The organism is Pseudomonas sp. TE3910, from assembly GCF_056279025.1.
Genome location: NZ_JBWBQN010000001.1, coordinates 570,066 through 685,408, shown reverse-complemented (window position 1 = coordinate 685,408; position 115,343 = coordinate 570,066). Strand labels below are relative to the sequence as shown.

At 59.8% G+C, this 115,343-nt stretch carries 101 protein-coding genes and 5 pseudogenes (2 of these 106 cut by a window edge); 49 read left to right on the top strand and 57 right to left on the bottom strand.

Going from position 1 to position 115,343, the window contains the following annotated elements; all coding sequences use genetic code 11:
- On the top strand, positions 1-1,082 hold the 3' portion of the coding sequence (locus tag ACZ9H3_RS03130; RefSeq protein WP_476219531.1) for an EAL domain-containing protein. Its footprint begins 490 nt before the window's first position; only the last 1,082 of its 1,572 coding nucleotides appear in the window; its start codon lies beyond the left edge, outside the window; its stop codon occupies positions 1,080-1,082.
- 49 nt (positions 1,083-1,131) lie between these two features.
- Positions 1,132-2,019: an EamA family transporter RarD gene (gene rarD, locus ACZ9H3_RS03125; RefSeq protein WP_476219529.1), complete on the top strand. Its 888-nt coding sequence runs from the start codon at positions 1,132-1,134 to the stop codon at positions 2,017-2,019.
- Here the strand turns inward: rarD and ACZ9H3_RS03120 are convergent.
- Complete coding sequence (locus ACZ9H3_RS03120; RefSeq protein WP_454241381.1) at positions 1,982-3,553, bottom strand: TerC family protein; 1,572 nt, start codon at positions 3,551-3,553, stop codon at positions 1,982-1,984. The genes rarD and ACZ9H3_RS03120 overlap by 38 nt on opposite strands.
- 272 nt (positions 3,554-3,825) lie before the next feature.
- Here ACZ9H3_RS03120 and ACZ9H3_RS03115 point away from each other — a divergent pair, with 272 nt between their 5' ends.
- Complete coding sequence (locus ACZ9H3_RS03115) at positions 3,826-4,413, top strand: LysE family translocator (RefSeq protein ID WP_065757887.1); 588 nt, start codon at positions 3,826-3,828, stop codon at positions 4,411-4,413.
- On the opposite strand, the gene ACZ9H3_RS03110 is transcribed toward ACZ9H3_RS03115, so the two are convergent.
- Positions 4,402-5,187, bottom strand: a complete 786-nt coding sequence (locus ACZ9H3_RS03110) for an AraC family transcriptional regulator (protein ID WP_102052137.1) — start codon at positions 5,185-5,187, stop codon at positions 4,402-4,404. The genes ACZ9H3_RS03115 and ACZ9H3_RS03110 overlap by 12 nt on opposite strands.
- A 26-nt stretch (positions 5,188-5,213) precedes the next feature.
- Positions 5,214-5,756, bottom strand: a complete 543-nt coding sequence (locus tag ACZ9H3_RS03105) for a helix-turn-helix domain-containing protein (RefSeq protein ID WP_065757885.1) — start codon at positions 5,754-5,756, stop codon at positions 5,214-5,216.
- Between the two features lie 160 nt (positions 5,757-5,916).
- Between ACZ9H3_RS03105 and ACZ9H3_RS03100 the strand changes: the two genes are divergently transcribed.
- Positions 5,917-6,699 (top strand): aldolase, encoded by a 783-nt coding sequence (locus tag ACZ9H3_RS03100; protein ID WP_065757884.1) that lies wholly within the window; start codon positions 5,917-5,919, stop codon positions 6,697-6,699.
- Between the two features lie 25 nt (positions 6,700-6,724).
- The gene (locus tag ACZ9H3_RS03095; protein ID WP_099774519.1) at positions 6,725-7,609 is read left to right on the top strand and encodes a dihydrodipicolinate synthase family protein; all 885 of its coding nucleotides are present in this window, start codon (positions 6,725-6,727) and stop codon (positions 7,607-7,609) included.
- Positions 7,610-7,698: 89 nt separating this feature from the next.
- On the opposite strand, the gene ACZ9H3_RS03090 is transcribed toward ACZ9H3_RS03095, so the two are convergent.
- The 6 genes from ACZ9H3_RS03090 to lexA form a co-directional block, all read right to left on the bottom strand.
- On the bottom strand, positions 7,699-8,355 hold the full coding sequence (locus ACZ9H3_RS03090) for a CoA transferase subunit B (protein ID WP_476219524.1): 657 nt from the start codon (positions 8,353-8,355) through the stop codon (positions 7,699-7,701).
- A gap of 36 nt (positions 8,356-8,391) precedes the next feature.
- Positions 8,392-9,090, bottom strand: coding sequence for a CoA transferase subunit A (locus ACZ9H3_RS03085; RefSeq protein ID WP_102052136.1), 699 nt, complete (start codon positions 9,088-9,090; stop codon positions 8,392-8,394).
- Positions 9,091-9,283: 193 nt separating this feature from the next.
- On the bottom strand, positions 9,284-12,382 hold the full coding sequence (locus tag ACZ9H3_RS03080; protein WP_476219521.1) for an error-prone DNA polymerase: 3,099 nt from the start codon (positions 12,380-12,382) through the stop codon (positions 9,284-9,286).
- Positions 12,358-13,773 (bottom strand): Y-family DNA polymerase, encoded by a 1,416-nt coding sequence (locus ACZ9H3_RS03075; protein ID WP_476219519.1) that lies wholly within the window; start codon positions 13,771-13,773, stop codon positions 12,358-12,360. Before ACZ9H3_RS03075 ends, ACZ9H3_RS03080 begins: the two co-directional genes overlap by 25 nt.
- Before the next feature lie 6 nt (positions 13,774-13,779).
- The gene (imuA, locus tag ACZ9H3_RS03070; RefSeq protein ID WP_476219517.1) at positions 13,780-14,397 is read right to left on the bottom strand and encodes a translesion DNA synthesis-associated protein ImuA; all 618 of its coding nucleotides are present in this window, start codon (positions 14,395-14,397) and stop codon (positions 13,780-13,782) included.
- Complete coding sequence (lexA, locus tag ACZ9H3_RS03065; protein WP_065757877.1) at positions 14,397-15,014, bottom strand: transcriptional repressor LexA; 618 nt, start codon at positions 15,012-15,014, stop codon at positions 14,397-14,399. The genes imuA and lexA overlap by 1 nt, the downstream gene beginning before the upstream one ends.
- Positions 15,015-15,115: 101 nt before the next feature.
- Between lexA and ACZ9H3_RS03060 the strand changes: the two genes are divergently transcribed.
- Positions 15,116-15,781 (top strand): HAD family hydrolase, encoded by a 666-nt coding sequence (locus ACZ9H3_RS03060; protein WP_102052132.1) that lies wholly within the window; start codon positions 15,116-15,118, stop codon positions 15,779-15,781.
- Here ACZ9H3_RS03060 and ACZ9H3_RS03055 read toward each other — a convergent pair.
- The 3 genes and pseudogenes from ACZ9H3_RS03055 to ACZ9H3_RS03045 form a co-directional block, all read right to left on the bottom strand.
- A pseudogene (locus tag ACZ9H3_RS03055) lies at positions 15,775-15,870 on the bottom strand (hypothetical protein); the annotation flags it as partial. The gene ACZ9H3_RS03060 and the pseudogene ACZ9H3_RS03055 sit on opposite strands and share 7 nt — an antisense overlap.
- A gap of 124 nt (positions 15,871-15,994) precedes the next feature.
- Complete coding sequence (locus ACZ9H3_RS03050) at positions 15,995-16,840, bottom strand: site-specific integrase (protein ID WP_371917196.1); 846 nt, start codon at positions 16,838-16,840, stop codon at positions 15,995-15,997.
- A gap of 262 nt (positions 16,841-17,102) precedes the next feature.
- Positions 17,103-17,774 carry a DUF3313 domain-containing protein gene (locus ACZ9H3_RS03045; protein ID WP_102052130.1) on the bottom strand — a complete coding sequence of 224 codons (672 nt, stop codon included), beginning with the start codon at positions 17,772-17,774 and terminating at the stop codon, positions 17,103-17,105.
- An 80-nt stretch (positions 17,775-17,854) separates the two neighbouring features.
- On the opposite strand from ACZ9H3_RS03045, the gene ACZ9H3_RS03040 reads away from it, so the two are divergent.
- A complete protein-coding gene (locus ACZ9H3_RS03040; protein WP_065757873.1) occupies positions 17,855-18,502 on the top strand; it encodes a DUF1345 domain-containing protein in 648 nt (215 codons plus the stop codon).
- Here the strand turns inward: ACZ9H3_RS03040 and ACZ9H3_RS03035 are convergent.
- Complete coding sequence (locus ACZ9H3_RS03035) at positions 18,491-19,687, bottom strand: pyridoxal phosphate-dependent aminotransferase (RefSeq protein ID WP_476219513.1); 1,197 nt, start codon at positions 19,685-19,687, stop codon at positions 18,491-18,493. The two genes, ACZ9H3_RS03040 and ACZ9H3_RS03035, sit on opposite strands and share 12 nt — an antisense overlap.
- A gap of 303 nt (positions 19,688-19,990) precedes the next feature.
- Here ACZ9H3_RS03035 and ACZ9H3_RS03030 point away from each other — a divergent pair, with 303 nt between their 5' ends.
- Positions 19,991-20,248, top strand: a complete 258-nt coding sequence (locus ACZ9H3_RS03030; protein WP_409276970.1) for a DUF1652 domain-containing protein — start codon at positions 19,991-19,993, stop codon at positions 20,246-20,248.
- A 3-nt stretch (positions 20,249-20,251) separates the two neighbouring features.
- On the opposite strand, the gene ACZ9H3_RS03025 is transcribed toward ACZ9H3_RS03030, so the two are convergent.
- The 9 genes from ACZ9H3_RS03025 to ACZ9H3_RS02985 all read right to left on the bottom strand — a co-directional run bounded on the left by ACZ9H3_RS03025 (position 20,252) and on the right by ACZ9H3_RS02985 (position 38,230).
- Entirely contained in the window at positions 20,252-22,333 is a 2,082-nt protein-coding gene (locus ACZ9H3_RS03025; protein ID WP_476219510.1) for a putative bifunctional diguanylate cyclase/phosphodiesterase, read from the bottom strand.
- Between the two features lie 171 nt (positions 22,334-22,504).
- Entirely contained in the window at positions 22,505-23,992 is a 1,488-nt protein-coding gene (locus tag ACZ9H3_RS03020) for an efflux transporter outer membrane subunit (protein WP_330522730.1), read from the bottom strand.
- On the bottom strand, positions 23,989-27,099 hold the full coding sequence (locus ACZ9H3_RS03015) for an efflux RND transporter permease subunit (RefSeq protein ID WP_330522731.1): 3,111 nt from the start codon (positions 27,097-27,099) through the stop codon (positions 23,989-23,991). The genes ACZ9H3_RS03020 and ACZ9H3_RS03015 overlap by 4 nt, the downstream gene beginning before the upstream one ends.
- Before the next feature lie 22 nt (positions 27,100-27,121).
- A complete protein-coding gene (locus ACZ9H3_RS03010; RefSeq protein ID WP_476219507.1) occupies positions 27,122-30,217 on the bottom strand; it encodes an MdtB/MuxB family multidrug efflux RND transporter permease subunit in 3,096 nt (1,031 codons plus the stop codon).
- On the bottom strand, positions 30,214-31,506 hold the full coding sequence (locus tag ACZ9H3_RS03005) for an MdtA/MuxA family multidrug efflux RND transporter periplasmic adaptor subunit (protein ID WP_330522733.1): 1,293 nt from the start codon (positions 31,504-31,506) through the stop codon (positions 30,214-30,216). The genes ACZ9H3_RS03010 and ACZ9H3_RS03005 overlap by 4 nt, the downstream gene beginning before the upstream one ends.
- 216 nt (positions 31,507-31,722) lie before the next feature.
- Positions 31,723-32,223, bottom strand: a complete 501-nt coding sequence (tpx, locus tag ACZ9H3_RS03000; protein ID WP_099774504.1) for a thiol peroxidase — start codon at positions 32,221-32,223, stop codon at positions 31,723-31,725.
- A 2,074-nt stretch (positions 32,224-34,297) separates the two neighbouring features.
- Positions 34,298-35,575, bottom strand: coding sequence for a serine/threonine transporter (locus tag ACZ9H3_RS02995; RefSeq protein WP_476219504.1), 1,278 nt, complete (start codon positions 35,573-35,575; stop codon positions 34,298-34,300).
- Between the two features lie 284 nt (positions 35,576-35,859).
- Complete coding sequence (locus ACZ9H3_RS02990; RefSeq protein WP_454241364.1) at positions 35,860-37,062, bottom strand: amino acid aminotransferase; 1,203 nt, start codon at positions 37,060-37,062, stop codon at positions 35,860-35,862.
- 136 nt (positions 37,063-37,198) lie between these two features.
- The gene (locus tag ACZ9H3_RS02985; RefSeq protein ID WP_476219503.1) at positions 37,199-38,230 is read right to left on the bottom strand and encodes an Ldh family oxidoreductase; all 1,032 of its coding nucleotides are present in this window, start codon (positions 38,228-38,230) and stop codon (positions 37,199-37,201) included.
- Between the two features lie 146 nt (positions 38,231-38,376).
- Between ACZ9H3_RS02985 and ACZ9H3_RS02980 the strand changes: the two genes are divergently transcribed.
- From ACZ9H3_RS02980 to ACZ9H3_RS02950, 7 genes are all read left to right on the top strand, one after another.
- Positions 38,377-39,246, top strand: coding sequence for a MurR/RpiR family transcriptional regulator (locus ACZ9H3_RS02980; RefSeq protein WP_330523744.1), 870 nt, complete (start codon positions 38,377-38,379; stop codon positions 39,244-39,246).
- Between the two features lie 31 nt (positions 39,247-39,277).
- Positions 39,278-40,036, top strand: coding sequence for a transporter substrate-binding domain-containing protein (locus tag ACZ9H3_RS02975; protein WP_065757860.1), 759 nt, complete (start codon positions 39,278-39,280; stop codon positions 40,034-40,036).
- A 115-nt stretch (positions 40,037-40,151) separates the two neighbouring features.
- Positions 40,152-40,871, top strand: a complete 720-nt coding sequence (locus ACZ9H3_RS02970) for an ABC transporter permease (protein ID WP_409276958.1) — start codon at positions 40,152-40,154, stop codon at positions 40,869-40,871.
- A complete protein-coding gene (locus tag ACZ9H3_RS02965; RefSeq protein ID WP_065757858.1) occupies positions 40,868-41,578 on the top strand; it encodes an ABC transporter permease in 711 nt (236 codons plus the stop codon). The genes ACZ9H3_RS02970 and ACZ9H3_RS02965 overlap by 4 nt, the downstream gene beginning before the upstream one ends.
- 27 nt (positions 41,579-41,605) lie before the next feature.
- Positions 41,606-42,847, top strand: a complete 1,242-nt coding sequence (locus tag ACZ9H3_RS02960) for an NAD(P)/FAD-dependent oxidoreductase (RefSeq protein WP_330523742.1) — start codon at positions 41,606-41,608, stop codon at positions 42,845-42,847.
- 19 nt (positions 42,848-42,866) lie between these two features.
- Complete coding sequence (locus ACZ9H3_RS02955) at positions 42,867-43,655, top strand: amino acid ABC transporter ATP-binding protein (RefSeq protein ID WP_330523741.1); 789 nt, start codon at positions 42,867-42,869, stop codon at positions 43,653-43,655.
- Between the two features lie 331 nt (positions 43,656-43,986).
- The gene (locus tag ACZ9H3_RS02950) at positions 43,987-44,796 is read left to right on the top strand and encodes a gamma-glutamyl-gamma-aminobutyrate hydrolase family protein (RefSeq protein ID WP_065757855.1); all 810 of its coding nucleotides are present in this window, start codon (positions 43,987-43,989) and stop codon (positions 44,794-44,796) included.
- Positions 44,797-44,975: 179 nt separating this feature from the next.
- Here ACZ9H3_RS02950 and nfuA read toward each other — a convergent pair whose 3' ends face one another.
- Complete coding sequence (nfuA, locus tag ACZ9H3_RS02945) at positions 44,976-45,560, bottom strand: Fe-S biogenesis protein NfuA (protein WP_065757854.1); 585 nt, start codon at positions 45,558-45,560, stop codon at positions 44,976-44,978.
- 153 nt (positions 45,561-45,713) lie between these two features.
- On the bottom strand, positions 45,714-48,014 hold the full coding sequence (locus ACZ9H3_RS02940) for a fatty acid cis/trans isomerase (RefSeq protein ID WP_476219498.1): 2,301 nt from the start codon (positions 48,012-48,014) through the stop codon (positions 45,714-45,716).
- A gap of 156 nt (positions 48,015-48,170) precedes the next feature.
- Between ACZ9H3_RS02940 and metH the strand changes: the two genes are divergently transcribed.
- Together metH and ACZ9H3_RS02930 are read left to right on the top strand one after the other, a co-directional pair.
- Positions 48,171-51,878: a methionine synthase gene (gene metH, locus ACZ9H3_RS02935; protein ID WP_099774496.1), complete on the top strand. Its 3,708-nt coding sequence runs from the start codon at positions 48,171-48,173 to the stop codon at positions 51,876-51,878.
- Positions 51,879-51,994: 116 nt separating this feature from the next.
- The gene (locus ACZ9H3_RS02930; protein ID WP_065757851.1) at positions 51,995-52,213 is read left to right on the top strand and encodes a DUF2970 domain-containing protein; all 219 of its coding nucleotides are present in this window, start codon (positions 51,995-51,997) and stop codon (positions 52,211-52,213) included.
- Between the two features lie 418 nt (positions 52,214-52,631).
- Here ACZ9H3_RS02930 and ACZ9H3_RS02925 read toward each other — a convergent pair whose 3' ends face one another.
- A complete protein-coding gene (locus tag ACZ9H3_RS02925; RefSeq protein WP_476219495.1) occupies positions 52,632-53,714 on the bottom strand; it encodes an ABC transporter substrate-binding protein in 1,083 nt (360 codons plus the stop codon).
- Positions 53,715-53,933: 219 nt separating this feature from the next.
- Here ACZ9H3_RS02925 and ACZ9H3_RS02920 point away from each other — a divergent pair, with 219 nt between their 5' ends.
- Positions 53,934-55,592, top strand: coding sequence for a nitrite/sulfite reductase (locus tag ACZ9H3_RS02920; protein WP_476219494.1), 1,659 nt, complete (start codon positions 53,934-53,936; stop codon positions 55,590-55,592).
- Positions 55,576-56,070 (top strand): DUF934 domain-containing protein, encoded by a 495-nt coding sequence (locus tag ACZ9H3_RS02915; protein ID WP_163936979.1) that lies wholly within the window; start codon positions 55,576-55,578, stop codon positions 56,068-56,070. Before ACZ9H3_RS02920 ends, ACZ9H3_RS02915 begins: the two co-directional genes overlap by 17 nt.
- A 98-nt stretch (positions 56,071-56,168) precedes the next feature.
- On the opposite strand, the gene ACZ9H3_RS02910 is transcribed toward ACZ9H3_RS02915, so the two are convergent.
- The 11 genes from ACZ9H3_RS02910 to hpaA form a co-directional block, all read right to left on the bottom strand.
- Positions 56,169-57,062: an EamA family transporter gene (locus ACZ9H3_RS02910; RefSeq protein ID WP_409276950.1), complete on the bottom strand. Its 894-nt coding sequence runs from the start codon at positions 57,060-57,062 to the stop codon at positions 56,169-56,171.
- 173 nt (positions 57,063-57,235) lie between these two features.
- Positions 57,236-58,504: an OprD family porin gene (locus ACZ9H3_RS02905; protein WP_476219490.1), complete on the bottom strand. Its 1,269-nt coding sequence runs from the start codon at positions 58,502-58,504 to the stop codon at positions 57,236-57,238.
- Positions 58,505-58,598: 94 nt separating this feature from the next.
- Positions 58,599-59,603 (bottom strand): branched-chain amino acid ABC transporter permease, encoded by a 1,005-nt coding sequence (locus ACZ9H3_RS02900; protein ID WP_409276948.1) that lies wholly within the window; start codon positions 59,601-59,603, stop codon positions 58,599-58,601.
- 2 nt (positions 59,604-59,605) lie between these two features.
- Positions 59,606-60,493 (bottom strand): branched-chain amino acid ABC transporter permease, encoded by an 888-nt coding sequence (locus tag ACZ9H3_RS02895; RefSeq protein ID WP_065757844.1) that lies wholly within the window; start codon positions 60,491-60,493, stop codon positions 59,606-59,608.
- A gap of 73 nt (positions 60,494-60,566) precedes the next feature.
- On the bottom strand, positions 60,567-61,781 hold the full coding sequence (locus ACZ9H3_RS02890) for an ABC transporter substrate-binding protein (protein WP_476219487.1): 1,215 nt from the start codon (positions 61,779-61,781) through the stop codon (positions 60,567-60,569).
- Positions 61,782-61,889: 108 nt separating this feature from the next.
- On the bottom strand, positions 61,890-62,612 hold the full coding sequence (locus ACZ9H3_RS02885; protein ID WP_065757843.1) for an ABC transporter ATP-binding protein: 723 nt from the start codon (positions 62,610-62,612) through the stop codon (positions 61,890-61,892).
- A complete protein-coding gene (locus ACZ9H3_RS02880; RefSeq protein WP_065757842.1) occupies positions 62,609-63,385 on the bottom strand; it encodes an ABC transporter ATP-binding protein in 777 nt (258 codons plus the stop codon). The genes ACZ9H3_RS02885 and ACZ9H3_RS02880 overlap by 4 nt, the downstream gene beginning before the upstream one ends.
- A 387-nt stretch (positions 63,386-63,772) precedes the next feature.
- Positions 63,773-63,973 carry a hypothetical protein gene (locus ACZ9H3_RS02875; RefSeq protein ID WP_065757839.1) on the bottom strand — a complete coding sequence of 67 codons (201 nt, stop codon included), beginning with the start codon at positions 63,971-63,973 and terminating at the stop codon, positions 63,773-63,775.
- A gap of 92 nt (positions 63,974-64,065) precedes the next feature.
- A complete protein-coding gene (hpaR, locus tag ACZ9H3_RS02870; protein WP_083199727.1) occupies positions 64,066-64,488 on the bottom strand; it encodes a homoprotocatechuate degradation operon regulator HpaR in 423 nt (140 codons plus the stop codon).
- Positions 64,489-64,587: 99 nt separating this feature from the next.
- The gene (locus ACZ9H3_RS02865) at positions 64,588-65,844 is read right to left on the bottom strand and encodes a Bcr/CflA family multidrug efflux MFS transporter (RefSeq protein WP_099774486.1); all 1,257 of its coding nucleotides are present in this window, start codon (positions 65,842-65,844) and stop codon (positions 64,588-64,590) included.
- Between the two features lie 178 nt (positions 65,845-66,022).
- The gene (hpaA, locus tag ACZ9H3_RS02860) at positions 66,023-66,925 is read right to left on the bottom strand and encodes a 4-hydroxyphenylacetate catabolism regulatory protein HpaA (RefSeq protein ID WP_099774484.1); all 903 of its coding nucleotides are present in this window, start codon (positions 66,923-66,925) and stop codon (positions 66,023-66,025) included.
- Positions 66,926-67,126: 201 nt separating this feature from the next.
- Between hpaA and ACZ9H3_RS02855 the strand changes: the two genes are divergently transcribed.
- The 9 genes from ACZ9H3_RS02855 (at position 67,127) to ACZ9H3_RS02815 (ending at position 75,908) form a co-directional block, all read left to right on the top strand.
- A complete protein-coding gene (locus ACZ9H3_RS02855; protein WP_099774482.1) occupies positions 67,127-67,786 on the top strand; it encodes a fumarylacetoacetate hydrolase family protein in 660 nt (219 codons plus the stop codon).
- A gap of 11 nt (positions 67,787-67,797) precedes the next feature.
- Positions 67,798-68,565 carry a fumarylacetoacetate hydrolase family protein gene (locus tag ACZ9H3_RS02850; RefSeq protein ID WP_065757834.1) on the top strand — a complete coding sequence of 256 codons (768 nt, stop codon included), beginning with the start codon at positions 67,798-67,800 and terminating at the stop codon, positions 68,563-68,565.
- Positions 68,566-68,570: 5 nt separating this feature from the next.
- Positions 68,571-70,031, top strand: coding sequence for a 5-carboxymethyl-2-hydroxymuconate semialdehyde dehydrogenase (gene hpaE, locus ACZ9H3_RS02845; protein ID WP_065757833.1), 1,461 nt, complete (start codon positions 68,571-68,573; stop codon positions 70,029-70,031).
- 119 nt (positions 70,032-70,150) lie between these two features.
- On the top strand, positions 70,151-71,008 hold the full coding sequence (gene hpaD / locus ACZ9H3_RS02840; protein ID WP_330523732.1) for a 3,4-dihydroxyphenylacetate 2,3-dioxygenase: 858 nt from the start codon (positions 70,151-70,153) through the stop codon (positions 71,006-71,008).
- Positions 71,009-71,063: 55 nt separating this feature from the next.
- Positions 71,064-71,456 (top strand): 5-carboxymethyl-2-hydroxymuconate Delta-isomerase, encoded by a 393-nt coding sequence (locus ACZ9H3_RS02835; protein WP_065757831.1) that lies wholly within the window; start codon positions 71,064-71,066, stop codon positions 71,454-71,456.
- A gap of 46 nt (positions 71,457-71,502) precedes the next feature.
- A complete protein-coding gene (locus ACZ9H3_RS02830) occupies positions 71,503-72,807 on the top strand; it encodes an MFS transporter (RefSeq protein ID WP_476219479.1) in 1,305 nt (434 codons plus the stop codon).
- A 13-nt stretch (positions 72,808-72,820) separates the two neighbouring features.
- Positions 72,821-73,624, top strand: coding sequence for a 2-oxo-hept-4-ene-1,7-dioate hydratase (gene hpaH, locus ACZ9H3_RS02825; RefSeq protein WP_065757829.1), 804 nt, complete (start codon positions 72,821-72,823; stop codon positions 73,622-73,624).
- A gap of 10 nt (positions 73,625-73,634) precedes the next feature.
- Positions 73,635-74,438, top strand: a complete 804-nt coding sequence (gene hpaI / locus ACZ9H3_RS02820; protein ID WP_065757828.1) for a 4-hydroxy-2-oxoheptanedioate aldolase — start codon at positions 73,635-73,637, stop codon at positions 74,436-74,438.
- 15 nt (positions 74,439-74,453) lie between these two features.
- On the top strand, positions 74,454-75,908 hold the full coding sequence (locus tag ACZ9H3_RS02815; protein WP_454241351.1) for an NAD-dependent succinate-semialdehyde dehydrogenase: 1,455 nt from the start codon (positions 74,454-74,456) through the stop codon (positions 75,906-75,908).
- Positions 75,909-75,973: 65 nt separating this feature from the next.
- Here the strand turns inward: ACZ9H3_RS02815 and tyrS are convergent, their stop codons facing one another.
- Complete coding sequence (gene tyrS / locus ACZ9H3_RS02810) at positions 75,974-77,209, bottom strand: tyrosine--tRNA ligase (RefSeq protein ID WP_476219476.1); 1,236 nt, start codon at positions 77,207-77,209, stop codon at positions 75,974-75,976.
- A gap of 336 nt (positions 77,210-77,545) precedes the next feature.
- On the opposite strand from tyrS, the gene ACZ9H3_RS02805 reads away from it, so the two are divergent.
- Entirely contained in the window at positions 77,546-78,844 is a 1,299-nt protein-coding gene (locus tag ACZ9H3_RS02805; RefSeq protein ID WP_454241349.1) for an NAD(P)/FAD-dependent oxidoreductase, read from the top strand.
- 33 nt (positions 78,845-78,877) lie between these two features.
- A complete protein-coding gene (locus tag ACZ9H3_RS02800; RefSeq protein WP_065757824.1) occupies positions 78,878-79,243 on the top strand; it encodes a cupin domain-containing protein in 366 nt (121 codons plus the stop codon).
- A 259-nt stretch (positions 79,244-79,502) separates the two neighbouring features.
- Here ACZ9H3_RS02800 and feaR read toward each other — a convergent pair whose 3' ends face one another.
- The 6 genes and pseudogenes from feaR to ACZ9H3_RS02770 form a co-directional block, all read right to left on the bottom strand.
- Positions 79,503-80,465: a transcriptional regulator FeaR gene (gene feaR / locus ACZ9H3_RS02795; protein WP_065757823.1), complete on the bottom strand. Its 963-nt coding sequence runs from the start codon at positions 80,463-80,465 to the stop codon at positions 79,503-79,505.
- Between the two features lie 113 nt (positions 80,466-80,578).
- Positions 80,579-81,163, bottom strand: coding sequence for a DUF3156 family protein (locus ACZ9H3_RS02790; protein WP_476222678.1), 585 nt, complete (start codon positions 81,161-81,163; stop codon positions 80,579-80,581).
- Positions 81,144-82,643, bottom strand: a complete 1,500-nt coding sequence (locus tag ACZ9H3_RS02785; RefSeq protein WP_065757821.1) for an APC family permease — start codon at positions 82,641-82,643, stop codon at positions 81,144-81,146. Before ACZ9H3_RS02785 ends, ACZ9H3_RS02790 begins: the two co-directional genes overlap by 20 nt.
- A 214-nt stretch (positions 82,644-82,857) precedes the next feature.
- A pseudogene (locus ACZ9H3_RS02780) lies at positions 82,858-83,397 on the bottom strand (methyl-accepting chemotaxis protein); the annotation flags it as partial.
- Between the two features lie 537 nt (positions 83,398-83,934).
- Positions 83,935-84,873 (bottom strand): p-hydroxyphenylacetate 3-hydroxylase reductase component, encoded by a 939-nt coding sequence (locus ACZ9H3_RS02775; RefSeq protein ID WP_102052100.1) that lies wholly within the window; start codon positions 84,871-84,873, stop codon positions 83,935-83,937.
- A 75-nt stretch (positions 84,874-84,948) separates the two neighbouring features.
- Positions 84,949-86,118, bottom strand: a complete 1,170-nt coding sequence (locus ACZ9H3_RS02770) for a p-hydroxyphenylacetate 3-hydroxylase oxygenase component (RefSeq protein WP_102052099.1) — start codon at positions 86,116-86,118, stop codon at positions 84,949-84,951.
- Between the two features lie 358 nt (positions 86,119-86,476).
- Between ACZ9H3_RS02770 and ACZ9H3_RS02765 the strand changes: the two genes are divergently transcribed.
- The 10 genes and pseudogenes from ACZ9H3_RS02765 to ACZ9H3_RS02720 all read left to right on the top strand — a co-directional run bounded on the left by ACZ9H3_RS02765 (position 86,477) and on the right by ACZ9H3_RS02720 (position 96,669).
- Entirely contained in the window at positions 86,477-87,964 is a 1,488-nt protein-coding gene (locus tag ACZ9H3_RS02765) for an aldehyde dehydrogenase family protein (RefSeq protein ID WP_330523725.1), read from the top strand.
- A gap of 99 nt (positions 87,965-88,063) precedes the next feature.
- A pseudogene (locus ACZ9H3_RS02760) lies at positions 88,064-89,324 on the top strand (MFS transporter).
- A gap of 49 nt (positions 89,325-89,373) precedes the next feature.
- On the top strand, positions 89,374-89,814 hold the full coding sequence (locus ACZ9H3_RS02755; protein WP_330523724.1) for a GlcG/HbpS family heme-binding protein: 441 nt from the start codon (positions 89,374-89,376) through the stop codon (positions 89,812-89,814).
- 110 nt (positions 89,815-89,924) lie between these two features.
- Positions 89,925-91,223 carry an NAD(P)/FAD-dependent oxidoreductase gene (locus ACZ9H3_RS02750; protein ID WP_099774463.1) on the top strand — a complete coding sequence of 433 codons (1,299 nt, stop codon included), beginning with the start codon at positions 89,925-89,927 and terminating at the stop codon, positions 91,221-91,223.
- A 27-nt stretch (positions 91,224-91,250) separates the two neighbouring features.
- Positions 91,251-91,943, top strand: a complete 693-nt coding sequence (locus tag ACZ9H3_RS02745; RefSeq protein ID WP_099774461.1) for a helix-turn-helix transcriptional regulator — start codon at positions 91,251-91,253, stop codon at positions 91,941-91,943.
- Positions 91,944-92,003: 60 nt separating this feature from the next.
- The gene (locus ACZ9H3_RS02740) at positions 92,004-92,828 is read left to right on the top strand and encodes a molybdenum cofactor biosynthesis F family protein (RefSeq protein ID WP_099774459.1); all 825 of its coding nucleotides are present in this window, start codon (positions 92,004-92,006) and stop codon (positions 92,826-92,828) included.
- Positions 92,821-93,609 carry an SDR family NAD(P)-dependent oxidoreductase gene (locus tag ACZ9H3_RS02735; RefSeq protein ID WP_099774457.1) on the top strand — a complete coding sequence of 263 codons (789 nt, stop codon included), beginning with the start codon at positions 92,821-92,823 and terminating at the stop codon, positions 93,607-93,609. The genes ACZ9H3_RS02740 and ACZ9H3_RS02735 overlap by 8 nt, the downstream gene beginning before the upstream one ends.
- A complete protein-coding gene (locus tag ACZ9H3_RS02730; protein WP_330523720.1) occupies positions 93,609-94,388 on the top strand; it encodes an SDR family oxidoreductase in 780 nt (259 codons plus the stop codon). Before ACZ9H3_RS02735 ends, ACZ9H3_RS02730 begins: the two co-directional genes overlap by 1 nt.
- Positions 94,389-94,602: 214 nt before the next feature.
- The gene (locus ACZ9H3_RS02725) at positions 94,603-95,931 is read left to right on the top strand and encodes an alginate export family protein (RefSeq protein ID WP_476219470.1); all 1,329 of its coding nucleotides are present in this window, start codon (positions 94,603-94,605) and stop codon (positions 95,929-95,931) included.
- 177 nt (positions 95,932-96,108) lie between these two features.
- The gene (locus ACZ9H3_RS02720) at positions 96,109-96,669 is read left to right on the top strand and encodes a UPF0149 family protein (protein WP_099774451.1); all 561 of its coding nucleotides are present in this window, start codon (positions 96,109-96,111) and stop codon (positions 96,667-96,669) included.
- A 229-nt stretch (positions 96,670-96,898) separates the two neighbouring features.
- On the opposite strand, the gene ACZ9H3_RS02715 is transcribed toward ACZ9H3_RS02720, so the two are convergent.
- From ACZ9H3_RS02715 to ACZ9H3_RS02690, 6 genes and pseudogenes are all read right to left on the bottom strand, one after another.
- Positions 96,899-97,105 carry a hypothetical protein gene (locus ACZ9H3_RS02715; RefSeq protein ID WP_065757807.1) on the bottom strand — a complete coding sequence of 69 codons (207 nt, stop codon included), beginning with the start codon at positions 97,103-97,105 and terminating at the stop codon, positions 96,899-96,901.
- 553 nt (positions 97,106-97,658) lie between these two features.
- Positions 97,659-97,775, bottom strand: a pseudogene (locus tag ACZ9H3_RS02710) (hypothetical protein); the annotation flags it as partial.
- Between the two features lie 142 nt (positions 97,776-97,917).
- Positions 97,918-98,388: an anti-virulence regulator CigR family protein gene (locus ACZ9H3_RS02705; RefSeq protein WP_476222676.1), complete on the bottom strand. Its 471-nt coding sequence runs from the start codon at positions 98,386-98,388 to the stop codon at positions 97,918-97,920.
- A 101-nt stretch (positions 98,389-98,489) separates the two neighbouring features.
- Positions 98,490-98,702: pseudogene (locus tag ACZ9H3_RS02700) on the bottom strand (LysE family translocator); the annotation flags it as partial.
- A gap of 88 nt (positions 98,703-98,790) precedes the next feature.
- Complete coding sequence (locus ACZ9H3_RS02695) at positions 98,791-100,110, bottom strand: ABC1 kinase family protein (protein WP_476219467.1); 1,320 nt, start codon at positions 100,108-100,110, stop codon at positions 98,791-98,793.
- The gene (locus ACZ9H3_RS02690) at positions 100,107-100,571 is read right to left on the bottom strand and encodes a DUF3429 domain-containing protein (RefSeq protein ID WP_476219465.1); all 465 of its coding nucleotides are present in this window, start codon (positions 100,569-100,571) and stop codon (positions 100,107-100,109) included. Before ACZ9H3_RS02690 ends, ACZ9H3_RS02695 begins: the two co-directional genes overlap by 4 nt.
- 187 nt (positions 100,572-100,758) lie before the next feature.
- On the opposite strand from ACZ9H3_RS02690, the gene ACZ9H3_RS02685 reads away from it, so the two are divergent.
- Entirely contained in the window at positions 100,759-101,550 is a 792-nt protein-coding gene (locus tag ACZ9H3_RS02685) for a PhzF family phenazine biosynthesis protein (protein WP_476219463.1), read from the top strand.
- 134 nt (positions 101,551-101,684) lie between these two features.
- On the opposite strand, the gene ACZ9H3_RS02680 is transcribed toward ACZ9H3_RS02685, so the two are convergent.
- Complete coding sequence (locus ACZ9H3_RS02680; protein ID WP_476219461.1) at positions 101,685-101,885, bottom strand: hypothetical protein; 201 nt, start codon at positions 101,883-101,885, stop codon at positions 101,685-101,687.
- Between the two features lie 257 nt (positions 101,886-102,142).
- Here ACZ9H3_RS02680 and ACZ9H3_RS02675 point away from each other — a divergent pair, with 257 nt between their 5' ends.
- Both ACZ9H3_RS02675 and ACZ9H3_RS02670 read left to right on the top strand, forming a co-directional pair.
- Positions 102,143-102,490 (top strand): hypothetical protein, encoded by a 348-nt coding sequence (locus ACZ9H3_RS02675; protein WP_102052086.1) that lies wholly within the window; start codon positions 102,143-102,145, stop codon positions 102,488-102,490.
- 114 nt (positions 102,491-102,604) lie between these two features.
- Positions 102,605-103,444, top strand: coding sequence for an isocitrate lyase/PEP mutase family protein (locus ACZ9H3_RS02670; RefSeq protein ID WP_330523715.1), 840 nt, complete (start codon positions 102,605-102,607; stop codon positions 103,442-103,444).
- Between the two features lie 156 nt (positions 103,445-103,600).
- Here the strand turns inward: ACZ9H3_RS02670 and ACZ9H3_RS02665 are convergent, their stop codons facing one another.
- Entirely contained in the window at positions 103,601-103,918 is a 318-nt protein-coding gene (locus ACZ9H3_RS02665) for a DUF2513 domain-containing protein (protein ID WP_065757797.1), read from the bottom strand.
- A 309-nt stretch (positions 103,919-104,227) separates the two neighbouring features.
- Here ACZ9H3_RS02665 and ACZ9H3_RS02660 point away from each other — a divergent pair, with 309 nt between their 5' ends.
- A complete protein-coding gene (locus tag ACZ9H3_RS02660) occupies positions 104,228-104,440 on the top strand; it encodes a hypothetical protein (protein ID WP_065757889.1) in 213 nt (70 codons plus the stop codon).
- A gap of 642 nt (positions 104,441-105,082) precedes the next feature.
- On the opposite strand, the gene ACZ9H3_RS02655 is transcribed toward ACZ9H3_RS02660, so the two are convergent.
- Positions 105,083-105,526, bottom strand: a complete 444-nt coding sequence (locus ACZ9H3_RS02655; protein WP_476219458.1) for an Lrp/AsnC family transcriptional regulator — start codon at positions 105,524-105,526, stop codon at positions 105,083-105,085.
- A gap of 56 nt (positions 105,527-105,582) precedes the next feature.
- Here ACZ9H3_RS02655 and ACZ9H3_RS02650 point away from each other — a divergent pair, with 56 nt between their 5' ends.
- From ACZ9H3_RS02650 to ACZ9H3_RS02640, 3 genes are all read left to right on the top strand, one after another.
- On the top strand, positions 105,583-106,212 hold the full coding sequence (locus ACZ9H3_RS02650; RefSeq protein ID WP_476219457.1) for an RBBP9/YdeN family alpha/beta hydrolase: 630 nt from the start codon (positions 105,583-105,585) through the stop codon (positions 106,210-106,212).
- A gap of 204 nt (positions 106,213-106,416) precedes the next feature.
- A complete protein-coding gene (locus tag ACZ9H3_RS02645) occupies positions 106,417-106,818 on the top strand; it encodes a site-specific integrase (RefSeq protein ID WP_476219455.1) in 402 nt (133 codons plus the stop codon).
- Between the two features lie 685 nt (positions 106,819-107,503).
- On the top strand, positions 107,504-108,604 hold the full coding sequence (locus ACZ9H3_RS02640) for a DUF3800 domain-containing protein (RefSeq protein WP_476219453.1): 1,101 nt from the start codon (positions 107,504-107,506) through the stop codon (positions 108,602-108,604).
- Positions 108,605-108,910: 306 nt separating this feature from the next.
- Here the strand turns inward: ACZ9H3_RS02640 and ACZ9H3_RS02635 are convergent, their stop codons facing one another.
- The gene (locus ACZ9H3_RS02635) at positions 108,911-109,744 is read right to left on the bottom strand and encodes a restriction endonuclease (RefSeq protein WP_476219451.1); all 834 of its coding nucleotides are present in this window, start codon (positions 109,742-109,744) and stop codon (positions 108,911-108,913) included.
- A gap of 633 nt (positions 109,745-110,377) precedes the next feature.
- Between ACZ9H3_RS02635 and ACZ9H3_RS02630 the strand changes: the two genes are divergently transcribed.
- On the top strand, positions 110,378-110,929 hold the full coding sequence (locus ACZ9H3_RS02630) for a hypothetical protein (RefSeq protein WP_476219449.1): 552 nt from the start codon (positions 110,378-110,380) through the stop codon (positions 110,927-110,929).
- Between the two features lie 427 nt (positions 110,930-111,356).
- Here ACZ9H3_RS02630 and ACZ9H3_RS02625 read toward each other — a convergent pair whose 3' ends face one another.
- The 3 genes from ACZ9H3_RS02625 to ACZ9H3_RS02615 form a co-directional block, all read right to left on the bottom strand.
- The gene (locus ACZ9H3_RS02625) at positions 111,357-112,046 is read right to left on the bottom strand and encodes a hypothetical protein (RefSeq protein WP_476219447.1); all 690 of its coding nucleotides are present in this window, start codon (positions 112,044-112,046) and stop codon (positions 111,357-111,359) included.
- A gap of 334 nt (positions 112,047-112,380) precedes the next feature.
- A complete protein-coding gene (gene umuC / locus ACZ9H3_RS02620; RefSeq protein WP_476219445.1) occupies positions 112,381-113,655 on the bottom strand; it encodes a translesion error-prone DNA polymerase V subunit UmuC in 1,275 nt (424 codons plus the stop codon).
- Positions 113,648-114,073 (bottom strand): LexA family protein, encoded by a 426-nt coding sequence (locus tag ACZ9H3_RS02615; protein ID WP_102052080.1) that lies wholly within the window; start codon positions 114,071-114,073, stop codon positions 113,648-113,650. Before ACZ9H3_RS02615 ends, umuC begins: the two co-directional genes overlap by 8 nt.
- A 101-nt stretch (positions 114,074-114,174) precedes the next feature.
- Here ACZ9H3_RS02615 and ACZ9H3_RS02610 point away from each other — a divergent pair, with 101 nt between their 5' ends.
- Complete coding sequence (locus ACZ9H3_RS02610; protein WP_476219442.1) at positions 114,175-114,849, top strand: SOS response-associated peptidase; 675 nt, start codon at positions 114,175-114,177, stop codon at positions 114,847-114,849.
- Between the two features lie 399 nt (positions 114,850-115,248).
- Here ACZ9H3_RS02610 and ACZ9H3_RS02605 read toward each other — a convergent pair whose 3' ends face one another.
- On the bottom strand, positions 115,249-115,343 hold the 3' end of the coding sequence (locus tag ACZ9H3_RS02605) for a DNA adenine methylase (protein ID WP_476219440.1). Its footprint extends 700 nt past the window's final position; 95 of the gene's 795 nt are visible here — the last part of the coding sequence; its start codon lies beyond the right edge, outside the window; it ends in the stop codon at positions 115,249-115,251.

Genomic DNA, 115,343 nt, shown 5'->3' with positions numbered 1-115,343 from the left:
TGATACACCTGTTGCGCCTGATCGACCCGGATTCCGACCTGCGTGTACAGGTGGGCACGCACTGGATGGGAACTGACGGCCGGGTGCGCAACGACCCCGTGCCAGACTTTGCCGTGGCCCCGACAGCCCTGAAGTCCTCGCATTTCAGCTTCACGGTCCATAGCGGTTACCCGGAGGGCGAGGTATGGCGCCTGATGCAACGCCAGTACGGCCCCTTGTTCGGCCTGCTGGTCTTCCTCGGCATCATTGCCGGAGTAGCCTGCAACTGGCAACTGAAGCGCGCCAATTCGCCTCGGGCTGAACTGCAACGGGCACTCGAGGCAGATGAATTCGTGCCGTACTTTCAACCCGTCGTACGCCAGGGTGACTATCGTTGGGCCGGCGTCGAAGTGCTGATGCGCTGGATGCACCCGCGTGACGGCCTGGTGCGTCCTGACCTGTTCATTCCCTACGCCGAGCACAGTGGCCAGATCATCCCAATGACCCGTCGCCTGATGCAGCAGGTCGCTGAACAACTGGCACCCCATGCGGACAACTTCGAGGAAGGTTTTCATATCGGTATCAATATCAGCGCAGCCCACTGCCAGGACCTGGCGCTCTACGATGACTGCCAGAAGCTGCTGGCGGCCTTTCCGACTGGGCGCATTCGGCTGACCCTGGAGCTGACCGAGCGTACGCTGATAACCCCCACCGACTGCACGTTCAACCTGTTCGCCAAGCTGCACGAATTGGGGGTGATGATTGCCCTGGATGACTTCGGCACGGGTCAGTCGAGCCTGACCTACCTGCGCCAGTTCAAGGTGGATTACCTGAAGATCGACAAGAGTTTTGTCGGCATGATCGGTGTGGATGCCTTGTCACTGCACATTCTCGACAGCATCATCGAGCTCTCCAACAAGCTGGACATGGGCGTCGTTGCCGAAGGCGTAGAAACACAGGCGCAACGGGATTACCTGGCCCAACGCCAAGTGGACTTCCAGCAAGGCTACCTGTTCGGCAAGCCCTTGCCGCTGAACGGTTTCGTCGACGCCTTGGCCCGCCAGAAAAAAGAGCCTGCGGTTGCCCAGCCCTCGTGCCCCTGAGATCATTGCAGGTCAACCGTTCTGTCACTTGCGTTAGTTAGAGGCACCCTTGTCCAAAGGTATCGTTTCATCCGTCATGGCTTCGTTCCTGTTTGCCGTGATGTATTTCTACACCTCGCTGCTCAGCCCGCTGGACGGTGAGGAGATCTTCGGCTGGCGCGTGCTCCTGACAATGCCCTGCGTGACCCTGTTCATGCTGATTTCCAGGGACTGGTCACTGGTCATCGGGTTATTCGCCAGAATCCGTCAAAAGCCGATGTTACTGCTGGGTTTGTGCGCCACGTCGGCACTGATGGGCGTGCAGCTCTGGCTGTTTCTCTGGGCACCGCTACACGGTCGTAGCCTGGAAGTCTCCCTGGGCTACTTCCTGCTGCCGCTGAGCATGGTGCTGACCGGGCGCATGGTCTATGGCGAACGTCTGTCACGCCTGCAAAAACTGGCCGTGCTTTGCGCCATGGCCGGTGTTGCCCACGCGCTCTACCAACATGGCAGCTTCGCCTGGGAGACCCTGCTGGTGGCCGGCGGCTACCCTGTGTATTTCGTACTGCGGCGCAAACTGCGCACCGATCACCTGGGCGGGCTGTGGACCGACATGTGCCTGCTGCTGCCAGCGGCACTCTATTTCATTGTACAGGGACCACTGTCGGCGGCCGATCTGGTTGAGCATCCGGGGCTTTACGCGCTGATCCCGCTGCTCGGCGTGATCAGCGCGCTGGCCCTGATTTGCTACGTACTGGCCAGCCGGCTGTTAGCGTTCAGCCTGTTCGGCCTGCTCAGCTATGTCGAGCCGGTATTGCTGGTCGCGGTAGCGCTGATGCTGGGTGAAAGCATCGCCGCCGACCAATGGCTGACCTATATCCCGATCTGGCTGGCTGTGGTGGTGCTGGTGCTTGAGGGCATCAAGCACCTGCTGCGTCAGCGTCGCCGCCTGGCGTAAGGCGCACCTGCCGCACCCTGCGCTCGGCCACCGCCACAACCGTGAGCTGCCAGCCGTTCCAGTTCAGCTTATCGCCGACCATCGGCAACCGGTCAAGCAAGCTCATGACCAGGCCCGCAAGGGTCTGGTAATCCTCGGTGGCCTTGGCTACAAAGCCGGTACGGGCCTGAATCTGGCTCAGGTTCAAGGCGCCGTTGACCAGGTACCCCTCTGGGCCTTCGACGATGTCCGGCCCCTCGACCTCAGTGGCATCCGGCAACTCGCCGGCAATCGACTCAAGAATGTCGGTCATGGTCAGCACACCCGTGAAATCGCCGAACTCGTTCACCACAAAGGCGATGTGAGTCGACTGGTTGCGCATTTGCTCAAGCGCATTGAGCACGCTGAAGCTTTCCAGCACATGCAACGGTGTGCGCGCCAGGCGCTCCAGGTCTGGCTCATTGCCGGCCAGCAGCTCTTTGAGCAGTTCTTTCTTGTGCACAAAACCCAACGGCTCTTCGACGTTCCCATCACGGATCAAAGGCAAACGCGAATAGGACGAATGCATCAGTGCCGTGCGAATCGCCTCTGCCGATTGTGCCAGGTCAATGACATCGACCTCGGCCCGAGCCGTCATCACGGTCTTGATCGGGCGCTCGGCGAGGTTCAGCACGCCACTGATCATCACACGCTCGCGGCGATCGAATAGCACCTGTTCGGTTCCACCCTCGACCAGATCGGCGATCTCCTCGCCGACTTCGTCTGCCTCAAGCCGGCGCCCGCCGAGCAGACGCAGCACGGCATGGGCGGTGCGCTCACGCAGTGGTCGGTGCTGCTGCAGGCTGCGCTTGCGGCGCACACGGGCCAGTTGGTTAAACACTTCGATCAGAATCGAGAAACCAATCGCGGCATACAGGTAACCTTTGGGTATGTGGAAACCCAGGCCTTCGGCCGTCAGGCTGAAGCCGATCATCATCAAAAAGCCCAGGCAGAGCATGATCACGGTCGGGTGGGCATTGACGAAGCGAGTCAGCGGCTTGCTGGCGACAATCATGATGCCGATGGAGAACACCACCGCGATCATCATGATCGACAAGTGCTCGACCATACCCACCGCAGTAATCACGGCATCCAGCGAGAACACGGCGTCAAGCACCACAATCTGCGCCACGATGGGCCAGAAAGCCGCGTGACGAACCGTTCCGCCTGTCTGGGCAACATGCCCCTCAAGGCGCTCATGCAGCTCCATGGTGGCCTTGAACAACAGGAACACACCACCAAACAGCATGATCAGGTCTCGCCCGGAGAACGACTTGTCGAGAATCTCGAACAGCGGCGCGGTCAGGGTCACCATCCAGGAAATACTGGCCAGCAGGCCCAGGCGCATGATCAGCGCCAGGCTCAAACCAATCACCCGCGCGCGATCACGCTGATGCGGCGGCAGTTTGTCGGCAAGGATGGCGATGAATACCAGGTTGTCGATGCCCAGTACCAGTTCCAGGACAATCAGCGTAGCAAGGCCCAGCCAGGCCGTGGGATCGGCTAGCCATTCCATGGGGAGGTACTCGCAAGCAAGGCGTCACAGGGACGAGAGAAAGGCCAGGACGGCCAGCTACTGGGGGGCTCCGAGAACGAAGTCATATCAACCTTGATATCAATAAGGGACATCGATCCTACAAGCGTCAGGTGCTCTTGATATAGCGGGAAACTATTACAAAAGCTGTAACGCCCTCCTCCATGACGCCTCTCCAGGGTGATTTTCTTCAATACCCTGCCTCCCCTGCTGCTTAGGCTATGTGACCGTTCCCCTTAACCCAGAAGGTCACTATGAGCCTGATGTTATCCATGGCCGCCTTTGCGCTGGCCGCTTCGATTTCTCCCGGCCCGGTCAATATCGTCGCCCTAGGTGCCGGAGCCCGGCATGGTTTGCGCGCCAGCCTGGCGCATGTCACGGGGGCGACGCTAGGCTTTTGCCTGCTGTTGGTGCTGGTCGGGCTTGGCCTTCACGAGCTGTTGCGCCACTGGCCCGGCCTGGCCCGCCTGCTGCAGGCGGGGGGTGTGCTGTTTCTGTTCTACATGGCCTGGAAGCTGAGCAGCGACAATGGCGAGCTTGGCGCAGGGAACCGTGAAGAGCCGCCCTCCATGCTCTACGGGGCAACACTGCAATGGCTGAACCCCAAGGCCTGGCTGGCGAGCGTTGCCGGTATTGGCGCGTACGTCGGCGAAGGCGAGGTGGGCCTGCTGTGGCAGTTCACCGGGTTGTATTTCGTGATCTGTTATCTGTCTGTCGCCAGTTGGGCCTGGGCCGGTAGTGTCATCAGCCACTACCTGAACAACCCTCGACGCATGCGCCTGTTCAATCGCAGCCTGGCGCTATTGTTAGTGGCCAGCGCGATCTACCTGTTACTCGGCTGAACGGTAGTGCCCGGGCGTGGCGGCCAGGTGCTGCTTGAAAGCCCGCTGCAGGTGGGCCTGATCGGCAAATCCGGCGTCGGCGGCCACCTCGGCAATCAGCCGCCCCCGACGCAACTGCGCCCGGGCATACTGGATGCGATGGTCAAGCAAGTAGCCGTGAGGCGTCAGGCCGTAGTGCTGCTTGAAGGCCCGAATCAGGTAAGACGCCGATAGCCCGGCGGCCTGACAGATGTCCTCCAGTTTCAGCGGCTCGGTGCAGTGCTGGCGAATATAGTCGGCGGCACGTTCCAGACGCTGGTTGCCCTGCGCTGGCTCGACCCAAACGGGCCCCAATTGATCCAGCAGCTGAACAAAGAATGCCTCTGCTGCCGCGGCCTTCTCCTGGGGGCTGCGTGCTGGATCAACCAGCCACGCATACAGCCTCAAGAGTTCGCTGTACACCTGTACCGACGTGGTATGGGTCGCCGCCAATGGCTGAAATCCCAATCGCTCAAGCCAGGGGGTATCGACATACAGCATGAGGTAGGACCAGGGCTGATCGGCAATCGGGTTGCAGGCATGCACCGTACCCGGGTTCATCATGACCACCGTGCCTGCGCTGATCTCGTGCCAGTGATCACCGTTCAGGTAGGTGCTGCGCCCCGCCGTGACGGCACCGATGGAAAAGCCGGCGTGGGAATGTCGCGCATAACAGACCTTGCGTCCGTCTTCCACGCTGCGGGCCTCAATGAAGGGCAAGGCCGGGTCACGCCAGAATTGTGAATGAATGCTCATGGCTGGCTCAGGTCCTGAAGGCTCGTCTAACCGTTCATCTCATGCACCACCACCAGCAACTGCGCGGGTTGTGGCCCCAGCGAGCGCAATCGATGCGGTGTCTGTGCGTTGAAATACAGCGCATCACCGCGCTCTAGAATGACCCGCTCGTTCATGAAGTCAACTTCTACCTGGCCTTCATGGACAAACAGGAATTCTTCGCCCTCATGCTCCTTGAACGTTGAATCGCTGAACTCGCTTGGCGGGCTGAGCATGAACGGCAACAGGCTGCGATGGCTGATCTGGCTGGCAAGCACGGCATAACCGGAGACCTCGCGGGCACCTGGCAGCAACTGGCGCTGGTGGCTGCGCACAAGGCTATAACGCTCTTGCGTTGGCGTGTCGGCGGCAAACAACTCCTCAACCTTGACGTTCAACGCACTGGCCAGTTTCAAGGCAGCGGCAATCGAAGGGGTGTTCAGGCCGCGCTCGACCTTGGACAAGTAGCTCTTGGTCATACCGGCTTTTTCAGCCAACGCCTCCAGCGTTATCCCCAATTTTTTTCTCAATAATTTCAATCGGATAGACATGCGAAGCCGTAGATCCCCACAGGCGTGTGCGATTTTGCCTTGCCAATGACACTTTGTGTCATATAGCATCTTTTGTGTCATATGCGTGTCGCCGCGCCACCTCCCAGCAACCCGGCGACATACCTCCCTGACACCCATGACTACTGCACAGGACATCTCCATGGCCAAGACATTAACACTGCCCAAGGATCAATTGATCAAGCAGGCCCTTGCGCACATGCAAGGCTCGCTTGCCGATAATACGTGGACTACCCGAGAAAAGCTGGCCCTCACCTGCCGGATTCTCTTTGAACATGGCCACGACTCCGGTCTGGCCGGGCAAATCACTGCACGTGGCCCGCAGCCCGGGACCTATTACACCCAACAGTTGGGCCTGGGTTTCGATGAGATCACGGCCAGCAACCTGTTGCTGGTCAATGAGGACCTTGAAGTGCTCGAAGGCGATGGTATGCCCAACCCGGCCAACCGCTTCCATAGCTGGGTGTACCGTGCTCGCCCGGACGTCAATTGCATCATTCACACCCACCCGACCCATGTCGCGGCCTTGTCGATGCTGGAAGTTCCCCTGCAGGTCTCCCATATGGACCTCTGCCCGCTGTACGAAGACTGCGCGTTCCTGGAGGCCTGGCCCGGGGTACCGGTGGGCAACGAAGAAGGCGAAATCATCAGCGCCGCACTGGGTGACAAGCGGGCGCTGTTGCTCTCGCATCACGGCCAATTGGCGACAGGGGCCAGTGTTGAAGAGGCCTGCGTGATAGCACAGCTGATCGAGCGTGCCGCCAAGCTGCAGTTACTGGCCATGGCCGCAGGGCAGATCAAACCGATCGAGCCGGCCCTGGGTCGTGAAGCCCATGACTGGATCGCCCGCCCCAAGCGCCACGTTGCCGCCTTCAACTACTATGCCCGGCAAAGCCTGCGCCAGCACGCCGACTGCCTGAACTGATCACATTCTTATCGGAGCCTTGTCCATGTCCACCGCAATTCACGGCATCATCGGCTACACCATCACGCCCTTCACCGCAGACGGCGAAGGCCTTGATCTGCCCGCGCTGGGTCGTTCTATCGATCGTCTGGTCGAAGGCGGCGCTCACGCTATCGCGCCCTTGGGCAGCACCGGCGAAGGCGCCTACCTCAGTGATCACGAATGGGATCAGGTGGCGGAGTTCAGCCTGGCGCACATCGACGGCCGCGTCCCCACGGTCGTCAGTGTTTCCGACCTGACCACTGCCGGCGCCATACGCCGGGCGCGACTGGCCGAACGCCTGGGCGCCGATGCAGTCATGGTGCTGCCGACCGCGTACTGGAAACTCAGTGAAGCGGAGATTCTCCAGCACTATCAGGCCATTGGCGACAGCATTGGCGTGCCGATCATGCTCTACAACAACCCGGCCACCAGCGGCACCGACATGTCGGTGGAGTTGATTCTGCGCATCGTCAAGACGGTGGAGAACGTGACCATGGTCAAGGAGAGCACTGGCGATATCCAGCGCATGCACAAACTGCAGGTGCTCGGCGAAGGCCAGGTGCCGTTCTACAACGGCTGCAACCCACTGGCGCTGGAAGCATTCGTGGCAGGCGCGACAGGCTGGTGTACTGCCGCCGCCAACCTGATTCCGGCACTTAACCTGGCCCTTTATCAGGCAGTACAAGCCAACGATCTGGAGCGCGCAAAAGCACTGTTCTACCAACAGTTGCCATTGCTCGACTTCATTCTCAAGGGTGGCTTGCCGGCAACCATCAAGGCCGGCCTGGCGCTAACCGGCCTGCCCGTGGGCGAGCCGCGTCGCCCGGTGTTCGGGCTGAATGAAACTGGCCGTATGCAGTTGCAGGCGTTGCTGGATCAACTGATCTGACAATGCCCGCCCGCAAGGCAGGCTCCGCTCTTTGCAGGAACCCGTCTTGCGGGCGACAGGCCCGGTACGGTCAAGATAAAAACGACTGCTTAGAAGGTCATTTCCTTCACATAGTCTGCGACGATCAGCTTGCCGGCCGTTTTCTCGATGATTTCCTCGACGCTGACGCCCGGAGCGGTCTCGCGCAGGATGAACGCACCGTTCTCGATCTCCAGGTAAGCCAGGTCGGTGAGTACCTTGCGGATGCAGCCCGCACCGGTCAGCGGCAGGCTGCAGCGCGACAGCAATTTGGACTCGCCATCCTTGGAGGCGTGGGTCATGGTGACAATGATGTTGTCGGCACCGGCCACCAGGTCCATCGCCCCGCCCATGCCCTTGACCAGTTTGCCCGGGATCATCCAGGAGGCGATGTTGCCCTCCACGTCCACCTCGAAAGCGCCCAGTACGGTCAAGTCGACGTGGCCGCCACGGATCATGGCGAAGGACTCGGCAGAGTTGAAAATCGAAGCGCCGCGGCGCGCCGTTACGGTCTGCTTGCCGGCGTTGATCATATCGGCATCCAGTTGTGCTTCGGTCGGGAATTCACCCATGCCGAGCAGGCCGTTTTCCGATTGCAGCATCACGTCCATATCGGCCGGGACATAGTTGGCCACCAGGGTCGGAATACCGATGCCCAGGTTCACGTAGTAGCCGTCCTTGAGTTCGCGGGCGACGCGCTGGGCCATTTGTTCGCGGGTAAGTGCCATGGTCAGGATCTCTTTGTTGTTCTGTGCGGGGGCGGGTCAGGCTTTGACGGTGCGCTTCTCGATGCGCTTCTCGAAGGTGCCGACGATTACCCGGTCGACATAGATGCCTGGGGTATGGATCTCGCTGGGCAGCAGGACACCTGGCTCGACGATTTCTTCGACTTCGACCACGGTGATCTTCCCGGCCGTAGCGGCCAGCGGGTTGAAGTTCTGTGCGGTGTTGCGGTAGACCACGTTACCGTAGTGATCGGCCTTCCAGCCCTTGACGATGGCGAAGTCGCCGGTAATGGCTTCTTCCATGATGTACTTGCGCCCATTGAACTCGCGCACTTCCTTGCCTTCGGCAACCGGGGTGCCGTAACCGGTGGCGGTATAGAACGCCGGGATACCCGCACCGCCAGCGCGCATTTTTTCCGCCAGGGTGCCTTGCGGGGTCAATTCCACTTCCAGTTCGCCGCTGAGCAACTGGCGTTCGAATTCGGCGTTTTCTCCAACGTAGGAAGCAACCATCTTGCGGATCTGGTGCTGCTCCAGCAGCACACCCAGGCCAAAGCCATCGACACCGCAGTTGTTGGAGACAACGGTCAGGCCCTTGACGCCACGGCGCTTGATTTCAGCGATAAGGTTTTCCGGGATGCCGCACAGGCCGAAACCGCCGGCCAGTACTGTCATGTTGTCGGTCAGGCCTTCGAGGGCCTCTTCATAGGTTGCTACGCGCTTGTCCAGTCCGGCCATGCTGATCCGCCTTTTGTAGTTGTAGAACCGACCTCAGGTGTCGGAGGAGCGTCTGGGCCATCTTCACCCCTCCAGACTCATTTGTTAATTTTGTTTTTTTCATTGATTAATTGGTTTTAAAAAATAATAGACCCTCTACCGTTCCCTGCGCAGGCATCGACCCGCAAGCGGCGCTGGGCGACGCGCTGAAACATCAATGGAAGTCCCGGCTGCGCACGTCCAGCCCGCTCAACAGCGGGCTGAGGTCTTCAAGGCGTCGGGCAATCACATGGCGCACCCCACTCTCGCACTCCAGCCGCCCCACCACCCGCAACAGCCGTGCCCCCACCAAGATGCGGCGCTGACGCTCGGCCAGCGCGCGCCAGACCAGCACATTGATCATGCCGAACTCATCCTCCAGGGTGACGAAAGTCACCCCACCGGCGGTCTGCGGTCGTTGTCGTCCGATGACAATACCGGCGACGCTGACCTTGTCAGCATGAGCCAACTCGACCAGCCGCTGCGAACTGCGACAACCCAGGCCTTCGAGGCGACGCCGCAGCAAGGCCAATGGATGCGGCCCCAGGGTCGTGCCGGTGCTGCTGTAGTCGGCGAACAGGTCCTCACCCAAGGTTGGCGCGGGCAAGGCCACCGCCTCGTCTGAAGGCGCCGCCAGCCCGGCGAACAACGGCAACTGGGCCTGAACCGCCGCCACTTCCCAGCGTGCCTGGTAACGGTGCCCGACCAGCCCCTGCAAGGCTCCGGCATCGGCCAGCAACTCACGTGCGCGTGCATCCAGACCGGCCCGCAGGCTCAGATCGCTGACATCGGCCCATGCCTTCACGGCGCGCGCCTGCTCAATACGCCGGCCATCTTCCTCACGAAAGCCTCGCACCTGACGCAGCCCCAGACGAATCGCCAAGGCATCATCGGTGACCGGCTCCAGGCTGCAATCCCAGTTGCTGTGGCACACATCCACCGGGCGAATCTCGATGCCATGTCGCCGCGCATCCTGAAGAATCTGGTCCGGGCTATAGAAGCCCATCGGCCAACTGTTGATCAACGCGCAGGCATAAATAGCGGGCTCATGGCACTTGAGCCAGCAACTGGCGTAGGTCAGCAAGGCAAAGCTGGCCGCATGGGACTCGGGAAATCCGTAACTGCCAAAACCCTTGATCTGCTCAAAGATCCGCGCAGCAAAGGCCTCGGTGTAACCGTTGTCGAGCATGCCGCGGGTCAAGCGCTCACGGTGCGGCTCCAGCCCGCCATGACGTTTCCACGCGGCCATCGAGCGACGCAGTTGATCGGCCTCGCCCGGGCTGTAGCCTGCCGCGACGATGGCCAGTTCCATGACCTGCTCCTGGAACAGCGGCACGCCAAGGGTGCGTTCAAACACCTTCGCCAGCGCGGGCGAAGGAAAATCGACAGGTTCTTCGTTGTTGCGGCGACGCAGGTAGGGGTGGACCATATCGCCTTGAATCGGCCCGGGGCGAACAATCGCCACTTCAATGACCAGGTCATAGAACGTCTTCGGCTTGAGCCTCGGCAACATGGCCATCTGCGCCCGCGACTCGATCTGGAACACGCCGATGGTATCGGCCCGACCGATCATGGCATACGTCGCTGCATCCTCGGGAGGCACCGTGGCGATGCTCAAGCGACGCCCACGATGGCGCTCAAGCAGGTCAAAACACCGACGCAAGGCGCTGAGCATGCCCAAGGCCAGGATATCGACCTTGAGCAACCCGACCAGGTCGAGGTCGTCCTTGTCCCACTGGATCACCGTACGGTCTTCCATGGCCGCGTTCTCCACCGGCACCAGGCTGTCCAATGGCTGCTCGGAAATGACAAAACCGCCCGGGTGCTGGGACAAGTGCCGGGGAAAGCCGATCAAGGTCCCCGTCAGTGACAGTACCCGGTGCAACAACGGGCTTTCAGGGTCGAAACCCGCTTCACGCAGGTGCTCGGCAGACGGCACACGGTCACTCCAACGGCCACAGCAATCAGCCAATGCGTTGATCTGATCGGGCGGCAACCCCAGCACCCGGGCAATATCCCGCACGGCACCGGCGGCATGGTAGGTGCTGGCCACGGCCGTGAGCGCTGCGCGATGACGCCCATAACGACGAAACACATACTGCAGCACCTCTTCGCGGCGCTCGTGTTCGAAATCGACATCAATGTCCGGAGGCTCGTTACGCTCGCGGGAGAGGAAACGCTCGAACAACAGGTGCGAGGTCATGGGGTCCAGTTCGGTGATACCCAGCACGAAGCACACCACCGAGTTGGCTGCCGAGCCCCGCCCCTGGCAGAGGATGCCCTGCTCGCGGGCAAACCGCACGATGTCATGGACCGTGAGAAAGTACCCTTCGTAACCAAGCTCGGTGATCAGGGCCAGCTCATGCTCCAGCATGCCACGGGCCTTGTCGTCGACACCCTCAGGCCAGCGCCAACGTAGACCGTGCTCGCACAACTGACGTAGCCAACTGGTCGAGGTATGGCCGTGCGGCACCACTTCCCGAGGGTACTGATAGCGCAATTGACCGAGGTCGAACTGGCAGCGCTCGGCGATTTGCACACTGGCCTGGAGCAATTCGGGTGGGTACAACTCGGCCAGGTGCTGCAACGGTCGCAAGTGTCGCTCGCCATTGGCGAACAGACGGTGCCCGGCCTCGGCCACGGTCGTGTGATGGCGGATAGCGGTCATGCAGTCCTGCAAGGCCCGACGTCCACGGGCATGCATATGCACATCGCCACAGGCGACCGCAGGAATGCCGGTCTCAGCGGCCAGCGCCAGCAGGTTCGCCAGCCGCTGGCGGTCATCCGGGCCACGGTGCAACTGCACCGCCAGCCACAGGCGCTCAGCAAACACTTCACGCAACCAGTGGCCGTTACTGGCGTCACGCTCGTCATCCGGTACCCACAACGCCAGCAGCCCCGGGAAAGGGCTGTTGAAGTCATCGCGGTACAGGCAGTACTCGCCCTTCTTTGCCCGACGACGCCCTAGGGTGATCAGCCTGCACAGGTGCTGATAACCACATAGGTCCTCCACCAACAGCACCAGTTTCGGGCCATTTTCCAGGCGTATTTCGCTGCCAATGATCAGTGGGAGGCCACTGTCCTTCGCCGCCTGCCAGGCCCGCACAATACCGGCCAAGGTACATTCATCAGTGATCGCCAGAGCCTGGTAACCTTGCTGGCGAGCACGCGCGAACAGCTCCTGCGCACTGTAGGCGCCGCGCTGGAAACTGAAGTTCGACAGGCAGTGCAGTTCGGCATAAGCAACGCTCATGCGAACCAGCCTTGCAACCACAGCACGCGACTGTCGCCGACATTGCGGTAGGCCCAGCCGCGCTGGCCGCTGGCGGTTTCAATCAGGTAATAGTCACGGCGTATATCGTCACCGTCCCACCAACCGGACTCGATACGTTCAGGCCCGGCCAACACCTGCAAACCCTCAGGCAGCAACGCTTGCGGCTCGGCCAACAACCAGCCGGGACGCGGTGCAGCCGGCAGCGACACGTCAGCCGAACGCCCTTCCCCTGAGTACCAGGCGCACTCGGGACGGTGGTCTGCCTGCACCTGCAGCGTCCCTACGGCGTCATCGCCAAGGCGCGCACGCAACCGCTCGCGCAACTGCTCCCATGCCTGGTACTGCTGCGGCCGGGCTTCGAAAAGCGCTGCCAACGGCGGTACGAAACGTGGCAAATCCTCAGCCAGCAAACGCAGATTACGCACAGGGGCCGCAAGCTGCAGCGCCTCCAACCGCCCACGGGCCAGCTCGAACAACATGCCCGCCTCACGCTCAGCCGCCAGCAAGCCGACCACCACGCGGGTGTCTTCGACCTCGACATGCTCCAGGTGCAGCGTAAAGCGCTGAACCCCCACATCCCGTCCGACCAGGAACACCGCCAGGTCGTTGATCAACCGGCGCAAGGGGAACAACAGCGCCTGATGGGATTCAACATCGAAATTCAGCTCCAGCCGCGCATCGAAACGGTCTGCCGGCATGTAGCACGTCAATGCCATGGCCCGCAGACCCAGCAGCCGATCCAGATGCAACTGCACCGGTGCGGCGAAACGTCGGGCCAGCGCATCACGCGGCAGCGCCAGCACCTGATCCAGGCGGCGCAACCCCATGCGCACAAGCGCCGTGGCGGCGTCCGGCGCCAGACCGATACGCTCAACGGGCATCCGCACCAAGGCGGCGCGGGTTTGTTCGGGGCAGAAAGCGGCCAGCCCGTCATGCCCATTGGCAAGCATCCGGGCGGCTACCGGGTTGCTGGCCAGCACGATGCGATGGCGAAAACCGAGGACCGTCAACTCCTCACGCAAGCGCGCCTCAAACACAGGCCAGGGCCCGAACAGCCCCAGGCTGGACTCGACCTCCAGCAACAGGGCTCGGGGGTAATCCAGGCTGACCTGCGAGCTGAAGCGGTACGCCCAGGCCGCAAGCAATTGCTGCAAGTGTTCCGTGGCTGCGGGGTCATGCTCAACACACGTAAACCCCTGGGCCAGGGCTTGCGCTGTACTCAACGTTTGCCCCGCACGCAAGCCAAGGGCATGGGCCGCCGGGTTGACGGCCTGCAACACCCGGCGCTGGCTAGGCCCGCTGATCAATACCAACGGTGCGTCGGGATCATTACGCCCGCGCAGTACACCATCGAGTGCCAGCTGCGGCAGCAGGATACAGGCCCAGAGCATGCTGCATCAGCCTCGCCAGCACGCAGCAATGGGGGTTGTCGGTGCCCGTCCGCCACGGCACTTGAGCACCCGCCACTGCGCTGGCTGGCAATCGACGGCGATACGCAAGGCCGCCGGTGAAGGGTTCAACGCCGTGTGTTGAGGGCGACAGGCAAATGCCAGGGCCTGGCCCGTTTCGGCAGCGACCTGCAAACGGCGCAGGGCTCGATCATCGGCATGCTGCGGCCAACACAGCACTGCGGCGCAACTGCCCGAGCGCAAGCATTGCTCGGTGGCCCAGAGTGCCTCGCTCGGGTCGGCCTGCACCAGCGACAGCCAGCGCAAGTCGACACCAGCGGCCTGCCAAGCAGGGGCATACGGGATATAGGGTGGTGCTACCAGCACCACCCGCTCGCCGCCTGTGGTCAAGCGCGCCAGGCTCGGCCAGAGCAACTGCAGCTCGCCACTGCCAGCACTCGCCAGCAGCACTTCGGTCAGCGCCCCGGACGGCCAGCCGGTATCGGGCAAGGCTGCATCCAGCGGCGCATGCCCGGTGGGTTGTACCTCACGCGGTGGGGCAACCGGCCGCCCTTTCCAGACCTGGCGCGTGTCCAGCAGCCCGTCGAGACTGACGACGGCACCCATCAGCCGCGCCTCAGCAGGCCACAGAACACACCTTCGATCACCAGTTCATGTTCGGGGCCAACGTCAATCGGCGCGTAGGCCGGGTTACGTGGCAACAGGCGGTAATGCCCATCGGCACGCTGGAAGCGCTTGATGGTCACCTCACCGTCCAGCCGGGCAACCACGATCTGCCCGTCACGGGCATCGGCTTGTTGTTTGATGCCGACCAAATCGCCATCGAAAATACCGTCGTCGATCATCGAGTCACCACGCACCTTGAGCAGGTAGTCCGGGGTACGGCTGAACAACTGCGGGTCCAGCAGCAATTGCTCATGAATATCGATATCCGGGCCAATCGGTCGCCCGGCCGCCACCTGCCCCAGCACCGGAATTTCCAGCACCTCGGGCCGACGCAACACACCGGCCAGGCGGATACCGCGTGCCTGGTTCGGCGTGACCTCGATCAGCCCCGCCTCGCAGAGGGCCTGAATGTGTTTACGCGCCACACTGCGCGAAGCAAAACCAAAGGCCTGGGCGATATCGGCCAGGCTCGGTGGCTGACCGTGCTCGGCAATGCGTTCACGGATGAAGGTCAGGATGGCGGTGCGTTTGGGCGATAATCTAGTCATGGAGTACATTTGTACTCTTTTCGTAAAACACTGACCAGCCCCATTGATCGCCCCAAGGCGAAATGAGTCCGTTATGATCGTCGCCATCAGACCTGTAGCGGAAACCCACCATGCTCAATGCCCTGCTGTTCGACCTCGACGGCACCCTGACCGATACCGACAAGCTGCACCTGCTGGCCATGCAGCAGTTGTTGCTCGAAGAAGGCCGGGTCTTTACCGAAGAAGAGTTCGATGCGCATGTCAGTGGCCGGGCCAATGCCGATTTGTGCCGCTACCTGTTCCCGGAACGCTCGGTTGCCGAGCACCGGGCCTTCGCCGAGCGCAAGGAGGAGCGCTTTCGCGCCTTGTCGCCGCGCCTGCAACCGACACCCGGTCTGTCGCGCCTGCTTGCACATGGCGAGGCTGCCGGCCTGGGCATGGCCGTCGTCACCAATGCACCACGGGCCAACGCCGAGCACATGCTCGCCGCCATGGGTATGGCCGGGCGTTTTCGACATATCCTGGTGGCCGAAGAGCTGCCCTGCGCCAAGCCCGACCCCCTGCCCTATCTCACCGGCCTTGAGCGCCTGCACGCACGCGCCGAATACGCATTGGCGTTCGAAGACTCGATTCCTGGGGTAACGGCAGCCAGCAAGGCCGGCATTTTCACTGTTGGCCTGAGCACCAGCCAACGGCCAGAGGTGCTGCTAGCCGCTGGCGCGCAACTGGTGGTGGAGGACTTCACCGATGCCCGCTTGTGGGCATTGATTGACGGGATGTCCAACCAGGCTCAGTGACGCCGGTAGCTTTTCTTGCCACTTGGCGTCAGGCAATACACACCACCCCGAGGGTCGGTACAGAACGCCCCACTGCCACACGCGCAGCCGTCGTTGCACAGGACGCGCCAGTGCGCAGATAGCCGAAGGTTGCTCGGCGTGATCCTGATGTACATACCGATCTTCGAGGTGGCGTCGAGCATCCAGTGAGCGGGAAGCTCGCGACGCCGACCGCTACATATCAAAACGATCCACCGCCCGCCGCCGCTCGTTGTCGTCGCGCATGTCATAGTTGGCAGTGGTCTGGATGTTGCTGTGGTGCGCAAGTTTCTGGGCAATCGACAGGTCGTGCTCTTCGATCACCCGGGTAATGAACGAGCGGCGAAAATCGTGGGGCATGATCTTCACCCCGACCTGCTGCCCCCGCTGGCGAGCGATGTAATAGATCGCATGCTTGGTGATGCGTTCGCGGGTGATATGGCTGCCACGTCGTATGCGGTTGAACAGGAAGTCGTCATCGGCCTGCCCTTCCGGCAGTTGCGAACGACGAAAGGCCAACCAGGCATTGAGCCTGTCGAACGCCCAGGCCGGCGCATACTTGATCAGTTGTTTGTTGCCTTTGCCCAGCACCTGCAGGCTGCGCTCGGAAAAGTCGATCTGCGACAGTTTCAGATCGACCGACTCGGATTTGCGCATCCCTGTGCCATAGAGCAAGGCAATTACCGCTGCATCGCGTAACCCTTGTGGGCGTGGGTCAGCGGCGCACACCTCCATGAGTTCGCGTATCAGGCTGCGCTTGAGGTTTCGCCCCACGGGCAGGCGTACACCCTGGGTCGCTTTCACCGTGCGAATTTTCAGCAGGTGTTCGTGGCTGATCAGACTCAACCGCCACGCCTCGTTCATGACGCCCCGTACCGCATTGACATACAGCGATGAGGTGTTGGGGGTAAACCCGTCGGCACGCAGCGCCGCCACCAGCGCGGTGACATGTGCGGGGTCGAGCAGGTGCCAGGGTACCTCGGCAATGTCGCAATCCTCGAAGCCGAGCCGGTCGGCAGCATCCTGCAGGACGTACTTCATGGTCAACTGGCTGGAGGGCGCCAGGCGCGCAAGGTATTGCAGCAGCGGGTTGTGCAGTGAATCGGGCAAAACGGGAGGTCCTGTAGCAGCGCCAGCATGGTCCGAGGCCAGAGCCAGGTCATTGATTGCCAAGCATTTTGACCTGGCACCGGGCGGATGGTAACTCATCCCGCGTAACGCTGCTGCCAATAGCCGACAAGCCCTCCCATCATGGAAACCGATACCCCGGTCGAGCAGTCGGCCTCAGGACAAACCAACAAACCTAATGGGACTTGAGTTTCTGGAACGACAGGTTCATATCCGAGGCCCACGTATCCAGTACGACCTTGACATCGTCCGGGACCAATACCTGTTTTTCATTCTCCAGGGGTTTGCCGCTGCCCTTGCGCACGACCTGAGCCAGTACCTTGTTATTGCCCCCGTCGAGAAATGCTGCTTCAGTGGCGATCTCGGTTTCCTGGTCACGGATTCCCGAAGCGGTACTCACGGCAGCAGCCACCAAGGCGATCGGAATCACTTCATACGGTTTCAAGCCTTCGGTCTTGCTGCTGACCGCAGTGATTGCCGGCCTGACGACAATAGTGCCTGGGCCAGGCCCCTTGGCAAGCGGCATCGATTTGCTGATTTCTCGCTTGAGTGCTGCGTCATAGTAGCGGGTAATCCCTTGCAGGGTACTTTGCGGTATACGCTCGGTCGCCTGTGGCTTGGGGTAGAACTGGCTGGGCTCGATGTAGACGCTCGTGTAACGGCCAACCTTCAGGTCAGGGTCCACCCAGCGCATCACCGTTGCCCCGGAAGGCGATGTGTTCTCAGTCAAACGGCTGTAATCCCTGAGAAAACCGGAATATTGCTCCGGTTCGACGACTTTGCTCGAACAGCCGGACAGAACAAGCCCGCTCAGGCACAGCGTACCGACGATCAACGCTCTTTTCATGCTCTCGCTCCATGGCGCGCAAAGGAAGGCTCTGTAGGTATAGGCTAGAGTTGCGCAGGCATCCAACAAAACGAGGCAGCATGGCATTTCACAAACTGGCACACACTCATCCACGCTTGAGCGCAGCGGCTCTACTGGGCGCTATTGCAGGCATACTGATTCCCGCACATGACCTGATCCAGCACATCTTGATTGGCTGGAACATCGGTGTCTGGTTCTACCTGGCACTGGTGCTCTGGCTGACCCTGCGAGCCAACCCGGAACGGGTTCGCAAGGTGGCCAGCATCGAAGACGAAAATGCCGGGTTGGTACTGTTCACCGTGAGTATCGCCGCCATCGCCAGCCTGGCCGCCGTCACCCTCGAACTGGTCGGCAGCCGGGGCCTGGAGAATGGCCAACAGCTGTTGCGCTATGCCTTCACCGGGCTCACCGTAAGCGGTTCATGGCTGTTGATCGGCACTGTCTTCAGTCTGCACTATGCGCGGCTGTTCTACACCGATGAGGCAAAGGCACCCTTGTTGCGTTTTGCCGATGGCGAATGCAACCCCGATTACTGGGACTTCCACTATTTCTCATTCACCCTGAGCGTGGCCGTACAAACCGCCGATGTCGGCGTCGCCGGGCGTGAGCTGCGCCGCGTGGTATTGGCGCACTCACTGATCGGCTTTCTCTTCAACACGGCCATCCTGGGTTTCACGATCAATATTGCTGCCGGCTTACTGAGCTGACGGGCCCTGCCCCTCAAGCGCTTGCACCGCACAGCGGGCAATGCGCTGGCAGGCCAACACCAGTCGTTGACTGTCCAGTACCAGGCCCAGGCGCAGATGCCCGGCGGCACTGGGGCCGAATGCATCGCCGGGCAACACCGCCACACCATGCTCCTCCAGCAGGCGCTCAGCGAAGGCCCGTGCACTCAAGCCGGTTTCACGGATATCGATCATCACGAACATGCCGCCATCCGGCTTGTGCACACGGATTCCCGCACAGCCTTCCAGGCTGGCGCACACCCGGTCACGCCGCTCGCGGTAGGCTTCGCGCATCTGCACAAGTTCTGGGAGTTCGTGCTCCAGGGCCACCCGAGCCGCATTCTGGATGAAGTCCGGCAGGCCATAGAGCATGCACAGGGCCAAGTGCGTCAAGTGATCGGCCAGGGCTGGCGGACCGATCATCCACCCTACCCGCCAACCGGACATGGCATGGGACTTGGAGAGGCTGTTGATTGTCACACAACGCTCAGCCATACCCGGCAGGCTCGCCGGGCTGATATGTTCGCCGTCATACAGCAATTCGCTATAGACCTCGTCGGAGATCAGCCACAAGTCATGCTCGATACACAGCCGCGCCAGGCGCTCCCATGTGGCCCGTGGCAGGCTGGCGCCTGAAGGGTTGTGCGGGCTGTTGATGAGCAGGGCCCGCGTGCGCGGGGTGATCAGCGCCCGGACATCCGCCGGTTCAATACAAAACCCCTTCTCGGGCTTGACCGCAACGGGCACCGACTTGGCCCCACAAGCACCGAACACCGCGTCATAGGTGACATACATGGGTTCGGCGACAATCACCTCATCCCCCGGATCAAACAAGCATTGGGCCACGCCGTACAGTGCACACTGTGCTCCGGCCAGCACGACGACTTCTTGCGCATCCACCGCTCGCCCGCTAAGCCGTGCATGTCGGCGGGCAATGGCCTGGCGCAAGGCCAGGCTGCCACGCACATCCGAATAATGAGTGTCGCCTGCTGCGAGGCTGTCGACCGCCGCCTGGACAATCGACTTCGGCGTGTCGAAATCAGGGTCGCCAACCGACAGCAACAGAATGTCGCGGCCTTGCTGCTGCAGTTCCAAGGCTCGGTAATGAATGTTCCAGACGGCAGCACCATCACCGGCAATACGTTGGGTCAGGGTTGAATACTGCATGGAGGGCTCCTTGACTGATGGCACACCTCGGGCGTACCGCTGGTCAGAAACCTCCAGGCGGGCATCCCAGCCGACTGCCGGTAAAAATAGCAGAATGCCGTGTGCCTGGCGGCTCAACCCCCAAAGACAAACGTTTGCGTTGAAAAACTATCCGAACGAAGGGCCATGACCAGGGTCAAAAAACCGGTGATAAACCGCGTTCAGGTCCCGGACAACCCCCCAGTGAATGCTATGGTTAGGGTCGCGCTGTACCCTGAGAAATAGCCAACACACCGTGTGACGCTGAAAATCAAGGAGGCCAGCATGAGCAAACTGACGTTTCCAAACGCCTGTCAGGTAATGCGTTGGCATTTCCATCCATTAGGCTTTGAGGCAAGCATGGATGCGCCCAGCAGCATGGTAGCCCGCCTGTTTGACCGCGCCACGGGCGAAACCTTGCTGGCAATTACCGGCATTCCTTGCGCCACCGTGATGCAGGCTACCGATGTCGAGTTGATCATCGAGGCCGTGGAGGCCGAGCTCGATGCCTTTGCACCGTCCAGCACCTTGCACTCGGCATGACAGCTAGGCCGGTACACCGGCCTGGCTGGCCGACTCGATTCTGGCCATGAAGTCTTCGGCGGACTGCGGCTGACCCAACAGATAGCCCTGCAGCGAGTCACAGCCCAAGCGCGTCAGGAAGTCCTGTTGCCGATCGGTTTCCACCCCTTCGGCAACGATGCGCAAGCCCAGCGCCTGGCCCAACGCAACAATTGCCGAAACAATGGCCGCATCGTCGCCATCTTGTTCCAGATCACGCACGAAACCGCGGTCGATTTTCAGCTCGTTGGCCGGCAGCCGCTTGAGGTACATCAAACTGGAGTAGCCCGTGCCAAAGTCGTCGATCGACAAGTCCACGCCCATGTCCGAGAGCTGCTGCAATACCAGCAAACTGGCATCGGCATCACGCATGGCAGTGGTCTCGGTAATCTCCAGCGTCAGGGTATTGGGCGGCAAGCGATGCCGTGCCAATGCCCCGGCAACGCTCTCGACCAGGCTGGCATGGCAGAACTGGATCGCCGACAGGTTCACAGCGATACGCCAATCGACATACCCCTGATCGATCCACAGGCGCATTTGTCGGCACGCTTCATTCAGCACCCAATCCCCGATGGGGATGATCAGGCCGGTCTTTTCCGCCAGCACAATGAAACGATCCGGCAGCAACAGACCGTGCTGTGGGTGCTCCCAGCGCAGCAGGGCCTCCGCGCCAATGGGCTGGCACTTCTGGGCATCGAACTTGGGCTGGTAGAAGAGACGAAACTGCCCCTGCTCCAGCGCCATGCGCAGATCCTGAAGCAATTGCAGCTGCAAGCGGGCATTGCTGTTCATCGATACATCGAAAAAGCTGTAGCCATTCTTGCCCGCGCTTTTGGCGTGGTACATCGCCGCGTCGGCATTGCGCAGCAGCTCGTGCTGATCGGTGCCGTTGCCGGGGTACAGGGAAATGCCGATGCTGGCGGATACCTGAAGGTTTTGATCGCTGATGCGAAACGGTCGCGATATCAGGTTGACCTGCTTGGTCGCGACACCCAGGGCATCATCCGGCTCATCCAGCTCTACCAGCAAGACAAACTCGTCGCCGCCAATACGCGCCAGGGTATCCTGGCTGTGCAGGTGCCCGCGCAGACGCAAGGCAACCTCTTTGAGCAACTGGTCCCCCGTATGGTGACCGAAGGCATCGTTGACCGGCTTGAAGCCATCAAGGTCAATAAACATCAGGGCAAAGCAGCCGCCCTGCTCCGCCACCTTGCTGATGGCCTGATCGATCCGGTCGGCCAGCAAGGTACGATTGGGCAGCCCGGTCAAGGTGTCATGCAAGGCCAGTTGGGTCAGTTCCTCGTTGGCCAGCGTCAACGAGCGCGCCAGTTCAGCCGTGCGCGCTTCCAGGCGCGCATCCAGCACCGACGTCAACAACGCCACGGCCAATACCGCCAGGGTGGTGATCAACACCAGATAATCCAGACCACTGCCGCTCAGACCGCCCTGGGCACCACAGAAACTGCCATCGGCGAAGTTGGCCGCGGCCATGCCGGTGTAGTGCATGCCGACAATGGCAATCCCCATCACCACGGCGGCACAGCCACGGAACTGACGAACATAAGGCGTGTGCAGGCGCAAGCGAAATGCGATCCACAGCGCCGCCGCCGATGCGCCCCCGGCGATCAGCAAGGAGGCCACGAACAACACGGGGTCGTACTCGATGCCCGGCTGCATGCGCATGGCCGCCATGCCGGTGTAATGCATGCAACTGATGCCGGCACCCATGATGAAGGCACCCAGCCCCAACGTACGCCAAGGCAAGCGCGGCTGGCTGACCAGCCAGAGGGCGAAACCCGACGACAACACCGCAACCAGCAATGACAAGGCCGTCAAGGTGATGTCATACCCCAGCGGGATCGGCAGGCTGAAGGCGAGCATCCCGATAAAATGCATCGACCAGATACCAAAGCCCATGGCCATGGCCCCTCCGCCCATCCACAGATGTACCGCACGCCCCTTGGCCGTCGCGATGCGGCCGGAGAGGTCAAGCGCGGTATACGATGCAAGGATGGCCACACACAGGGAAATCAATACCAGCGAGGGGGAGTAACTACCAATCAACATGAGGCCTTTGACAACCGGGTTGGAGGACCTGTGTTGAGGCCCGATAAAACCGATGATTGTACTCAAGCTTTAGCGAAACGCACGGAGTTTCAGTGGGTACGTTCCAACCTGCGCGGGCTGCGGCACCGTGCCAAAGCGGGCACCGTACCGCCACCCTCGCTGACAGAACCGTCAAGGCTGCGGGGCGAACGCCGTCTGTGTGTCCCAACCACCACCCAGGGCCGCGATCAACTGCACACTGGCCACCAGACGCCCCTGCAACAAGGTCAGCACACTGCGCTCATTGCTCAAGGCCGTGGCCTGCACATTGACCACATCCAGGTAGCCAATCAAGCCGGCCTTGTACTGATTATTGGTCAAGCGTAACGACTCGCGGGCCGAGGCCAGCGCCTCGTTACGTACCTGAGCCTCATCCTCATACACTTTCAACTGCACAAGGTAGTTTTCCACCTCACGAAAACCGTCCAGCACCGTTTGCCGGTACTGGGCGACGGTCTGGTCATAGACCGCTTCGGTACGGTCGACTTCAGCGGCGCGCTTGCCGCCGTCGAACAAGGTCAGGGCCAGTTGCGGCCCGACCGACCAGAAACGGTTCGGCAGGCTGACCCAATCATTGAAACTGCTACTGCTGTAACCACCACTGAGGCTCAGGCTCAGGTCGGGGAAGTAAGCCGCCTTGGCCACGCCAATACTGGCATTGGCAGCCATCACCTTGCGTTCAGCCGACGCGATGTCGGGACGACGCTCCAGCAGTTGTGACGGCAAGGCCAGCGGCACCTGAGGCAACGCCGGGATGCGATCGCTCGCCGCCAAGGCAAACTCAGAGGGTGCCTTGCCAAGCAATACGGCAATCGCGTTTTCCAACTGGGCACGCTGCCAGATCAGATCGATCAGGTCAGCCTGGGTAGTTTTCAACTGGGTTTGTGCCTGAGCCACGGCATCCTTGCCGGAGATGCCGGCACGGTACTGGTTCTCGGTCATTTTCAGCGAACGCTGGTAAGCCTCGACAGTCGCCTCAAGCAGGCGTTTTTGCTCATCCAGCACCCGCAGTTGCAGGTAATTCTGCACCAGCTCCGACTGCAGGCTCAGACGAATCGCCGCCATATCGGCCAGGCTCGCTTCAGCACTGGCCTCGTTGGCGGCCAACTCCTCACGCAGCTTGCCCCACAGATCAGCCTCCCAACTCACGCCCAGTTGGGTGCTGTAGGTATTACGGATACCACTGCTGTTATTGCTCAGGCTCGAGCTGCTGCTACCGGTGCCCTGGCTTGAGCGCGTCTTGCCGGCGCTCAGGTCGATGCTGGGAAACAGCGAGCCGCGAGCACTGCGTACCAAGGCCTGGGCCTGACGGTATTGAGCCTCGTACTGGGCGACCGTCTGGTTATTGGCATTGAGTTGCACAATCAGGTCGTTGAGCAGGCTGTCGCCATACAGCTCCCACCAAGCGCCTCGGGCCAATGCATCGGACGGCGTTGCCGGTGTCCAGCCTTCGGCATACTTGAACGGCGCTTGCGCAGGGGTTTCCGGGCGCTGGTAATTCGGGCTCAGGGTACAGGCGCTGAGCATCACCAGGCACATGCCGGTCGCCAGCAAGCGCGAGCCTCGAGCGGCCAGCAACTGCTGCAGGGTGCGGTCGGAAAGTAACGGGCGTTGAGTCATAGCGGGGTTTCCAGAGCAGCATCGGTACGCACGCCACGCCAACGGTTGAAGCGATGGCGCAGACGGTCCAGGTAGAGGTAGACCACTGGGGTGGTGTAAAGCGTGAGGATCTGGCTGAAGACCAGCCCACCAATGATGGTCAGGCCCAGCGGTTGACGCATCTCGGCACCCTCGGCACCGCCGAGCAACAGCGGTAGCGCGCCAAGGATGGCCGCCAGGGTGGTCATCAGGATCGGCCGCAAACGCAACAGGCACGCGCGACGGATCGATTCTTCAGGGCTCAGCCCGTCATGCCGCTCCAGCTGCAAGGCCAGGTCGATCATCAGGATGGCGTTTTTCTTCACCACGCCGATCAGCAGGAACAGCCCCAGCAACGAGATCAGGCTGAACTCGCTGCCCACCAGATACAACGTGAGCAAGGCGCCGACCCCGGCCGACGGCAGCGTCGACAGAATGGTCAGCGGGTGAATGTAGCTTTCATACAGAATGCCCAGCACCAGGTACACCGCCAGCAGTGCGCCGAGAATCATGAACGGCTGGCCTTTCTGGCTTTCCTCAAAGGCATTGCCGGTACCGCCCAGCTTGGCGATCACCTCTTCGGGCAGGCCGACCTTGGCCACTGCACGCTCCACGGCGGCCATGGCCGCTTCCTGGCTGTAGCCTTCAGCAATATCGAAGGCAATGTCTTCAGAAGCGAATTGCCCTTCATGACTGACCCGGTCGCTGGCCAGGCTGTTTTCATAGCGGGCAAACGCCGACAGCGGCACGCGCGCGCCCGCCGCAGTGATCACCTGCACCTGCTCCAGGGTACGTGGGTCCTGCGCGTACTGCGGGTTGACCTCCATCACCACCTGATACTGGTTCAGGCTGTCGTAGATGGTCGAGATCTGCCGCTGGCTGTAGGCATTGTTCAGCACCGCAGTGACCATGTTCATGTCGATGCCCAGGCGCTTGGCCTGTTCGCGATCGACCACCAGCGTCACTTGCTGGGTACCGCTGCCTTCACGCGCATCGATCGCGGTGAGCTCTGGCAAGGTCTTCAGGGCGGCAACAACCTTCGGGTACCACTCGCGCAACAAGGCCAGGTCGCCGCTTTGCAAGGTGTAGAGAAACTGTGAAGAGCTCTGCTCGCGCCCACTACCGCCAAATTGCAGGTCTTGATCCGCCATCAGGAACAAGCGCCCGCCCGGCACCTTGGGCATGTTCTTGCGCAAACGTTCGATGACTTTCTGTGCCGAGTCCTTGCGCTCCTTGATCGGCTTCAGGCGTACCAACACCATGGCGTTGTTGATGCCACTGTTGCCACCGATGAAGCCAGCGACACTTTCCACCGCAGGGTCTTGGAGCAACGCCCGACGGTAGATCTCCATCTTCGGCTGCATGACCGAAAACGACAGGCCATCGTCACCGCGCACGAACCCCATGAGCTGGCCGGTGTCCTGTTGCGGCATGAAGGTCTTGGGCACCACGACGTAAAGGGCAATGTTCACACCGATGGTCAGCAACAGGCTGATGAGTGTCAGCCGACGATGACGCAGTGCCCAGCCCAGGGTACGGTCATAACCGGCCATCATGCGCTGATTGAGTTGCTCGCTCCAACGCTGCAGGCGGGTCTGCTGGCCAACCGGGTGCGGCTTGAGCCAGCGGGCACAGAGCATCGGTGTCAGGGTCAGCGACACCACCAGCGAAACGATGATCGCGGCCGCCAGGGTGATGGAGAACTCACGGAACAACGACTGAACAATGCCACCCATGAACAAGATGGAGATGAACACCGCCACCAGCGACACGTTCATCGACAACAATGTGAAACCTACTTCCTTGGCCCCGAGAAACGCTGCACGCATCGGCGCGATGCCTTCATCGATGTGCCGGGAAATGTTTTCCAGCACCACGATGGCATCGTCCACCACCAGCCCAGTGGCCAGGATCAGGGCCATCAGCGACAGGTTGTTCAGGGAAAAACCGCACAGGTACATGATTGCGAAGGTACCCACCAGCGATACGGGTACCGCCAGGGTCGGAATCAGCGAGGCGCGCAGGTTGCCGAGGAACAGGAACACCACCAGGACGACCAAGGCCACCGCAATCAGCAAGGTATGCTCAGCCTCCTTGAGGGTGGCCTTGATCACGGGCGAACGGTCCATGGCCAGGTCCAGTTTGACACTGGCCGGCATCAGCGCTTCAAGGGCCGGCAACTGCTCCTTGATCTTCGCCACGGTCTCGATGATGTTGGCCCCGGTCTGGCGGTTGATGACCAGCAACACCGCGTCCTGATCATTGAAAAAGCCGCTGTTATAGCGGTTTTCCACGCCATCACTGATCTTGGCCACATGGCTCAGGCGCAGCACCGAACCGTCCTGGTAACGGATCACCAGAGGCTCATAATCCTTGGCCTCGTACAGTTGATCGTTAGCCTGGACCTGCCAGTTGCGCGCACTGTCTTCGACGAATCCTTTGGGCCGGCGCTGGTTGGCGTTGGCGATGGTCTCGCGCACCTCATCCAGGGCCACGCCATACTGGTTAAGCATCTGTGGTTCCAGCTCGATGCGCACCGCCGGCAGCGAGCTACCACCAATCTGCACCTCCCCTACCCCGGGCACCTGAGACAGGCTCTGCGACAGGATGGTCGAAGCAAGGTCGTACAACTGACCTTTCTGCAACACGCTGGACGTCAGCGCCAATACCATGATCGGCGCCTGGGCCGGGTTGATCTTCTTGTAGGTCGGCATGCTTTTCATACCGCTGGGCAACAGGTTGCGCGAGGCATTGATCGCTGCCTGCACTTCGCGGGCAGCGGCGTCGATATTCTGCCCTTGCTCAAAGCCAAGAATCACCCGCGTCGAGCCCTGGCTGGACCGGCTGGTCAGGGTGTTGACCCCGGCAATGGCGCCCATCGAGCGCTCCAGCGGGGTTGCCACGGTCGAGGCCATGACCTCGGGGCTGGCCCCCGGCAGGTTGGCCGACACCACGATCACCGGGAAATCGATCTGCGGCAGCGGTGCCACCGGCAGCAAGCCGAAACTCACGCCACCCAGCAGCATGATCGCCAGGCTCAACAACATCGTCGCCACCGGACGGCGGATAAACGGGCCGGACAGGTTCATCGGCGGCAGCTCCAGTCCAACGTCATACCGGCACACCCGCGGCACTGCGACCACTGAAACGCCGCGCCAGCCGATCGAAATACAAGTAGATCACCGGCGTAGTGAACAGCGTCAGCACCTGGCTGACCAACAGGCCACCCACCATCACCAGGCCCAGTGGCTGACGCAGTTCTGCGCCAGAGCCAGTAGCCAGCATCAACGGCACAGCACCGAACAGCGCCGCCAGGGTAGTCATCAAAATGGGACGGAAACGCAGTAACGCCGCTTCATAGATCGCCGTTTGTGGATCAACACCGCGGGTACGTTCAGCCTCCAGGGCGAAGTCGATCATCATGATCGCGTTCTTCTTGACGATACCGATCAGCAGGATGATGCCGATGATTGCAATCATCCCCAGGTCATGGCCACTGAGCAGCAAGGCCAGCAAGGCCCCGACCGCAGCAGACGGCAAGGTCGAGAGGATCGTAACCGGGTGGATGTAGCTCTCGTAGAGCACCCCCAACACGATGTACATGGTTACCACGGCAGCCAGGATCAACAACAAGGTACTCGACAGCGAGGCCTGGAACGCTTCGGCTGCGCCCTGGAAGCGTGTCTGCACCCCGAGCGGCATGCCAATGTCCTGCTGCACCTGCTCAATCGCCTTGACCGCCTCGCCCAGCGCAACACCGGGCGCCAGGTTGAACGACATCATCACTGCCGGGAACTGGCCGATATGGGCAATTGCCAACTGCGCCTGACGCTGCTCGATACGTGCCAGGCTCGACAAGCGGACCTGCCCGCCATCGGCGCTCTTGACGTAGACCTGCTCCAGCGCCTGTGGGCCAAGGGTGGCAGCGTCAGCAGCCTGCAAGACCACACGGTACTGGGTAGCCTGGGTGTAGATGGTGGAAATCTGGCGCTGCCCGAAGGCGTCATAGAGCGCGTTGGTGATGTCGGCAACGCTGATGCCCAGGCGCCCGGTCGCATCGCGATCGATGGCCAGGTACACCTGCAAGCCCTTGTCCTGCAGGTCGCTGGCAACATCAGTGAGTTCCGGGCGCAGGCGCAAGGCATCGACCAGCTTGCCGCTCCACTGCGCCAGCAACTCGGCGTCCGGCGATGACAGGCTGAACTGGTACTGCGTGCGGCTGACCCGGTCTTCGATGCTCAAGTCCTGCACCGGCTGCATGAACAGGCGCATACCGACCAGTTTGTCGACCTCCGGCTGCAGACGCTGGATCACCTGGGCCGCAGTCAGGTCACGCTCATTGTGCGGCTTGAGGTTGATCAACAAGCGGCCACTGTTCAGCGTGGCGTTGTCGCCATCAACCCCGATGTAGGACGAAAGGCTCTGCACCGCCGGGTCCTTGAGGATGATCGCCGACAAGGCTTGCTGACGCTCACTCATGGCGGCGAACGATACCGACTGCGGCGCCTCGGAAATCCCCTGGATAACCCCGGTGTCCTGCACCGGGAAGAACCCCTTCGGCACCATCAGGTACAACACGACGGTCAGGCCCAGGGTTGCCACCGCCACCAACAGGGTTAGCGGCTGGTGACGCAGCACCCACTGCAAACCCTGGCCATAATGACCAATCATCCAGTCGATCCAGGCGCCGCTGGCACGGTAGAAACGGCTCTGTTCCTCTGCCTTGGGTTCACGCTTGAGCAGCCGCGCGCACATCATCGGCGTCAGTGTCAGTGAAACCACCAGGGAAATCAGGATGGCCACGGCCAGGGTAATGGCGAACTCACGGAACAGCCTGCCCACCACGTCGGCCATGAACAGCAGTGGGATCAATACCGCAATCAGGGAGAAGGTCAGCGACACCAGGGTAAAGCCGATCTGCCGGGCGCCCTTGAGCGCAGCCTGCAGCGGCGTTTCGCCTTCTTCGATATGCCGGGAGATGTTCTCCAGCATGACGATGGCATCGTCCACCACAAAGCCGGTGGCAATGGTCAGCGCCATCAGCGTCAGGTTGTTGATCGAGAAGCCCGCCAGGTACATCACCGCGAAGGTGCCGATCAATGACAGCGGCACAGTGATGGATGGAATCAAGGTGGCGCTCAAGCGACGCAGGAAGACAAAGGTGACCATGACCACCAGAGCAATGGCGATCAACAGCTCATACTGTACGTCCTTGACCGACGCCCGAATGGTCTGGGTACGGTCAGTGAGTACCGCGACATCAAGGCCGGCAGGCAGGTTGTCGGTAATCGACGGCAGCAGGGTCTTGATCCGGTCGACCACCTCAATGACGTTGGCCCCCGGCTGGCGCTGAATATTGAGCAGCACTGCCTGGTTCTGGTTGGCCCAGGCCGCCAGACGCTCGTTCTCGGCACCGTCGACGATCTCGGCAACATCCTTGAGCCGCAGCGGCGCGCCGTTGTTGTAGGCCAGGATCAGGTTGGCGTATTCCTCGGGCGAACGCAGCTGGTCGTTGGCGTCGAGCATCGACACCCGGGTCGGGCCGTCAAAGTTGCCCTTGGGCTGGTTGACGTTGGACGCACCGATCAATGTACGCACATCGGCCAGGTTAAGCCCGGCTGCCGCCAAGGCATCGGGGTTGACCTTGATGCGTACCGCCTGGCGCTGGCCACCGGCGATGCTGACCATCCCTACCCCGCTGATCTGCGCAATCTTCTGCGCGACCCGGGTATCGACCAGGTCATTGAGCTTGGGCAACAGCATGGTTTTCGAGGTGATGGCCAGGGTCAGCACAGGGGTATCGGCCGGGTTGACCTTGTTGTACACCGGTGGCGCCGGCAGGTCGCTGGGCAGCAGGTTGCTGGCAGCGTTGATCGCCGCCTGCACCTGTTGTTCGGCGACGTCCATGTTCATGTCCAGGCTGAACCGCAGGGTCAGCACCGAAGCACCGCCCGAACTGGTGGAGGCCATCTGGGTCAGCCCGGGCATTTGCCCGAACTGGCGCTCAAGCGGCGCGGTGACAGCGCTGGTCATCACCTGAGGGCTGGCTCCGGGATAGAGCGTCATGACCCGAATGGTCGGGTAATCGACCTGCGGCAACGCCGCCACCGGCAGCAACTTGTAGGCGATAAGGCCCGCCAGCACGATGGCCAGCATGCTCAGTGTGGTCGCCACCGGGCGCAGGATGAACAGCCGCGAGAGGTTCATGCGCCCGCCTTACCCTTGGCACCCTGAGCACCCGGGCGCGCCGAGGCATCCTGCTGCTCCTGCCCCTGCAAGTGCTGGCCGGGGGTCGCTGGCACCTCGGAACTGTCATTGACCACATCCACATCACTGCCATCACGCAAACGGTCGGTGCCTTCCAGCACCACCCGCTCGCCCTTGGCCAGGCCCTCGATCACCACGGTGTGCTCACCATCGCTGGCACCGACCTTGAGTTTGCGGATGCGTACCTTCTTGTCGCCGTCCATCACATAGACGAAGGAGCCCTCGGTACCGAACTGAATCGCTGCCGACGGGGCCAACACCACGTCTTTCAGCGTATCGGCCAGCAAGCGCACATTGACGAACTGGTTGGGGAACAACACTTCGTCCTGGTTCTCGAAGCGTGCCTTGAACTTCAGGGTACCGGTCGTGGTGTCGATCTGGTTGTCCAGGCTGCTCAGCACCCCGACGGCCTGCTGCTTGAGATCCCCCCGATCCCAGGCCTCCACCGCCAGCTTGGCGCCACTGCGATAACGCGCAAGCACCGTCGACAGTTCGGCCTCGGGCAAGGTAAAGGCGACGGTGATCGGCTGGGTTTGAGTGATGACCACCAGCGCCGTGGTGTCGTTGGCCGCCACCAGGTTGCCGACATCAAGCTGGCGCAGGCCAAGACGACCACCGATCGGCGCACGGATCTTGCTGAACTCCAGGTTCAGCCTGGCATCGCCAACGGCCGCCTGATTGGTCTTGATGGTGCCCTGATACTGCTCAACCAAGGCCGCCTGGGTATCGAGGGTCTGCTTGGCGATGCTGTCTTCAGCATAAAGGCCCTTGTAACGCTCCAGGTCGATCTGGGCATTTTTCAGTTGCGCAAGGTTCTGCGCCAGGGTGCCTTCTGCCTGTTGCAAGGCGATCTGATAGCTGCGCGGATCGATCTCAGCCAGCAGATCACCGGCTTTCACCTTCTGCCCCTCCTGGAAGTTGACCTTGACCAACTCACCGGCCACGCGGCTGCGCACGTTCACCGTGTTGGTGGCCGTAACCGTGCCCAATGCCTTGAGGTACACCGGAAAATCCGCCACGGTAGCAGGCGCCACACGCACCGGCACCGGCCCACCAAAGGCCCCGAAGCCCGGTCGACCGCCCTTTCCTGGCGCCATACTGGTGTTTTTTACCGGCGTCGAAGGCCACAGCCACCAACACAGGCCGGCGACCAGCAACAGGATCAGCAGGCCAACGAGCCAGGGACGAGGGGAACGGGAAGCAGGAGCATGCATTGGGTGATCGACCATTGTGCGCAGGGATATCTTTTGAGAAGGCTGAACGATAAGCAGATGAGACCGTTAAGCAAAGCGCCTTTACCGGCAATTTACTTAGCGCTGACAGAGGCAAGATGCTGAACTATAAATAAAAACGGCCTGGACGAAGGCCAGGCCGTTACAAACGCTTGCAAATCCATACGCCTTGATCGCCGGTATTACCGGCGATGGCGTCGGATTACTTCAACGTTACTTCAACGCAGCCAGGGCCGCGTCGTAGTTTGGTTCTTCGGCGATTTCCTTGACCAACTCGCTGTGCAGCACCTTGTCGTTCTCGTCCAGAACCACTACGGCACGTGCCGTCAGGCCAGCCAGTGGGCCGTCAGCAATGGCCACACCGTAGTTTTCGATGAACTCACGGCCGCGCAGGGTCGAGAGGTTCTTGACGTTTTCCAGGCCTTCGGCACCGCAGAAACGGGCCTGGGCAAACGGCAGGTCAGCCGAGATGCACAGCACAACGGTGTTGGCGACATCGTTGGCCTTGGCATTGAAGGTGCGCACGGACGTGGCGCAGGTCGGGGTGTCGACACTTGGGAAAATGTTCAACACTTTGCGCTTGCCGGCGAAGTCTTTCAGCGACACATCAGCCAGGCCAGCGCCGACCAGGCTGAACGCAGGTGCCTGGGTACCAACCTGCGGCAGTTCACCGTTGACCTGAACCGGATTGCCTTTAAGAGTCACTTGAGCCATGAACGGAGTCCTTATGCGGGAGTTGAGTAAAGGACCAGAGTTAACCACGAAAGTGCCCCGTCACCTATGGGCAGACAAAAATTGTTGAGTTTTCAGACAATTCTTGTAGACAATCTGCAAGCTTAAACCCGGCCCTCGGCATACTGTTCGCCCAATTAGCGGGATTGGTCAAGCGCCCTCAAACACGCACCCTCCTGATGAAAGCAGGCATGTCCATTCGCGATGTCGGGCCTGATGCCCCGTTCCGCCTTTACGGCGGGTCACTTTTGTCGGGGCCGTGCTGAAGGGACAATTTGGCAGCGCCTGCAAGTTCAGCGCATAAAAAAGCAACGCCGAAAAGCCCAAAATCTTCGCAGGCAAGCAAAACAGCGAGCATCTGCTTGTCAGTGCACGGAATGTCAGGCGCTGCAAGGTGTCCCTTCAGGAGGCTGAGTGGAGCCATCGCGTAGTGGGGTGCGAGGCATGGATGCCTCGCAAGTGCTGATGGGCCATGGATGGCCCGTCGGCGCGTCCACGCGGGAGCGATGGCGTAAGGAAGGAACCCGAAGCGCAGCGGAGGGCCGGATGTCGGGACAGGGCGTTTTGCCCACTTTTGTGCCCTTCAAAAGTGGGTCGCCGTAAAAGGCGAAACCAGCCGGTGGTGCCACTGCAGGGAATGGATAAGTTCGCGAGACAAGTGCCACAAATTACAAACCTGTATCGCCGCTGATGGAAGCAGGCATATCCATTCACGATGTTGGGCCCGACACCCCGTTCCGCCTTTACGGCGTGTCACTTTTGTCGGGGCAAAAGTGACCAAAACCCCTCGTCCCAACATCCGGCCCTCCGCTGCGCTGCGGGTCCTCTCACTCCGGCAGTGCTCCCGCCGGGACCGCGCTGAAGGGCCTTCCTGGCCCTCAGCCCTTGCCAGGCATCCTTGCCTGGCACCCGACTACGCACTGCCTGCGTTCGACCTCCTGAAGGGACAATTTGGCGGCGCCTGCGAGGTCCGCGTATGGAAAAGCATTGGCGCCAAGGTTGGCGCCTTGATGAATAGCGTCGATTTCCTGAGTGGGCTTTGTTTTTCAGTGCGCGAAGTAGCAGGCGCTGCAGGGTGTCCCTTCAGGAGGCTGAGTGGAGCCGTCGCGTAGTGGGGTGCGAGGCATGGATGCCTCGCAAGTGCTGATGGGCCATGGATGGCCCGTCGGCGCGTCCACACGGGAGCGATGGCGTAAGGAAGGCACCCGAAGCGCAGCGTAGGGCCGGATGTTGGGACAAGGCGTTTTGCCCACTTTTGTGCCGTTCAAAAGTGGGTCGCCGTAAGAGGCGAAACCAGCCGGTAGTGCCGCTGCAGGACATGGATAAGTTCGCGAGACAAGTGCCACAAATTACAAACCTGTATCGCCGCTGATGGAAGCAGGCATATCCATTTGCGATGCAGGGCCCGACACCCCGTTCCGCCTTTACGGCATGTCACTTTTGTCGGGGCAAAAGTGACCAAAACCCCTCGTCCCAACATCCGGCCCTGCGCTGCGCTGCGGGTCCTCTCACTCCGGCAGTGCTCCCGCCGGGGCCGTGCTGAAGGGACAATTTGGCAGCGCCTGCAAGTTCAGCGCATAAAAAAGCAACGCCGAAAAGCCCAAAATCTTCGCAGGCAAGCAAAACAGCGAGCATCTGCTTGTCAGTGCGCGGAATGCCAGGCGCTGCAAGGCGTCCCTTCAGGAGGCTGAGTGGAGCCGTCGCGTAGTGGGGTGCGAGGCAGGGATGCCTCGCAAGTGCTGATGGGCCATGGATGGCCCGTCGGCGCGTCCACACGGGAGCGATGGCGTAAGGAAGGAACCCGAAGCGCAGCGCAGGGCCGGATGTCGGGACAGGGCGTTTTGCCCACTTTTGTGCCGTTCAAAAGTGGGTCGCCGTAAAAGGCGAAACCAGTCGGTAGTGCCGCTGCAGGGAATGGATAAGTTCGCGAGGTGAGTGCCAATAGCCACAAACATGCGTCGCACCTGATGACGACAGGCATATCCGTTTGCGATGTCGGGCCTGATACCCCGCCGGGGCGATGCTGAAGGGCCTTCCTGGCCCTCAGCACAAGGCATCAGCCCAGCAGCGAATACACCAGCGCCGAAATGGCCACCAAGCCCACCGCGACCACAAACACGTTGGACAGCGCACCGCTGTACTGACGCATGGCAGGTACACGACGGATGGCGTACATCGGCATCAGGAACAGAATGGCTGCGATGACCGGCCCACCAAGGGTTTCGATCATGCTGAGGATGCTTGGATTGCGTGTGGCAACGATCCAGCACACCACCAGCATGAACGCTGCGGTAACCCGGTCCAGCGCCTTGGCACCCGGGCGCCAGCCGCTTTTGACGATCATGCCCTTAAGGCCTTCGCTGGCACCGATGTAGTGACCCAGGAATGACTTGGAAATGGCCACGAAGGCAATCAGCGGCGCGGCAAACGCAATGGTCGGGTTACTGAAGTGGTTGGCCAGGTACGACAGGATCGACAGGTTCTGCGCCTTGGCTTCGGCCAGTTGGGCTGGCGTCAGGGTCAATACGCAACTGAACACGAAGAACAGCACCATCACCACCATCAACAGGTGGGCACGGGCCAGGATCTGCCCGCTGCGGTGCTCAGCGTTCACACCGTAACGGCGTTTCTGGTCGACAGCGAAGGCCGAGATGATCGGTGAGTGGTTGAACGAAAACACCATCACCGGAATCGCCAGCCACAGGGTATGCAGAAACGCAGAGGCCGACGGTACTTCGCTGGCCGTCGTCAGGATGCCGCCGCTCCAATGGGGAATGAGGAACACCGCCAGAAACGCCAGGGCGACGATAAACGGGTACACCAACAGGCTCATGGCTTTGACGGTGGCCTGTTCACCACACCGTACTACGGCCAACAAACCGAGGATCAGCACAAGGGACAGCACCGCACGCGGCGGCGGCGCAAGGTGCAACTGGTGCTCCATGAAGCTGCTGACGGTGTTGGTCAAGGCCACGCTGTAGATCAGCAGGATCGGGAAGATCGCAAAAAAGTACAACAGTGTGATCAAGGCACCGGCCTTGAGCCCGAAGTGCTCCTCTACGACCTCAGTGATATCCGCGCCATCGCGGCCTGACAACACGAAGCGGGTCAGCCCACGGTGAGCAAAGAAGGTCATCGGAAATGCCAACAGCGCCAGGACCAACAGCGGCCAAAAACCGCCGAGACCTGCGTTGATCGGCAGAAACAAGGTGCCTGCACCGATAGCCGTGCCGAACAGGCCCAGCATCCAGGTGGTGTCATGACGGGCCCAGTTGCCAAGGGCAACAGGGGTCGATTCAAAGCGTTGATCAACGCTTGGGGCCTGCTCGTTCATCCGGGTGCAACTCCACTCGCAAGACTACAACAGGGCCAGGAGCTGCGAGACAGACGCCTCATCGCTCCCAACCTATAGTAAGGGGGCGCGATTTTGCGCTGATTGGTTGCACTTGCAAAGTGCTACCAGAGGAACGGTTGCACCTAGTGCAACATCACCCAGGAAAACAACGTCAAACCGGTACTACCTCATCACAGGCAGGCCAGCCCCCACGCGGCTCGGTGAGCGCCGGGAGCAAGGCTTGCCTGCGAGGGTATCAGTGAGGTGTCAGCACAGGCGCGGCGTTACGCCTGACGCTGCACCGCAGCAAACGCCTTCGCCACCTGCTGCAGGTTGTCCGGGCGCAGGCCCGCCATGCACACCCGGCCGCTGTCGATCAGGTACACACCAAATTCGTCACGCAGACGACGAACCTGCTCGACGCTGAAGCCGGTGTAGCTGAACATGCCGCGCTGACGCAGGAAGAACTGGAAGTCCTGACCCGGCAACAGCGCGGCCAAGGCGTCGACCAGCCCCTGGCGCATCTCAAGAATACGCAGGCGCATCTGTTCCACTTCGGCTTCCCACTGGGCATTCAGGCCTGCGTCGCCGAGCACGGCTGCGACCAGTTGGGCTCCGAAGTTCGGTGGGCTGGAATAGTTGCGACGCACGGTGGCCTTGAGCTGGCCCAATACGCTTTGTGCACTGGCCACGTCGTCGCAGACTACCGACAAGCCGCCTACGCGCTCGCCATACAGCGAGAAGATCTTCGAGAACGAATTGCTGACCAGGCAGGGTACGCCCGCACGGGCAACTTCACGGATGGCGTAGGCATCGTCTACCAGGCCTTCGCCAAAGCCCTGATAGGCAATGTCGAGGAACGGGATCAGGCTGCGCGCCTTGACCACCTCGATCACCTGCTGCCACTGCGCCTGGCTCAGGTCGACACCGGTAGGGTTATGACAGCATGGGTGCAACAGCACAATGCTATTGGCCGGCAGGGTCTGCAACGTCGCGAGCATGCCGTCAAAATTCAGCCCGCGGCTCTGCTGATCAAAGTACGGGTAGGTGTTGACCTTGAAACCTGCACCTTCAAAGATTGCGCGGTGGTTGTCCCAGGTCGGATCACTGACCCAGACCTGCGACTCCGGGAAGTAACGCTTGAGGAAGTCAGCCCCTACTTTCAATGCACCCGAACCGCCAACGGTCTGCACGGTAGCCACACGTCCACCCTCTACCGCAGGATGACCGGCGCCGAACAGCAGGGTCTGGATAGCCTGGCGATAGCTGCCCAGGCCTTCCATCGGCAGGTACAGCGACGCCTGGTGAGGCTGGCCGGCCAGGCGTTTTTCCGCCTCGGCCACGGCGCCCAGTTGCGGCACCACACCGGCAGCATCGTAATACAGACCGATACTCAGGTTGACCTTGTCGGCACGAGGGTCGGCCTTGAAGGTCTCCATCAGCGAGAGAATCGGGTCGCCGGCATAGGCATCAACATGTTTGAACACAGCGTGCAGCTCCTTGGGTCAGGACAGTTCGGACTAACAGCTGTCGCGAGGATACCTGTACTGAACGCCAAGGAACATGTCTTCGCGTGCAACTCGTCAGTGCAGCGCTGCACGGCCCCGCATCGCCGTCATCGGCTCATTGCTCTCCCGCAAGGGCGCGCAACTGCTCCAGCTCCTGCACCGTCAGGGTCACGCCCTGCTGCGCCGACAACTCGCGCTCGCGATAACGCCGCTCACCCGGCATACGTTTCAAGCCCACCTCATGCATCTGGTTCACCAACTCGCGGCTGCGCTCGGCAAAGCGATTACCCACTGATTTGGCAGGATCGATAACAATGATCAATTGCCCGGTCCAGGGCGTCTTGGCACCGGGGTGCTGCGACCAGTCGAACTCGAACGAGAAGTGACCGCCCGTCAACGCTGCTGCCAGCAGCTCGACCATCATCGACAACGCCGAACCCTTGTGCCCACCAAAAGGCAGCAGCGCCCCACCCTCCAGAATCGCCTTGGGGTCACAAGTCGGCTGGCCGTGGCTGTCCACCCCCATACCCTCCGGCAATTGCTCTCCCTTGCGCGCAGCAATCTGCACGTCGCCGTGGGCCATGGCGCTGGTGGCCATATCAAAGACAATGGGGTCGCTGCCCGCGCAAGGTGCAGCGAAGGCGATCGGATTGGTGCCAAACAACGGCCGTTGCGCACCATGAGGGACCACGCAGGTCATGCTGTTGACCACGCTCAGCGCAACCAGCCCCTCTTCGGCGAACGGCTCTACGTCGGGCCAGAGAGCCGCAAAGTGGTGGGAATTGTGAATGGCCAGCACCGCCACACCGGCACTGCGCGCCTTTTCCACCAGCAACCCACGGGCAGCGGCCAGTGCAGGCTGAGCAAAACCACCCTTGGCATCAACCCGGACATAACCAGAGGCGACATCTTCGACGTCTGGCTGCGCCTTGCCGTCTACCCAGCCACTGGCCAGGGTCGATACATACCCCGGAATGCGAAAAACACCGTGGCTGTGGGCGCCGTCACGCTGAGCGCTGGCGCAGTTGTACGCCAGCGCGTCGGCAACGGCCTCGCTGGTACCGTGACGAACGAAAATCCGATGCAGCAAAGCCTGCAGTTCGGCAAAGGCAAGGTGCGCGACTGCAGTATCAGGACGTGCGGACATCTGAAGCTCCCTTGTTGGAATTGGACTGGGCTACAGCGATGAGCAGGCTGGAAACTCTCGCGCAGTGACAGCTATCTGTCAAATGTTGACTTGATGACAGAAAACATTCATTTTCTTCGTCAAGCGCAACCCCGTGAGAGTCGTCCGTGAGCCAACCGATCAAACAACGCCTGGAAAGCAGCCTGCAGAACGCCTCGGCGTCTGGGCGCAAGATCGCCACTTACATGCTGGGCAACCTGCATGAACTGCCTTTCCAGACCGCTGCCAGCATCGCCGACAAACTTGGCATCAGCGAGTCCAGTGTCGGCCGTTTCTGCCGCGCACTGGGCTATGAGCACTTCAAGGCGCTCAAACACGACCTCAAGAATGACCTGGGCGATGGCCCCTGGCTGGTTGGTGATCGCCTGCAAGAATTCCGCCAACAACGGCGCGAGTCTGAAGAAGGTGCCTCTCGCAGCTTTGAACTGGAAGTAGCAGCCTTGGTGCGGGTGCATGAATACAGCCACACCGCGCTTTGGCACAGCGTCGCCCAACGCCTCTCTGAACGACGGAAGATATTCGTCGCCGGCTTTCAGACCGAGCGCGGCATCGCCCTGTGCATGGTGCACCTGCTGCAATACCTGCGTGATGGCGTGCACGCCGTCGACGGCAGCGCCGGGCACTTTGGCGACGTGCTGCTCAGCCAGCCGGACGACTGTGCCCTGGTGGTGTTCGAGGCGCGCCGCTACTCACGCCATGCCCTGAACCTGTGTCGCAAGGCGCAGGAAGCGGGCATCCCGGTAACACTGGTTACCGACACCTTCTGCGACTGGGCCGATGCCCACGCCGACGAAGTCTTTCGTATACCCACCGATTTCAATCTGTTCTGGGAGTCCACCGCGACGATGCTGTCGTGGGTACACCTGATGGTCAACGAGGTCTGCAAGAAACTCGGACCGGATGTTGAAAAACGCTTGGAAGCCACTGCCGCTCTACACAACGAATTCGTTGGCTACACGTCAACGAGCAAACAATAGCCAGAGTGCAAAATACCAATCGAGGTACATGATGAAACGAGTCGTCCACCTTGCAAGCGCTTGCGTACTGATGCTCGCCGGAATCGGCGCAGCCCAGGCAGAAACCTTGAAAATCGCCACCGAAGGCGCTTACCCCCCGTTCAACTACGTCGACTCGGATAACAAGCTGCACGGCTTCGACGTCGATATCGCCAACGCCCTGTGCGAACGCATGCAGGTGCAATGCACCCTGGTCGCCCAGGACTGGGAAGGCATCATTCCGGCACTGATGGCCAAGAAATACGATGCCGTGGTCGCGTCGATGATCAACACCGAAGAGCGCCGCAAGAAAATCGCCTTCACCAACCACTACTACAAGACCCCCCTTTCGGTCGCCGTGGCCAAGGACAGCAAGATCACCGACGCACAGACCGACTTCAAGGGCTACACCGTGGGCGCGCAATCGTCCTCGACCCAGGCCATCTATGCCGAAGACGTCTATGGCAAGGCCGGCGCCGAGGTCAAGCTCTACCCTACCCTTGATGAAGCCAACGCCGACCTCGCCGCAGGCCGCCTGGATGGCGTGATTGCCGACAAGTTTCCGCTGATCGAGTGGCTGAACAAGTCCGGCAAGGACTGCTGCAAGTTCATTGGCGATGTCAAAGGCACCACCGCCGATGCCTCGATCGCCGTTCGCAAGGACGACGACGCCCTGCGCGAACGCCTGAACAAGGCGCTGGACGAGATCGTCGCCGACGGCACCTACCAGAAGATCTCCAGCCGCTACTTCGACTTCGATATCTACCAATAAGCCCCACATCCCTGCAGGAGCCGGCCTTGCCGGCGATAGGCGCCAGGCCTAGATCGCGGTGACAACGCGTCGATGCCATACCGGCTCCTGCACGGTCTAAAAAGAGGGTTCGAGCATGATCGAACAACTGTCACTGCTGTCGTTTGCCAGCGGCGGCTGGGGCCAGGCATTGCTGGCCGGCGCCGTAGTCACCATCAGCCTGGCCCTGGCCTGCCTGCCCATTGGCTTGCCCCTGGGGCTGGGTGTCGCCCTCGCCGCCCGCTCGCCAAAGCGCTTCCCGAAGGCTGCAGCTACCGTCTTCTCCACCGTGTTCCGGGGCCTGCCAGAGCTGCTGACCCTGCTGATCATCTATTACGGCTGCCAGATTGCAGCACAGAAAATCCTCGCCGCCATGGGTTATGAAGGTGAGGTGCTGATCAACACCTTCCTGGCCGCGATGATCGCCTTCAGCTTCGTCTTCGCCGCCTTTTCCAGTGAGATCTGGCTGGCAGCGTTCAAGACCGTGCCCAAGGGCCAATACGAAGCATCGGCGGCGCTGGGCCTGAGCAAGACCACAACCTTTCGCAAAGTGGTGTTTCCGCAACTGGTACGTATCGCCTTGCCCGGCCTGTCGAACAACTGGCTGTCGCTGCTCAAGGACACGTCGCTGGTCTCGACCATCTCCTTGGTAGACCTGATGCGCCAGACCAACCTGGCGGTCAGCGTGACCAAGGAGCCCATGTTCTTCTATGCCGTCGCCTGCTTCGGCTACCTGCTGTTTTCGGCCCTGTCGGGACGCGCCTTTAACGTTATCGAGCGGTATTTCAGTCGCCACCTGCGGAGCGCACGCCCATGACTTTCGATGATCTGCTAAGGCTGTTCCTCGATCCCGAACTGCTGGAGCGCTACGGCCCGCGCTTTGTCGATGGCCTGCTGGTGACCGCCAAACTGGTGGCAATCTCGTTCACCCTCGGCGCAATCCTCGGCCTGCTGCTGGCCCTGGCGCGGCTGTCGAACAACCTGGTCGTGCAGCGCCTGAGTGCCGGCTATATCTACTTCTTCCGCGGTTCGCCGCTGCTGGCCCAACTGTTCATGCTGTATTACGGCCTGAGCTCCTTCAAGGGCTTCTGGCAGGACGTCGGGCTCTGGTGGTTTTTCCGCGAGGCGTGGTACTGCACCCTGCTGGCGTTCACCCTGAACACCGCCGCCTACCAGGCCGAGATCTTCCGCGGCAGCCTGATGGCGGTCGCTCCCGGGCAGTATGAAGCCGCCAAGGCACTGAGCCTGAAGCGCTCGACCACCTTCTTCAAGGTCATCCTGCCCCAGTCACTGATTGTCGCCGTTGGCCCACTGGGCAACGAATTGATCCTGATGATCAAGGCCAGCGCCATTGCTTCGCTGGTGACCATCTATGACCTGATGGGTATCACCAAACTGGCCTTCTCGCGCAGTTTCGACTTCCAGATCTACCTCTGGGCTGCAGTGCTCTACCTGCTGATCGTCGAGATCGTGCGACGCAGCCTCAAACACATCGAAGGCCGTCTGGGCCGTCACCTGCGCTAAACCGTGCAGCCTTTCGAGGACCGTTCCATGCAATGCCAAACCATCGTTCTGGGCGCCGGTATCGTCGGCGTCAGCACCGCCCTGCACCTGCAAGCCCGTGGGCGCAAGGTGATTCTGATCGACCGCGCCGAGCCTGGCAGCGGCACCAGCCACGGCAACGCCGGGCTGATCGAGCGCTCCAGCGTGATCCCCTACGCCTTCCCCCGCGAGCTTTCCCGCCTGCTGCGCTACAGCCTGAATCGCCAACCCGATGTGCGCTACAGCCTGCGCTACCTGCCCAAGGCTGGCCCCTGGCTACTCAAGTACTGGCAGAACTCCTCGCCTGCCGGTGTCGCCGTAGCCACCCGCGCCATGCTGCCACTGGTAGAACGCTGCGTAGAGGAGCACGACGCCCTGATCGAAGCTGCCGAGCTCGGCGACCTGATCAAGGCCAAGGGCTGGATCGAGGTGTACCGCAATGCCGAGGCCTTTGCCACTGCACAGGATGAGGCCCATGCGCTCAAGCCCTACGGCCTGCGCTACGAGATCCTCGACCGCCAACAACTGCACGCCCGCGAAGTCGATCTCAGCGAAAACGTCGTTGGCGGCATCCACTGGCTGGACCCCAAAACAGTCAGCGACCCAGGTGGCCTGACGCGCGGCTATGCCGCACTGTTCGTCAAACGCGGTGGCCAGTTCATTCATGGCGACGCCCGCACCCTGCGCCAGGTGGCCGGCGATTGGCAGGTCGACAGCCGCCAGGGGCCGATCAGCGCGGCTGAGGTCGTCATCGCCCTTGGCCCGCAAGCCGCCGATCTGTTCAAGCCGCTGGGCTACAGCATTCCGCTGGAGATCAAGCGGGGTTACCACGCCCATTATCGCCCCCGCGCTGGTGCCGAGCTGACGCACTCGATCTGCGACGTACAGGGTGGCTTCGTATTGGCCCCCATGGTCAAGGGCATCCGCCTGACCACCGGCATCGAATTTGCCGCCAGCGATGCGCCAGCCAATCAAATCCAGCTGGAACGTTGCGAGGCCATCGCACGCAAGCTGTTCCCTCTCGGCGAGCGCATCGAAGCCGAGCCTTGGCTGGGGCGTCGTCCATGCCTGCCGGACATGCGCCCGGTCATTGGCCCGGCACCGCGTCACAAAGGCCTGTGGTTCAACTTCGGGCATGCTCACCACGGCCTGACCCTGGGCCCGGTCAGCGGCCGCTTACTGGCGGAAATGATCACCGGTGCCAAGCCTTTCACCGACCCTGCGCCCTACAGTGCACAGCGCTTCAACTGACTTCGGGAGAACAATAACAATGCCTAGCCCCCTGAGCCTTGCCACTGCCCAACCCATCGCCCAGCCCGACCCACGCAACGTCGTGGTGAAGATTGAAGGCCTGAACAAGTATTACGGCGCCTACCATGTACTGCGCGATATCGACCTGCAGGTACGCGAAGGCGAGCGCATCGTCCTCTGCGGGCCTTCAGGCTCGGGCAAGTCGACACTGATCCGCTGCATCAATCGCCTGGAGATCGCTGAAAAGGGCACGATTCGGGTCAATGATACCGACCTTGCCGAAACCACCCGCCAAGCCGCTCAAGTACGCAGCGAGATCGGCATGGTGTTCCAGCATTTCAACCTGTTCCCGCACATGAGCGTGCTCGACAACTGCACCCTGGCGCCCATGAGCGTGCGTGGCCTGTCACGCCAGGAAGCCGAGGAGCGCGCACGTTTCTACTTGAACAAGGTCGGTATCGAAAGCCAGGCAGGCAAGTACCCCAGCCAGCTCTCTGGCGGGCAACAACAGCGGGTGGCGATTGCACGGGCACTGTGCATGAAACCGAAAATCATGTTGTTCGACGAGCCCACCTCGGCACTCGACCCGGAAATGGTCGCCGAAGTACTGGACGTGCTGGTAAGGCTGGCCGACACCGGCATGACCATGCTGTGCGTTACCCACGAGATGGGGTTCGCCCGCCAGGTGGCAGAGCGCGTACTGTTCCTGGATGGTGGCCAGATCATCGAGGACAGCCCGCCTGAGGCGTTTTTCAACAACCCTCAAAGCGCACGGGCCAAAGGCTTCCTTGCGCAGATCCTGCACTGAGCCAAGGGCCTTGCGCGATCCTGTCTCGCCAAGGCCCATACTCCCGCAGCGCGCGCCAAAAACGTTAAATATAATGAACTACAAAAATCACAAATTACCTCTATATTTCAAACACTTAGCAAGCTGAACGGCAAAATTAGTAGCTTACTAAGCAATAATTTTACACAAAGCTGTTTGACATATTTAACGGCGCTGGCAAGCTATGTAACAGGTTTCGACTGGAAACAGGCCATTGCGTGCCTTCCGGCAGTGCTCGAAACCTCAGGTAGCATCAGGCTGGATCGATGCGCCTGCACAACAATGACAGGCTGCGCCTGTCCAAAGGTGACATATGCCCAACAGCAACATTGGCAATAAGAATCAGACCCTCCGCAAGCCCGTCGTCCTGATGACCATGGGTGCCCAGGAGCGCAAGGGCCACGACTATCAGGTCATGACCCACAAGTACATCGTTCCACTGGTCGAACTGGCAGGTTGCGTACCGGTTCTGGTACCGACCTGCTGCGGTGCCGACGACCTTGAGCAATACCTGAACATGGCCGACGGCGTTTACCTGACCGGTGCGGGCAGCAACATCGACCCAAGCCTTTACGGCCAGGAAAACCACACCCCAGGCAAAGCCCAGGACAAGGCTCGCGACCTGTTCGACATCCCGTTGGTGCATGCCGCAATTGCGCGTGGCCTGCCAATCTTCGGTATCTGCCGCGGCATGCAGGAAATCAACGTCGCGCTGGGTGGCGATATCTATCAGAAGGTCTACGCCGAACCAGGCTTCAACGACCATCGGGAAAACCCGGAAGACCCAGTGGACATCCAGTACCAGGCTGTACACGGCGTACGCCTTGCACCGAACAGCTGGTTGCGTGAACTGTTGCAGACCGATGAAATTCGCGTCAACTCGCTGCATGGCCAGGGCTTGAAAACCCTCGGCAAAGGCCTTGAGCCTATCGCCCACGCCGAAGACGGCCTGGTCGAAGCCGTCCATGCACCCAGCCTGTCGCCGTTTCTCTTCGCCGTGCAGTGGCACCCGGAGTGGCAAGCGGCGAAAAACCCGGACTCGGTCAAGATGTTCCAGGCCTTCGGCGATGCCTGCCGCCAACGCGTGCGCCTTGCACTAAAAAAGCCTGAAATCGCAGCCTGAGTGCTGCGATGCATCGCCAGCAAGGCCAACTCACACTGAGAGCCAACCTTGCTGGCGATACAGAGGCGACCATCATTCGTTGCGAATGACACGCCCACCCTTCTTTTCCGACTGATCGACTGCGCTAACGCGCAAAGGCGCTGGCAGCGCCAGGCCTTTGTCAATCTGTCGCAAACACCCTAGTAGTAGGCGTTCTCTTTCTGAGAGTGGTCGGTGACGTCACGTACGCCCTTGAGCTCGGGAATACGCTCAAGCAGGGTACGTTCGATGCCTTCTTTCAAGGTCACGTCAGCCTGGCCGCAGCCCTGGCAACCACCGCCGAACTGCAGTACGGCAATGCCGTCATCAACCACCTCAATCAAACTGACCTGACCGCCATGGCTGGCCAGCCCTGGGTTGATCTCGGTTTGCAGGTAATAGTTGATACGCTCGTTGATAGGGCTGTCGGCATTGACCATCGGCACCTTGGCGTTCGGCGCCTTGATGGTCAGTTGACCACCCATGCGGTCAGTCGCGTAGTCGACCAAGGCATCCTCAAGGAAAGGCTCGCTGACCGCATCGATCCAGGCGGTGAAGCTCTTCAGGCCCAGGGCGGTATCTTCGGCCTTCTCTTCGCCCGGCTTGCAGTAGGCGATGCAGGTCTCGGCGTACTGGGTGCCCGGCTGGGTGATGAAAATGCGTATGCCGATGCCCGGAGTGTTCTGCTTGGACAGCAGGTCAGCCAGGTAATCATGCGCAGCATCGGTAATCGTTATGGCACTCATTGAAGTGGTTTCCTCACAGACTTGGCGGCAGTTTACGCCAACCTGACGCGCGAACAAAGTCCCAGTATTTTTGTCGGAAAAACAACAGCCGCTTCGGGCATCCTGAGCAGAAAGCCCAAACGCCGGAAGCGGCCTGATGAAGGGAGAATCGCCCTAGAGGTTTTCGTAGCGGTTCATGTCCAGCACACCCGCTTCCACTGGCTCGGTTTCCTTGATGTAGGTGCTCAGGTCATGGAAATACTGCCAGAACTGCGGATGACTGCGGCGTACACCCCAACGCATGACAATACGCTCGAATTTGGCGGTGTCGTCACGGGCCGCTTCCATGTCCTCGACAAACTCCGGTACATCCCTGGCCGGAATATTGAACATGAAGTTCGGGTAGCTGCTCATCACGCCGGGGTAGAGGGTCAAGGTATCCAACCCCAATTGGTACCGCGACTCCTCGCCCAGCATGAAGGCAACGTTGCTGTGGGCGTGGTTGCGCAGCATGGAGTAGACCTGCCGCTTGCCGCCCTCGCCTTCGATACGCAGCATGGTCGCTTCCGGCAACTGGTTGATCACCTTCAGCCCCGCTGCAGGACGCGAAGCCAAGCGGCTCAGCGACTGTTCGACATCGCGGAACTCTTCAGTCATCTGTGGCCGCGAGCAGTAGGCGCCATGGCAGCGATTGATCGGGTCAGGGGCTGCGTTGAGGCTACCGGTCCGCTCGATCAGCTTGAGGCCAAAGTCACGTTTCGGGTCACGCTTGTCCAGCTTCAGGGCGCTCGGGGTGCTGGTGTCGATCTCCTCGTAGTCCATCCACATTTTCACCTTGCCGCCGTTCTGATACCAATCGCTGAGGATGGCACCACGCTTGTTGGCCGGCATCAGGCGCAGGAAGTTGACCTCGGCGCCATTGCGGATCAGATCGAAGTACAGACGGGTCTGGGCCTGGTGCGACACGTTGCCGAACACATCGAAGTTCACCGCCAACTGATAGTAGGTACGCTCGAACAGCGGGTAGTCGAACAGCCACAAGGTCAGCGGCACATCACCAATGAGGCCCTTGTTGACCGAGGCACTGTCAAAATGCCGGAAGATGGTCAGCAAGGCATTGTCATTACCCGCCCATAGGCTTGACCAGCTTGGCGCCGGCATGTCGGCATAGGCTTCACGGCGCAGGCTTTCATACTCGTTGCGCTTGTCACGGTAGGTGTGCCAGAGGGTCAAGATACTGCCAACATCGTCGATCTGCCCAGGCATTGCCAGCAATGGCGTGGCTTCAGCGCGGTACTTGGCATCCGTCAGGTAGCGATCATGGGCCGGCTCCTGGAACAGCGCCCAGAAGTGGTCACGGATCACGTCAGTGGCGATCTGACCGCGGCACACCGGGCCGCGAATGAAGGTGCGGACGAAATACTCGGCGTTATCCAGCATGAACTGATAGCGCGCTACCGCCGGGATCGCCTCGAACGTCTCGAACGGGTTGGCGCGGTGGCGCGGACCATAGCCCGGCAGCGCAGCCGCGTGCCAGTCGCCACTGTAGAACAGCTGTTTGACACGTTTGAGCTTCTGCGGCCCCATCGGGTAGGTGATGTGGGTCTTGTGTACGATGACGCCTTGTACAGGCATCAACCGGTAGTAGAAGTCGGTGCCAGGCGGATCGTTAGGCCGACGCGTGGCAATCAGGTCAATCGGTTGGCCACTGGGTGTACGGGAACGTACCCATTGGAAGAAGTGCCCCGGCTCCCCGCCAACAAAGTAAATGTGTGCCAGGAACAGGTGTTCATACAGCCAGCGGCCTACCAGCGCTTCGGTCGAACCCGGGCTGTTGAGCAGCGTTTCCCATTCCTGGATCTGTGCCGCCTCCTTGGCGCTGGGCTGGATCGGGTTGTGCTCAACTGGCGCACCCGCCGCCAACCAACGCTGCAGGGTCTGGTACTGGGCATCGGTCAGGCCGGTGACCGCCAACGGCATGCCCTCACGGGGATGCGCCTTGGCATAGGCGTCGAACTCGCCGGGCAGCGGGCAGACATTTTCCCGGTTCAAGCCCAGCACGATGTCTTCAGGCAGCTTGGCGTTTGGCTTCAGCGGGGTTGAATGCCCCAGCTCCAGCATCCGCGCCATCAGCGCGGCCTGGCTGCCCTGGTTATCCAGCACCGAGTAGAAGCCCTTGCGCCGCCAGGCATCGACACTGTGGGCGTCGTAGAACAATCGGGTCGGGGGCACTGCAGTCGTGCGGTTGCCCTCGTAGACCGGTACCTTCGAAGCGCCGCGCTCGGCGCCTTCAGCACTTTCCAGCTTGAGCTGGCAGGCGGCATCGTTGCAGGCATGGCAGGCAACGCATTTCTCAGTGAAGATGGGTTGAATGTCCCGGGTATAGGAAATAGCCGGGCTGGATTGAGGCGCTTGCCCCAACGCCATGCCACTGATCAGCAGCGCGACGGCGCCGGCAAGTAAACGATGCACCATGTGCCAATTGTCCTGGAAATTAAAAGCCTCACGATTCTACCGGTGGCAGCACCGCGCCAACATGAATGAAATTCATGCAAATCTGTGGCACGTCTAAAAACCGCGCAGCTTTGTTATTATTCCGCAACTTTTGTCTTTGCCCGACCAGGTAGTCCTATGTCTGACCGCAGCGCTCGTTTCCAAGCACTTCAGAAAGCACTCAAAGAGCGCATCCTGATCCTCGATGGCGGCATGGGTACTATGATCCAAAGCTACCGTCTGGAGGAACACGACTATCGTGGCACGCGTTTCGCCGACTGGCCCAGCGACGTCAAGGGCAACAATGACCTGTTGCTGCTGTCGCGCCCCGATGTCATCGCCGCAATCGAGAAAGCGTACCTGGATGCCGGTGCCGACATTCTGGAGACCAACACCTTCAACGCCACGCAGATCTCCCAGGCCGACTACGGCATGGAAGCGTTGGTGTATGAACTGAACGTCGAGGGCGCCCGCATTGCCCGCCAGGTGGCCGACGCCAAGACCCTGGAAACCCCGGATCGCCCACGCTTCGTGGCCGGCGTGCTCGGCCCGACCAGCCGCACCTGCTCGATCTCCCCGGACGTCAACGATCCCGGCTACCGCAACGTCACGTTCGACGAACTGGTGACCAACTACATCGAGGCCACCCGTGGCCTGATCGAAGGCGGTGCCGACCTGATCCTGATCGAAACCATCTTCGACACCCTCAACGCCAAAGCGGCAATCTTCGCCGTGCAGCAGGTGTTCGAGGAAGACAATGTCGAATTGCCGATCATGATTTCCGGCACCATTACCGATGCCTCGGGCCGCACCCTGTCCGGGCAGACGACCGAAGCGTTCTGGAACTCGGTACGCCATGCCAAACCGATTTCGGTGGGCCTGAACTGCGCCCTGGGTGCCAAGGACCTGCGCCCGTACCTGGAAGAACTGTCGAGCAAGGCCGATACCCAGGTCTCTGCACACCCTAACGCCGGCCTGCCGAACGCGTTCGGCGAGTACGACGAAACCCCGGCGGAAATGGCTGCCGTCGTTGAAGAGTTCGCCGCCAGCGGCTTCCTGAACATTATCGGCGGCTGCTGTGGGACCACGCCTGCGCACATCCAGGCGATTGCCGAAGCAGTGGCCAAGTACCCGCCACGGGCTATTCCAGACATCCCCAAGGCCTGTCGACTGTCGGGCCTGGAACCGTTCACCATCGACCGCAACTCGCTGTTCGTCAACGTCGGTGAGCGCACCAACATCACCGGTTCCGCCAAGTTCGCCCGGCTGATCCGCGAAGAAAACTACACCGAAGCCCTGGAAGTCGCCCTGCAGCAGGTCGAAGCCGGCGCCCAGGTCATCGACATCAACATGGACGAAGGGATGCTCGACTCCCAGGCGGCCATGGTCAAGTTCCTCAACCTGATTGCCGGCGAGCCGGACATCTCCCGCGTACCGATCATGATCGACTCCTCCAAGTGGGAGGTGATCGAAGCGGGCCTGAAGTGCATTCAGGGCAAGGGCATCGTCAACTCGATCTCGATGAAGGAAGGCGTCGACGCCTTCAAGCATCACGCCAAGTTGTGCAAGCGCTATGGCGCTGCCGTGGTGGTGATGGCCTTCGACGAAGTCGGCCAGGCCGATACCGCCGCGCGCAAGCGTGAAATCTGCCAACGCAGCTACGACATTCTGGTCAATGAAGTGGGCTTCCCCCCGGAAGACATCATTTTCGACCCGAACATCTTCGCCGTGGCCACCGGCATCGAGGAGCACAACAACTACGCTGTGGACTTCATCGAAGCCTGCGCCTACATCCGCGACCACCTGCCCCATGCACTGTCCTCGGGCGGTGTGTCCAACGTGTCGTTCTCTTTCCGGGGCAACAACCCGGTCCGTGAAGCGATCCACTCGGTGTTTCTCTACCATGCGATCCAGAACGGCCTGACCATGGGTATCGTCAACGCCGGTCAGTTGGAGATCTACGATGAGATCCCCCCTGCCCTGCGCGAACGGGTCGAGGACGTGGTACTCAACCGTACCCCCGAAGGCACCGACGCCCTGCTGGCCATCGCCGATGACTACAAGGGTGGCGGCGCCACCAAGGAAGTCGAAAGCGAGGAATGGCGTTCACTGCCCGTCGGCAAGCGCCTGGAGCACGCCCTGGTCAAAGGCATCACTGCGTTTATCGTCGAGGACACCGAGGAATGCCGCCAACAGTGCGCACGCCCGATCGAGGTCATCGAAGGCCCGCTGATGAGCGGCATGAACGTGGTCGGTGACCTGTTTGGCGCTGGCAAGATGTTCCTGCCGCAAGTGGTCAAGTCGGCACGGGTGATGAAGCAGGCGGTGGCCCACCTGATTCCGTTCATCGAAGCCGAGAAAGGCGACAAGCCGGAAGCCAAGGGCAAGATCCTCATGGCCACGGTAAAAGGCGACGTGCATGACATCGGCAAGAACATCGTCGGCGTGGTGCTGGGCTGTAATGGCTACGACATCGTCGACCTCGGCGTGATGGTGCCGGCCGAAAAAATCCTGCAAGTGGCCCGTGAGCAGAAGTGCGACATCATCGGCCTGTCCGGGCTGATCACGCCGTCACTGGACGAAATGGTGCATGTCGCCCGCGAGATGCAGCGTCAGGACTTCCACCTGCCGCTGATGATCGGCGGCGCGACCACCTCCAAGGCGCACACAGCAGTCAAGATCGAGCCCAAGTACAGCAACGACGCCGTCGTCTACGTCACTGACGCCTCGCGTGCCGTCGGCGTCGCCACGCAGTTGCTGTCCAAGGAACTGAAAGCCGGCTTCGTCGAGCGCACCCGCCAGGAGTACGTCGAAGTACGTGAACGTACCGCCAACCGCAGCGCCCGCACCGAGCGCTTGAGCTACGCTCAGGCCATCGCGGCCAAGGCATCGTTCGACTGGGCGGGCTATCAGCCGGTCGTGCCGACTTTCACCGGCGCCAAGGTACTGGAAAACATCGACCTGAACGTACTGGCCGAGTACATCGACTGGACGCCGTTCTTCATCTCCTGGGACCTGGCGGGCAAGTTCCCGCGCATCCTCACCGACGAAGTGGTCGGCGAAGCGGCCACGGCGCTGTACGAAGACGCCCAACAGATGCTGCGCAAGCTGATCGATGAAAAGCTGATCAGCGCCCGGGCAGTGTTCGGCTTCTGGCCGGCCAACCAGGTCAACCACGACGACATCGAAGTCTATGGGCAGGATGGCCAGCCGCTGGCCTTGCTGCACCATCTGCGCCAGCAGACCATCAAGACCGACGGCAAGCCAAACTTCTCCCTGGCCGACTTCGTGGCACCGAAAGACAGCGGCGTGACCGACTATGTCGGTGGTTTCATTACCACCGCCGGCATTGGTGCCGAAGAAGTCGCCAAGGCCTATCAGGACAAAGGCGACGACTACAGCTCGATCATGGTCAAGGCACTCGCCGACCGCCTGGCCGAAGCCTGCGCCGAATGGCTGCACGAACAGGTGCGCAAGCAGTACTGGGGCTACGCCAAAGACGAAGAACTGAGTAACGAAGCACTGATCAAGGAACAGTACCTGGGCATCCGTCCGGCCCCTGGCTACCCTGCCTGCCCGGACCACACTGAAAAAGGCACCCTGTTCCAACTGCTCGACGGTACCGAAATCGGCGAGCAAGGCCAGAGCGGCGTCACCCTGACCGAGCACTATGCAATGTTCCCGGCAGCTGCGGTCAGCGGCTGGTACTTCGCCCACCCACAGGCGCAGTATTTCGCCGTGGGCAAGGTCGACAAGGATCAGGTGCAGAGCTATACGGCGCGCAAAGGCCAGGACCTGAGCGTCAGCGAGCGCTGGCTGGCACCCAACCTGGGATACGACGCTTAAGCATCGGTCATCGGTCATCGGTATGGGCGGTTGCAGGGTCGACGTTGTGTCGCGCCCTGCAGACGCTCCTTGAGGGGCTACACTGTGGACAGGCCTTCCGCCCACAGGAGCTGATCATGGACGACCCCGCCCAAGGCAAGCCACCGACCTTCTGGCAAATGCTGCAAAGCGTGCTGGCCGCCGCCTTCGGCGTGCAGAGCAACAAGAACCGCGCGCGCGATTTCACCCACGGCAAACCCAGTCACTTCATTGTGCTGGGTACGCTGTTCACCTTGCTGTTTATTCTGGTACTGCTGGGGTTGGTAAAACTGGCCCTGCACCTGACCGCCGCCTGAAACGCAAACCGCCCGCAGGTATCCATGCTGCAGGCGGTCTCATGCTACCCAGCGGGTGATGTCACTGATGACTGACCCAGTACACGGCTGTCACGACCACCAGGATGATCAGGCAGAGTGTCGCCCAAGCGTCGACATGACTGTCACTCTTAACCGACTTGGTTGAATTTCCCATTGCATCGCCTCTTGTAGTGGTTATGGGAATGCATGACACCTGTAGCAGTTAAGCCCAGCGATGCCCTTTGCTCAAGCCAGGTCTTTTGGCTGTTCGTCGGTTAGGGTATGTATGAAAAGTCTTGAGACGAAGGTCAGGCAAGGCGAAAACAGCCGAGGAAGCGGAGTTTACGGGTTGTAAATGAGCATTCCGAGGCTGTTTTCAACGCAGCATCACCGAGTATCAAGGCTTTTCGTACAGAGCCTAGTAGTCCACCGGCGCCGTCAGGAATGGGTAGCGAAAACTGCGCGCCTTGCCTTCGGCGCTGAAACGATTGAAGTCCAGGCCATAGTCGGGCTCGTTGACCAGCTTCAGCCAGCGCCGGGCTCGAGCGGGATCAATGAGCTGAAGCACAGGCACCTGGTACCGATGCTGGCCATCGCGGCTGATCGGCAACCCGAGCGCATCGTCGTGCAACAACACCATGGCCCAGCCACCGAGTGTGAAATGCCCACCCATGAGTACGCTAAGGCGCCCGTCGATACGCGCCTGCAAGGCCTCTGGCGAGCTGTTGACGGCGCTGAAGTAGACATCCTTGCCGGGTTTGCGCCCGGCTTCCTCGAACGCCTGCATCGCGCCAAAGGCCATTTCATCGTTAGCTGACCAGACCAGTCGGGTGTTCGGATAGCGATGCAGCAACTGACTGGCCTGCTCATACGCCCGTTCCCGACCCCAACCGCCATAGACCACCTGGCGAAGATTCACCTCGGGGTGCTCGGCAAGCGCCCGACGCATGCCGCGCTCGCGCAGTTGCGAGGCCGGGGTGATTTTCATCCCGGAAAACGCCAGCAAGTCGATTTGCTGGCCCTTCGCAGGCGCCGGCACCTGGGCAATCAATGCCGTGAGCATGCGATAGCCCGCCTCCTCGTCATTCGTGACCAGAGTCGCGATAGGTTGCGCGTATTTGTCCGGGCTGTCGGCAATGAGCCGCGTCTGGTCGGGCGTCAAGCCGTTGTTGACCAGAAACAGCTTTACCCCGCTGCCACGGGACAGGCGAATGATCTCTGGCGCTATATATTGCTCATTGACCAGCACCAGGTAGTCAGGGCGCTGCGGCCCCTCCAGCACTTGCCGTGCCAGCGTCATGGCACGCGCCGGCTCACGTTCGCTGTATTCGATCCGCAACTGCATGCCAAGATCGCTGGCAGCCGCTTGCATGAAGCGCGAGTAACTGACCCAGAAAGTCTCATTGGAGTACCCCGGGTTCAAAAAAACCACCGAGGGCGCCTGAGCATTGGCTGCCAATGGCAGACTCAGCAGCAGGCACTTAGCCAGAGCTTTCAGCATGGGGGACAGGCTCGCACAGAATAAAGCGGCGCAGTATAACGCCCCCAACCTGCCCTATGGCTAAACGCAACACAGTCTCACTTAGTCCAAATGGTTCTTTGCATATGCAAAAACTTCACTTTTGCGCATAAACACAAGCTGATATCTTTCCACAGCTCCGCTCCGGAGTGCGCGGCCGTGCGCGCGATTAGCTGCCTGCAGCCTGAAAACAGGACCCTTATGTACGTATACGACGAGTACGATCAGCGGATCATCGAGGACCGCGTCAAGCAGTTCCGTGATCAGACCCGACGCTACCTGGCCGGTGAGCTCAGTGAAGAAGAGTTTCGCCCCCTGCGCCTGCAGAATGGCCTCTATATCCAACGTTTTGCCCCCATGCTGCGGGTCGCGGTGCCCTATGGCCAGCTGACGTCGCGTCAAACGCGGATGCTGGCGAAGATCGCGCGCGACTACGACAAGGGCTACGCCCACATCAGCACCCGGCAGAACGTCCAGTACAACTGGCCGGCACTGGAAGACATTCCGGAGATTCTGGCCGAACTGGCTACCGTGCAGATGCACGCGATCCAGACCAGCGGCAACTGCCTGCGCAACGTCACCACCGACCAGTTTGCCGGTGTGGCCGCCGATGAATTGATCGACCCGCGCCCATGGTGCGAGATCGTTCGCCAGTGGACCACCTTCCACCCTGAATTCGCCTACCTGCCGCGCAAGTTCAAGATCGCCATCAACGGTTCGGTCAACGACCGCGCTGCCATCGAAGTCCATGACATCGGCCTGGAACCGGTGCGTAACGCAGCCGGCGATCTGGGTTTCCGTGTACTGGTCGGTGGCGGCCTGGGCCGTACCCCGGTGGTGGGTGCATTTATCAACGAGTTCCTGCCGTGGCAGGACCTGCTCAGCTACCTGGACGCCATCCTGCGGGTTTACAACCGCTACGGCCGACGCGACAACAAGTACAAGGCGCGGATCAAGATCCTCGTCAAGGCGCTCACTCCAGAAGTGTTCGCAGAGAAGGTCGAGGCCGAAATGGCTCACCTGCGTGGCGGCAGCACCACGCTGACCGAAGCCGAATTGCACCGCGTCGCCAAGCACTTCGTTGACCCTGAGTACAAGGCGCTGGAAAACCTCGACCACGAGCTGGTCGAACTCGAGCAGCAACACCCAGGTTTCGCCCGCTGGCGTGCGCGCAACACCCGTGCGCACAAACGCCCAGGCTACGTGGCTGTCACCCTGTCGCTGAAACCCACTGGCGTGGCCCCAGGCGACCTGACCGACAAGCAACTGGACGCCGTTGCCGACCTGGCCGAGCGCTACAGCTTCGGTCAACTGCGCACCTCCCACGAGCAGAACATCATTCTGGCCGACGTCGAGCAACGCCAATTGCACGCACTGTGGCTTGAGCTGCGCGAAAATGGCTTCGCCACCCCGAACATCGGCCTGCTGACCGACATCATCTGCTGCCCGGGCGGCGACTTCTGCTCCCTGGCCAACGCCAAGTCGATCCCGATTGCCGAATCCATCCAGCGCCGCTTCGATGACCTGGACTACCTGTTCGACATCGGCGAGCTGGACCTGAACATCTCCGGTTGCATGAACGCCTGCGGTCACCACCACGTGGGCCACATCGGTATTCTCGGTGTGGACAAGAAAGGCGAAGAGTTCTACCAGGTTTCCCTCGGTGGCAGCGCCAGCCGTGATGCCAGCCTGGGCAAGATCCTCGGCCCTTCGTTCGCCCAGGATGCCATGCCGGATGTGATCGAAAAGCTGATCGACGTGTACGTAGAACAACGTACCGAAGACGAGCGCTTCATCGACACCTATCAACGTATTGGCATTGACCCCTTCAAGGAGCGCGTCTATGCAGCGAATCATTAAGAACAACCAGGTCGTCGACGAAACCTGGCACCTGCTGCCCAAGGACGTCACCCTGGACGAGCTGAGCAACTGCGACGACTACATCGTACCGCTGCAGCTGTGGCGCGATCACGCCCATGCCCTCAAGGCCCGCGATGGCGGCCTGGGCGTGTGGCTGGACAGCGACGAAGAAGCCGAGGAAATCGGTGAAGATGCCGCCCAGTTCCAGGTCATCGCCTTGAACTTCCCGGCATTCACCGATGGCCGCAGCTACTCCAACGCACGTTTGCTGCGTGACCGGTACCAGTTCAAGGGCGAGCTGCGCGCAATCGGCGATGTGCTGCGCGACCAGCTGTTCTACATGGCCCGCTGTGGTTTCGATGCCTTCGCGGTACGTGCCGACAAGGACCCGTACGAAGCCCTGGAAAGCCTCAAGGACTTCTCGGTGACCTATCAGGCCGCCACCGATCAGCCGCTGCCGCTGTTCCGCCGCCGCTGATCGCGAAAGCCCGCAGATGCGGGCAACGCTGAGTCACACCAAAACACCCTGCAAGGCCTACGCCTTCGCAGGGTGTTTTTTTGCAGGCCAGCCGTGACTCAGGACACTTGCGCTTGAGTTGTACGCAAACGCTGCAGCAGACGAGGGCCAAACACGTTGATCAACAATCCGCCCATGACCAGCAATGCGCCCCAGCACTGCACATCGCTCAATCGCTCATCCAGCAGCAGCGCCGAGGAACTGAGCCCCACCACCGGTACCAGCAACGAAAATGGCGCGACCTTGCCCGCCGGGTGACGCGACAGTAACCGGCTCCACAGGCTGTAGCCGATCATAGTGGCGACAAAGGCCAGGTACGCCAGCGAGAGGATCGAGCTCAGGCCGATACCCCGCAGCGAAGCTTCAATCAGCGCCGGCCCTTCCAGCCACCAGGACAACGCAAAAAACGGCAGCGGTGGAATCAAGCCGCCCCAGATAACCAATGCAACCAGGTCCACATTGCCGAAGCGTCGGGTGATGATGTTGCCTATCGCCCAACTGGCGGCAGCACACAACGTCAGGATCAGGGCGAAAACCGGGACACTGGTACCGTTTTCACTGCCAATCAACACCAACCCACCCGCCGACACCAGCAGCCCCAGAACACTGGCCACACGCAGGCGCTCGCCAAGAAACATGGCGGCGAAAAACAGGGTGAAGAAGGCCTGCGACTGCAACACCAAGGACGCCAACCCCGGCGGCATGCCGTTACCCATGGCCTCGAACAGGAAGGCAAACTGGCCCAGCGAAATCGTGGCGCCGTAGGCAATCAGCCAGCGCCAGGGAAGCGCGGGACGCTTGATAAACAGAATCGCCGGAAACGCCACCAGCAAAAAGCGCAGCCCACCCAGCAGCATGGGCGGTAGCCCATCAAGGCCCACCTTGATCACCACGAAATTGACACCCCAGGCGATGATCACCACCAACGCCAACAGCAGATCCTTGACTGGCATCCTTCCCTCGCACGCCTTGTAATATGTCGAAACAGCATAGCCTTATGCGCGGGCCCGTCATACCTGCAACTGCCACCCGATAGTCTGTTTGCGTCATCGCTGCAGCCATTCAACCGCGCAGGAAAAAGGCCCGATCGTTGCCGAGTCGGGCCCTGTTCGGCGCATTACTGCACTTACCAGAGCGGCAGGCTGTAGCTGAGGATCAGACGGTTTTCGTCGATGTCGCTGGCAAAGCTGGAGCGGTAGGTTGCATTTCGCCATTTGATACCGACGTTCTTCAGCGGACCACTTTGAACGACATAGCCGATATCGGTGTTACGTTCCCATTCCTTGCCCTCGCCGCCTGCCGCGCCAAGCTCGATCTGATCGCCTTTGACATAGCGGGTCATGAAGGTCAGGCCGGGAATACCCCAGGCCGCGAAGTTGTAATCGTAACGGGCCTGCATGGAACGCTCGTCCTGGTTGGCGAAGTCGTTGATCTGCACCAGGTTGACCAGGTAAGGGTCGGTACCCTGAACGTTGGCAAAACCGGTATCACCGTTCATTTTCTGGTAGCTGAGACCAAAGGCATGAGCCCCCAGGTTGTAAGTGAACATGCCACTGAGCAAGGTGTTGTCGACGTTGCTGCGGCCATCATCGCTGGCATCGGCAAAACGCAGGTCGGACTTCAGGGATTGCCCCTCGGCGATGGGCAATACATGCACCAACGTCAGGAAATGCTGCTTGTACAGGTCTTCCAACTGCGCGTAGTGGTAACCCGTGCTCAGCGTCTTGCTCCAGGCGTAGGTACCACCGACGAAATCGAATTTGTCCGATGTCGCCTTGCCGGTGGTGACGATATTGCGCCGAGGGCCCTTCATCAGGGTCATGTCTTCACGGTTGGTCGAGTCGCGCTGGTTCACCTGAGTCAGGCGCCCGGCGTCGAAGGTCAGGCCACTGAGGTCCGTGGAGTTCAGCCAACCACCCTCGAAGGTCTGCGGTAGCAGGCGCGAGTTGTTCGGCGTCAGCACCGGCAGCATGGGGATCAGGGTGCCGACCTTGAGGGTGGATTTCGACACCCGTACCTTGGCGGCCAGCCCCAACTCGCTGTAGTCGTCAGGTGCTCGCTTCGACTGGGCGCCGCGCGGCAGCAAGCCGGTTGCGCCAGCACGGTCAGGGCTTGAGTCAAGCTTGACCCCAAGCAGGCCCAAGGCGTCGACACCAAAGCCTACGGTGCCCTCGGTGAATCCGGACTCATAGCGCATAATGAAGCCCTGCGCCCATTCCTCGCCCTTGTTCTGCGGCGCCGCATGCTGGCGGAAGTCGCGGTTCATGTAGAAGTTGCGCATCTCCACACTGGCTTTACTGTCCTCCAGAAACGCAGCGGACGCCGGTGAACAAACGCCAATGGCCCCGGCAAGGCCAGGTAACAACAGAATGCGGGTAGAACGAATTGCGCTCATAGGTCTCTCTTCTTATTAGCGTGCGGATGCACCCTTACCAAGCCCAGACCAGCGTCTGTGCGGTATTCCCCCAGCGTTGCCAGCAACGCTGCCCTTAGAAATTGCGCCGTGCGAGTTTCAGCACCCAGCCGACGATGCCGACCCGGAACAACAGCACACAGATGACGAAGATCAAACCAAGGATCACATGCACCCACTCACCCAGAGGCCCATTGGACAGGTAGCTCTGCAGGGTGACCACGATGCCGGCACCGACCAATGGGCCAAACACCGTGCCGACGCCACCGAGCAGGGTCATCAGGATCACCTCGCCGGACATGTGCCAGTGCGCGTCGGTCAACGAGGCCAGCTGGAACACCACGGTCTTGGTCGAACCGGCGAGGCCGGTCAACGCTGCGGAAATCACAAAGGCCAGCAGCTTGTGCGCCTCGACGTTGTAGCCCAGCGAGATCGCCCGTGGTTCGTTCTCGCGGATGGCCTTGAGTACCTGGCCGTAAGGTGAATGGATCGTGCGCTGGATCACGGCGAAGCCGAACACGAATACGGCCAGGACGAAGTAGTAAAGGGTCAGGTTGTTGTTCAGATCGAAGACCCCGAACAACTGCCCACGGGGCACGCCCTGCAGACCGTTCTCACCACCAGTGAACGGCGCCTGGACAAAGATGAAGAACACCAACTGCGCCAAGGCCAGGGTGATCATTGCGAAGTAAATACCCTGGCGCCGGATCGCCAGCAGGCCAAACACCAGGCCGAGCGCGGTGGACGCCAGGGTTCCGGCAAGAATGCCCAACTCGGTTCCCAGGCCGCTGTAGGTACTCAGCACGTAACCCGTGACGTAGCCGCCCGAGGCGAGAAACGCCGCGTGGCCGAACGACAACAGCCCGGCATAACCCAGCAGCAGGTTGAACGCACAGGCAAACAGCGCAAAACACAGCAGCTTCATCAGGAACACCGGGTACACCGCCAGTGGTGCGAGCAGCGCCACGCCCACCAGCGCCAGGTAGAACCAGCGCTTGCGCCGTGCCGCCGCCTGACGACGCTCCTGTACGACATTCGGTTGCAGGACGCCAGCGCCCTGCTTGATCTCCAGACTCGTCATCGTCACACCTCTTTCCCGAACAGTCCCGCAGGACGAACCAGCAACACGAGCACCATCACCAGGAACACCACGGTGTTGGCCGCCTCTGGATAGAACACCTTGGTCAGCCCTTCGATCAGGCCCATGGCCAGGCCGGTGACAATCGCGCCCATGATCGAACCCATGCCGCCGATCACCACCACGGCGAACACCACGATCAGCAGGTTGGCGCCCATGGTCGGCGTCACCGAGTAGATCGGGGCCGCCAATACCCCGGCGAAGGCCGCCAAGGCAGCACCGAAGCCATAGGTCAGGGTGATCAGCAGCGGCATGTTGATGCCGAACGCCTGCATCAATTTCGGGTTTTCGGTACCCGCACGCAGGTAGGAACCCAGGCGCGTGCGCTCGATCATGAACCAGGTCGCCAGGCACACCACCAAGGCCGCTACCACCACCCAGGCGCGGTAGATGGGCAGGAACATGAAGCCCAGGTTGACGCCGCCCTTGAGTTGCTCAGGCATGGGGTAGGAGGAACCGGATACACCGAACAGTTTGACGAAGGTGCCTTCAACGATCAGCGCCAGGCCAAAGGTCAGCAACAGTCCGTAGAGGTGGTCTTCACCGGCGATGCGCCGCAACAGGCCGCGCTCGATGAGCATGCCCAGCGCGCCGACGAGTAACGGTGCCAGCACCAGGGCGACCCAGTAGTTCACACCCAGGTAATTGAGCCCAAGCACGGCCGCGAACGCACCGAGCATGTATTGGGCGCCATGGGCAAAGTTGATGATCCGCAGCAAGCCGAAGATGATCGCCAGGCCCAGGCTGAGCAAGGCATAGAACGTCCCGTTGATCAGCCCGAGCAGCAGTTGACCGAGCAGTACGCTCAGGGGAATGCCGAATACGATAGTCATGAATTACCATCCGCTGGAAGTCCGTGACACCCGGCTGCAAGCAACCGGGCGCGTAGCCTGATTCAGTTGCCGATCAGCTTTTCGGCAGCAGTTTGCAGGTGCTTTCGGACATCGGCCGGTAGGCCTCATCGCCAGGAATGGTGCTGACGATCTTGTACAGGTCCCACTCCCCCTTCGACTCGGCCGGGGTTTTCACCTGCGCCAGGTACATGTCGTGAACCATGCGGCCGTCAGCGCGGATCTTGCCGTTCTTGGCGAACATGTCATTGACCGGGGTCGCCATCATCTGGGTACGCACCGCCTGCGCCTCGTCACTGCCGGTGGCCTTGATTGCGTTCAGGTAGTTCGTGGTTGCCGAGTAGATGCCCGCCGGAACCATGCCCGGCATCTTGCCGAAGCGTTTGTAGTAGCGCTGGGCCCAGGCACGGCTTTCATCATTCATGTCCCAGTACCAGCCCGTGGTCAGCATCAACCCTTGGGTAACGTCCAGGCCCATGGCATGGATGTCGTTGAGGAACACCACCATACCCGCCAGCTTCTGCCCGGACTGGGCAACACCGAACTGGCTTGCGGTCATCAGCGAGTTGACCGTGTCGGCACCGGCGTTGGCGAAGGCAATCACATCCGCACCAGACCCTTGGGCCTGGAGGATGTAGGAGGAGAAATCACTGCTGGGGAACGGATGGCGAACCGTGCCAACCACCTTGCCACCGTCGCTCTGGACGACCTTGGTGATGTCCTTCTCCATCGCATGACCGAAGGCATAGTCGGCGGTCAGGATGAACCAGTTCTTGCCCCCGGAAGCGAGTACCGACTTGGCCGTGCCATTGGCCAGGGCGTAGGAGTCATAGGTCCAGTGGATGTGGTTGGGCGAGCAATATTCGTTGGTCAGGCTTGAGGCCGCCGCGCCGGAAATCAGCGCCAGTTTGCCGGACTGCTCTACCACCTTGCTTGCCGCCAGCACGACCGAGGACGCCACCATCCCGGTGACCATGTCGACATTGCGCTCATCGACCCACTGACGCACGGTGTTGGCACCGACATCCGGCTTGTTCAGGTCGTCGGCGCTGAAGACCACGATTTTCTTGCCATTGACCTGACCGCCGAAATCTTCGACCGCCATGTTCAGCGCCTCCAGGCCGCCCGGGCCGGAAAGGTCACGGTAAGTACCGGACATGTCGGCCAGGTAACCAATGCGAATTTCATCGTCGCTGATCTGGGCCTGGGCAGCACCGGCGATCAGGCCGGAGGCGAGCATGGTGCAAGCAGTCTTTTGGAAAACCTTCATGTAGTTCACCCACTTTCCACAGTTATTGTTGTTGTAAAGGGCAAAGCGCCCCCCGCCCGGCATGACTGACGCCACGCCGACGTAAACAGCACAGGGGTTAAACGGCGCTCAGACGCCGAGACAGCGGTTCAGCAGTTCCTGTTTCGCATCCAGCTCGGCAGCACTGATTTCCTCGACGATCTGGCCGTGATCCATCAGGTAATGACGATCGGCCAGCGGCGCCGCAAAACGGAAGTTCTGCTCCACCAGTACGATGGTCAGGCCCTTCTGCTTGAGCTTGATCAACACCTCGGCCAGCTTCTGCACGATGACAGGGGCCAGGCCTTCGGTGATCTCATCGAGCAGCAGCAGGTTGGCCCCGGTGCGCAGGATGCGCGCCATCGCCAGCATCTGTTGCTCGCCACCCGACAAGCGTGTGCCCTGGCTGAAACGGCGCTCATAAAGGTTGGGGAACATCGCGTAGATGTCGTCCAGGCTCATGCCGTCGCTGCGCACCATTGGCGGCAGCAGCAGGTTTTCCTCGACGTTGAGGCTGGCAAAGATACCGCGCTCTTCAGGGCAATAACCGACCCCCAGACGCGGGATCAGGTGAGCGGCGATGCCGATGGTTTCGTTGCCATTGACCATGATCGAGCCGGTGCGGCGGCCGACCATGTTCATGATCGCGCGCAAGGTCGTCGAGCGCCCAGCGCCGTTACGCCCCAACAGGGTGACCAGTTCACCCCGCCGTACCTGCATGTCGATGCCGTGCAGGATATGCGACTCGCCATAGAAGGCATGCAGGTCGCTGATACGCAGTTGCTCGAAATCCGGAACGTTCAGGCTGCTCATGCGTGGGCCTCCTCGAGGCAGACTGCTTCACTGCCCAGGTAGGCTTCACGCACCTGCGGATTTGCAGAAACACTGGCGTAGTCACCTTCAGCGAGGATCGAACCACGCGCCAGTACCGTAATGCGGTCGCACAACTGGCTGACCACATTGAGGTTGTGCTCCACCATCAGTACGGTGCGCCCTACTGCCGCGCGACGCACCAGGCCAATGACCATTTCAACGTCCTCGTGGCCCATGCCCTGGGTCGGCTCGTCGAGCAACAGCACGGTCGGGTCCAGCGCCAGCGTGGTCGCCAGCTCCAACGCGCGCTTGCGCCCATAGGGCAACTCGATGGTCAAGGTATCGGCATAGGGCAGCAGGTCGACGTCATCCAGCATCTGCAACGCACGCTCATTGAGGGCATCGAGGCTGCGCTCGGACTTCCAGAAATGAAACGAGTTGCGCAACTTGCGCTGCAGCGCTACGCGCACGTTTTCCACCACACTCATGTGGCCGAACACCGCCGATATCTGGAAAGAACGCACCAGACCAAGACGGGCGATTTCGTTGGGTTGCATGCCGGTGATCGGCTTGCCAAGGTAGTGGATCTCGCCACGGGTGGGCGTGAGGAACTTGGTGAGGAGGTTGAATACGGTGGTTTTGCCGGCCCCGTTAGGCCCGATCAGCGCGTGGATGTGTCCCTTCTGTACACGTAGATCTACCGAGTCGACCGCGGTAAAACCGCGAAATTCCTTGGTCAAGCCACGTGTTTCCAACACGAACTCTGGTGACATGTGTAGCCCTCTAACCTTGATTATTTTTATTGGTTATGGCGCTGCGGGTGTTCTTCCCTTTACGTAAACGCAAACACTAGACGAAGATTACCTTTACGTAAACGGTAATAACATGAAGAGCAGGAAGAAATTTTAACAGTGGCGAAATGTGACAAAAAATGTCGGGAAATGACGGGCAAAATCGGGATAAAACACTTTGCCCGTGCTGAAACGATACTTGACTGTGATCTACGCCGTAGTTGGTTTTTCGCAAAATGGAAAAACCGGCAAACCGTCCGCATCAACCGCATGCTGACGGGGAGAACGCGCGGCCAAAGGATGGAGGTAAAGGAAAAGAAAAACGGCCGTGGCCAAAGGCGTCACGGCCAGACAGCAGCGAGCGCTTGATCAGTCGAGGTTACGCTCCCAACTTTCTTGATCTTCGCGATCAAATTCATCCCACTCGGCGTCGTCGTCTTCGCTATCGTCGTCATCGGCGTGGTCGAACAGCGGGTTGGCTTCAGCCTCTACCGCGTCGAAGTCTTCATCGAACTCATGATCGAGCAGGTGATCGTGCTCGGGTTCGTGAATATCAATCTCGTCGTTCATGAAGGGTTCCTGCATTGAGCCAATACATCCAAGGCGCCTGTATAGGCGTGCTTGGCGTAATCGTCAATGGTCCGTTTCAGGAACCCCCGCGCTCAGGGTTTGATCTTCTTCAATTCGTTCAGCAAGCCCATCAGTTGGTCGAGTTTCTCTTCACCGAACTGACGCTGGATCTCCTGGTAGTTACGCTCCATCTGCTCGCTCATTTCCAGGAAGCACTGATGGCCCTGCACGGTCAGGCTGATGAAGATACGCCGCTGGTCTTCCGTGGATTTGCGCCGTGACACCAGGCCATCGCGCTCCAGGCGCTTGAGCACACCACTCATGCTTGGCTTGAGAATGCACGCCAGGTGCGCGAGTTGATGGCTTTCAAGCTCGCCCTGCTGACGCAGGATACGGATGACCCGCCATTGCTGCTCGGTCAGGTCTTGGGCGTTCAGCGCAGGGCGGAAAAAGGACATGGTCGCTTCACGTGCCTGAAGCAACGTGAGGGTCAGGGAAGGTCTGGGAATAGCCATGATTGAGTTAAACAATGAATGAGGTGGCAGTTTAAGGGTGCCCCGAAGTGGCAGCAAGGGCACCTACGAAAAATAAACATGTTAACAAAATACAAATTGTTACCCACTAGAACCTTGGCGACCTCCAGGGGCACTCCCCGGCTGGAACTGGCCTGCCAACCCCGAACACGCCTCGCCACGCCCCAGATAGATCAGCAGGAACGCACCAAGGCTGGCAACACCGGCAGCCGCTATGGCCAGGCACATCGGCAATGGCGTGCCATTGGCGAAGTAGCTGACCAGCGCACTGAAACCGGCGCCACAGGCAAACTGCCCAGACACCGCCAAACCAGCGGCGGCGCCAGCCTGCTGAGGGTACAGGGCCAATAGACGCGCCACGCTGTTGGCACCCAACAGCCCGGTAACGCTTACATACACGAGGATGCACGTGGCCATTGCCGCCAGGCCGGCCACCCCGGTGAAGCCGACCACAGCCAAGGCCACCCCCGAAAGCGCCGCCAACACCGCGCCTACGCCCAGCATCGGTAGCGTTCCCACCCGAGTGACCAGCCGTGCGTTGACGAAGGTCATGACGATGATTCCAGCGATGTTCATCCCGAACAGCCAGGCGTAGTCGCTTGGCGAAACGCCAAAATATTCCACATAGACGAACGGTGAGGCGGTGATGAAGGCAAACATCCCGCCAAAGGAAAACCCCATGCACAGCATGCAGCCCAAGGCCCGACGTTGCGTGCCAATGTGCCAGTAGGCAGCAAACGCAGCGCCCACTGAACGGCCACGGCGGCTGGCCGGGTGGGTTTCCGGGATCCAGCGCAGCGACGCCAACAGGCACAGCACCGAGAACAGCAGCAATGCGCCGAAGATACTGCGCCAACCACTCAGGCTCAGCAGCGCACTACCCGCCAGCGGCGCCGCCAGGGTGGCGATCATGGTCACCAGGTGCATCAACGACAGCGCTCGCGCCGCCTGATTCAGCGGATACAGGTCCCTGACAATGGCCCTGGCCAGCACCGACGCTGCAGCACCACCCAACGCCTGAAAGAAACGCCAGGCGATCAACTGCTCAACACTGGATGCGGCCATGCAGCCGACACTGGCCAGCAGGTACAGCGCCAGGCCGGCCAGCAGAATCGGGCGGCGACCAAAGCGGTCTGAAAGCGGCCCGTAAAACAACATGCCGACGCACAGGCCGAGCAGAAAAACGCCGATGGTCATTTGCACCTGCGTCTGGCTGGCCGCCAGGCTATTGGCGATCTCCGGCAAGCTGGGCAGGTAGGTATCGATCGACAACGGGGCAAAGGCAACGAGCGCAGCCAGCAGCACAAGCAAGCGATCAGGACGGGCAACAGTAGTCATGGGCACACAGACACCGACGAACAGGGATGAGAACGTTAGCATATTAACTATGCAACTGAAGAGCCCTACCGCCTACCCGTCATGAAAAGTGCAATACATCACCCGGAAAAGCCATTTCCGCGCAGCCCTGCAGGCGCCACCATCGGCCAATAAAAAAGGCAGAGGCGCCATGCACTCCCTATCGCAAGCCCACCTGACGCTGCCGGTACTCGCCTGGCGTGATTTGCGCGTAACGCTGGAAAAACCGGCTGAAGTACGCCGGATCCTTGAAGCCCAGCTGATAGCAGATCTCGTTGGCCGAACTGCCGGTAAACAACAGCAGCCGCTTCGCCTCCTGCATGACCCGCTCCAGCACCAAACGCTTGGACGGCAAGTCAGCGATGCGTCGGCATACGTCATTGAGCCGCGCCTCGGTCACGCCGATGGCCGAAGCATAGGCCGACAGCGCCCAGTGCTCGCGGTAGTGGCGCTCGATCAACTCATTGAAGCGGTGGAAGATCTGCAAGTCTTCGTGGCGAGCCGGTGTTGCCTCAAGCGAATTGGCGCACAGCCGCAGCAGGCTGATCATGATCAAGCGCGTCAGGCTCGACAATGCCGAAGCGTGGCCAGGCAACGACTGACTGTTTTCTTCGCGCAGTGTCTCGAACAGGAACTCCAGGCGACGCGCCTCTTCCTGGTACGCCCCCGAGAGCCGACCGAGGGCCACGCAGGCAGCCGGCAAACGCGGCCCCGGGATCAAGCCGGGCTCTGCCTCCATCAGTTGCCAGACCAGTTGCTGGCGCACGGTCAGGACATGGCCGTCGGCATCGGCTTCGGTGACAAACGAGTGCGGGATGGTCGGCGGCGTGAGGAAGAACATCGGCCCCGCCTCCACGTACTGCTGGTCATCCAGATAAACCCGCACCGTACCGCTCTTGACGTAGTGCACCTGAACAAAGCGGTCGTGCCGGTGCACCGGCATGTTGCGGCCGAAAAAGCCGGCGAGATTACCCAGCTTGTCGTAATGCACTTCGCTATCGCTGTAGCGCTGGTCGTACACCTTGCCGATGTTGATGTTTGGAATCGGATGGCGATCTTTCATCGCGGGCTACTCATGCTGTTCTTGGTCGCCACGCTGGACCTGTTCGCAAGTCACGCGGCGTTTGCCCATCGTACCACTGCCACGGTAAAGGCCGACGCGATGGCAAATACCTTGACGGTCGTTAACATATTAATTATAACGATAACACATTAACAAATAGACGCAGGGCAGCCCATGTCCTGCCCCTGCCAGGAGAAAAGCATGAGCCGTGCCCTGCATGACGTTGCGACCGGCACCTTGTTCGGCGTTGCACTGAACTATCAGGGGCTGCTGAATCAGCACCTCGCCGCCTTTAACGAGCCGCCCTACAAGCAACCGCCGGTCAAACCGGTGTTGTTCATCAAGACCCCCAACACCCGTAACCAGCATGACCATGCAGTGGTTTACCCCCAAGGCATCGAGCACCTGCAACCAGGCCCCGCGCTGGGAGTGGTCATCGGCAAGGACGCCAGCCGCGTCAGTGTCGAAGACGCGCTGGACTATGTGGCCGGCTACACCATCGTCAACGAATTCAGCCTGCCGGAAGACAGCTACTACCGCCCTGCCGTGAAAGCCAAATGCCGGGACGGTTTCTGCTCGTTCGGCCCGGAGCTGGTGCCGACCTCGCAGGTTGCCAACCCTCAGACGCTCGACATCAAGCTCTGGGTCAACGGTGAACTGCGCCAGTCCAACAGCACCGCCAACTGTGTCCGCTCGGTGGCGCAGCTGATCGCCGAACTCAGCGAGTTCATGACCCTGCATGAAGGTGACCTGCTGATCACCGGTACCCCTGAAGGCCGTGTCGATGTACTGCCTGGCGACCGCGTCGAAGTCGAAATCAGCGGCCTGGGCCGCCTCGTTAACCACATCGTGGCCGAGTAAGAGGAGCCCTCATGAAACACGCCCGTATCCGCTTTGAAGACGAGGTTCACCTCGCCACGGTCGACGCCGACAACGTCCTGCACCTGGCCGATGGTCGCCGTATCAACGAAGACCAGGTCGAGTGGCTGCCACCGGCCACCGGCAGCATGTTCGCCCTGGGCCTGAACTATGCCGACCACGCCGCCGAACTGGCTTTCGCACCGCCGACCGAGCCGCTGGCCTTCATCAAGTCGCCCGGCACCTATACCGGCCATAAACAGACCACCTGGCGCCCGGACAACGTCGCCTACATGCACTACGAGTGCGAACTGGTAGCGGTGATCGGCAAACCGGCACGCAACGTCAAGCGCGAAGACGCCCTGGCGTACCTGGCCGGCTACACCGTGTGCAACGACTACGCGATCCGCGACTACCTCGAGAACTACTACCGCCCCAACCTGCGGGTGAAGAACCGTGATGCCACCACCCCGGTCGGCCCATGGATCGTCGATGTGGCGGACGTACCAGACCCAAGCAACCTGACACTGCGCACCTGGATCAACGGCGAGTTGAAACAGGAAGGCAGCACCCGGGACATGATTTTCGACATCCCCTACCTGATCGAATACTTCTCCAGCTTCATGACACTGCAGCCGGGCGACATGATCGCCACCGGCACACCTGAAGGCCTGGCCGATGTCGTGCCAGGCGATGAGGTGGTAGTTGAAGTCGAGGGCGTCGGTCGCCTGGTCAACCGCATTGTCAGTGAAGCTGACTTCTTCAAGAACAAAAAGGCTTGAACACCATGATCAAACACTGGATCAACGGCCGCGAGGTCGAGAGCAAAGACACCTTCGTCAACTACAACCCGGCTACCGGCGAGGCCATCGGTGAAGTCGCCAGTGGTGGTGCTGAAGAAGTCGCGCAGGCCGTTGCCGCCGCCAAGGAAGCGTTCCCGAAGTGGGCCAACACCCCGGCCAAGGAACGTGCGCGGTTGATGCGCAAACTCGGCGAGCTGATCGAGCAGAACGTGCCACACCTGGCCGAACTGGAAACCCTGGATACCGGCCTGCCGATTCACCAGACCAAGAACGTGCTGATCCCGCGCGCCTCGCACAACTTCGATTTCTTCGCTGAAGTCTGCACCCGCATGGACGGTCACACCTACCCGGTCGACGACCAGATGCTCAACTACACCCTGTACCAGCCAGTGGGTGTATGCGGCCTGGTGTCGCCGTGGAACGTGCCGTTCATGACCGCCACCTGGAAGACAGCGCCGTGCCTGGCACTGGGCAACACCGCCGTCCTGAAGATGAGCGAACTGTCGCCACTGACCGCCAACGAGCTGGGTCGCCTGGCCGTTGAAGCCGGCATCCCCAACGGCGTGCTGAACGTGATCCAGGGCTACGGTGCCACCGCAGGCGACGCCCTGGTTCGTCACCCGGATGTGCGCGCCATCTCCTTCACCGGCGGCACCGCCACCGGCAAGAAGATCATGCAGACCGCCGGTTTGAAGAAGTACTCCATGGAGCTGGGCGGCAAGTCGCCGGTGCTGATTTTTGAAGATGCCGACCTTGAGCGCGCACTGGATGCGGCACTGTTCACCATCTTCTCGCTGAACGGCGAGCGCTGCACCGCGGGCAGCCGGATCTTCATCCAGGAAAGCGTGTACCCGCAATTCGTTGCCGAGTTCGCCGCCCGTGCCAAGCGCCTGATCGTCGGCGACCCGCAAGACCCGAAAACCCAAGTAGGCTCGATGATCACTCAAGCCCACTACGACAAGGTCACCGGCTACATCAAGATCGGTATCGAAGAAGGCGCCACCCTGCTCGCCGGTGGCCTGGAGCGCCCGGCTAACCTGCCGGCGCACCTGAGCCGCGGCCAGTTCATCCAGCCGACGGTATTCGCTGACGTGAACAACAAGATGCGCATTGCCCAGGAAGAGATCTTCGGCCCAGTGGTCTGCCTGATCCCGTTCAAGGACGAGGCCGAAGCACTGCAACTGGCCAACGACACCGAGTACGGCCTGGCCTCCTACATCTGGACCCAGGACATCGGCAAGGCCCACCGCCTGGCGCGTGGCATCGAAGCGGGCATGGTCTTCATCAACAGCCAGAACGTGCGTGACCTGCGCCAGCCGTTCGGCGGCGTGAAGGGTTCCGGTACCGGTCGCGAAGGCGGCCAGTACAGCTTCGAAGTGTTCGCCGAGATCAAGAACGTGTGCATTTCCATGGGCAGCCACCACATTCCACGCTGGGGCGTCTGATACCTGCACGGGAGCCGCCGTTGTTGGCGATAACGACAGCACCCTGTATAGGGTGAGCACAGCGTCGGCAAGGCCGGCTCCTACAACGCACAACAAGAACAATTTTCAGGAGTTTCATCATGGGCGAAGTCGTCCTGGCAGCCAAAGTCTGTCATGTGCCATCGATGTACCTTTCCGAACTGCCGGGCAAACACCATGGCTGCCGTGAAGCCGCCATCGCCGGCCACAAGGAGATTGGCCGCCGCGCACGCGAACTGGGCGCCGATACCGCCGTCGTGTTCGATGTGCACTGGCTGGTCAACAGTGCCTACCACGTCAACTGTGGCGAACACTTCAAGGGTATCTACACCAGCAACGAGCTGCCGCATTTCATCAAGGACATGCACTTTGAGTACCCCGGCTGCCCGGAACTGGGTGAACTGATCGCCGCCGAGGCGAATGCCGCCGACGTGCGCACCCTGGCCCACAACATTCCGAGCCTGGAGCTGGAGTACGGCACCCTGGTGCCCATGCGCTACATGCACATGGACGTTCCGGACGAGCAGAAATTCAACGTCGTTTCGGTTGCGGCCTGGTGCGCCTGGCATCGCCTGGAAGACAGCTTCACATTCGGCGCCGCCGTACGCCGGGCCATTGAAAAGAGCGACCGCAAGGTACTGGTGCTGGCCTCCGGCTCGTTGTCACACCGTTTCTCGGACGACCGCAACGCTGAAGCGAACATCCACAACTGGACCCGCGAATTCGACAAGCAGATGGACATGCGCGTGGTCGAGCTGTGGAAGCAAGGCCGCTTCAAGGAGTTCTGCGCCATGCTCCCGGACTACGCCGCGCACTGCTTTGGCGAAGGCGGCATGCATGACACCGCGATGCTCCTGGGCCTGCTCGGTGGTGCCGACTACAACAAGCCTGTCGAGGTGCTCACCGAGCCGTTCGGCAGCTCTGGTACCGGCCAAATCAACGCCATCTTCCCGGTTTAACGTAGCGCAAGCCTTGAGCAACAGGCTCAAGGCTGCCCGGCGCAGAGGAGTTCCCATGCCGCATTTCATTGCCGAGTACACCGACAACCTCGAAGAGCAGGCTGACCTGCCCGGCCTGTTCGAGAAGGTTCATGCCACCTTGGGCGCCAGTGGCGTGTTCCCGCTGGGCGGCATCCGCAGCCGTGCCGTTCGCTTGGACACCTGGCGCATGGCCGATGGCAAGCATGACTATGCCTTCGTGCACATGACCCTGAAAGTCGGCCATGGCCGGGACCTGGCCACCCGCCAGCGTGTCGCCGAAGCCCTGTTCGAGGTGATCAAGGCGCACTTTGCGCCCCTGCAGGCTGAACGCCTGCTGGCCTTGTCCTTCGAGATGATCGAGCTGCACGAGGTCCTGAACTTCAAGGAAAACAACGTCCACGCGTTCCTCAAATCACAAGGCAACTGACCTCGTTGCCTTTACCCCTGATCTCTCTAATAAAAAGCACAAGATCATGAACACAGCCCATAGCGTTCAAGGCATCACCGCCGCTACCCAGGACCGTACCCACAGCATCGTCACCTGGCGACTGATGCCCCTGCTGCTGATTTGTTACCTGTTTGCCCACCTCGACCGCATCAACATCGGCTTCGCCAAGATGCAGATGAGCACCGACCTGCACTTCAGCGATACCGTCTACGGTTTCGGCGCAGGCCTGTTCTTTGTCGCCTACGCACTGTTCGGCGTACCCAGCAACATGGCCCTGGACCGGGTTGGCCCGCGCCGCTGGATCGCCACCCTGATGGTGGTCTGGGGCATGCTCTCCACAGGCATGCTGTGGATCGACAGCGCTAGCGGGTTCTACGTACTGCGCTTCCTGCTGGGTGTAGCCGAAGCAGGCTTCTTCCCCGGCATCCTGGTCTTTCTCAACCGTTGGTACCCGGCCGGGCGCCGTGCGCAGGTCACCGCCTTGTTCGCCATTGCCGTACCGATGGCCGGGGTAATTGGCGGCCCGCTGTCGGGCGGTATCCTCGAGCGTTTCCATGAGTTTGCCGGGCTGCGTGGCTGGCAGTGGATGTTCCTGATCGAAGGCGCTCCTGTCGTACTGCTGGGCCTGATCGTACTCAAGTGCCTGCCTGACAGTTTCGAGACCGTGAACTGGCTGTCCGACGAGCAGAAACGTCAGTTGCGCGAACAGCTCAGCCATGAAGAGCAACGCAAGTCGATCACCTCGTTCTCCGGCATCCTCAAGGACTCGCAGGTCTGGCTACTGGTCGCCGTGTACTTCGCAGTGATGCTGGCGGTCAACACGCTGGCGTTCTGGATGCCCACCCTGATTCACGGTGCCGGCATCGGCAGCGACGGCAAGGTTGGCCTGCTCAGCGCCGTGCCCTACCTGTTCGGCTGCCTGTTCATGATCGCCTGCGGACGCTCTTCGGACCGTCACCGGGAACGCCGCTGGCACCTGTGCGTACCGCTGCTGATGTCGGCACTGGGGATCGCAGTCGCCGGCCTGGCACCCACCAATCCGGCCATGGTGCTCAGTGGTCTGGTTGTCGCCGGCATGGGGGCCAGTGCCGCCTTGCCGATGTTCTGGCAGTTGCCACCGGCATTTCTTTCCAACAGTACCCAGGCGGCCGGCATCGCCCTGATCAGTTCGTTCGGCAGCATCGCCTCGTTTCTTGCGCCTTACCTGATCGGCTGGATGCGCGACACCACGCACAGCGCCAGCCTGGCCTTGTATGTACTGGCGTTGTTCATCGCTCTGGGCGGTTTCCTGGTGCTGCGCACCCGGGCTGCCATCGTTAATCCACAGTAAGAGAGCCTTTTCCATGCTTGACCACAGCCTGATTCTGCAAGCCGCTGCCCAACTCGACCGTGCTGAACGCTCGCGCGAACAAGTCCGCCAGTTCTCGCTCGAACACCCGGCCATCACCATCGAAGACGCCTATGCCATCCAGCGCGCCTGGGTAGCGCAGAAGATCAAGGACGGTCGCAAGCTGGTCGGGCACAAAATCGGCCTGACCTCACGGGCCATGCAAGTGTCCTCGAACATCACCGAACCGGACTACGGCGCCCTGCTCGATGACATGATGTTCGAAGAAGGCAGTGACATTCCCTTCGACCGCTTCATCGTGCCTCGGGTCGAGGTGGAGCTCGCGTTCATCCTCGGTAAACCGCTCAAAGGCCCGAACGTCAGCGTGTTCGACGTGCTCGACGCCACCGAGTGGGTAATCCCGGCGCTGGAAATCATCGACGCGCGCATTCAACAGATCGACCCGCAGACCAAGGCCACCCGCAAGGTCTTCGACACCATCTCCGATAACGCCGCCAACGCCGGCGTGGTCATGGGCGGACGGGCCGTGCGCCCGACCGAGATCGACCTGCGCAAGGTACCTGCCGTGCTCTACCGCAATGGCGTGATCGAAGAGTCCGGCGTATCTGCGGCCGTACTCAACCACCCGGCCAAGGGCGTGGCATGGCTGGCAAACAAACTGGCGCCGTATGACGTCACCCTGGAAGCCGGTCAGATCATTCTTGGCGGCTCATTCACCCGTCCGGTTGCCGCCAACCCAGGCGATACCTTCCATGTCGACTACGACATGCTCGGCTCTATCGCTTGCCGTTTTGTCTGAGGAGCAGCCCATGGACATGCCCATCAATACCTTCAAGCAACGCCTGAAAAGTGGCGAAGCCCAGATCGGCCTGTGGCTCGGCCTGGCCGATGCCTATTGCGCGGAGCTGGCGGCCAATGCCGGTTTCGACTGGTTGCTGATCGATGGCGAACACGCCCCGAATGACCTGCGCGGCATGCTCGGCCAGTTGCAAGCCGTGGCGCCCTACCCGAGCCAACCGATCATTCGCCCGGTGATCGGCGACACCGCCCTGATCAAGCAGGTGCTGGACATCGGTGCCCAGACCTTGCTGGTGCCCATGGTCGAAAGCGCCGAGCAGGCGCGCGAACTGGTCCGCGCCATCCACTACCCGCCGCAGGGGGTTCGCGGGGTTGGCAGCGCCCTGGCCCGCGCCTCGCGCTGGAACAGCATTCCCGGCTACCTGGATCACGCCGACCAGCAGATGTGCCTGCTGGTGCAGATCGAAAATCGTGAAGGCCTGGCCAACCTGGACGCCATCGCAGCGGTCGACGGCGTCGACGGCGTGTTCATCGGCCCGGCCGACCTCAGTGCCTCACTGGGCCATCGTGGCAACCCTGGCCACCCCGAAGTCCAGGCGGCCATCGAAGACGCCATCGTGCGGATCCAGCAGGCTGGCAAAGCAGCCGGCATTCTCAGCGCTGACGAGGCACTCGCCCGGCGCTACATCGAACTGGGCGCAGCCTTCGTCGCCGTCGGTGTCGACACCACCGTGCTGATGCGTGGCCTGCAGGCCCTGGCCGGCAAATTCAAAGGCTGCGCCGCGCCCACCAGCGCGGGCGGCAGCGTCTACTAACTGCTGAGCATGACCATGACACTCAACGACTTGAAACTGCTACGCGAGCACGCCTACGTCAACGGCCAATGGCTTGAGGCGGACGACCATGCCCGCTTCAGCGTGAGCAACCCGGCCAACGGCGAAATCATCGCCACCGTCAGCTCCCTCGGCCAGGCCGAAACTGCCCGCGCCATCGACGCCGCTCATGCGGCCCTGCCAGCCTGGCGCGACAAAACCGCTAAAGAGCGCAGCGCAATTCTGCGTAAATGGTTCGAGCTGATCATGGCCAACCAGGAAGACCTGGCGCGCCTGCTGAGCTGGGAACAGGGTAAGCCGCTGGCAGAAAGCCGTGGCGAAATTGCCTATGGCGCCAGCTTTATCGAATGGTTCGCCGAAGAGGCCAAACGGGTCTATGGCGACGTCATTCCTCACGACAAGCCAGGCCGTCGCCTGCTGGTCATCAAGCAGCCGATTGGCGTCGTCGCCGCGATTACCCCGTGGAACTTCCCCAACGCCATGATCACCCGCAAGGTCGGCCCGGCCTTGGCGGCAGGCTGTACCGTTATCGTCAAACCGGCCTCGGAAACCCCATTGTCGGCACTGGCGCTGGCCGAGTTGGGCGAACGTGCCGGTATTCCTGCAGGCGTGCTGAATATTGTGCCTGGCACCCGCTCGCGCGAGATCGGAGCGGAGCTGACCGGTAACCCGCTGGTGCAGAAGCTCTCGTTCACCGGCTCGACCGGTATCGGCAAGCTGTTGATGGCGCAATGCGCTGAAACCATCAAGAAAGTCAGCCTGGAACTGGGCGGCAATGCGCCCTTTATCGTCTTTGACGATGCCGACCTGGATGCGGCTGTTGAAGGCGTGATCGGCTCCAAGTTCCGCAACACCGGGCAAACCTGCGTCTGCACCAACCGTATTCTGGTCCAGAACAGCATCTACGAGGCCTTCAGCGAACGCCTCGCCAGCGCCGTCAAGGCGCTCAAGGTTGGCAGTGCCGATACCGACGGCGTCCAGCAAGGCCCCTTGATCAATGCCAAGGCAGTGACCAAGGTCGAAGAGCACATCAACGATGCGCTGGGCAAAGGCGCGACGCTGCTCGCCGGCGGCAAGCCCCATGCCTTGGGCGGCAACTTCTTCGAACCCACCGTGCTGGGCGATGTAACCCCGCAGATGCTGGTGGCACGTGACGAAACCTTCGGGCCACTGGCACCGATCTTCCGCTTCGACACCGAAGCAGAAGCCATCGCCATGGCCAACGACACCGAGTTCGGTCTGGCCTCCTACCTCTATACCCGCGACCTCGGTCGTGCCTGGCGCGTCAGCGAGGCGCTGGAATATGGCATGGTCGGCGTCAACGAAGGGCTGATCTCCACCGAAGTGGCCCCCTTCGGCGGCATCAAGCAGTCCGGCCTGGGCCGCGAAGGCTCCAAGTACGGCATTGATGACTACATTGAGCAAAAGTACATGTGCCTGGGTATCAAGTAACGGCCAGGTCCATTGACCAACACGGCCTGCTGAGCAGGCCGTGTTTCAGCTAAACCCCGCTCGCGTCAGCCCACCACTTTGATGTCGAAATGGCGTTTCTTGCCCAGGCTCACCCGCCATTGGCTGGCCTGCCGATCCATTTCCCGCTCAGCCGACTCAACCAGCTCCCCATCCAGCCGAAGCCCACGCCCCTCGGCCAGACGACGTGCCGCTGAGCGTGATGCCTGCAAGCCCGTCTCGACCAGCAGCTCGGCCAGGGTGATACCCGCCTGCACCTGGGCGCGTGAAATATTCAGCGTGGTCAGCTCCGCCGCCTCACCGTGAGCAAATACGGCAGTTGCCGCCGCATGGGCTTGCTGTGCCGCCGCCTCGCCATGGGCCAGCGCCGTGGCGTGGTCAGCCAATACGCACTTCGCCTGATTCAACGCGGCACCGCCCTGCGCCGTGAGCGCCTGAATCTCCTCCAGCGGCAGCTCGGTGAACAGCGCAAGAAAGCGCCCGACATCGCGGTCATCACAGTTGCGCCAGAACTGCCAGAAGTCGAACGGTGCCAGGCGGCTACCGTCCAACCACACCGCGCCACTGACCGACTTGCCCATTTTCTTGCCATCGCTGCTGGTCAACAGCGGCATGGTCAGGCCAAACAGCTGGCGATTGTCACGACGACGCCCCAGCTCCACACCATTGATGATGTTGGCCCACTGGTCAGCACCGCCCAGTTGCACCGTGCAATCGTACTGGCGCGCCAGCTCGGTAAAGTCGTGGGCCTGCAGCAGGGTGTAGCCGAACTCATGAAACGACAATGAATGCTCGCGCTCCAGGCGCTGGCGAACCGCGTCGAAGGTCAGCAAACGGTTGATGGAGAAGTAGCGCCCCACCTGATCCAGAAACTGCAGGTAACCAATGCCATTGAGCCATTGGGCGTTATCGACGACAAAACCAGCGCCCTCTCCCAGGTTCAGGTAACGGCCAAAAGTGCGGGTAATGCCAGCGATATTGGCCTGGATCTGCGCTTCGCTGAGGATCGGCCGGCTCTCGTCACGAAAGCTCGGGTCACCGATACGGGTCGTGGCGCCACCGATCAACAGAATCGGCCGGTGCCCGGCCTTCTGTAGCCAGCGCATCAGCATCAGGCCTTGCAGGTGGCCTACATGCAGGCTGTCGGCGGTGGCATCAAAGCCGAGGTAGATCGTTCTTGAACCCGTGGCCAAGTGCGTGCGCAAGGCTTCCAGGTCGGTACTCTGGTGAATAAAGCCCCGCGCCTGCAGGTGGTCGATCAAACGGTCTTGGGTGTCGTTCATTGCTGTCTCCAGGGGTAAGGCCCGAGGAGAAGGGAGCACTATCCGATTCGCCTCAGGCGGATCGGGTGCACACAGCAACTACCGCCTCATGGGGTGAGCGGGTAGCCGTAATAGTCGCTGCGACAGGTCATTAATGTATTCATGAAACGATCATCCGAAATGCAAGGGCTGCCGTCAAGCGGCCCGGCCTGAAACGCCTGCGCTGGCAGGCCGGATCAAAGCCGTCGGCACGCAGAGTCAAGACACCTACCGCTCGTTAGGAACTTAATAGGCCCCAGGGGACAGCGCTTGCGAAAAGCCCTGCCGTCGTGCCAATTCAACCGTTCAGGCTGCGCCATGATCACTATCGAAACGCCTACGTACTACTCGGCTACCAAGAAATACAACCTCAGTTTCCCGACGCTGGAAAGTGACATTGAAGCGGACGTCGTCGTGATTGGCGGCGGTTTCTCCGGCATCAACACTGCGCTGGAACTGGCCGAAAAAGGCATCACCAACGTTGTGGTGCTGGAGGCACGCTACCTGGGCTTTGGCGGTACGGGCCGCAATGGCGGGCAGATCATGGCCGGGATCGGGCACGACCTAGAGAAGATCAAGAGCAGTGTCGGCGAGCAAGGCCTGCGCGAGATCTTCGAGATCAGCGAACTGGGCGCCGGGATCATCAAGGAGCGTATTGCCAAGTACGCCATCGACGCAGACTTCTGCCACGGCTATGGCTACATGGGCTTCAACGCCCGCCAGGAAAAAACCCTGCGCGCCTGGGAGAAAGACTTCAAATCGATCAACAACAAGGACGAGATCCGCTTCCTGGCCGGCGCCGAGGTCAAGCAGATCATCGGCTCGGACGCCTACAGCAGCGCCCTGCTGCACATGGGCGGCGGCCATGTGCACTCGCTGAACCTGCTGCTCGGTGAGGCCAAGGCGCTGGTCGGCCTGGGCGCACGTATTTTCGAACATAGCCCGGCCCTGGAAGTGAGCTACGGCGAGCAGATCACCGTGCGTACCGGGCGCGGCTCGGTGAAAGCGCGCAAGCTGCTGTGGGCCTGCGACAGCTTCCTCAACAAGCTGGAGCCAGAGTTGCACGCACGCACCATCAACACCTACGCATTCCAACTGATGACCGAGCCGCTGTCCGACGAATTGATCCGGCGCATCAGCCCGATCCGCGGCGCCTACAGCGATATTCGCCCAGTCATCGACTACTACCGGGTCACCAACGAGAACCGCCTGCTGTTCGGTGCCGCCACACCGTTCATCGAACACATCCCCAAGGACCTGAAGGCCTGGAACCGCAACCTGATGCTTAAGATCTTCCCGTACCTGAAGGACGTGCAGATCGACCTGGCCTGGGGCGGACCAATGGCCACCGGCGCCAACCTGTTCCCGCAGATCGGCACACTCAGCGGCCGCCCGAATGCGTTCTATGTACAAGGCTACTCGGGCTTCGGCGTCACCCCGAGCCACATCATTTGCAAAATCCTCGCCGAGGGCATGAGCGAAGGTTCATCGCGTTACGACCTGATCAGCTCGGTCAAACACGCTCAGATCCTCGGCAAAGACCACATTCGCCCCCTGCTGCTGACGGCCGGCAAAAGCCTGCATCAGCTGTCTGGCTACTTCAACGGCCGGCGTTGAAACCCCTTATCGTTCACTCACTGGAGCACTGCCATGACCCTTACAACTGTACAGAACAACATTGCGCTGTCCGAACTCGACGCCTGGGGCACCGTTGCCGACCTGGGTTCCGAGATTCTGGAAGGCGAAGTCAAAGCCTTCGGCAAAATGACCTTCGGTGCACCGACCGATCCGGTCAGCAGCGCCTACTTCGGCACGACCCAAGGCAAGTTCCGCATGGTCTACCCATTCAACGAACAGGCCGTGGTCGTCACCGGCGAAGTGCTGCTCACTGATGAGTCCACCGGCCAGAGCACGCGCTACAAAGCCGGCGACAGCTGGTTCGTGACCAAGGGCACGCCGGTGCTCTGGGAAGTCGTCAGCGAGAGCTTTGTGAAGCACTACTTCGCGGTCGTCTGACCCGTCTCAAGGCTCCCCTTCACCAACAAACCCTCGCTTTCAGCGGGGGTTTGCTTTTTCAAGCCAACGTAGCCGCTTTCACAGACTGCGGCGCCCCTTTGTGGGAGTTGGCTTGCCAACGATGCAAGCGCTGCGCACTCACTGCCGTACCGGCTCACCCAATGACACTACCGACCGAAAGGTAGGTAGTGCGCACCGAGCTTGCCGACGACATACGGACGTCCTGGGTAAACGTGCTATCGAGTGATTAGGTTATTGGTTACGCCGTGCCGGCCATAGCAGCGCTGAGTACGTGAGCACGAAAATCTTTCGGCGATTGTTCGAACTGCTTCTTGAACGAGCGGCTGAAGTGCGCCGAGTCGGTAAACCCCCATTTGTAGGCAATGGCGGTAATCGATTCGGTCTTCAGGAAAGGGTTGGAAAGGTCGTCGGCGCTGCGCTTGAGGCGGGCACGCTGAATGTAGCGGCAAACGCTGTCGCCCTCCTCCTCAAACAGACGGTAGAGGTGGCGCACCGAAATGTTCAGGCGACTGGCCAGGCTTGCCGGGCTCAAGCCTGGCTGGGTCAGTGATTCATCGATCACCTTCTGCACGTAGCTGCGCAGGTTGACGCCATTGACGGTCAGCGAAGTGCTACTGGCGTCGGCGCGTTCGAAACCCGGGCTGAGCAACGAAATAAAGGCACTCTGCAGCGCATCACCTTGCGCATTGGCCGAGGAATGCTCATCGGTGTCCTTGCACAGCTCATCCATCAACACATGCAACATGCGGCCACACGCGTTACTGGAGGAAATTTTGCCAAAGGTCTCACCCTGGCCTTTCAGGTGCTTGCGCACCTCAGTGCGCGACAACGACAACGAGGTGTGTTCAATCAAACCGAACGGGGTGATTTCGCAGGGGCCGACAGAGTCCATCAAGAGCATCTCACCCGGCGCAAGCTGGATTTTGACGCCCCCCTGAGTGATTTGCGAATAACCGGTACGCTGGCTGACCAGGAAACAATGCTGGTCATCGTCACGGTCAGGGTTGTCACCAAAGCGCTTGATGTTGCCCGCATTGGTTCGCAGGTTGGACAGTTGCAGACCGGCCCGCAGGCTGGTCGATATTTCACCGATGAACAGCGACCGGTTAAACGCCAACTCGGTCTCGAAACGGCCACAGACACTTTGCATGGCTGTGGTCCAACGCTCCAGTCTGTTGCCATCAAGCTGGGGGATGCTCATGAATACCTCCACACGCGAACTTATTTTTATGACTCAATTGTTAACATGTTACCAATGAGCGCACAACCATAATCCATCACGCAATGTGGAGCAGTATTCATGCCACCCTTTGGCTAACGTGCCAGTAACACGCGTTGCAGAGCCGTCAGCGTATGCTCGAGCAGCACTTTCTGTTCGCTGCTGAATTTTACGTAGCGACGAAAGGCAGGCATACGGTTGACGACTTCGCTGCCCCCCATGTGTTCCAGAGTAACCGTCCAGCCATTGAGCGCGTATTCGATGCTCAGGTGCTTGAAATCCAGCGGCATCAGCGCCGCGCTGAGCCTGGCGTCGCCCAGCAGCCGCTTCGACACGGCCTCGAACAGCGTCCGGTCGCCGTTACGGTAGCGGCAACGAATACCGGTACGCTTGAGCGAGCCAGTATGGTGCAGATCAAAGAGGACGTTGCCCTGTTCAAAGGCAGGCACCTGGAGACGGAACTCGGTCATGACCAGATGCATCAGCAACTGCGCTTGAGTACGCTCGCTGACCTGCACGCGCAGCCCCGTCGCCCCCAGATCAAACTCGGCACGGCCCGTCTCCGTCAGGTGGAAACGGTGTATTCCCAGGTTGCGCCGCAGCAACTCCAGGGTGACCCCGGGCCGATAACCGGCCGGGGCCCGCTGGGCGCTGAACAGGTCAAACAGCTTTGCTAGCATGATGGACATGACCGCTAACGTGAATGCCAGGCTCGTTGGCGAACTCCACCGCCAGGACGTCTTCGACCCGTGCCGGGGCAAACGGGTTGACCTTCTGCACACACAGTGTCCAGAACAGCGCATAGGCTGCCGTGGCCGCCAGCATGATGCCGAATGGAACGTAGATGTCGGCGGGGTTCATGCCCGGCGGGGTAATGAACCACATCCCCAGCAGGATACCGACACTGGAGAGGATCTGTGGCAGCGGGAAGAGCGGCGAGCGGTAGGCACGTGGCAGGTCAGGACGGCGAATGCGCAGGATGACCACCGACAGGGTCACCAGCAGGTAGGCCGTGCTCCAGGCGCACACCGCAGCCAGTACTAGGTGCAGGATGTTGTCTGCATTACCCCCCAGGTACCAGGCATGCAGGCAAGGAATCAGTACCGCGACGAGGATACACAGCAGCGGCGTCTTGAAGCGCGGATGCAGGTAGGTGAACACCTTGGGCAATGCACCGTCCACCGCCATGCCGTAGAGAATCCGCGGTACGCCGGCCATCAGGGTATTGATGGTCGCAGCGCCGGCGAACAGGAAGCCGATACCCAGCCACAGCGGGCCAATGTCACCCATGACCTGGGCAGCAAACTTCGGAATGGCCATCGGCGTGTCCAGCAGGTGCAGCCCGGTGGCAGGGTCAAGCACGATGTTCTCGACCTGACGCTTCATTGCCGCGCCATAGATGAACATGCACGACGCCACACCCAGCAGCCCCAGGGCCATGGCCTTGGGCATCACCGAGGCAGACCTGCGCAGGTCCGGGGCTAGCGGCGTGACGAACTCGCAGCCGACAAACATGAACATGGCCATGCCAACCAGCGACAGGATGGTGATCAGGTCGGTGCCCACCAACGACTCACCGAACAGGCCGTCCAACTCTACTGCCGGCGCAGAAATCAGGCCAAGCACGCCAAACACCATCAGGGTGGTCCACATACCGAAGGTCAGGATGATCTCCGCACGACCGAAGGCGCTGACGCCGAAGGCATTGAGAATGCCGAACACGATCACGAACGCCACACCCAGCAACCACGAGCCACCGGCGGATTCGGCCAGGGTATTGAGGTGCTCAAAGTTCACCAGGGCCATGACCCCTGAGAGGATGGTCTCGGCGGTACCGGCGAAGACATGGACGATCAGGTAGGCTGAAAGCGTACCGGTAATGGCGAAAAAGCGCCCCATGCCGCAGTTGATGTAGTCGTAGACCGAACCGGTGGTTGGCAGAATCGAGGCCGCTTCGGCAAAGGTCGTCGACTGAGCCAGCATCATGACAGCGGCAATCACCATGGCCACAGCGAAGGCACTGCCACCAATCCCGAAGCCCATGGTTGCGGTCAGGATGACCGGGCTGGCCATGATCAGACCAACCGTACTGGCCAGTGCCGTGGGAAATCCGACGGTGCCGCGATTCAGATGCTCGGTGAGCTTTTTATTGATTGACATCTGGATAATGCCCCTGACTTCAGTGTGTGACATAAATGGCGACAAAACCCGTCAACCTGCAACGCCCCTTCCGGGTGCGGGTTGTCACCGTGTACGTCCACTGTGCGCTTCGCCTCCGCTCATCGTCTTGCCCGTGGCTGCCGTCGTCTTTGTTGCAGCCTGCCACATATGAAGGTCGAGCGCTTACCTGCAACCGACCTCGCCGGCTTTATTGCCGGTGCAACATGGCCTGGATTTGCTGGGTGGCCTGGCGGGTACTTTCGGCAAGCTTCTTCACTTCATCGGCGACCACCGAAAAGCCGCGCCCCACCTCACCGGCACGTGCCGCTTCAATCGCAGCATTCAAGGCCAGCAGGTTGGTCTGCTCGGCGATGCTCTTGATGACCCCGACAACAGTCGCGATCTGCGCGTAAGTCGCCTGATTCTGGGTCAGCATCTGTTCGTGACTGGCCTGTGCACTGCGCTCGTCACTGATGTCGCGCACCGCGCCCAGCACACGGGTCAGCACGCCCTGTTCATCACGTACCGCACGACCACGCTCACGGCACCAGATAAAACCGCGGGTCTTGTGCTGCATCCGGTACTCGAACACATACTCGCCGCTACCACCGGGCTTGAGGATCTCCCGGTCGAAAACCGCCATGATCTCAGCCAGGTCGTCCGGGTGCGTGATACTGACCTGCGCATCCCAACCATCGGGCAACTCCTGCGGCAGATAGCCCATCAGTGCACGGAACGGGTTAGAGATACGCATTGAGCTGGAGGGGTGGCGTACATCGCCATGGGCGACCGAGATGTCCCAGGTGCCTTCGGTGAGGGTCGACTGCAACAAATCCCAGATCTGCGCCTGTTGAACAAGCGCCTGGGTCTCGTGCTGTTGATCCAGTAACGCGGCCTGCAGCGCCTCGCAACGCTGTTGCAGAAGCGTCTGCTGCGCCTGTGCGCTCTGCAGATGGTGTTGTTCCTGATCGAGCCGGGTGGCCAGCTCTGCTGCAGTGGCCTGCGCCTGCGCCAACTGCTGGTCGACCTGTTGGCGCTCGACGCTGAGGTTTTCCAGCGTCGCCCGCAACTGCGGATGGCTGGCCAGCAACGGCGCCTGATGCGCCGCACCGGGCTGGCCGGCAATTATTTGCAGCAAGACCTCAGTCAACTCACCTGCCCAGTGATTGCGTTTGAAAAACATCAGCGCACCGTTTGGCTATCCAGTCGGGGGGGATAGTGAGTTGACCGTATTCCCAGATCGCCGTCTTGCGCCGCCGTGCCAAGGTAGTTGTTCGCCGCTGCCAGGGCGTCAGCTCTTGATCACCGCCTTGAGCACCGTCTTGAAGGTTTCGATCTGCTCTTCGCTGAACTGACCAAACACCTTGTCCTGCTGTTCACGGGCAATCGCCCACAGGGCTTCGGTTTCTTCAATGCCCTTACCCGTCAACACCACCCGCTCGTGGTCATCGGACACCAGCCCTTTGCGCTTGAGGTTGGCAACAGCCTCGACGATCTCGCGCTCGGGCATCGCCACTTCGCGCTGCAGGTCAGCAAGGCCCAGCCCCGCATCGTTCTCCAGCACCATCAGCATGCGCGCCTCACTGGTGCGCAAGCCGGTAGACAGTTGCCGCGGCTGGTAGCTGGTCTGATAGGCCCGCAAGGCCTGAGTCATCAGGTAGTACAGGTTATGGCTCAGACGGCCCTGGAAGTTGCTGCTGGGCGGCTGCCCCTCCTCACGCTTGGTCATGCGTGTGTGTGGCAACACCATGGAGTAGGCACCTTGGTGATACAACAGTGGCGAGCGCCCGCAATCATCGAACGCCACTACCTTGCCGACCAGAATCCAATGGTCCCCGCCGTCCAGTTGCTGGTACTTCTCGCAACTGAAACGCGCTGAGCAATCCGCGAGCAGCGGTGCGCCACCCTCACCGGCCTCGTAGACGATCCCGGCGAAGCGGTCATCCTTGGGGCGGGCAAAGTTGTTCGACAGGTCGATCTGGTCTGCCGCCAGGATGTTGACCGCAAAGTGGCTGGCCTCCTCGAACACCTCAAGGCTGCTCGAGCGCTTGTCGATGCTCCACAGGATGAGTGGCGGGTCCAGGGAGACCGAGTTGAAACTGTTGGCGGTCACGCCAACTTTGCGGCCGCTGGCATCGGCAGCCGTCACTACGGTGACACCCGTGGCAAAGTTGCCCAGCGCCCGGCGGAAGGCCCGTGCGTCGAAGGTGGTTTCAGTAAGGGTGGACATGCAAGACTCCCGGGCTGTCGCGACGACAGCCTCGTTTGTTGTTATTCGATACGCGTGACGAGAAGAACCGCTGAATCAGACCATCGAAGGATCAGGCTCAAGGCCCATCAGTTCACGGCCGAGGATCTGCGCGCAGACATCGTAGTCGGTGTAGGCGTGAGCACCGGTGAGGTGCGCATCACGGAACAGGCGCTGACTTTCATTGCTCTCGAACCACGCACCGCCGCCAGACGCATCCATCAAGCGATCAACCGCTTGAATGCACATCTTTACAGCGTAGCCCTGATTGGTCCGCCAGAATGCCAGGGTGCCGCGGCTTGGGTACTCGTGGCGCTCGCTGTGCTCGGCAATGTCCTGCCAGCTTTTTTCCAGCAAGGCGCGGGCAGCAGCGACCTGATGGGTGGACTCGGCCAGACGCATCAGCGCCGGGGTGGCGGCACCTACGGCAGCACCGGTGTAGGCACGCACGCGGTTACGGGTTTTCTCACGGAAGACCTCAAGCATGCGCTCGGCAATGCCCAGGCTCACGGTGGAGAAGCCACTGGCGAAATACGGGCGATAAGGTGCGTAGAAAATCTTGCTGTCGGGGTACAGGCCAAAGCCGGCGGACTTGCCTTCCATCATGTCCTTGGCCTTCTGGATACGGTGCTCAGGCACGAAGGCGTTGTCGATGATCAGGGTGCGGCTGCCGCTGGCGCGCATGCCGACAGCGTACCAGTCATCGCGGATCTGGTAGTCACTGCGCGGCAACACGGCGAAGCAGTAGTCCTGAGTACCCTCGGCGTTTTTGCGGCGAAAGCCGACAATCGCCCACTCGGCGTGATCGCAACCACTGCTCCAGCCCATTTCACCGCTGAAGGTGACGCCACCTTCAACCTCTTCGGTACGCCCGAACGGGGCGATGCTGCTGCTGGCGGTGGCATCGGGGTTGCTGCCCCAGATCTCCTCCTGCAGTTTGGCCGGGAACATCGCCAACTGATGGCTGTGGGTGCACAGCAGGCTCATGGCCCAGGCGGTGCTGGCACAGGAGCCGGCCAGCAGTGCAATGCACTCGGCAAACTCGGGCAGGGAAATTTCCAGGCCTCCGAACTTCTTCGGCAGAAATGCGCGGTGCAGGCCAGTGCCTTTGAGCAGCGCAATGTTCTCGGCAGGTACGGTACGCGCCTTCTCGGCCTCGTCCGCATTAGCGGCGATGGTTGGCAGAATGGACTTGAGATCTTCCAGCAAGGAGTTTGGCTTTTTCATGGTCTGGCTCATTATTATTGGACCCAAGTGACCTGCCGCGGCCAAAACCCATTTGGCTGCGGCATTGAGCGCTGGACGCAGTAGACCAGGCGCCGCTCACTTACGAATGCCGGGCCAGTATGCGAGGCAGTCTCGCCCAGGAAAATGCACGTTCCAGATGGAAGATTGTACTTTCCATAGCCAACACCCTCTTCAGGCCACACCCGACAGCAGCCACCTGCCTGACCGATGGCAGGCACAGACATGTCGCTGACAGGCAGAGTCAAGATCGCCCCGCCAGCGCCGGGTAAGCTCGTGCCATACGTCTATTTCAGCGCGGCAAGCCGCCGCCTGCTTCCCTGCCTGGAGTCTGCCCAGCATGAGCGATATCGCACTGCTTCCCTCGGTCAACGCCTTCCTTGAGCGCGACCATAGCCTGTACATCGACGGCGGTTATGTCGCCAGCAGCTCAACGAACAGGCTCACGGTGCTGAACCCGGCCACTGGCGAGGCGATTGCGCAGGTCAGCGATGCAACCCAGGCTGATGTCGAGCGCGCCGTCGATTCGGCCAATCGCGGCTTCAAGGTCTGGTCACGCACCAGCCCGGCGGCACGCGCCAGCGTGTTGTTCAAGCTCGCCGACCTGCTGGAGCGCCACCGTGAGGAGCTGGCGCAGATCGAAACCTGCCAATCGGGCAAGATCATCCATATTTCACGCGCCTTCGAGGTCGATCAGGCGGCCCACTTCCTGCGCTACTACGCCGGCTGGGCAACCAAGATCACTGGCGAAACCATCACCCCATCGCTGCCTTCCTTTGCTGGCGAGCGCTACAGCGCCTTTACCCTGCGCGAACCGATTGGCGTGGTGGTCGGCATTGTGCCGTGGAACTTCTCCACCATGATCGCGATCTGGAAGCTGGCCTCGGCCTTGACCACCGGTTGCAGCATCATCATCAAACCAAGCGAGTTCACCCCGCTGACCATCCTGCGCATCGCCGAGCTGGCCAGTGAAGCGGGCCTGCCTGCCGGAGCACTCAACGTGCTGACCGGCGGCGGCAGTGTCGGCAAGGCGCTGATCGAGCACCCAGGCACCGACAAGGTGTCCTTCACTGGTTCAGTCCCGACCGGCATCGCCGTGGGCCAGGGCGCGATGGGTGCCAAACTGACCCGTGCCACCCTGGAACTGGGCGGCAAGAACTCGGCAGGCTTCCTGCCTGACGTCGATATGGACAAGGCCGTCAATGGCATGATCGAAGCCGGCTTCCTTCACTCCGGGCAGATCTGCGCCGCCGCAGAACGCTTCTTCGTCCACCGCTCGCAGATCGAGCCGATGATGGACGCGCTGTCCAAACGCCTGGCGCAACTGAAGGTTGGCTCGCCACTGGATGAAAGCACCCAGTTTGGCCCGGTTGCGAACAAGCAACACCAGCAGAAACTGGCCCGGTTCTTCGCTACCGCCCGCGCCGAAAACAGCACCATCATTCATGGCGGCCAGATCAGCGAAGGCCCCGGCTGCTACGTGGAGCCGACGATCATCCTGGCCAACTCGGTGAACGACACCCTGCTCAATGAAGAAACCTTCGGCCCGGTCGCGACCTTCTTCCCGTATGACACCGAAGAGGAATTGCTGGCGCTGATGAACAACACCGCCTACGGCCTGAGCGCCAGCCTATGGACCAACGACCTGTCCAAAGCGCTGCGCCTGGTACCGGAAATCGAAGCCGGCACGGTCTGGGTCAACATGCACACCCTGCTCGACCCGGCCGTCCCCTTTGGCGGAACCAAGTCCTCGGGGATCGGCCGTGAATTCGGTGGGGCCTTCATCGATGACTTCACCGAACTGAAGTCGGTGATGATTCGCTACTGAACGCGGTGCAGGATGAATAATCTGTTGGCACAGGCGCATGACAGGACGGCGCACTAAGTTAATATGTGAACATTATCAGCCGCTGACGGGCGCCTTGTCGTGAACCACCCCCAACCTTCCACGTCGTCTCGCTGGCCCTCCTCGATCCGGGCGCTGCGCCACCGTAACTTTCGCCTGTACTTCGTTGGCCATGCGATTTCCACGCTAGGCACCTGGGTGCAGATGGTGGCGTTGTCCTGGCTGGTCTACCGGTTGACTGATTCAGCAGCGCTGCTGGGCATCACCACCTGCGCCAGCCTGTTGCCGCAGTTGTTTGTCGGCCCGATTGCCGGGGCCTGGATTGATCGCCACGACAAGCGCAGGTTGCTGATACTGACCCAGAGCCTGCTGGGCCTGCAGGCGCTGTTACTGGCGCTGCTGACCTACAGCGGCCACATTGGCGCGAACCTGATCGTGCTCATGTCGTTCGTCCTGGGCGTGCTGAATGCCGTGGACACACCGCTGCGCCAATCGCTGCTCAGCCGTTTCGTCGATGATGTCGACGACCTGCCAAATGCCCTGGCCTTGAATGCCTCGCTGTTTACCTGCTCACGCTTCGTCGGCCCGCCGCTGGCCGGGCTGCTGCTCGGCATGACCGGCGAGGCGGTGTGCTTCGCCCTGAACGCGCTGTCCTACGGCGCACTGATCACCGGCCTGCTGGCCGTGCGCATGAGCGCCGGTGTGCGCGCCAATGGCAGCATGCGCAGCGTCTTCCGCGAAGGCCTGACCTACGCCTTGCAGACGCCATCGGTACGCGGCCTGATTCTCGGGGTACTGATCGTGAACATCACGGCCTCAAGCTACGCCGTGCTGCTGCCGGTGTTCGCCCGGGACATCTTCGCCGGTGATGCGAGGACGCTGGGCTGGCTTTGGGGGGCGGCCGGGTTCGGCTCGCTGCTTTTCGACCCTGCTGCTCGCCGCTCACCGGTCCGCCGAACAACTGCAGCGCTTGATCATCGCCACCGCCGGCGCCAGTGCCGTCGCCTTGCTGGTGTTTGCGGCCAGTACCCAGCTGGCACTGTCGTTGGCGGCAATGGCAGTGCTGGGCTTCGGCGTGACGATCAACAACGTCGGCACCAACATCCTGCTGCAGAGCCAGGCACCTGAAGTGCTGCGTGGCCGGGTGGTATCGCTCTACACCTCGACCCGTTTCGGCTTCGACGCCATCGGTGGCCTGCTCGCCGGCCTGCTCGCGGCACGCTTTGGCGGCCCATGGGCCATGCAGATCGCCGGCGCCTTGCTCCTGCTTTACTGCGCCTGGCAACTGCTGGCGCAACGCCGAAGCGCCCGGCAACAGGCACAGCCCAGCGAAACGCATTGAGCACGCACCCGGCCGTTTCAACCGATCACTGAACAGACAAGGTCGCGACATGAACGAACTGCTACGCCAGCAACCCACCATCACCCTGCGACTGGCCATGCAGGCGCTGCAAGCGGCCCTGGAAAAAGCCGAAGAAGAACAGGTACGCATCAGCCTGGTCGTGGTCGACCCAAGCGGCCTGCCGATTCACAGCGCGCACATGGACAGGGCGCCCCGGCCATCGCAGGACATTGCCCTGAACAAAGCACTGACGGCCGTGGGCTTCGGCATCGCCACGCAGGGCTGGCAAGCCCGCCTGGAGAAGTGCTCCGAGGGCGTCCGCCAAGGCTTGCCGCTGCAACGCAATATGGCCCTGTTTGGTGGTGGCGCACCCTTCCTGCATGAGGGGCAGGTAATCGGCGCCATTGGCGTTTCCGGTGCCTCCGAAGCCGTCGATGGCCATTGTGCCGAGGCCGCCGTCGAACGCGTCCGCACGCTGCTCGGCCACTAGACTCAAGGTCAACGGTTACGCCTGTAGCTCGCTTGAAGGCCAAGGCCCGCACCGTCGCCTCAAAGGGCGCATCCTGTTTTACCTCACAACCTTTGTTCCAGGTGGCAGCCATGATCAACATCGAAACGCCAACCTACTACACAGCGACCAGGAAGTACGACCTGCACTTCCCGGACCTGCAAGCCGACCTGGAAGCGGATGTCGTGGTCATTGGCGGTGGCTTTTCCGGCATCAACACCGCATTGGAGCTAGCCGAAAAAGGCATCACCAATACCGTTGTGCTGGAGGCACGCTACCTGGGCTTTGGCGGCACCGGGCGCAACGGTGGGCAGATCATGGCGGGCATTGGCCACGACCTGGAAAAGATCAGGCAGGATGTCGGCGAAGCGGGCCTGCGCTCGATCTTCGAGATCAGTGACCTCGGTGCCGACATCATCAAGGCGCGTATCGCCAAGTACGCCATCGACGCGGACTTCTGCCACGGCTATGGCTACATGGGCTTCAACCGCCGCCAGGAAAAGACCCTGCGCAGTTGGGAAACAGCGTTCAAGTCCCTAGATTCAAAACACGAGATCCGCTTCCTGGCCGGCGCCGAGGTCAAGCAGATCATCGGCTCGGACGCCTACAGCAGCGCCCTGCTGCACATGGGCGGCGGTCACGTGCACTCCTTGAACCTGTTGCTGGGGGAAGCCCAGGCACTGGCCAGTCATGGCGTAAAGATCTTCGAGTACAGCCCGGCACTGGAGGTGTCCTACGGCGAACGGATCACCGTGCGCACAGCCAAAGGGTCGGTCAAGGCAAGCAAACTGCTCTGGGCCTGCGACAGCTTTCTCAACAAGCTGGAGCCCGAGCTGCACAAGAGCACGATCAACACCTATGCGTTCCAGATGATGACCGAGCCGCTGTCGGACGCACTGATCCAGCGCATCAGCCCCATCCGTGGGGCCTACAGCGACATTCGGCCGATCATCGACTACTACCGCGTCACCCGTGAAAATCGCCTGCTGTTCGGTTCAGCCACACCGTTCATCGAGCACATCCCGCTTGACCTGAAAGCGTGGAACCGCAGGCTGATGCTGAAGATTTTCCCGTACCTGAAGGACGTCAACATCGACCTGGCCTGGGGTGGCCCAATGGCTTGCAGCCCCAACCTGTTCCCGCAGATCGGCACCCTGCCCGGCCGCGCCAATGCCTTCTTCGTGCAGGGCTACTCGGGCTTTGGCGTCACCCCCAGCCACATCATTTGCAAGGTGTTGGCCGAGGGCATGAGCGAAGGCTCGGCGCGCTACGACTTGATCAGTTCGGTCAGACGTATTCAGGTGTATGGCAAGGATCATTTCCGGCCACTGCTGCTCAGTGCCGGCAAAAGCTGGCACCAACTGTCAGGCTTCTGGTCTGGCCGCCGTTAACCCCCTGCTGCGGACGAAGACTGCACCATGCCTGCCTACACCGAAGCACTCGGCCAACACTGCCTGCACGCCTTCAGCCAGCAGGTACCCACGTCGCTAGGGGCGTTCTATCGCATCGACACGCAGCTACAAGCCTGTGATTTCCAGCTATTGGGCATGCAAGCGCCCATGCACCAGACCTACCTGGAGCACTACCGTCACCTCGACCCACTGCAACCCAGCAACTGCATGGCCATCGGCTTGCCGGTGGTGTCGCTGCGCCAAGGCCTGGCTTACCAGAGCGAGGCGAACGGCCGCCGGTACCAGCGCTTTCTCAACCAGCATCAGGTGGTGGACGTGGTCGAGGTAATTGCCCACGTCGATGGCCGACCGGCCGCCGGCCTGTCGTTGTTGCGCTGCAGCGGTCTGGGCCTGTTCCAGGCGCACGAACTGCAAAGCCTGTTACCGCTGCACGGCCTGATGCAACTAGCGGCGCGTCAGCTGCCAAACACGCCGAGGGATGATCGCCTGCAACGGTTGACCCCACGCGAACGCGAGATAGCCGTGCTGTTACAGGAAGGCGTGAGCAACAAACAACTGGCGCGCCATCTCGACCTTGGCCTGCCAACGGTGAAAACCCACCTGATCAACCTGTTCCGCAAGGTCGGCGTGAAAAACCGCACCGAGTTGGTCGGGGCACTGTTCCTCCCGGAAAACACTGGAACTCAACCCTCTGGTTGATACCGCCGTGCGCCAGCGGGAGGCACCATCCGTGCATCTTCCACCGCACGAGCAACCACCATGAATACCCCCCACTCAGACTGGATCACTGTAGGCGCCCTGGCCGAGGGCTTCGCCCCCGAAGCGTTTATCCTGCCGCAGCTCGCCGAACTGACCGGCAAGCAATTCAACCTGTTCTTCGCCAATGGCTGGGAAATCGTCCACCGCTTCGACGCCGAACAGCTGCACTGGGCCGCCGCCGACGGCCACTCCAGCGGCAGTGCCAGTTACCGCGCGACCTCGATACGCCCGGGGATCTACCTGGTGGATTTCCTCAAGAGCGAGCACGGCCAGGACTGGTCGATCTCGCTGGTACTGGACACCCTGACACACTCCTTTACCGCCGTTATCGGCCGTCTGCCGCGTGAACCAGAAACCCATGAGGGCCTTTACCACCTGGCCCTGGCCGGGAAAAGCCTGACCCGCGTGGACGCACAATTTTTCCACGGCAGCCTGGACACACCATGGCGCGAAGGCAGTTGCCCGCATGCACCGACGCAAGAACTGGTCGGTATCCGTAACTGCTACCGCTACAGCCCGACCGAGGTCTACGAGCACATTTACCTGAACGAACACTACTACGCCTGGCAGTGCCTGAAAGGTGTCGAACAAGGCCTGTGCGACACCGACCGCGCGCACTACTACAAGATCGCCGATCAGCTCTACCTGTTCGTCTGGCGCGAGAAGATCGTGCCAACGCTGGGCCTGGTGATGATCGACCTGAAAAACCACCGCAGCGACGGCAAGATTTTCGGCTATGCCGGCGGCAGTTTCGATGAACTGTCGAACTTCCCGGTGTCCTCCTACTGCAACCTGGTCAACACCACGGTCCACGCGCATGACTAAGACGATCCTGATTACCGGTGGCGGAACCGGGATCGGTGCAGCCTGCGCGCGACGCTTGGCCGACCAGGGCGCCAACCTGGTGCTGGTCGGTCGTCGCCGGGAAGCACTGGAACAGGTCGCTGCCGCAACGGGCGCGCTGGTGCTGGTCGGCGATGCCGCCAGCAGCCAGGCCTGGGCCGGCTTCATCGAGCAGATCCGCAAGCGCTTCGGTGGCCTCGACGCACTGATCGCCTGCGCCGGTGGGCATGGCCTTGGTGCGGCGCTGGGCACCTCCGACGACGGCTGGCATGCAGCGCTGCGCAGTAACCTCGACAGCGCCTTCCACAGCGCCCGCGCCTGCCTTCCGCTGCTGATCGAGCGACGCGGCAGCATCGTCCTGATGGGATCGATTGCCGCTCTCGCTGCGGGCCCGCAAGTGTGCGGCTATACCACCAGCAAGCACGCGCTGATCGGCCTCAACCGGTCGCTGGCGCGCGACTACGGCCCTCTGGGCGTGCGGGTCAATTGCGTCTGCCCAGGCTGGGTGCGCACGCCCATGGCCGATGAGGAAATGCAGCCATTGATGCAGCACTACCACGAAGATCTGGAGGCGGCCTACCGTCGGGTTACCGCCGATGTGCCACTGCGGCGCCCGGCCAGTGCCGACGAAATCGCCACGCTTTGCCAATTTCTGATCAGCGACCAGGCCTCGATCATCACCGGGGCAGTCATTGCCGCGGACGGCGGCTCAAGCATCGTCGATGTGCCGACCCTGGCCTACACCCACCTGGAGGGTGCCTGATGAGTACACACTTCGACTTCAGCGGGCAGACTGTCCTGGTCACCGGCGGCGCACAAGGCATAGGCCGCAGCATCGTCGAGGGCTTCGCCGCCAGTGGTGCCAAGGTGTTGATCGCTGATCTCAACCTGGCTCAGGCGCATGCCTTGGTGGCTTCATTGCAGGCCGAAGGTCGAACGGCCGAAGCCATTGGCATCGACCTGGCGGACCCCGGGGCAATCTTCAGCCTGCTCGCACGCCTTGAGCGGCTGGATGTGCTGGTGCATAACGCAGGCTACTTTCCCCTGACACCGTTCGCCCAGATCACCCCCGAGGTCCTCCAGCGCACACTGGCGGTGAACCTCTCGGCACTGTTCTGGCTGACCCAGGGCGCCCTGCCACTGTTCCAGCGCCAGGGTGCCGGCACTGTCCTTGTGACCTCATCGGTCACCGGTCCCCGGGTCGCCTTTCCGGGGCTGAGCCACTACGCCGCGTCCAAGGCTGGGGTCAACGGTTTCATCCGCAGCGCGGCATTGGAGCTGGCCGCCTGCAACGTACGGGTCAACGGAGTCGAACCGGGCATGGTGCGTACACCTGCAATGGCCAACCTGGGCGATGAAGCACTCAATGCGCGCATTGCTCAGGGTGTTCCCCTGGGTCGCCTGGGCGAACCGCAGGACATCGCCAACGCCATGTTGTTCTTGGCTTCGGAGCGGGCTGCCTACATCACCGGGCAAACCCTCATTGTCGACGGCGGTGCAACGCTACCTGAAACCCAGGCCTCAGCCCCGCAACATCCTTGAGCAACACGCGACCGTGGCGGCAGCCGAGCAACTGCCGACACTGGCCGCCGGGATCAAGGGCACTGGCAGCCACGAACAAGACTTGCCCCCCACAACAACGCGCTAATAGCCCGTCGCCAGCCAGCACGCGACGACGATCTTGTCTGAACAAGGTAGTCCTTCAATCAAAAAACGCAGCCGTCCGTGCTACGAAGAAAAAACGAGGGAGAGTTTCATGGGTAAAAAAATTCACCTGTTGCCGTGGGTACAGGCCATCGGCCTGAGCGTCGCCACACTCGCCACCAGCCAGACCGCCACGGCTTACGCACTGTATGCCGACGACGACACGCACCTGAACGCCGACTTTCTCGCGGTCTATGGCCTGTTCAACAGCCGCAAGAACTACGATGGCACAACGGGTGGCTCCACCTGGCGGGAAGGTTTCATCAAGTACGGCGTCAGCGGCGATCAAGGGCTGGGCAGCAACGGTACGGCCTATGGTGCACTCAACTGGGTCAGTTCGGGCACCTGGGGTGACGGCGACGCGGCAGGCAATACCGACGGTTCCGAACGCACCACCAAGATTGAAGACGCCTACCTGGGCTGGCGTTCAGCCGATCTGTTCCCGGTGCTGGGCAAGGACGGTGTCGATATCTCCGCAGGCCGCCAGGTGGTCAAGATCGGCAGCGGCTTCTTGCTTAACGACGACGGCCCGAACCTGGGCAACGGCCCGGCTGACGGCGCACTGAACCGTGGCGGCGCTTACTACCTTGCCGCCCGTCATGCCTTTGACCGCACCGCCGTATTGCGCCTGGGAGGCAAGGACGGCCTGCATGGCAGCATGCTCTGGCTCAAATCCGACAACCGCGCACAGGCCGAGACCGAACTGGCCGCCGGCACCCTGGACTACACCGCTGACGTCGGCACCCTGGGCCTGACCTGGATTCATGGCCTGGGTGTCAGCGAGCAATGGGCCAGCGACTTCCAGAAGCAACGTGATGGCATGGATGTCTACAGCCTGCGCGGCGAAGGCAACGCAGGCATCGAAAACGCCAGCTTCGCCTTCGAGTACGCCTGGCAGGACAAGGACGCTGGCGCCGAAAAAGCCTGGTACACCGAGGCCGGCTACACCTTTGCCGATGTCGCCTGGGCACCGAAGTTGACCTACCGCTACAGCCGTTATTCCGAAGGCTGGGACCCGCTGTTCAACGGCCTGAGCACCGGCTACGGCACCTGGTTCCAGGGTGAAGTGGCCGCCAACTACTCCGGCCCGTTCAACAGCAACACCGGCGTGCACCACGTTGGTCTTAAGGCCAACCCGCTGGAAAACGTCACCGTCGGCGCGCTGTACTTCGACTTCAACACCCTGCACAAGAGCAATGCGCTGAACCTGGACGCTCGCGAACTGGACCTGTACGTCGAATGGGCGGTCAACGAGCACCTGGTGATCAGCCCGCTGGTTGGCCTGTACCAACCCAAGAAGGATGAAACCAACGGCGGCAACCAGGTGGGCGGCAACGGCACCAACGTCTACAGCCAACTCACCGTGGCCGTTCCGTTCTAACGACTCCACATGACCACCGCACACATCGAGCGGTGGTCGCATCCAGAGGGCTGGGTACGTTGCAGGTCAGCGTGGCACCAACAAGCCGGGCTGGATTAAAACCGCCAGAAGCGCCATCCTCCACGCCTTTTTCAAGCGACGCTCTCACGTTACGCGCGTAGACCGAGGAACAGCCCCATGCACACCCATCCCCTAGACGCCACTGACTTCACCTTTATCGAAGACACCTTGCTGAAGTACGGCGATGATCACTCAGTGCTCAACCCCTCCGAACTCGACGGCTACTTCACCGCGCTGGTCTCCAGCCCTGTGCAGGTGGACATCGCCGAGTGGTTCCCGGCCATCTGGGGCGGGCAAAACCCGGACTGGGAAAGCCCTGAGGAGTGCAGGCAGTTCATTGAGTTGAGCGTACGCCACATGAACACGCTGGCCTCGCAATTGGCCCTCGACGCGCAAGCCTTCAAGGCACGCTTTGAACAGACCGAACACCAGGGCCAGGCACTCACGCTGGCTGAAGAATGGTGCTTCGGTTACCTGCGCGGAGTCGCCGTAGGCAACTGGCCTGAGCTGCCAGCACCTCAAGCCGCACTGTTCCAGGCGATCAGCACCTGCGCCGAACAAGACAACTTCGAACTTCCGGCAGACTTGGATGTGCTTCGGCACCGCTTGCAGGTAGAGGCCATCGAGCCGGCTGCCCGCGCACTGCATGACTACTGGGTTGCTCAGCGCCAGGGATGATTGGCCTGGTTAAGGCAGCCACCCCCACTCACGAAAAGCGACTGAAAGGACCGCGCAAGACCATAGTGCAGTCACTTCAGCCCTTGGAGTGATTGAACTCACTCGATCAACCACATCACGCGCCCCAAAAAACGCCGTTTCCTTTATAAAGACAAACGGCGCTATTTCTTTACATGGACAGCGTTAGGCACAAGCCGAGTGTTCAAACACTCTGTCGCCAGCCCCACTGTTAAGGCTGAACACCAGCAATTTTTTCCAGGCGAATCGGATAGCCTTGGCCTGGCTGAACAACCGTTTCAGTCTCTACGGTCTGGACCACACGGCCAGTTGCATCCTTGGTAACTGCTACAGATTTGCTATAGGTGCTCTGTACCACGCAGCCGGTCACGGATGCAGCGACAGCGGCTGTGAACACCAATGCTAAAGCAGACTTCATGCGGGATCTCCTTCCCAAAGTGATTGTGGCGACCACTTTATCAGCATCAGAACTCGGCAGGCACTCAAATAGTGGCCAATTGCCAAAAACCAAAAACAACCGCCTCCCGTCCCTCTACGAAAAAGCCCCGCAGACGTTGATCTGCGGGGCTTTTGAAGCCAGGAACTCAAGCAGCAAACTGCAATGCTCAGCCAGACGTTCAGGTCAGCGCATCAGTCCTGAAGACCTTCCATCAATTTCAATGCGATTTTTTCGATCCCGATGTCCCTGCTTTGCTCAACCCCTTCGAATTGTGGTCGCCCGGGGTAGACGTCGAAATTGCAGTGGCTTTAGTGACACCGCGCGTATCTTTGGAATGGGCAATGCCAGACGTCGTGGTGCCATGGCCGCGATCACTATTGCGATCACTGCCGAAGTGGTTGCCGCTTGTGCCATGGTCGCGAACAGCCTTGCCGGCATGATCAGCGTCCAGCCCTTTACCACGACCGTTACTGTCAGCGTTGCCGGCGTGGCCTGAACCACTGTGGCCACCACCATTGCCATTGCCGCCGCCATGACCACCACCATTACCGCCACCGTGCCCACCACCATCCTTCGCATAAGCGGAGCCCATGATGGACAGGCCAGCAGGTAGCAATGGGGCAGCTGCAAGCGCCATGACGCACGACATTACAGCAACGAGACTCTTGTTTTTTAAACGCATGATGGCTTCCGTGAAGGTTGATATTGCACGTCCTATGACGCGCCAACCACTCAACAGTTCACGCCCTCACGACGGACGGCTGTGCTTTGTGACGGTGATCACTCAATCGTCAATCGAAAGCACCGTTGATGACCTCATAAATGAGCCCGGTTGCCAGCGTAACCAGGATCAGGTCAGCACCCACCTGTTGCCACTCGTACCCATCATAGTGAGGCAACCTGCCAATCAGCCGACCATCGAGCTTTTTAGCGATTCCCGGCGGAAGCGGCTTACCGCGGGCCAGGTTCTTTTGTATACCGGGTGGCAAGGCTGGCCCTGGGCTCCAGTAATCTCGATAGCCACCAACGATGCCCAGTACACTTGCCCGGTTGATGCTGGGGCCATTATGCCAGTCACTGCCTCCTGAGTTTTTTCCGTTGTTGCCATGACCGCCCTGGTTGCCGTAGTCCTGGCTATTGTGCGGGTTTCCCTTGCCCCCACCTTGCCCTTTGCCATTACCAGGATCAGCCACAGCCGTGGCAGGGCCGGAAACCAGCGTCAAACAGGTAACCGCTGCAATCAACGCGCGAGATCTGAACATATCCGTACTCTCAGAAAGTGATGATCCTCTGGAATGTAGACGCTCCAGAGGATTTTGGTTCCATAAACACTTGCTCGTCACGTACGGCGGCGCATCGACTGCTACTTCTGAGAGAGCGCAGCAATCGACATACCCGACGCGACAAAGGTCAGCCCCGCCCCCACGTTCAGCCCATTGACGAGTCGCGGTCGCTGACGCAGGCACTGCGATAGCGCTGTGGCAAACACACCCATGAGCGCAAATCCCACCGCGGTGAGCGCAGCGAACCCTATGCCGTACACCAACATCTGTATGGTCACTGAGCCCCGTTGGGGCTAGAAAAGCCTTGCGGCGCAGGCAAGGAATTGCAGCGTTGCCCTTAGGTGAGCAGCATTGCCTGCCAGCTGTTTGCACGCAAAACGTTCAAACCAAGTAAGGCTCAAACAGGCTCCGCACATTCACCCGCGCCTTCAGCTTCGCGGCCAACAGGTACAAGCCTCCCACCTTGCGATGCAGAAACAGTACATCCACCGGCGGTGAGCCCCAGAAGTCGCGATCGGCGCCCAGTTGCCACCCAGCATCGCGCAGGCGTACGGCGAGGTCAGAGGCCGCAAAGTCATAGGCGCCTTGATGCCGCAGCGGCTCGCAGGCCTGGGAGATCAGATCAGTCAGCAACGCTCGATGTCTGGGCAGGGTTTCAGGCTGAAAGTAGCCGATGTCCAGCGCGGCGTCGGCGATGGCGGCGCGGTCTTCACGCAGGCCTGCAATCAGCAAGCGACGAAAGGCCTCGGTGCTGTTGCGGGCATAACGACGCGTGGCGCCGAAATCGAGCAACACCATCCGGCCGGTGTCCCGCTGATAGCGGTAATTGGCAAAATTGGGGTCGGTCTGCACGCACTGGAACTCGAACACCTCGCGCATAAGCAGGCCGAACAGCAACGCGATGATCCGGTCGCGCTCTGCCTGAGGCGCGTGCTCCAATGACTCCACCGCGACCCCATCGACGAAGGACATCACCAGAATGGTTGGCGAGCAGTACTCGGTGTACGCACGAGGAACCAGAAAGTCAGGACTGTCGGCCAACAGTTGATGAAAGTGCCGTAAGTGCCCGGCTTCTTTGAGGTAATCCGCTTCGTCCTGCAGTTGACGCTTGGCCTCTTCGAGCAGCGGCGCAACGTCCATGCCTTTAGGCAGCAGCCCGGAGATGCTCAGCAACGTGGCGACGTTGTCTACATCGCTGGAAATGCTCTCGCGCACGCCTGGGTATTGCACCTTGATCGCCAGGCGTTGGCCGTCTTTGCCTTGCGCCGCATGAACCTGGCCGATGGACGCCGCCGCCAATGGGGTAAAGGAAAACCGTTCGAAGCGCCCTTCCCAGCCCTTGCCCCAGCTCTCGTTGAGAACTGCGACCAACTGACTCATGGGCATCGGATGCGCGTCCGAGCGCAGACGGGAAAGAATGTCGCTGAGCTCGCGCGGCAACAAGTCACCTGCGTCCATCGACAACAACTGCCCGACTTTCATGGCGGCGCCACGCAGTTGCGACAGCTGATTTGCCACGCGTTGTACATTGCCAGGCGTCAACAGCAGGTCACTGAGCGCCGGACGTTTGCCTTGTGCCAACTGCCGAGCGCCTTCGGCCAGCATGCCGCTCGCAACGCCCGAGGCCAAGCTGCCAAAACGTATCAGCCGCGACAAACGACTGCCCGGCACAGACGACGAACCGGGCTCTCGCGGCTTCATGAGTGGGTCGCCATAACGACCGCGCCAAGCAGCAGGCAGAGGCTCGCCACGCTGGTCAAGCGCAATCGCATCGGCAGGTACCAGTCAGGCAGGCTAATAACCCGAAACAGCTGCCGGTCCTGCCAATAGTGGACAACAAACCCGACGATCAACAGCAAACACCCCCAGAACACCGGCAGTAACGTGGCAGCCCACGCGACAAGGGCCGGGATGACGCTCCAGATGAATCGGTCGCGGCGCTGCTCGGCGCTCAGGTCTTGCGCGGTCATGGCGAAGCCCCAGTGCAAGGCGCCAACGAAGCTCAGGATGACCGCGCCATAGGTGACCAGCGCCACCGACCACAACGGCCGATATTCAAGAGAAAACGGAAGCAGCAGCGCCAGTGCAATAAACGGCAGCAAGCCGCCATAACCCAGCAGAGCAACGTGCCGTGGCGGCAAGGTCGAAGACAACAGGTTCATTTGAACTCCTTATCAGTGGCAGACATTTAAGACTGTAGGCCCAAAAGCCCCGACGTGACTCCAGCGCATGCGTTCAACCCGCATCCAAATGAGCGGCTGTATCCTCCAAAAAACACAGGTCTGTCACTACTGGGCACGGAACCCTCTTGCTAACGTACCGTTCCCCCCTGTTTCGAATGGACTCCTCATGCGCCTTAAACTCTACCAAGTCGATGCATTTACTTCCGAAGTCTTCTCCGGCAGTCCTGCAGCCGTAGTCCCCCTTGAGTCTTGGCTTCCCGTAGAGATGATGCAGTCAATTGCGATTGAAAACTCGCTACCGGAAACAGCGTTCTTTGTCCGTAACGCGCACGGGCAGTATGAGATTCGCTGGTTCTCACCACTCACCGAGATCGACTTCTGCGGCCACGCAACCTTGGCCAGCGCTTTTGTGCTGTTCAACCAACCGGGTGTCTCCAAATCCATCACGTTCTGGGCCAAAGCGGTTGGAGAGATCCCGGTGACGCAGTTACCCAGCGGTGAGATCGAGTTGAATTTTCCTGAGCTCGCGCCTCAGCCGCTTGTTGATGTGCCTGCCCAATTGGTGAAAGGTCTTTCGATCACGCCCAGCGAATATTGGGTCAACCGACAAGCCTACTTTGCCATCTATGCCGATCAACAGCAGGTCGAGACCGTGGTGCCACAACTCGACAAATTGATCAAATTAGGCCCGCGTGATGTAGTCGTGACGGCACCAGGTGAGCAGTACGACTTTGTCTCGCGCTACTTCTGGCCAGCCAACGGCGGTGACGAAGATCCGGTCACCGGATCCATTCATGCGGGGTTGGCACCCTTTTGGGCAGAGCGTTTGCAGAAATCGCGATTGTTAGCGTTGCAGGCCTCACGCCGACGCGGTGTGCTGGACTGCCGCGTTGAGGCAGGCCGGGTGTTTGTATCAGGGCACGCGGTGCAATATCTAGAGGGGAGCATTAGCGTGTAAAGCGGCCGGAAATGTAGCCGCCATTAGCGAAAAGCTGCCGTTGCGCGCCACACATAACAGCATCACCAACTGTGGCGCGCAAGCGTGGGCATTTACGCAAGCGCGAGGCTCTGAGAACCCGCCGGAAACGCTGACTACTTGACCTGCAACCGAAGGTTATTCAAGTGCTCAAGGGAGGCCATCTTTTCCGCTGTGCCTGCCGGCCCATCGCTCCCCATGATGGACGCATACGCGTCCTCGTATACCTTCGCAACAATCTGGGCATTCTCGGAGTGTTTCAGGAAAGCCATCAGAAGGTGTTCTACCGCATCGACTTGCGCTTGATTCAGGCTCACAACAACCTCCTTGGCCCGGCCCAATGCCGGTTACCCGTAATACCCCATCCAACCTCAAATAGCCACCCGGGTGAACGGCTGAGGACTGTTTCGGATGCGGTAAAAATACTCAACGAGAAGCGATCAGAACTGGCGAGCAGCCCTACAGGCCGCATGCCACTGGGGTGTTCACGTCGAGTGTTGGAACCGAAGAGATATCAAATAGACATCACTGTGATAGCCTTGGCGACTCCACGTTAAAGCGTCAAGGATCGAGAATGAAAAAGCTTATTCTGGTTGCGGCACTGGCTGCCTTTGGACCCGCCATGGCCTCTGCATCCAGCAATGTTGGCCAGTGCGTCTACCCTAAAACGACCGTTGCCAAAGATGGAAGTCTGAAGTTCAAGCAAAACGTTGTGATTTTCAGCGAACCCAATGCTCAGGCTGGCAATTCTGTCCTGAAGACGTTCAGCGCATTCACCATTGGCGCGGAAGCAAATGGCTTTGTGCAGCTACTGACGGTTCCTGATTACGACGCCGCTGACCCGGAGCGCGATGCAGGTAAAGTGTTTGGATGGGCGAAGATGAAAGACTTCGACTTTCAGGCTCTGCGCAACTGCACCTGATTGACGCTCTGCTCAGCCAGGCTGCTTACGCCTGGCTGAGCGAAGCACACCGCCGACATCAGCGATTCGGCTATGGCTACCTGGCTGTTGCTCAAACCAACGACTGGAACCTACATGAATAGCCTGGATAAAGCTTTGGCGTTTCAAGCGCTTCATACGCGCAGACAACCCCTTGTCCTGCCGAACCCGTGGGACGCTGGCAGCGCAAAAATTCTGACGTCCATGGGGTTTGAGGCTTTGGCAACGACCAGTGCCGGTCTGGCATTTAGCCTGGGCCGTCGGGATGCGGAAGGCGCGGTGTCGCGCGAGGAGATACTTGCCAATGCTCAAAGCATCGTCGAGGCAACCCATTTACCTGTCAGTGCCGACCTTGAAAACGGATTTGGAGACTCACCTGAGGAGGTTTCCGAAACTATCCGCATGGCTGCTGCAATTGGTCTCGTTGGCGGCTCAATCGAAGACGCCACGGGTAACCCGCAAGCGCCAATCTACGCATTCAACCATGCGCTGGAGCGAGTTATTGCGGGTGTTGAGGCTGCACGCAGCCTGTCACTGCCTTTTGTATTTGTGGCGCGTGCTGAAAACTTCAGTGCTGGCGTACATGATCTGGACGACACCATTCGCCGACTCATTGCATTTGAGCAGGCTGGAGCCGATGTCCTCTTCGCCCCCGGCCTGCCCGATTTGAATGCTATCCAGCGGGTGTGCGAGGCGTTACAAAAACCAGTCAACGTGGTGATGGGCTTGGCAGGCTCTACGTTCACCGTGGATGAGCTTGCAGCGGTTGGCGTCCGAAGAATCAGCCTCGGTAGTTCATTGGCCCGGGCCGCACTGGGTGAGTTTATCCGCGCGGCGCTGGAGGTAAAAACCATGGGGACGTTCAACTTCGCCAGTAACGCCATCAGCTTCCAAGAGGCCAATTCGCTCATGGCCCCCGCCAGGAAATCTGACTAGGTTTGCGTTGTAATCAGGCTAGGCAGAGAACGACTCTATGCAGGTGTGCAGGCTACCAGTGCCCAGGCCTCCCCGCAGGTTGCCCTGGCTGCAGTGAATCGTGTTTCCTTGGCACAAAAAAGCCCCGTTCGATGACGGAGCTTAGAAAGATAAGAATTAACCAAATGACTTGAACTCGTACTTGGCAACGTTCGCTCTCATGTCGTCAAGCAGGTCATGGCCTTTCCATGTGAGTGAGATCAACGTCTCAACGCCTGCAGCATCCAAGGTGTACTCCACGAACGCTTCCTTGATGATGAGCTGGAGTGCGTGGGTCCCTTGTTCCTTTTTGGCGTGATCATGAATGTCCGGGCCAAGCGCTCCCTTCAGGGCATCCTCTTGAAGAACCCCTTTTCTGTTGGCCCGTTCAACTTGCTCAAGAAGGCCCTTGATGTAGTTCCAATTCCGCTTCATATTCACGTTCTCTTCTGCCATCTCAGGTCAGTTGAGAATAGTCAGAGGGATGGAAAACACATACAAAATGCCGACGCGGTGGTCGGGTTTTTCATGCTCCCCGCCGAGCGGGAACGCAATAGGCCCTCAAGCGGCCCTCTGTAGCAGCAAGCTAAAGGCTGGCTCTGTCGCCATGAGGGATGGCGAGGTTACGCACGACTCTCCAGACATACTTCAGGATGTGAGGGGAGATTTTTCTTGAAGCCGCTGCCCCCTGGATGCCCGATTGAGCCGCTTGACGAGAATTGCCGGACGGTCGGCATCGTTGTGGGCGCTGCAGAGTCTCTAAAAATGCCGAAAAAGAAGCCGCCAACAGACACCGCCACAGCAACCGCTGCTGACATTGAAAAATCCATTCAGGCCCTGAACAAAATGGCTGAACGCCTTTGGGGCGATGGCCGCGAGGCCGAGGCGAAAGCCCTCCTCGATGCCTTGGATGCGTTAAACCGGGCGCTGGACCGAATCAGGATTGGCGAAAGTCGCAGGGCTGTGACACTGCACTAAGGAAATAAACGTTAAACCGGTTTCCACAGACGCCCCAGCAACGGGCAACTACCAAACGAAGTAAACCCGTCTTTACGGGCTTTTCACTGCCCTGTCATCCGCTCGTAACACCGTCAGAACATAATGAGTTCAGCCAAAGGGATTTGGCCCCGTCTACAGAGAGCCTGGCCAAGCGCCGGGCTTTTTTGTGCCTGCTAGGTTCCCTTCGAAACGGAGGAAACACCATGCCAGACGATCCAATCCCCGCCCTTCTCTATCGCCTCAATCGACGCCATCACCCCTGCCATGGTTTATTAATGTTCAAGGCAGACCTAGGCATCAACACATAGGGCTCAGGCAAGCATCAAGCGACGTGGTCGCAGTTTTCTAGCCGTGGTTTATCTTGGCGAGACAGCATTGCTTCTCAGGATGAACACTGCCTGCTTTGGGTTGTGGCTTCAACCGGTGAATGCAAAACACTGGCAAAACCTGTCTGCCAGTGTTTCGTAGTTTAGTGTCTTTCGAGGAAAAAGAGGGATCAAGCAGTCGGCCAGACGGCCGCTTGCCGCCCATTCAACGGGTAATTGGAGAGGTCACAAACTTTAAGCCTCTACTGTATGAAAAAATGCCAAGCTCGCTGCGCCTTGTGAATGAAGCAGAAGCCTAGGCTGGACTTACAGGTACCGGTTTGCGTACAGCATTGGACAGAACCAGCGAGGTTGTGACTGAACCATGGACAGCCAGCGCATCGACTATGGACTCCAAGTCAGCGGGTTGAGAAAACGCGCAGCGAACGATGAAGCAATCCTCCCCGGTGATCCTGTCTGCTTCTAAAACTTCAGGTATGTCATTAAATAAATCCAGGTAATGCTTGATGTGCTGATGGGTTGTGCGAACGCGTAGGATTGCTTGCAGACCTAGTCCTACCTTACGCAAATTTATTCGAGCGCAATAACCTTCTATGACACCAGCAGCTTCAAGCTTCTGGACTCGCTCGCTCATAGCTGGCTGCGAAAGCCCAATGCGTTTACCCAACGATGCCAGACTTTGCCGTGCATTTTTTTGTAGAGCCTCCAGAATCTGCAGGTCTTTGCTATCAAGCCCCATGCGCCCTCCCCGCTGAATAATCCGATGAGTCATCGGTCAAAGGTACTTCATTTCAAATGACTTGCCATCCAAGGTCGATGCCTCATTCGCTACATTTTGCGGACACCACTTCCGAGAAACAAGAAATGACACCTTCAATATTGCTTCTACCAGGCATTGGCAATTCCGGACCAGGGCATTGGCAAACAATATGGGCCAACAGCGATACCTCTATGGAGTGTATCGAGGGGCAAGATTGGAAGCGCCCCGTTTGCGCAAAATGGGTCGATAATCTGGAGGCTGCTATTCACCGAACTGGACCTAACACGGTGTTGGTAGCCCATAGTCTCGGCTGCTTGCAGGTTGCCCATTGGGCACAGAGTAGACACACAGCGATCCGAGCCGCCTTGCTGGTTGCCGTACCTGACCCTGATCGCCCCACTTTTCCAAACAAGGCGCTGGGGTTTAGTCCGTTAGAGCTGAAGCGTTTCGCATTCCCTAGTGTTGTTGTCGCAAGTACCAACGACCCCTATGCAGATACAGACTTCAGCTTGCGATGTGCTGATGCCTGGGGCAGCCGTCTGGTGAACATCGGAGACCAAGGACATATCAGTTCGGCCAATGGGTTCGGTGATTGGCCTCAAGGTAGAGCATTGTTGAAAGAGCTTCTTGCAACCTCGATTCAGCCCTTAGACGATGCGCTTTAAAGAGCGAGGCTCAACGAACACGCATGAGCGAGTCCGCGAGCATCTTGAGATGCTGACAGACAATGCCGATGCCATGACCGGGCTTACGATTGACTTGGTTGCCGGGTGTAAGCCAGAGGAAGAAGCTGACCCGAAGCGGTTATAGACTGTCTGGCATATACCATGTGTAAAATTTGTTTTGCCAATATTCAAAGGAATGATCGAATGATTACTTGTCACGTCAGGTACGTAATTGACCCTTACGTCTTGGAAGTGGAGGGGGCGAAAAACAGCCTGGGCCTGCTGCTTGAGCGAATCATGCGCAGGACCAGCGAGCACCTTTCGCCGTTCTTCATTGTCAACGAGCACGGCAAGCGTATGAGCTGGCCTATGTTGCGCAACCGGTGGGCAGACGCCCGTGAGGCCGCCAAGGTGAAGGCCGAGGTCGAGAAGAAGCCGGACCTCGCCAACCGGATCGCCCAGTTCCAGTTCCGCGATATCCGACCGAAGGCAGCGTCGGAGCTCAACGATCTGAGCGATGCGAGCGTGCTGCTGGGACACTCGAAGGAAGGCATTACCGAGCGCGTTTACCGCCGGGTCGGCGCCATCGCCAAGCCCTCGAAGTAGGAAAGTTTCGGAACTCCGCCCTCAAAGTTTCGGAACTCTTGGCTTTTCGCACCACAACGAAAAAGCCCCGCAGACGTTAATCTGCGGGGCTTTCAAATATGGAGGCCGAGGTCGGAATCGAACCGGCGTAGACGGATTTGCAATCCGCTATGAAAAACCAATAAATTCAATAGGTTACAGATAAATTGATTCCGCATCACTGGACGTTCAGCACCTCTGTAAGGCGCGGAATACGCGGACACGGAAATTAGTTGCGGAACAGATTTTCACCCTCTCAGATATCGTCACTGCTGCTGTCAAAAGCGAGGGGACGCTTCGACGCGTAACGATTCAAGCTCTGTCACTTTCGCTTGAAGCTGAAGGACTAATTCTCTCACCTGGCCACGAGCCAACTTGGGGAGTCAACTACCGCTTATCCAGAGCCAGTTCAGGGGCGCTTGGTGATTTCCACCTGATCGAATGATCGCCCCCATGATGGACTGTCACCACTTTGCTTCAAGCGCTTGATTTTGTTGGGCTGCGACGAATTTTATATCCACCTTTACCATCCAGCAGAGATATCACACGCAAGCATATGAGTTGCCTTTGGCCTGCCTACTAATCGATTCACCAATCAGTAGCAGTTGACGTAACCTCTCACACGTCGTATTGATGGCAGTTAGCCATGGAGAGAGGAAGCTTGTCGATGAACCAACAAGTCGAGTTTCAAGGTGATGAAGAGCAGGATGATTCGGATCTTGCCACCAAAGCACGGAATGAGGCCGAAAAAATCCGCATCCTTTCTGCGATCGCAGGTAATAGCCCTACTCGTGCAATTGATAGAGTTGCTTGGATCCTGAACCACTATCCACAAGCTCGGGACTCAGACGTTAAATGCCAGCTGCTGTATTGGAAAACTTTCCAGCAGGATTTGTATAGCGGCGGCGACATTCCAATTGCCAACTACCCCAACCTCGAGCGTCTTCCTTCCATTGCCCGTGCCCGCGCCTTTATCCAGAACACGCATGGATTGTTCATTGCCTCGCCTGAAGTTCGACGCACCCGAGGCAAGCTTGAGGAGGAGGAGAAGCAAAAAATTCTTGACGCTAGACCAGCCCACCCCGTGTATTGCATTTATGCAGATGAAAGCGGAAAAACAAGCAATTACCTTCTGGTTGGGAGTTTGTGGGTACTACGCAGCTACGATACAATGAAAATTACTCGTGCCATCAACCAAAGGAAGGATGAATTAAAATTCAAAGGCGAGATGCATTTCAAGGACATAAACAATGGAAACCTTGAAACTTATCTTGAATTACTCGGATCTATTGTAAAAAACTCCGAAGCGGTTTCTTTCAAAGGCTTGGCAGTTGAACGCCGGGGACTCAAAAACATTGATGACACTCTGAACAAGCTGTTCTATCACATGACGATCCAGGGCATTCAGGAAGAAAACAAATCAGGCAGAGCTGTACTACCTAGAAACTTACAGTTTCGAAAAGACTCCGAGGAAGCATCCAAAGATAAGCTCTCCATAATGGAAATTGAGCTCCAATTGAGAAATGCCGCAAAAAATCTTTTCAATGACAATGTGTATATAGACATTGTTGAATCTGAGGACTCTGCGGTCTCACCACTCATGCAGATTGCCGACTTATTCGTAAGCTCTATTTCGCGAGTTCTCAACAAGGAAGAAGGAAAGGAGGGGCCTAAGGATATCTACGCTAAAAAGTTCCTAGAGTCGTTCGGCGTCCGTACAATAGACACTGAACTAGACATACTTGGCGACTGCGTTCGTTTCTCTTGAGTTCAAGACTATCGCGAGTGCAAATACGCTGTAGCAACAGCGAAATAGGCGCTCAAGGACAGTTACAATAGGACTTGAGCGTGCTTTTTTACACCAGCGCAAGCTGCATGAGCTTGGTATGCTGGCGTGGATTAGCGTATAGTTTGACCCCATTCTACCCCTGAGGCTTATAATACAAAATCCGGCTTTACTTCGAGCCTAGACATACGAGCCACCGCACCAGAATCACAAATACAGCTTTTGACTCAACGGCTAGAATCCTGAATTTCTTACCGAACAAAACCACCCCAGCTCCAGACTTTTGTCTCACCGATAAATAGATTCATCCAAGGGCGGCCCATCAACAGTAACATTCGTGATGGAAGCAATTGAATCAAATATACAACCCCCAAAAATAGCGTCAAAAGCTAAAGTTACATCCGAAAGATACTCTATGATGATTTCAAGCAATCCTCTAAACGTCCCACAGTGCCATTCGATGTGCGGACTTATTAACGCCAACACTTTTTGTTTGAACGCATTTAGGTCGTCAGGGACATCTAACAGCCGCCCGACATTTAGGGCTGGTGAAAGCACATAAAAATTGAACATCGAAAAAACCATCACCGGGGTCTCATGAATTTTCCTCAGCCTATCGAACTCAGCCTGTGAGGCAGGGCTTAGCTTCGAATACTCCCGATCGCGGAGCATATTAAAATGCTCAACATACTGTAATGCTCTGTCAGCTGCATCCCCCACCCTAGGGCAAAAATATCTTTTCCACCACGCCTCAAAATATCTTTTTTGAAACTCCAAATATGTCAACCCTATAATATTTGTATTTCTAGTGTACTGCTTGGCGCCCTTCTGAAGCCCATATTTAGAAATTATGAAACCTATGTTCGCCCCTGTTTCATGCATCACAGTTGTAAATGAATGAACAACAGCCTGAGGAATAGGGCTCCCCCAATTCTTACATTCAACGTTGTACATAATTTTGTCGACACTCCGAACATCTTTGGCTACAACATCAACGTTCACCGATCCGCGTGGTGTTGCAACATCCACCTCAATCTCTGCTGACATGCCTATGTTACGGAAGATGCGTTTCACCCCGTTCTGCAGTTCCCGCCAGTCTCTTGGCAGCGGATCATCAATCACTCTAGAAGCCTCCACATTGCTTTGTGCTGAGTAAGATGCTACTGCTCCCTGCAAAAGGCGTACACCGACCAAAACCAATCATGGTCCATACCGATTGGTGGCGTGCTGCAGACAAGGCACTAAGCATCAAGTACTCAACTTATCACCAACTCATCGAACCTGCTCAATCCGTGCGCTGAATATCAGATCAAAACCCGCCAGAGCGCGCTACTAGGCCGCCATAGCCCGGCAAAACCGGCCATTTAGCATTGGGCAGATGGCCCACAACGGCCTCTTGCGCCCCACAATTTGCCCTAAACTTGCCCTAAAAATAATCTCTGCCGACCGCAGCGTTGAGGTCTGGCTGTAGAATTATTCAGACCGAGCTTACCTACATATCGCCGCGCAACAAAGGTGAGCCACAGAACCGCCGATGATGGATTGGAGCGACTAAATCTAAGAACCCCAAAAACTAGGCCCCCTAGCAACCTTCTTGTTTCGCACGTACTATTTGTATACCACCGACCTCCTCTTGGCCGGCGGAGTCGCTATGTTAGTCTGTCTTCGTAGCAAGTAGATAACGGACTTCTTCGGACATCGATGTTAGTGGCAAACCTGAGTCGACGCGACTCAAGAGCATTTTGGAGAAAACGGATGAAGCCGCTGGATAGAATTATGCGCACACCAATGGAAGACATCAGAGCATTGACACTGCTGCTGAGCGCTCAGTTGGAGTCCCAGGCACTGTCAGTGTTGTACATGGCAATTGACCGTGCGGCCTGGATTATCTCAGAAAAAGAAGAAACCAATAGGCATGACTTCATTGCATGGACAGAAAAGTTCCTGACCGTCGGCGCTGGCTTCAACTTCACAGGACTCGATCTGTGGGCAGCACGATGCGGCTTACTCCATACAGGAGCCGCCGAATCACGCGATTATCGGAAGAACGGAGCCAATCTCATTTACTACAAAGTGAAAGCGGAAATGGCCGACGAAAAGGTTCTGGACCTTATAGAGCACACGTTAGCAGAAGCCGGAGTTACACGAGATCGCGTCAGATTTGTTGACTACTTCTGGTTGGCGCAAGAATTGGTTAAAGCCATGTCTAGGTTTGAGAACTGGCTGAAATCTGAGCCGGATATCTGCGAGCGGGCCGCTGAGAAATCAGATCGCCAAATTTCGTTCCAGGTACTTCCGCAACAATGAAAATTTCATGCAAGCTTGTCGCTTGAACGCTGCATAGATCACCGTCTAGATGGAGATCAAAGCTTCCTAGTACACAATGCTAGGTGAGCCTTGCGAACCAGCTTCGGGATATAATCAGGGCGGCTTCTTGTCGCGATGCCGACTTTTGAGGAAGCACTCGAGAACCTGTCTCCGCTAACAAGATCACTGCTTATAGCTTTAAACCATAATGATCAAAGTACTGCCGAAGCCACTTGCACCTTTTGGAGGTTCTTCTAAAAGCCTTAATCACAGCTTCATCACTCGGAGCACAGAAAGGGGCAAGGACAGATAGAATAAGACCATTGTACAAAATCACTCAAATGCGGCTTGAGCCTAATTGTGCACGGACACCTCTGACCCTGCTAAGTTACTTATGATTCTAGCTGATACCTGAGTTATGGCAGACTTAGTCGGATCGACGCACATTCATGCTGCTTTCCACGACTCGAACCGTGGGAGCATATAGGCTAATTGCTTTAATTACTGCTTCCCGGTCTTCATCGGAAATGTGCGATCCTAAGGTTACAAGCATTTTATCTACTGCGCTTTTAGATATCGGCAAGTCAATATATTTTGCTGAAATCCCCCCCATGCGCCTTGCCATTAGATTACTTTCGTACATATTGAATAAGGCCTCATCGTAAAAGCGCTCAGAGCATAAGCGATCTACGTCCGGCCCCTCCATTGCCATGAGCACGAAACGATACTCTGCTTGGTCAGCCCAAGCTTCTGATTTAATTCTGCCGAGCTTGCCGGAGTCATCAAAGCTTGTTTCTAACTCACTCTCTGAAAACAACTCTTCTGCGCGTCCGGCAGGATTAGAAACATACTCCACCGCGCCACCAAAGTCTTTTGACATATCGTCGGCATAGGGAGTTATTACATAACCTCTCCCTAGCATATCTGCCGTAGTAAATGGCACCATGACATCTTTAAGGCGAATCCCGATACGTTCTCCTTTTAAAGATGGCGCAATACAATTTCTGGTAAGCTCAAAGTTCAGACGATGAAATTCAAAAGGAGTGCTCGGAAGCGTAATCCTAATGCCTCGGTGCTGGTCTCCATAGCGAAACCACTGCCCGGAATGCTCGGTCATGACGCTAGTCCATGAGCTCACGAAAAAATTACGAGCATCTATGTGCGCTGTCTTAAAAGGCATCTCACTTCCATCATCAAGCTGATCCGCTCGTGTAAAGCGTATTTTCCCGCTTTGAAGAATTAGCGGTAGGGTCGATGCTCGCGTGTAATGATGGATGTCCATATCGTCTTTCGATCAGTTATTTGATTCGTCAAAGGTATCGCATCACTACTGGCGACGTCTAGAAGTCGCTTACCCCCCTAAGCCAACCATATTTTTCGCAGACACAAGCGTGCATAGATTTACGTGAATTGGCATAGGTAAGCGTTCGATTTTCCAGAACTACTTCCTCTTAGGTACAGCTCACTCGCCAAAGCTGATCAAGCCGTGTCGTGTAACTCCGACTCATCATCTCTCGGCGCATTCCCCAGTCAGGATCCACCGGTACGCTTGCAGATCGAAGCGTTCCCCTGCCCCATCGCCCGTTAATCTGGTCAAGCACCGCCATCACCCGACTCGCTTCAGCGGGCTGAGCTGCAGCGAACAGGTCGTCTGTATATTGGCCACGCTGGCTGAGGTTCATCAGCAGCACCTCAGCCTTGCTGTAATTGAAACCTGGACGGAAGACGCGCTCGAGCGCATCGACAGCAGCCTTCGTCAGTAGCCGTACATCATCAGTCGGATACGGCAACTCGACGAGCACCCCATTGGCGTACTTGGCTTCATCAGGGTTGAACATGCCAGTGCGAATGCTCACCCTGATCCTCTTGCATACAGAGCCTTGCGCCCGCAGCTTTTCCGAGGCGCGCATCATGTAGGTGGCCACCGCCTCTTTGATAGGCGCCAACTGCTGCAGGCGCTTGCCGAACATTCGGCTGCAGCAGATCTCCTGCTTTGGCGGATCCGGATCATCGAGCTCCAGGCATGGCGTACCGGCCAGCTCGCGAGCGGTCTTCTCGACCACCACACTAAACTTTTTGCGCAGCATCCACGCGTCAGCCTTGGCCAGATCCATAGCGGTCTTGATGCCCATGCCTTCAAAGTGAGCGCTCAAGCGACGGCCAACGCCCCACACCTCCGACACCGCCGTATTCCTCAGCACCCAATCGCGCTTAAAGGGATCGCGGATGTTAACCACACCACCAGTCTGGGCCTGCAGGCGCTTGGCCGTATGGTTCGCCAGCTTGGCCAGGGTCTTGGTGCCAGCAATACCGACGCCGACCGGAATACCGGTGCAACGCAGCACCTGGCTGCGAATACGCCGGCCGAGCTGGTCCAGGTCAGCCATGCCGGTCAGATCGGCGAACGCTTCGTCGATACTGTAGACCTCGACCGCTGGAACCATGGACTCGATCAGGGTCATGACCCGCTCGCTCATGTCCCCGTAAAGGGCGTAGTTCGAGGAGAACGCCACGATGCCATGCTGCTTGAGCTTGTGTTTGATCTGGAAGTACGGCTCACCCATCTTCACGAAGGGCTTCGCGTCGTAGCTGCGCGCAATGACACAGCCATCGTTGTTGCTCAGCACGACAATCGGCACCTTGGCCAGGTCCGGGCGAAACACCCTCTCGCACGATGCGTAGAACGAGTTGCAATCGATCAATGCAAACACGGGCGCTTTAGACATGGCTGCGTACACTGCCGGTGATCACACCCCAGATCGACAGCTCGTCCCCTTCCAGAACATAGCGCGGTGGATACTTGGGGTTTTCGGACAGCAGGATCACGTCCTTGCCTCGGATGCACAGCCGCTTGCACACCGGGTCGTTGTTCAGCAACGCAACAACAATATGCCCGTGCGCAGGCTCAAGCGAGCGGTCGACCACCGCAAGGTCTCCATCAAAGATCCCAGCGCCCTGCATGCTCTCACCTGTGATGGATACCAGGTACACATGAGGTGCCCGGATGTTGAGCACTTCATCCAGGGAGATATGCGCCTCGATGTGATCAGCCGCTGGTGAGGGAAAACCAGCAGGCACCTGGAACAGGCACAGGGGCAGCTTCAGACCGCCCTCGGCGATTGGGCCTATGATGGAATAGCTCATGACGCACGACTCCAAAAAATACTGTACGAATATACAGTTAACGTTTTACGAGCCTTGCGGTCAATTTTTATGTGGGAGATTTCTGATAGGCGGGAGTCAAAATGTGCGGACGGTTGAGCCAGTACCACGGTATCCACGACTTCGTGGAAGCCCTGAGCATGCCCTACCCGCTAGTGAACAGCATTGGGGACCAGCCGCTGGAACGCTACAACGTCGCGCCAACGACGCGGGTAGCACTGCTGCGACTGGAAGAAGAGAAGCTGCACGCGGATTTCGTGCGCTGGGGATGGCGGCCACACTGGGCCAAGGATCGAGCAGCACCAATCAATGCCCGAGTGGAGAAGGTTGCACATAGCCCGTTCTTTCGGGCGATCTGGCCGCACAGGGCTATCGCTCCAATCGACAACTGGTTTGAGTGGGTAGATGAAGGCGGGCCGAAAAAGCAGCCCTACCTGATCAGGCGCCGCGATGGGCGCCCAGCGCTATGCGCCGCAATCGGCCAGTTCAGCGCGGACCCGAATGAGCATGACGGCTTCGTAATCATTACCGCTGACAGCGCAGGCGGAATGATAGACGTGCATGATCGCCGCCCTGTTGTTCTGGCACCAGAGCTAGCCAGGGAATGGCTCACCCCTACTACGTCGAATCAACAGGCCGAACATATGGTCCTGAATCTGGGTGAACCCTCGGAGGCATTCGAGTGGTTTCGGGTTGGCGCGTCCGTGGGCAACGCGAGAAACCAAGGTCCGAGTCTAATTGAACAGTTGTCAAAGTAGTGCACCCCCAACACACAATATGTACGTAAGTATTTAAGCACTTAGCCAATTAACGAATTAGCGAATTAGCGAATTAGCGAACACCCTCCAGACATAAAAACACAAAAGCACATATGTTCAAAAACACAAAATTGCTATTACGCAAAAAACACAAACTCACTACTGCACAAGCCAGACAGCACGCGACCCAGAGGCATTTTTGAGCTTTTTGAACATCAGACCTTGACGCACCCATAAGTTTACTTATTTAATCTCGCCCTACATCAACGCACCACACCACCCCGGCGCAAAAAATTACGCCAGGGCGGCCCAACTCAGCCTGGAGAATTATATGACCATTAAACTTATCCTCATCTTGGCAATCGAAATCATCAGATTGATCCAGATGATGGTCATTGGTTAAAACAGGCTGCCAAGTGCAGACGGCGTCCAATTCATGATGATCAGCTCACCCGTTACCTCAGCCTTGCCCTGCCGCTGGTTCGCGGTGGTAT

Coding starts and splice junctions, on each gene's coding strand:
- hpaR (WP_083199727.1), bottom strand. CDS start 64,488: ATGGCTATTCCCAGACCTTCCCTGACCCTCACGTTGCTTCAGGCACGT.
- ACZ9H3_RS03105 (WP_065757885.1), bottom strand. CDS start 5,756: ATGTCTATCCGATTGAAATTATTGAGAAAAAAATTGGGGATAACGCTG.
- ACZ9H3_RS03060 (WP_102052132.1), top strand. CDS start 15,116: ATGCTCAATGCCCTGCTGTTCGACCTCGACGGCACCCTGACCGATACC.
- umuC (WP_476219445.1), bottom strand. CDS start 113,655: ATGTCTAAAGCGCCCGTGTTTGCATTGATCGATTGCAACTCGTTCTAC.
- ACZ9H3_RS02805 (WP_454241349.1), top strand. CDS start 77,546: ATGATCACTATCGAAACGCCTACGTACTACTCGGCTACCAAGAAATAC.
- ACZ9H3_RS02755 (WP_330523724.1), top strand. CDS start 89,374: ATGAACGAACTGCTACGCCAGCAACCCACCATCACCCTGCGACTGGCC.
- ACZ9H3_RS02630 (WP_476219449.1), top strand. CDS start 110,378: ATGAAGCCGCTGGATAGAATTATGCGCACACCAATGGAAGACATCAGA.
- tyrS (WP_476219476.1), bottom strand. CDS start 77,209: ATGAACGACACCCAAGACCGTTTGATCGACCACCTGCAGGCGCGGGGC.
- nfuA (WP_065757854.1), bottom strand. CDS start 45,560: ATGAGTGCCATAACGATTACCGATGCTGCGCATGATTACCTGGCTGAC.
- ACZ9H3_RS02925 (WP_476219495.1), bottom strand. CDS start 53,714: ATGCTGAAAGCTCTGGCTAAGTGCCTGCTGCTGAGTCTGCCATTGGCA.
- hpaH (WP_065757829.1), top strand. CDS start 72,821: ATGCTTGACCACAGCCTGATTCTGCAAGCCGCTGCCCAACTCGACCGT.
- hpaD (WP_330523732.1), top strand. CDS start 70,151: ATGGGCGAAGTCGTCCTGGCAGCCAAAGTCTGTCATGTGCCATCGATG.
- ACZ9H3_RS02640 (WP_476219453.1), top strand. CDS start 107,504: ATGAACCAACAAGTCGAGTTTCAAGGTGATGAAGAGCAGGATGATTCG.
- ACZ9H3_RS03075 (WP_476219519.1), bottom strand. CDS start 13,773: ATGCTCTGGGCCTGTATCCTGCTGCCGCAGCTGGCACTCGATGGTGTA.
- ACZ9H3_RS02665 (WP_065757797.1), bottom strand. CDS start 103,918: ATGGCAGAAGAGAACGTGAATATGAAGCGGAATTGGAACTACATCAAG.
- ACZ9H3_RS02850 (WP_065757834.1), top strand. CDS start 67,798: ATGAAACACGCCCGTATCCGCTTTGAAGACGAGGTTCACCTCGCCACG.
- ACZ9H3_RS02740 (WP_099774459.1), top strand. CDS start 92,004: ATGAATACCCCCCACTCAGACTGGATCACTGTAGGCGCCCTGGCCGAG.
- ACZ9H3_RS03100 (WP_065757884.1), top strand. CDS start 5,917: ATGGCCAAGACATTAACACTGCCCAAGGATCAATTGATCAAGCAGGCC.
- ACZ9H3_RS02875 (WP_065757839.1), bottom strand. CDS start 63,973: ATGAACGACGAGATTGATATTCACGAACCCGAGCACGATCACCTGCTC.
- ACZ9H3_RS02685 (WP_476219463.1), top strand. CDS start 100,759: ATGCGCCTTAAACTCTACCAAGTCGATGCATTTACTTCCGAAGTCTTC.
- ACZ9H3_RS02995 (WP_476219504.1), bottom strand. CDS start 35,575: ATGAACGAGCAGGCCCCAAGCGTTGATCAACGCTTTGAATCGACCCCT.
- ACZ9H3_RS02670 (WP_330523715.1), top strand. CDS start 102,605: ATGAATAGCCTGGATAAAGCTTTGGCGTTTCAAGCGCTTCATACGCGC.
- ACZ9H3_RS02865 (WP_099774486.1), bottom strand. CDS start 65,844: ATGACTACTGTTGCCCGTCCTGATCGCTTGCTTGTGCTGCTGGCTGCG.
- ACZ9H3_RS02720 (WP_099774451.1), top strand. CDS start 96,109: ATGCACACCCATCCCCTAGACGCCACTGACTTCACCTTTATCGAAGAC.
- ACZ9H3_RS02880 (WP_065757842.1), bottom strand. CDS start 63,385: ATGTCACCAGAGTTCGTGTTGGAAACACGTGGCTTGACCAAGGAATTT.
- ACZ9H3_RS03020 (WP_330522730.1), bottom strand. CDS start 23,992: ATGACTCAACGCCCGTTACTTTCCGACCGCACCCTGCAGCAGTTGCTG.
- feaR (WP_065757823.1), bottom strand. CDS start 80,465: ATGAGCATCCCCCAGCTTGATGGCAACAGACTGGAGCGTTGGACCACA.
- ACZ9H3_RS02800 (WP_065757824.1), top strand. CDS start 78,878: ATGACCCTTACAACTGTACAGAACAACATTGCGCTGTCCGAACTCGAC.
- ACZ9H3_RS02610 (WP_476219442.1), top strand. CDS start 114,175: ATGTGCGGACGGTTGAGCCAGTACCACGGTATCCACGACTTCGTGGAA.
- ACZ9H3_RS02965 (WP_065757858.1), top strand. CDS start 40,868: ATGACTTTCGATGATCTGCTAAGGCTGTTCCTCGATCCCGAACTGCTG.
- ACZ9H3_RS02910 (WP_409276950.1), bottom strand. CDS start 57,062: ATGCCAGTCAAGGATCTGCTGTTGGCGTTGGTGGTGATCATCGCCTGG.
- ACZ9H3_RS03030 (WP_409276970.1), top strand. CDS start 19,991: ATGAGCAAACTGACGTTTCCAAACGCCTGTCAGGTAATGCGTTGGCAT.
- ACZ9H3_RS02770 (WP_102052099.1), bottom strand. CDS start 86,118: ATGAAAAAGCCAAACTCCTTGCTGGAAGATCTCAAGTCCATTCTGCCA.
- ACZ9H3_RS02885 (WP_065757843.1), bottom strand. CDS start 62,612: ATGAGCAGCCTGAACGTTCCGGATTTCGAGCAACTGCGTATCAGCGAC.
- ACZ9H3_RS02950 (WP_065757855.1), top strand. CDS start 43,987: ATGCCCAACAGCAACATTGGCAATAAGAATCAGACCCTCCGCAAGCCC.
- ACZ9H3_RS03085 (WP_102052136.1), bottom strand. CDS start 9,090: ATGGCCGGACTGGACAAGCGCGTAGCAACCTATGAAGAGGCCCTCGAA.
- ACZ9H3_RS03115 (WP_065757887.1), top strand. CDS start 3,826: ATGAGCCTGATGTTATCCATGGCCGCCTTTGCGCTGGCCGCTTCGATT.
- imuA (WP_476219517.1), bottom strand. CDS start 14,397: ATGGGTGCCGTCGTCAGTCTCGACGGGCTGCTGGACACGCGCCAGGTC.
- ACZ9H3_RS02655 (WP_476219458.1), bottom strand. CDS start 105,526: ATGGGGCTTGATAGCAAAGACCTGCAGATTCTGGAGGCTCTACAAAAA.
- lexA (WP_065757877.1), bottom strand. CDS start 15,014: ATGTACTCCATGACTAGATTATCGCCCAAACGCACCGCCATCCTGACC.
- ACZ9H3_RS02745 (WP_099774461.1), top strand. CDS start 91,251: ATGCCTGCCTACACCGAAGCACTCGGCCAACACTGCCTGCACGCCTTC.
- ACZ9H3_RS02765 (WP_330523725.1), top strand. CDS start 86,477: ATGAGCGATATCGCACTGCTTCCCTCGGTCAACGCCTTCCTTGAGCGC.
- ACZ9H3_RS02695 (WP_476219467.1), bottom strand. CDS start 100,110: ATGAAGCCGCGAGAGCCCGGTTCGTCGTCTGTGCCGGGCAGTCGTTTG.
- ACZ9H3_RS02830 (WP_476219479.1), top strand. CDS start 71,503: ATGAACACAGCCCATAGCGTTCAAGGCATCACCGCCGCTACCCAGGAC.
- ACZ9H3_RS02955 (WP_330523741.1), top strand. CDS start 42,867: ATGCCTAGCCCCCTGAGCCTTGCCACTGCCCAACCCATCGCCCAGCCC.
- ACZ9H3_RS02835 (WP_065757831.1), top strand. CDS start 71,064: ATGCCGCATTTCATTGCCGAGTACACCGACAACCTCGAAGAGCAGGCT.
- ACZ9H3_RS02730 (WP_330523720.1), top strand. CDS start 93,609: ATGAGTACACACTTCGACTTCAGCGGGCAGACTGTCCTGGTCACCGGC.
- ACZ9H3_RS02855 (WP_099774482.1), top strand. CDS start 67,127: ATGAGCCGTGCCCTGCATGACGTTGCGACCGGCACCTTGTTCGGCGTT.
- ACZ9H3_RS02975 (WP_065757860.1), top strand. CDS start 39,278: ATGAAACGAGTCGTCCACCTTGCAAGCGCTTGCGTACTGATGCTCGCC.
- hpaA (WP_099774484.1), bottom strand. CDS start 66,925: ATGAAAGATCGCCATCCGATTCCAAACATCAACATCGGCAAGGTGTAC.
- ACZ9H3_RS03120 (WP_454241381.1), bottom strand. CDS start 3,553: ATGGAATGGCTAGCCGATCCCACGGCCTGGCTGGGCCTTGCTACGCTG.
- ACZ9H3_RS02930 (WP_065757851.1), top strand. CDS start 51,995: ATGGACGACCCCGCCCAAGGCAAGCCACCGACCTTCTGGCAAATGCTG.
- ACZ9H3_RS03045 (WP_102052130.1), bottom strand. CDS start 17,774: ATGAAAAGAGCGTTGATCGTCGGTACGCTGTGCCTGAGCGGGCTTGTT.
- ACZ9H3_RS02775 (WP_102052100.1), bottom strand. CDS start 84,873: ATGTCCACCCTTACTGAAACCACCTTCGACGCACGGGCCTTCCGCCGG.
- ACZ9H3_RS03090 (WP_476219524.1), bottom strand. CDS start 8,355: ATGGCACTTACCCGCGAACAAATGGCCCAGCGCGTCGCCCGCGAACTC.
- ACZ9H3_RS02750 (WP_099774463.1), top strand. CDS start 89,925: ATGATCAACATCGAAACGCCAACCTACTACACAGCGACCAGGAAGTAC.
- ACZ9H3_RS03010 (WP_476219507.1), bottom strand. CDS start 30,217: ATGAACCTCTCGCGGCTGTTCATCCTGCGCCCGGTGGCGACCACACTG.
- ACZ9H3_RS03035 (WP_476219513.1), bottom strand. CDS start 19,687: ATGCAGTATTCAACCCTGACCCAACGTATTGCCGGTGATGGTGCTGCC.
- ACZ9H3_RS02895 (WP_065757844.1), bottom strand. CDS start 60,493: ATGACTATCGTATTCGGCATTCCCCTGAGCGTACTGCTCGGTCAACTG.
- ACZ9H3_RS02970 (WP_409276958.1), top strand. CDS start 40,152: ATGATCGAACAACTGTCACTGCTGTCGTTTGCCAGCGGCGGCTGGGGC.
- ACZ9H3_RS02900 (WP_409276948.1), bottom strand. CDS start 59,603: ATGACGAGTCTGGAGATCAAGCAGGGCGCTGGCGTCCTGCAACCGAAT.
- tpx (WP_099774504.1), bottom strand. CDS start 32,223: ATGGCTCAAGTGACTCTTAAAGGCAATCCGGTTCAGGTCAACGGTGAA.
- ACZ9H3_RS02650 (WP_476219457.1), top strand. CDS start 105,583: ATGACTTGCCATCCAAGGTCGATGCCTCATTCGCTACATTTTGCGGAC.
- ACZ9H3_RS03050 (WP_371917196.1), bottom strand. CDS start 16,840: ATGAAGTACGTCCTGCAGGATGCTGCCGACCGGCTCGGCTTCGAGGAT.
- ACZ9H3_RS02915 (WP_163936979.1), top strand. CDS start 55,576: ATGCAGCGAATCATTAAGAACAACCAGGTCGTCGACGAAACCTGGCAC.
- ACZ9H3_RS02960 (WP_330523742.1), top strand. CDS start 41,606: ATGCAATGCCAAACCATCGTTCTGGGCGCCGGTATCGTCGGCGTCAGC.
- ACZ9H3_RS02645 (WP_476219455.1), top strand. CDS start 106,417: ATGATTACTTGTCACGTCAGGTACGTAATTGACCCTTACGTCTTGGAA.
- ACZ9H3_RS02790 (WP_476222678.1), bottom strand. CDS start 81,163: ATGCTAGCAAAGCTGTTTGACCTGTTCAGCGCCCAGCGGGCCCCGGCC.
- ACZ9H3_RS03110 (WP_102052137.1), bottom strand. CDS start 5,187: ATGAGCATTCATTCACAATTCTGGCGTGACCCGGCCTTGCCCTTCATT.
- ACZ9H3_RS03015 (WP_330522731.1), bottom strand. CDS start 27,099: ATGAACCTGTCCGGCCCGTTTATCCGCCGTCCGGTGGCGACGATGTTG.
- ACZ9H3_RS02940 (WP_476219498.1), bottom strand. CDS start 48,014: ATGGTGCATCGTTTACTTGCCGGCGCCGTCGCGCTGCTGATCAGTGGC.
- ACZ9H3_RS02675 (WP_102052086.1), top strand. CDS start 102,143: ATGAAAAAGCTTATTCTGGTTGCGGCACTGGCTGCCTTTGGACCCGCC.
- ACZ9H3_RS02725 (WP_476219470.1), top strand. CDS start 94,603: ATGGGTAAAAAAATTCACCTGTTGCCGTGGGTACAGGCCATCGGCCTG.
- ACZ9H3_RS02985 (WP_476219503.1), bottom strand. CDS start 38,230: ATGTCCGCACGTCCTGATACTGCAGTCGCGCACCTTGCCTTTGCCGAA.
- ACZ9H3_RS02690 (WP_476219465.1), bottom strand. CDS start 100,571: ATGAACCTGTTGTCTTCGACCTTGCCGCCACGGCACGTTGCTCTGCTG.
- ACZ9H3_RS03095 (WP_099774519.1), top strand. CDS start 6,725: ATGTCCACCGCAATTCACGGCATCATCGGCTACACCATCACGCCCTTC.
- ACZ9H3_RS02920 (WP_476219494.1), top strand. CDS start 53,934: ATGTACGTATACGACGAGTACGATCAGCGGATCATCGAGGACCGCGTC.
- ACZ9H3_RS02905 (WP_476219490.1), bottom strand. CDS start 58,504: ATGAGCGCAATTCGTTCTACCCGCATTCTGTTGTTACCTGGCCTTGCC.
- ACZ9H3_RS03040 (WP_065757873.1), top strand. CDS start 17,855: ATGGCATTTCACAAACTGGCACACACTCATCCACGCTTGAGCGCAGCG.
- ACZ9H3_RS02815 (WP_454241351.1), top strand. CDS start 74,454: ATGACACTCAACGACTTGAAACTGCTACGCGAGCACGCCTACGTCAAC.
- ACZ9H3_RS02615 (WP_102052080.1), bottom strand. CDS start 114,073: ATGAGCTATTCCATCATAGGCCCAATCGCCGAGGGCGGTCTGAAGCTG.
- ACZ9H3_RS03005 (WP_330522733.1), bottom strand. CDS start 31,506: ATGGTCGATCACCCAATGCATGCTCCTGCTTCCCGTTCCCCTCGTCCC.
- ACZ9H3_RS03025 (WP_476219510.1), bottom strand. CDS start 22,333: ATGTTGATTGGTAGTTACTCCCCCTCGCTGGTATTGATTTCCCTGTGT.
- ACZ9H3_RS02890 (WP_476219487.1), bottom strand. CDS start 61,781: ATGAAGGTTTTCCAAAAGACTGCTTGCACCATGCTCGCCTCCGGCCTG.
- hpaI (WP_065757828.1), top strand. CDS start 73,635: ATGGACATGCCCATCAATACCTTCAAGCAACGCCTGAAAAGTGGCGAA.
- ACZ9H3_RS02705 (WP_476222676.1), bottom strand. CDS start 98,388: ATGTTCAGATCTCGCGCGTTGATTGCAGCGGTTACCTGTTTGACGCTG.
- ACZ9H3_RS02660 (WP_065757889.1), top strand. CDS start 104,228: ATGCCGAAAAAGAAGCCGCCAACAGACACCGCCACAGCAACCGCTGCT.
- metH (WP_099774496.1), top strand. CDS start 48,171: ATGTCTGACCGCAGCGCTCGTTTCCAAGCACTTCAGAAAGCACTCAAA.
- ACZ9H3_RS02625 (WP_476219447.1), bottom strand. CDS start 112,046: ATGACCGAGCATTCCGGGCAGTGGTTTCGCTATGGAGACCAGCACCGA.
- ACZ9H3_RS02785 (WP_065757821.1), bottom strand. CDS start 82,643: ATGTCAATCAATAAAAAGCTCACCGAGCATCTGAATCGCGGCACCGTC.
- ACZ9H3_RS02715 (WP_065757807.1), bottom strand. CDS start 97,105: ATGAAGTCTGCTTTAGCATTGGTGTTCACAGCCGCTGTCGCTGCATCC.
- ACZ9H3_RS02735 (WP_099774457.1), top strand. CDS start 92,821: ATGACTAAGACGATCCTGATTACCGGTGGCGGAACCGGGATCGGTGCA.
- hpaE (WP_065757833.1), top strand. CDS start 68,571: ATGATCAAACACTGGATCAACGGCCGCGAGGTCGAGAGCAAAGACACC.